This window comes from Ruegeria sp. BB9, from assembly GCF_056539345.1.
Map to the genome: position 1 here is coordinate 166,232 of NZ_JBQFUU010000005.1, position 107,149 is coordinate 273,380.

120 protein-coding genes (2 of these 120 cut by a window edge) are annotated in these 107,149 nt (G+C 62.5%); 67 read left to right on the forward strand and 53 right to left on the reverse strand.

Going from position 1 to position 107,149, the window contains the following annotated elements:
- Together pheS and pheT are read left to right on the forward strand one after the other, a co-directional pair.
- Positions 1 to 149 carry the 3' portion of a phenylalanine--tRNA ligase subunit alpha gene (gene pheS, locus ACR0FC_RS16525; protein ID WP_093963563.1) on the forward strand. It extends 925 nt beyond the left edge of the window, so only the last 149 of its 1,074 coding nucleotides appear in the window; its start codon lies beyond the left edge, outside the window; its stop codon occupies positions 147 to 149.
- Between the two features lie 74 nt (positions 150 to 223).
- A complete protein-coding gene (pheT, locus tag ACR0FC_RS16530) occupies positions 224 to 2,620 on the forward strand; it encodes a phenylalanine--tRNA ligase subunit beta (RefSeq protein ID WP_170342325.1) in 2,397 nt (798 codons plus the stop codon).
- A 46-nt stretch (positions 2,621 to 2,666) separates the two neighbouring features.
- On the opposite strand, the gene ACR0FC_RS16535 is transcribed toward pheT, so the two are convergent.
- A complete protein-coding gene (locus ACR0FC_RS16535; RefSeq protein ID WP_170342323.1) occupies positions 2,667 to 3,551 on the reverse strand; it encodes a LysR family transcriptional regulator in 885 nt (294 codons plus the stop codon).
- Positions 3,552 to 3,635: 84 nt separating this feature from the next.
- Here ACR0FC_RS16535 and ACR0FC_RS16540 point away from each other — a divergent pair, with 84 nt between their 5' ends.
- Together ACR0FC_RS16540 and ACR0FC_RS16545 are read left to right on the forward strand one after the other, a co-directional pair.
- Positions 3,636 to 4,268: a class I SAM-dependent methyltransferase gene (locus ACR0FC_RS16540; protein ID WP_170342321.1), complete on the forward strand. Its 633-nt coding sequence runs from the start codon at positions 3,636 to 3,638 to the stop codon at positions 4,266 to 4,268.
- 89 nt (positions 4,269 to 4,357) lie between these two features.
- The gene (locus tag ACR0FC_RS16545; RefSeq protein WP_170342319.1) at positions 4,358 to 4,807 is read left to right on the forward strand and encodes a YtoQ family protein; all 450 of its coding nucleotides are present in this window, start codon (positions 4,358 to 4,360) and stop codon (positions 4,805 to 4,807) included.
- Between the two features lie 48 nt (positions 4,808 to 4,855).
- Here the strand turns inward: ACR0FC_RS16545 and ACR0FC_RS16550 are convergent, their stop codons facing one another.
- Positions 4,856 to 5,554 (reverse strand): glutathione S-transferase family protein, encoded by a 699-nt coding sequence (locus ACR0FC_RS16550; protein WP_170342317.1) that lies wholly within the window; start codon positions 5,552 to 5,554, stop codon positions 4,856 to 4,858.
- 214 nt (positions 5,555 to 5,768) lie between these two features.
- On the opposite strand from ACR0FC_RS16550, the gene ACR0FC_RS16555 reads away from it, so the two are divergent.
- Positions 5,769 to 6,575, forward strand: a complete 807-nt coding sequence (locus tag ACR0FC_RS16555; protein ID WP_170342315.1) for a mechanosensitive ion channel family protein — start codon at positions 5,769 to 5,771, stop codon at positions 6,573 to 6,575.
- An 88-nt stretch (positions 6,576 to 6,663) separates the two neighbouring features.
- Here the strand turns inward: ACR0FC_RS16555 and ald are convergent, their stop codons facing one another.
- On the reverse strand, positions 6,664 to 7,782 hold the full coding sequence (ald, locus tag ACR0FC_RS16560; protein WP_170342313.1) for an alanine dehydrogenase: 1,119 nt from the start codon (positions 7,780 to 7,782) through the stop codon (positions 6,664 to 6,666).
- Between the two features lie 135 nt (positions 7,783 to 7,917).
- Here ald and ACR0FC_RS16565 point away from each other — a divergent pair, with 135 nt between their 5' ends.
- Both ACR0FC_RS16565 and ppk2 read left to right on the forward strand, forming a co-directional pair.
- Positions 7,918 to 8,376, forward strand: coding sequence for an Lrp/AsnC family transcriptional regulator (locus ACR0FC_RS16565; RefSeq protein ID WP_093963556.1), 459 nt, complete (start codon positions 7,918 to 7,920; stop codon positions 8,374 to 8,376).
- 150 nt (positions 8,377 to 8,526) lie between these two features.
- A complete protein-coding gene (gene ppk2, locus ACR0FC_RS16570) occupies positions 8,527 to 9,444 on the forward strand; it encodes a polyphosphate kinase 2 (RefSeq protein WP_093963555.1) in 918 nt (305 codons plus the stop codon).
- A gap of 70 nt (positions 9,445 to 9,514) precedes the next feature.
- On the opposite strand, the gene rpsU is transcribed toward ppk2, so the two are convergent.
- Positions 9,515 to 9,721 (reverse strand): 30S ribosomal protein S21, encoded by a 207-nt coding sequence (gene rpsU, locus ACR0FC_RS16575; protein ID WP_005614280.1) that lies wholly within the window; start codon positions 9,719 to 9,721, stop codon positions 9,515 to 9,517.
- Between the two features lie 111 nt (positions 9,722 to 9,832).
- Here rpsU and ACR0FC_RS16580 point away from each other — a divergent pair, with 111 nt between their 5' ends.
- Both ACR0FC_RS16580 and ACR0FC_RS16585 read left to right on the forward strand, forming a co-directional pair.
- Positions 9,833 to 10,525 carry a COQ9 family protein gene (locus tag ACR0FC_RS16580; protein ID WP_170342311.1) on the forward strand — a complete coding sequence of 231 codons (693 nt, stop codon included), beginning with the start codon at positions 9,833 to 9,835 and terminating at the stop codon, positions 10,523 to 10,525.
- A gap of 64 nt (positions 10,526 to 10,589) precedes the next feature.
- Positions 10,590 to 11,576 (forward strand): NAD(P)H-quinone oxidoreductase, encoded by a 987-nt coding sequence (locus tag ACR0FC_RS16585; protein ID WP_170342309.1) that lies wholly within the window; start codon positions 10,590 to 10,592, stop codon positions 11,574 to 11,576.
- Between the two features lie 33 nt (positions 11,577 to 11,609).
- Here ACR0FC_RS16585 and ACR0FC_RS16590 read toward each other — a convergent pair whose 3' ends face one another.
- Positions 11,610 to 12,467, reverse strand: coding sequence for a DUF2189 domain-containing protein (locus tag ACR0FC_RS16590; RefSeq protein ID WP_170342307.1), 858 nt, complete (start codon positions 12,465 to 12,467; stop codon positions 11,610 to 11,612).
- A gap of 192 nt (positions 12,468 to 12,659) precedes the next feature.
- Here ACR0FC_RS16590 and ACR0FC_RS16595 point away from each other — a divergent pair, with 192 nt between their 5' ends.
- Positions 12,660 to 13,643, forward strand: coding sequence for a quinone oxidoreductase family protein (locus tag ACR0FC_RS16595; RefSeq protein ID WP_170342305.1), 984 nt, complete (start codon positions 12,660 to 12,662; stop codon positions 13,641 to 13,643).
- Between the two features lie 48 nt (positions 13,644 to 13,691).
- Here the strand turns inward: ACR0FC_RS16595 and ACR0FC_RS16600 are convergent, their stop codons facing one another.
- From ACR0FC_RS16600 to ACR0FC_RS16640, 9 genes are all read right to left on the reverse strand, one after another.
- Positions 13,692 to 14,225 (reverse strand): outer membrane protein, encoded by a 534-nt coding sequence (locus ACR0FC_RS16600; RefSeq protein ID WP_093963551.1) that lies wholly within the window; start codon positions 14,223 to 14,225, stop codon positions 13,692 to 13,694.
- Between the two features lie 256 nt (positions 14,226 to 14,481).
- On the reverse strand, positions 14,482 to 14,955 hold the full coding sequence (locus ACR0FC_RS16605; protein ID WP_093963550.1) for a YHS domain-containing (seleno)protein: 474 nt from the start codon (positions 14,953 to 14,955) through the stop codon (positions 14,482 to 14,484).
- 198 nt (positions 14,956 to 15,153) lie between these two features.
- The gene (locus ACR0FC_RS16610; RefSeq protein WP_170342303.1) at positions 15,154 to 15,423 is read right to left on the reverse strand and encodes a hypothetical protein; all 270 of its coding nucleotides are present in this window, start codon (positions 15,421 to 15,423) and stop codon (positions 15,154 to 15,156) included.
- Entirely contained in the window at positions 15,420 to 16,025 is a 606-nt protein-coding gene (gene plsY / locus ACR0FC_RS16615) for a glycerol-3-phosphate 1-O-acyltransferase PlsY (RefSeq protein ID WP_093963548.1), read from the reverse strand. The genes ACR0FC_RS16610 and plsY overlap by 4 nt, the downstream gene beginning before the upstream one ends.
- A complete protein-coding gene (gene pyrC, locus ACR0FC_RS16620) occupies positions 16,025 to 17,305 on the reverse strand; it encodes a dihydroorotase (RefSeq protein ID WP_170342301.1) in 1,281 nt (426 codons plus the stop codon). The genes plsY and pyrC overlap by 1 nt, the downstream gene beginning before the upstream one ends.
- Entirely contained in the window at positions 17,302 to 17,688 is a 387-nt protein-coding gene (locus tag ACR0FC_RS16625; protein ID WP_367646368.1) for a hypothetical protein, read from the reverse strand. Before ACR0FC_RS16625 ends, pyrC begins: the two co-directional genes overlap by 4 nt.
- Positions 17,673 to 18,191 (reverse strand): hypothetical protein, encoded by a 519-nt coding sequence (locus ACR0FC_RS16630; protein ID WP_170342299.1) that lies wholly within the window; start codon positions 18,189 to 18,191, stop codon positions 17,673 to 17,675. The genes ACR0FC_RS16625 and ACR0FC_RS16630 overlap by 16 nt, the downstream gene beginning before the upstream one ends.
- Positions 18,188 to 19,123 (reverse strand): aspartate carbamoyltransferase catalytic subunit, encoded by a 936-nt coding sequence (locus tag ACR0FC_RS16635; protein WP_170342298.1) that lies wholly within the window; start codon positions 19,121 to 19,123, stop codon positions 18,188 to 18,190. Before ACR0FC_RS16635 ends, ACR0FC_RS16630 begins: the two co-directional genes overlap by 4 nt.
- 65 nt (positions 19,124 to 19,188) lie before the next feature.
- Positions 19,189 to 19,890 (reverse strand): scavenger receptor class F, member 2, encoded by a 702-nt coding sequence (locus ACR0FC_RS16640; protein WP_254432980.1) that lies wholly within the window; start codon positions 19,888 to 19,890, stop codon positions 19,189 to 19,191.
- Between ACR0FC_RS16640 and ACR0FC_RS16645 the strand changes: the two genes are divergently transcribed.
- The 6 genes from ACR0FC_RS16645 to ACR0FC_RS16670 all read left to right on the forward strand — a co-directional run bounded on the left by ACR0FC_RS16645 (position 19,889) and on the right by ACR0FC_RS16670 (position 27,387).
- On the forward strand, positions 19,889 to 20,656 hold the full coding sequence (locus tag ACR0FC_RS16645; protein ID WP_170342296.1) for a uracil-DNA glycosylase: 768 nt from the start codon (positions 19,889 to 19,891) through the stop codon (positions 20,654 to 20,656). The two genes, ACR0FC_RS16640 and ACR0FC_RS16645, sit on opposite strands and share 2 nt — an antisense overlap.
- Positions 20,653 to 21,252 carry a metallophosphoesterase family protein gene (locus ACR0FC_RS16650; RefSeq protein ID WP_170342294.1) on the forward strand — a complete coding sequence of 200 codons (600 nt, stop codon included), beginning with the start codon at positions 20,653 to 20,655 and terminating at the stop codon, positions 21,250 to 21,252. Before ACR0FC_RS16645 ends, ACR0FC_RS16650 begins: the two co-directional genes overlap by 4 nt.
- Positions 21,249 to 21,869, forward strand: a complete 621-nt coding sequence (locus ACR0FC_RS16655; protein WP_170342292.1) for a LysE family translocator — start codon at positions 21,249 to 21,251, stop codon at positions 21,867 to 21,869. The genes ACR0FC_RS16650 and ACR0FC_RS16655 overlap by 4 nt, the downstream gene beginning before the upstream one ends.
- Positions 21,870 to 21,875: 6 nt before the next feature.
- Positions 21,876 to 22,418, forward strand: a complete 543-nt coding sequence (gene moaB / locus ACR0FC_RS16660; protein WP_170342290.1) for a molybdenum cofactor biosynthesis protein B — start codon at positions 21,876 to 21,878, stop codon at positions 22,416 to 22,418.
- A gap of 107 nt (positions 22,419 to 22,525) precedes the next feature.
- The gene (locus ACR0FC_RS16665; RefSeq protein WP_170342289.1) at positions 22,526 to 23,980 is read left to right on the forward strand and encodes an efflux RND transporter periplasmic adaptor subunit; all 1,455 of its coding nucleotides are present in this window, start codon (positions 22,526 to 22,528) and stop codon (positions 23,978 to 23,980) included.
- A gap of 5 nt (positions 23,981 to 23,985) precedes the next feature.
- Entirely contained in the window at positions 23,986 to 27,387 is a 3,402-nt protein-coding gene (locus tag ACR0FC_RS16670; protein WP_170342287.1) for an efflux RND transporter permease subunit, read from the forward strand.
- Here ACR0FC_RS16670 and ACR0FC_RS16675 read toward each other — a convergent pair.
- Positions 27,354 to 27,785: an NUDIX hydrolase gene (locus ACR0FC_RS16675; RefSeq protein WP_170342285.1), complete on the reverse strand. Its 432-nt coding sequence runs from the start codon at positions 27,783 to 27,785 to the stop codon at positions 27,354 to 27,356. The genes ACR0FC_RS16670 and ACR0FC_RS16675 overlap by 34 nt on opposite strands.
- A gap of 4 nt (positions 27,786 to 27,789) precedes the next feature.
- Complete coding sequence (locus tag ACR0FC_RS16680; protein WP_170342284.1) at positions 27,790 to 28,602, reverse strand: protein-disulfide reductase DsbD domain-containing protein; 813 nt, start codon at positions 28,600 to 28,602, stop codon at positions 27,790 to 27,792.
- A 142-nt stretch (positions 28,603 to 28,744) separates the two neighbouring features.
- Between ACR0FC_RS16680 and ACR0FC_RS16685 the strand changes: the two genes are divergently transcribed.
- A complete protein-coding gene (locus tag ACR0FC_RS16685) occupies positions 28,745 to 29,299 on the forward strand; it encodes a YqgE/AlgH family protein (RefSeq protein ID WP_093963536.1) in 555 nt (184 codons plus the stop codon).
- Here ACR0FC_RS16685 and ACR0FC_RS16690 read toward each other — a convergent pair whose 3' ends face one another.
- The gene (locus tag ACR0FC_RS16690) at positions 29,300 to 30,250 is read right to left on the reverse strand and encodes an L-threonylcarbamoyladenylate synthase (RefSeq protein WP_170342282.1); all 951 of its coding nucleotides are present in this window, start codon (positions 30,248 to 30,250) and stop codon (positions 29,300 to 29,302) included.
- 135 nt (positions 30,251 to 30,385) lie between these two features.
- Here ACR0FC_RS16690 and ACR0FC_RS16695 point away from each other — a divergent pair, with 135 nt between their 5' ends.
- From ACR0FC_RS16695 to ACR0FC_RS16725, 7 genes are all read left to right on the forward strand, one after another.
- Positions 30,386 to 32,089 carry an acyl-CoA dehydrogenase gene (locus tag ACR0FC_RS16695; protein ID WP_170342280.1) on the forward strand — a complete coding sequence of 568 codons (1,704 nt, stop codon included), beginning with the start codon at positions 30,386 to 30,388 and terminating at the stop codon, positions 32,087 to 32,089.
- Entirely contained in the window at positions 32,089 to 33,135 is a 1,047-nt protein-coding gene (locus ACR0FC_RS16700) for an MBL fold metallo-hydrolase (protein ID WP_170342278.1), read from the forward strand. Before ACR0FC_RS16695 ends, ACR0FC_RS16700 begins: the two co-directional genes overlap by 1 nt.
- Before the next feature lie 4 nt (positions 33,136 to 33,139).
- A complete protein-coding gene (locus ACR0FC_RS16705) occupies positions 33,140 to 33,592 on the forward strand; it encodes a DUF6173 family protein (protein WP_170342276.1) in 453 nt (150 codons plus the stop codon).
- A gap of 64 nt (positions 33,593 to 33,656) precedes the next feature.
- Positions 33,657 to 35,495, forward strand: coding sequence for a glycerophosphodiester phosphodiesterase (locus tag ACR0FC_RS16710; protein WP_170342274.1), 1,839 nt, complete (start codon positions 33,657 to 33,659; stop codon positions 35,493 to 35,495).
- The gene (locus ACR0FC_RS16715; protein ID WP_170342272.1) at positions 35,482 to 36,042 is read left to right on the forward strand and encodes a hypothetical protein; all 561 of its coding nucleotides are present in this window, start codon (positions 35,482 to 35,484) and stop codon (positions 36,040 to 36,042) included. The genes ACR0FC_RS16710 and ACR0FC_RS16715 overlap by 14 nt, the downstream gene beginning before the upstream one ends.
- Positions 36,043 to 36,133: 91 nt before the next feature.
- Positions 36,134 to 36,268, forward strand: coding sequence for an aa3-type cytochrome c oxidase subunit IV (locus tag ACR0FC_RS16720; RefSeq protein ID WP_093963530.1), 135 nt, complete (start codon positions 36,134 to 36,136; stop codon positions 36,266 to 36,268).
- Positions 36,269 to 36,284: 16 nt separating this feature from the next.
- Positions 36,285 to 36,917: a hypothetical protein gene (locus ACR0FC_RS16725; RefSeq protein WP_170342271.1), complete on the forward strand. Its 633-nt coding sequence runs from the start codon at positions 36,285 to 36,287 to the stop codon at positions 36,915 to 36,917.
- On the opposite strand, the gene ACR0FC_RS16730 is transcribed toward ACR0FC_RS16725, so the two are convergent.
- Entirely contained in the window at positions 36,906 to 37,238 is a 333-nt protein-coding gene (locus ACR0FC_RS16730; RefSeq protein WP_170342269.1) for an AzlD domain-containing protein, read from the reverse strand. The genes ACR0FC_RS16725 and ACR0FC_RS16730 overlap by 12 nt on opposite strands.
- Positions 37,235 to 37,951: an AzlC family ABC transporter permease gene (locus tag ACR0FC_RS16735; RefSeq protein ID WP_170342268.1), complete on the reverse strand. Its 717-nt coding sequence runs from the start codon at positions 37,949 to 37,951 to the stop codon at positions 37,235 to 37,237. The genes ACR0FC_RS16730 and ACR0FC_RS16735 overlap by 4 nt, the downstream gene beginning before the upstream one ends.
- Here ACR0FC_RS16735 and ACR0FC_RS16740 point away from each other — a divergent pair.
- The 6 genes from ACR0FC_RS16740 to ACR0FC_RS16765 are packed head-to-tail and all read left to right on the forward strand — an operon-like array spanning position 37,950 to position 42,351.
- Entirely contained in the window at positions 37,950 to 38,888 is a 939-nt protein-coding gene (locus tag ACR0FC_RS16740; protein ID WP_254437840.1) for a formate dehydrogenase accessory sulfurtransferase FdhD, read from the forward strand. The genes ACR0FC_RS16735 and ACR0FC_RS16740 overlap by 2 nt on opposite strands.
- Positions 38,885 to 39,331: a hypothetical protein gene (locus ACR0FC_RS16745; RefSeq protein ID WP_170342267.1), complete on the forward strand. Its 447-nt coding sequence runs from the start codon at positions 38,885 to 38,887 to the stop codon at positions 39,329 to 39,331. The genes ACR0FC_RS16740 and ACR0FC_RS16745 overlap by 4 nt, the downstream gene beginning before the upstream one ends.
- On the forward strand, positions 39,328 to 39,972 hold the full coding sequence (gene mobA / locus ACR0FC_RS16750; protein ID WP_170342266.1) for a molybdenum cofactor guanylyltransferase MobA: 645 nt from the start codon (positions 39,328 to 39,330) through the stop codon (positions 39,970 to 39,972). Before ACR0FC_RS16745 ends, mobA begins: the two co-directional genes overlap by 4 nt.
- Positions 39,969 to 40,478, forward strand: a complete 510-nt coding sequence (gene mobB / locus ACR0FC_RS16755) for a molybdopterin-guanine dinucleotide biosynthesis protein B (RefSeq protein WP_170342265.1) — start codon at positions 39,969 to 39,971, stop codon at positions 40,476 to 40,478. The genes mobA and mobB overlap by 4 nt, the downstream gene beginning before the upstream one ends.
- 20 nt (positions 40,479 to 40,498) lie before the next feature.
- Complete coding sequence (locus ACR0FC_RS16760; RefSeq protein ID WP_170342264.1) at positions 40,499 to 41,758, forward strand: molybdopterin-binding protein; 1,260 nt, start codon at positions 40,499 to 40,501, stop codon at positions 41,756 to 41,758.
- The gene (locus ACR0FC_RS16765) at positions 41,755 to 42,351 is read left to right on the forward strand and encodes a GNAT family N-acetyltransferase (protein ID WP_367646367.1); all 597 of its coding nucleotides are present in this window, start codon (positions 41,755 to 41,757) and stop codon (positions 42,349 to 42,351) included. Before ACR0FC_RS16760 ends, ACR0FC_RS16765 begins: the two co-directional genes overlap by 4 nt.
- Here the strand turns inward: ACR0FC_RS16765 and ACR0FC_RS16770 are convergent.
- The 3 genes from ACR0FC_RS16770 to ACR0FC_RS16780 form a co-directional block, all read right to left on the reverse strand.
- On the reverse strand, positions 42,348 to 43,340 hold the full coding sequence (locus tag ACR0FC_RS16770) for a hypothetical protein (protein WP_170342263.1): 993 nt from the start codon (positions 43,338 to 43,340) through the stop codon (positions 42,348 to 42,350). The genes ACR0FC_RS16765 and ACR0FC_RS16770 overlap by 4 nt on opposite strands.
- 12 nt (positions 43,341 to 43,352) lie before the next feature.
- On the reverse strand, positions 43,353 to 43,823 hold the full coding sequence (gene greA, locus ACR0FC_RS16775) for a transcription elongation factor GreA (protein ID WP_005978981.1): 471 nt from the start codon (positions 43,821 to 43,823) through the stop codon (positions 43,353 to 43,355).
- A gap of 238 nt (positions 43,824 to 44,061) precedes the next feature.
- Positions 44,062 to 44,442 carry a VOC family protein gene (locus ACR0FC_RS16780; protein ID WP_005978983.1) on the reverse strand — a complete coding sequence of 127 codons (381 nt, stop codon included), beginning with the start codon at positions 44,440 to 44,442 and terminating at the stop codon, positions 44,062 to 44,064.
- 89 nt (positions 44,443 to 44,531) lie between these two features.
- Between ACR0FC_RS16780 and soxR the strand changes: the two genes are divergently transcribed.
- From soxR to ACR0FC_RS16800, 4 genes are all read left to right on the forward strand, one after another.
- Complete coding sequence (gene soxR, locus ACR0FC_RS16785; protein ID WP_170342262.1) at positions 44,532 to 44,987, forward strand: redox-sensitive transcriptional activator SoxR; 456 nt, start codon at positions 44,532 to 44,534, stop codon at positions 44,985 to 44,987.
- 136 nt (positions 44,988 to 45,123) lie between these two features.
- Positions 45,124 to 46,770: an electron transfer flavoprotein-ubiquinone oxidoreductase gene (locus ACR0FC_RS16790; RefSeq protein ID WP_170342260.1), complete on the forward strand. Its 1,647-nt coding sequence runs from the start codon at positions 45,124 to 45,126 to the stop codon at positions 46,768 to 46,770.
- A 105-nt stretch (positions 46,771 to 46,875) separates the two neighbouring features.
- Positions 46,876 to 48,588, forward strand: a complete 1,713-nt coding sequence (locus ACR0FC_RS16795) for a tetratricopeptide repeat protein (protein ID WP_170342258.1) — start codon at positions 46,876 to 46,878, stop codon at positions 48,586 to 48,588.
- A complete protein-coding gene (locus ACR0FC_RS16800; protein ID WP_170342256.1) occupies positions 48,578 to 49,399 on the forward strand; it encodes a 4-(cytidine 5'-diphospho)-2-C-methyl-D-erythritol kinase in 822 nt (273 codons plus the stop codon). Before ACR0FC_RS16795 ends, ACR0FC_RS16800 begins: the two co-directional genes overlap by 11 nt.
- Here ACR0FC_RS16800 and ACR0FC_RS16805 read toward each other — a convergent pair.
- The gene (locus ACR0FC_RS16805) at positions 49,392 to 50,390 is read right to left on the reverse strand and encodes a polyprenyl synthetase family protein (RefSeq protein ID WP_093963517.1); all 999 of its coding nucleotides are present in this window, start codon (positions 50,388 to 50,390) and stop codon (positions 49,392 to 49,394) included. The genes ACR0FC_RS16800 and ACR0FC_RS16805 overlap by 8 nt on opposite strands.
- 56 nt (positions 50,391 to 50,446) lie before the next feature.
- Here ACR0FC_RS16805 and ACR0FC_RS16810 point away from each other — a divergent pair, with 56 nt between their 5' ends.
- From ACR0FC_RS16810 to ACR0FC_RS16820, 3 genes are all read left to right on the forward strand, one after another.
- Positions 50,447 to 50,662, forward strand: a complete 216-nt coding sequence (locus ACR0FC_RS16810) for a putative signal transducing protein (protein WP_170342254.1) — start codon at positions 50,447 to 50,449, stop codon at positions 50,660 to 50,662.
- Positions 50,659 to 51,432, forward strand: a complete 774-nt coding sequence (locus ACR0FC_RS16815) for a tRNA1(Val) (adenine(37)-N6)-methyltransferase (RefSeq protein WP_170342252.1) — start codon at positions 50,659 to 50,661, stop codon at positions 51,430 to 51,432. The genes ACR0FC_RS16810 and ACR0FC_RS16815 overlap by 4 nt, the downstream gene beginning before the upstream one ends.
- A 120-nt stretch (positions 51,433 to 51,552) precedes the next feature.
- Positions 51,553 to 51,717 carry a YdcH family protein gene (locus tag ACR0FC_RS16820; RefSeq protein ID WP_170342251.1) on the forward strand — a complete coding sequence of 55 codons (165 nt, stop codon included), beginning with the start codon at positions 51,553 to 51,555 and terminating at the stop codon, positions 51,715 to 51,717.
- On the opposite strand, the gene yddG is transcribed toward ACR0FC_RS16820, so the two are convergent.
- The 10 genes from yddG to ACR0FC_RS16870 form a co-directional block, all read right to left on the reverse strand.
- Positions 51,714 to 52,580 carry an aromatic amino acid exporter YddG gene (gene yddG, locus ACR0FC_RS16825; RefSeq protein WP_170342250.1) on the reverse strand — a complete coding sequence of 289 codons (867 nt, stop codon included), beginning with the start codon at positions 52,578 to 52,580 and terminating at the stop codon, positions 51,714 to 51,716. The two genes, ACR0FC_RS16820 and yddG, sit on opposite strands and share 4 nt — an antisense overlap.
- Positions 52,577 to 53,524 carry a transcriptional regulator GcvA gene (locus ACR0FC_RS16830; protein ID WP_170342248.1) on the reverse strand — a complete coding sequence of 316 codons (948 nt, stop codon included), beginning with the start codon at positions 53,522 to 53,524 and terminating at the stop codon, positions 52,577 to 52,579. Before ACR0FC_RS16830 ends, yddG begins: the two co-directional genes overlap by 4 nt.
- 298 nt (positions 53,525 to 53,822) lie before the next feature.
- Positions 53,823 to 54,545, reverse strand: a complete 723-nt coding sequence (gene phbB, locus ACR0FC_RS16835) for an acetoacetyl-CoA reductase (protein ID WP_093963512.1) — start codon at positions 54,543 to 54,545, stop codon at positions 53,823 to 53,825.
- A 186-nt stretch (positions 54,546 to 54,731) separates the two neighbouring features.
- Positions 54,732 to 55,907: an acetyl-CoA C-acetyltransferase gene (locus tag ACR0FC_RS16840; protein ID WP_170342247.1), complete on the reverse strand. Its 1,176-nt coding sequence runs from the start codon at positions 55,905 to 55,907 to the stop codon at positions 54,732 to 54,734.
- A gap of 196 nt (positions 55,908 to 56,103) precedes the next feature.
- The gene (locus ACR0FC_RS16845; protein WP_170342246.1) at positions 56,104 to 56,937 is read right to left on the reverse strand and encodes an EAL domain-containing protein; all 834 of its coding nucleotides are present in this window, start codon (positions 56,935 to 56,937) and stop codon (positions 56,104 to 56,106) included.
- 101 nt (positions 56,938 to 57,038) lie between these two features.
- Complete coding sequence (locus tag ACR0FC_RS16850) at positions 57,039 to 57,230, reverse strand: hypothetical protein (protein WP_093963509.1); 192 nt, start codon at positions 57,228 to 57,230, stop codon at positions 57,039 to 57,041.
- Between the two features lie 92 nt (positions 57,231 to 57,322).
- A complete protein-coding gene (locus tag ACR0FC_RS16855) occupies positions 57,323 to 58,294 on the reverse strand; it encodes a sterol desaturase family protein (RefSeq protein WP_170342245.1) in 972 nt (323 codons plus the stop codon).
- Positions 58,291 to 58,677: a hypothetical protein gene (locus tag ACR0FC_RS16860; RefSeq protein WP_170342244.1), complete on the reverse strand. Its 387-nt coding sequence runs from the start codon at positions 58,675 to 58,677 to the stop codon at positions 58,291 to 58,293. The genes ACR0FC_RS16855 and ACR0FC_RS16860 overlap by 4 nt, the downstream gene beginning before the upstream one ends.
- 59 nt (positions 58,678 to 58,736) lie before the next feature.
- Complete coding sequence (locus tag ACR0FC_RS16865; RefSeq protein ID WP_170342243.1) at positions 58,737 to 59,066, reverse strand: hypothetical protein; 330 nt, start codon at positions 59,064 to 59,066, stop codon at positions 58,737 to 58,739.
- An 81-nt stretch (positions 59,067 to 59,147) separates the two neighbouring features.
- Entirely contained in the window at positions 59,148 to 59,714 is a 567-nt protein-coding gene (locus ACR0FC_RS16870) for a TlpA disulfide reductase family protein (RefSeq protein ID WP_170342242.1), read from the reverse strand.
- A gap of 21 nt (positions 59,715 to 59,735) precedes the next feature.
- Between ACR0FC_RS16870 and argH the strand changes: the two genes are divergently transcribed.
- The 3 genes from argH (at position 59,736) to ACR0FC_RS16885 (ending at position 61,531) form a co-directional block, all read left to right on the forward strand.
- A complete protein-coding gene (argH, locus tag ACR0FC_RS16875) occupies positions 59,736 to 61,127 on the forward strand; it encodes an argininosuccinate lyase (RefSeq protein WP_170342241.1) in 1,392 nt (463 codons plus the stop codon).
- Positions 61,124 to 61,306 (forward strand): hypothetical protein, encoded by a 183-nt coding sequence (locus ACR0FC_RS16880; protein ID WP_170342240.1) that lies wholly within the window; start codon positions 61,124 to 61,126, stop codon positions 61,304 to 61,306. Before argH ends, ACR0FC_RS16880 begins: the two co-directional genes overlap by 4 nt.
- Positions 61,307 to 61,375: 69 nt before the next feature.
- The gene (locus ACR0FC_RS16885; RefSeq protein WP_170342239.1) at positions 61,376 to 61,531 is read left to right on the forward strand and encodes a hypothetical protein; all 156 of its coding nucleotides are present in this window, start codon (positions 61,376 to 61,378) and stop codon (positions 61,529 to 61,531) included.
- A 17-nt stretch (positions 61,532 to 61,548) separates the two neighbouring features.
- Here ACR0FC_RS16885 and ACR0FC_RS16890 read toward each other — a convergent pair whose 3' ends face one another.
- Positions 61,549 to 61,935, reverse strand: a complete 387-nt coding sequence (locus ACR0FC_RS16890) for a glycine zipper family protein (protein ID WP_170342237.1) — start codon at positions 61,933 to 61,935, stop codon at positions 61,549 to 61,551.
- A gap of 93 nt (positions 61,936 to 62,028) precedes the next feature.
- Positions 62,029 to 62,460: a DUF8051 family protein gene (locus ACR0FC_RS16895; RefSeq protein ID WP_480656825.1), complete on the reverse strand. Its 432-nt coding sequence runs from the start codon at positions 62,458 to 62,460 to the stop codon at positions 62,029 to 62,031.
- Positions 62,461 to 62,600: 140 nt separating this feature from the next.
- Between ACR0FC_RS16895 and ACR0FC_RS16900 the strand changes: the two genes are divergently transcribed.
- The 3 genes from ACR0FC_RS16900 (at position 62,601) to ACR0FC_RS16910 (ending at position 67,132) form a co-directional block, all read left to right on the forward strand.
- Positions 62,601 to 63,188 (forward strand): TetR/AcrR family transcriptional regulator, encoded by a 588-nt coding sequence (locus tag ACR0FC_RS16900; RefSeq protein ID WP_170342234.1) that lies wholly within the window; start codon positions 62,601 to 62,603, stop codon positions 63,186 to 63,188.
- A 98-nt stretch (positions 63,189 to 63,286) separates the two neighbouring features.
- Positions 63,287 to 64,552: a diaminopimelate decarboxylase gene (lysA, locus tag ACR0FC_RS16905; RefSeq protein ID WP_170342232.1), complete on the forward strand. Its 1,266-nt coding sequence runs from the start codon at positions 63,287 to 63,289 to the stop codon at positions 64,550 to 64,552.
- A 36-nt stretch (positions 64,553 to 64,588) separates the two neighbouring features.
- Complete coding sequence (locus ACR0FC_RS16910) at positions 64,589 to 67,132, forward strand: TIGR02302 family protein (RefSeq protein ID WP_367646665.1); 2,544 nt, start codon at positions 64,589 to 64,591, stop codon at positions 67,130 to 67,132.
- Between the two features lie 9 nt (positions 67,133 to 67,141).
- Here the strand turns inward: ACR0FC_RS16910 and ACR0FC_RS16915 are convergent, their stop codons facing one another.
- Positions 67,142 to 67,909: a zinc-ribbon domain-containing protein gene (locus ACR0FC_RS16915; protein ID WP_170342230.1), complete on the reverse strand. Its 768-nt coding sequence runs from the start codon at positions 67,907 to 67,909 to the stop codon at positions 67,142 to 67,144.
- A gap of 181 nt (positions 67,910 to 68,090) precedes the next feature.
- Here ACR0FC_RS16915 and ACR0FC_RS16920 point away from each other — a divergent pair, with 181 nt between their 5' ends.
- The 4 genes from ACR0FC_RS16920 to ACR0FC_RS16935 are packed head-to-tail and all read left to right on the forward strand — an operon-like array spanning position 68,091 to position 70,996.
- On the forward strand, positions 68,091 to 68,768 hold the full coding sequence (locus tag ACR0FC_RS16920; protein ID WP_170342228.1) for a cell division ATP-binding protein FtsE: 678 nt from the start codon (positions 68,091 to 68,093) through the stop codon (positions 68,766 to 68,768).
- The gene (locus tag ACR0FC_RS16925; protein ID WP_170342226.1) at positions 68,765 to 69,664 is read left to right on the forward strand and encodes a cell division protein FtsX; all 900 of its coding nucleotides are present in this window, start codon (positions 68,765 to 68,767) and stop codon (positions 69,662 to 69,664) included. The genes ACR0FC_RS16920 and ACR0FC_RS16925 overlap by 4 nt, the downstream gene beginning before the upstream one ends.
- Positions 69,664 to 70,407, forward strand: coding sequence for a lysophospholipid acyltransferase family protein (locus tag ACR0FC_RS16930; RefSeq protein WP_170342224.1), 744 nt, complete (start codon positions 69,664 to 69,666; stop codon positions 70,405 to 70,407). Before ACR0FC_RS16925 ends, ACR0FC_RS16930 begins: the two co-directional genes overlap by 1 nt.
- Positions 70,391 to 70,996, forward strand: a complete 606-nt coding sequence (locus tag ACR0FC_RS16935) for a pyridoxamine 5'-phosphate oxidase family protein (RefSeq protein ID WP_170342221.1) — start codon at positions 70,391 to 70,393, stop codon at positions 70,994 to 70,996. The genes ACR0FC_RS16930 and ACR0FC_RS16935 overlap by 17 nt, the downstream gene beginning before the upstream one ends.
- Here the strand turns inward: ACR0FC_RS16935 and ACR0FC_RS16940 are convergent, their stop codons facing one another.
- Entirely contained in the window at positions 70,997 to 71,590 is a 594-nt protein-coding gene (locus ACR0FC_RS16940) for an NAD(P)H-dependent oxidoreductase (protein WP_170342219.1), read from the reverse strand. It abuts the gene before it with no gap.
- A 102-nt stretch (positions 71,591 to 71,692) separates the two neighbouring features.
- On the opposite strand from ACR0FC_RS16940, the gene ACR0FC_RS16945 reads away from it, so the two are divergent.
- A complete protein-coding gene (locus ACR0FC_RS16945) occupies positions 71,693 to 72,271 on the forward strand; it encodes a TetR/AcrR family transcriptional regulator (RefSeq protein ID WP_170342216.1) in 579 nt (192 codons plus the stop codon).
- A gap of 18 nt (positions 72,272 to 72,289) precedes the next feature.
- Here ACR0FC_RS16945 and lpdA read toward each other — a convergent pair whose 3' ends face one another.
- From lpdA to sucC, 7 genes are all read right to left on the reverse strand, one after another.
- Positions 72,290 to 73,678: a dihydrolipoyl dehydrogenase gene (lpdA, locus tag ACR0FC_RS16950; RefSeq protein ID WP_170342214.1), complete on the reverse strand. Its 1,389-nt coding sequence runs from the start codon at positions 73,676 to 73,678 to the stop codon at positions 72,290 to 72,292.
- Positions 73,679 to 73,750: 72 nt separating this feature from the next.
- A complete protein-coding gene (locus ACR0FC_RS16955; protein WP_170342212.1) occupies positions 73,751 to 74,020 on the reverse strand; it encodes a hypothetical protein in 270 nt (89 codons plus the stop codon).
- A gap of 2 nt (positions 74,021 to 74,022) precedes the next feature.
- On the reverse strand, positions 74,023 to 75,525 hold the full coding sequence (gene odhB, locus ACR0FC_RS16960; protein WP_170342210.1) for a 2-oxoglutarate dehydrogenase complex dihydrolipoyllysine-residue succinyltransferase: 1,503 nt from the start codon (positions 75,523 to 75,525) through the stop codon (positions 74,023 to 74,025).
- Between the two features lie 6 nt (positions 75,526 to 75,531).
- Positions 75,532 to 78,486, reverse strand: a complete 2,955-nt coding sequence (locus ACR0FC_RS16965) for a 2-oxoglutarate dehydrogenase E1 component (protein ID WP_170342208.1) — start codon at positions 78,484 to 78,486, stop codon at positions 75,532 to 75,534.
- Positions 78,483 to 79,025 (reverse strand): DUF805 domain-containing protein, encoded by a 543-nt coding sequence (locus ACR0FC_RS16970; RefSeq protein ID WP_170342206.1) that lies wholly within the window; start codon positions 79,023 to 79,025, stop codon positions 78,483 to 78,485. Before ACR0FC_RS16970 ends, ACR0FC_RS16965 begins: the two co-directional genes overlap by 4 nt.
- A 44-nt stretch (positions 79,026 to 79,069) precedes the next feature.
- Entirely contained in the window at positions 79,070 to 79,954 is an 885-nt protein-coding gene (gene sucD, locus ACR0FC_RS16975) for a succinate--CoA ligase subunit alpha (protein WP_170342204.1), read from the reverse strand.
- An 84-nt stretch (positions 79,955 to 80,038) separates the two neighbouring features.
- Entirely contained in the window at positions 80,039 to 81,232 is a 1,194-nt protein-coding gene (sucC, locus tag ACR0FC_RS16980) for an ADP-forming succinate--CoA ligase subunit beta (protein ID WP_093963486.1), read from the reverse strand.
- Between the two features lie 372 nt (positions 81,233 to 81,604).
- On the opposite strand from sucC, the gene ACR0FC_RS16985 reads away from it, so the two are divergent.
- A complete protein-coding gene (locus ACR0FC_RS16985; RefSeq protein WP_170342203.1) occupies positions 81,605 to 82,597 on the forward strand; it encodes a zinc transporter ZntB in 993 nt (330 codons plus the stop codon).
- A gap of 105 nt (positions 82,598 to 82,702) precedes the next feature.
- On the opposite strand, the gene mdh is transcribed toward ACR0FC_RS16985, so the two are convergent.
- Positions 82,703 to 83,665, reverse strand: coding sequence for a malate dehydrogenase (gene mdh, locus ACR0FC_RS16990; protein WP_170342201.1), 963 nt, complete (start codon positions 83,663 to 83,665; stop codon positions 82,703 to 82,705).
- 160 nt (positions 83,666 to 83,825) lie between these two features.
- Here mdh and ACR0FC_RS16995 point away from each other — a divergent pair, with 160 nt between their 5' ends.
- The gene (locus ACR0FC_RS16995; RefSeq protein WP_170342199.1) at positions 83,826 to 84,581 is read left to right on the forward strand and encodes a sulfite exporter TauE/SafE family protein; all 756 of its coding nucleotides are present in this window, start codon (positions 83,826 to 83,828) and stop codon (positions 84,579 to 84,581) included.
- A 3-nt stretch (positions 84,582 to 84,584) separates the two neighbouring features.
- Here ACR0FC_RS16995 and ACR0FC_RS17000 read toward each other — a convergent pair whose 3' ends face one another.
- Complete coding sequence (locus ACR0FC_RS17000) at positions 84,585 to 84,890, reverse strand: hypothetical protein (protein ID WP_170342197.1); 306 nt, start codon at positions 84,888 to 84,890, stop codon at positions 84,585 to 84,587.
- Between the two features lie 168 nt (positions 84,891 to 85,058).
- Here ACR0FC_RS17000 and ACR0FC_RS17005 point away from each other — a divergent pair, with 168 nt between their 5' ends.
- The 11 genes from ACR0FC_RS17005 to ACR0FC_RS17055 all read left to right on the forward strand — a co-directional run bounded on the left by ACR0FC_RS17005 (position 85,059) and on the right by ACR0FC_RS17055 (position 93,486).
- Complete coding sequence (locus ACR0FC_RS17005; RefSeq protein WP_170342195.1) at positions 85,059 to 85,916, forward strand: HpcH/HpaI aldolase/citrate lyase family protein; 858 nt, start codon at positions 85,059 to 85,061, stop codon at positions 85,914 to 85,916.
- Between the two features lie 6 nt (positions 85,917 to 85,922).
- Positions 85,923 to 86,477, forward strand: coding sequence for an NnrU family protein (locus ACR0FC_RS17010; RefSeq protein ID WP_170342193.1), 555 nt, complete (start codon positions 85,923 to 85,925; stop codon positions 86,475 to 86,477).
- A 12-nt stretch (positions 86,478 to 86,489) separates the two neighbouring features.
- Positions 86,490 to 86,696: a DUF1737 domain-containing protein gene (locus ACR0FC_RS17015; RefSeq protein WP_170342191.1), complete on the forward strand. Its 207-nt coding sequence runs from the start codon at positions 86,490 to 86,492 to the stop codon at positions 86,694 to 86,696.
- Complete coding sequence (locus ACR0FC_RS17020; protein ID WP_170342189.1) at positions 86,696 to 87,724, forward strand: MaoC family dehydratase; 1,029 nt, start codon at positions 86,696 to 86,698, stop codon at positions 87,722 to 87,724. The genes ACR0FC_RS17015 and ACR0FC_RS17020 overlap by 1 nt, the downstream gene beginning before the upstream one ends.
- A gap of 60 nt (positions 87,725 to 87,784) precedes the next feature.
- Positions 87,785 to 88,447 carry a DUF1194 domain-containing protein gene (locus tag ACR0FC_RS17025; protein WP_170342187.1) on the forward strand — a complete coding sequence of 221 codons (663 nt, stop codon included), beginning with the start codon at positions 87,785 to 87,787 and terminating at the stop codon, positions 88,445 to 88,447.
- Between the two features lie 215 nt (positions 88,448 to 88,662).
- Positions 88,663 to 89,049, forward strand: coding sequence for a succinate dehydrogenase, cytochrome b556 subunit (gene sdhC, locus ACR0FC_RS17030; RefSeq protein ID WP_170342185.1), 387 nt, complete (start codon positions 88,663 to 88,665; stop codon positions 89,047 to 89,049).
- Positions 89,050 to 89,060: 11 nt separating this feature from the next.
- On the forward strand, positions 89,061 to 89,432 hold the full coding sequence (sdhD, locus tag ACR0FC_RS17035) for a succinate dehydrogenase, hydrophobic membrane anchor protein (protein ID WP_093963475.1): 372 nt from the start codon (positions 89,061 to 89,063) through the stop codon (positions 89,430 to 89,432).
- Between the two features lie 19 nt (positions 89,433 to 89,451).
- A complete protein-coding gene (gene sdhA / locus ACR0FC_RS17040) occupies positions 89,452 to 91,257 on the forward strand; it encodes a succinate dehydrogenase flavoprotein subunit (RefSeq protein WP_093963474.1) in 1,806 nt (601 codons plus the stop codon).
- Between the two features lie 12 nt (positions 91,258 to 91,269).
- On the forward strand, positions 91,270 to 92,049 hold the full coding sequence (locus ACR0FC_RS17045) for a succinate dehydrogenase iron-sulfur subunit (RefSeq protein ID WP_093963473.1): 780 nt from the start codon (positions 91,270 to 91,272) through the stop codon (positions 92,047 to 92,049).
- A 136-nt stretch (positions 92,050 to 92,185) separates the two neighbouring features.
- Positions 92,186 to 92,326: a hypothetical protein gene (locus ACR0FC_RS17050; protein WP_170342184.1), complete on the forward strand. Its 141-nt coding sequence runs from the start codon at positions 92,186 to 92,188 to the stop codon at positions 92,324 to 92,326.
- Between the two features lie 314 nt (positions 92,327 to 92,640).
- A complete protein-coding gene (locus ACR0FC_RS17055; RefSeq protein ID WP_170342181.1) occupies positions 92,641 to 93,486 on the forward strand; it encodes an urea carboxylase-associated family protein in 846 nt (281 codons plus the stop codon).
- A gap of 29 nt (positions 93,487 to 93,515) precedes the next feature.
- On the opposite strand, the gene deoD is transcribed toward ACR0FC_RS17055, so the two are convergent.
- The 3 genes from deoD to ACR0FC_RS17070 form a co-directional block, all read right to left on the reverse strand.
- On the reverse strand, positions 93,516 to 94,226 hold the full coding sequence (deoD, locus tag ACR0FC_RS17060) for a purine-nucleoside phosphorylase (protein WP_170342180.1): 711 nt from the start codon (positions 94,224 to 94,226) through the stop codon (positions 93,516 to 93,518).
- Positions 94,227 to 94,243: 17 nt separating this feature from the next.
- A complete protein-coding gene (locus ACR0FC_RS17065) occupies positions 94,244 to 94,561 on the reverse strand; it encodes an H-NS histone family protein (protein ID WP_170342178.1) in 318 nt (105 codons plus the stop codon).
- Between the two features lie 114 nt (positions 94,562 to 94,675).
- Positions 94,676 to 96,643: a protein meaA gene (locus tag ACR0FC_RS17070; RefSeq protein ID WP_170342176.1), complete on the reverse strand. Its 1,968-nt coding sequence runs from the start codon at positions 96,641 to 96,643 to the stop codon at positions 94,676 to 94,678.
- Positions 96,644 to 96,789: 146 nt separating this feature from the next.
- Between ACR0FC_RS17070 and ACR0FC_RS17075 the strand changes: the two genes are divergently transcribed.
- The 6 genes from ACR0FC_RS17075 (at position 96,790) to ACR0FC_RS17100 (ending at position 103,686) form a co-directional block, all read left to right on the forward strand.
- Complete coding sequence (locus ACR0FC_RS17075; protein WP_170342174.1) at positions 96,790 to 98,175, forward strand: 1-acyl-sn-glycerol-3-phosphate acyltransferase; 1,386 nt, start codon at positions 96,790 to 96,792, stop codon at positions 98,173 to 98,175.
- A 112-nt stretch (positions 98,176 to 98,287) separates the two neighbouring features.
- Positions 98,288 to 99,574 (forward strand): crotonyl-CoA carboxylase/reductase, encoded by a 1,287-nt coding sequence (gene ccrA / locus ACR0FC_RS17080; RefSeq protein WP_093963466.1) that lies wholly within the window; start codon positions 98,288 to 98,290, stop codon positions 99,572 to 99,574.
- 362 nt (positions 99,575 to 99,936) lie between these two features.
- Complete coding sequence (locus tag ACR0FC_RS17085; RefSeq protein WP_170342173.1) at positions 99,937 to 100,656, forward strand: helix-turn-helix transcriptional regulator; 720 nt, start codon at positions 99,937 to 99,939, stop codon at positions 100,654 to 100,656.
- An 82-nt stretch (positions 100,657 to 100,738) separates the two neighbouring features.
- Entirely contained in the window at positions 100,739 to 101,377 is a 639-nt protein-coding gene (locus tag ACR0FC_RS17090; RefSeq protein WP_170342171.1) for an acyl-homoserine-lactone synthase, read from the forward strand.
- 51 nt (positions 101,378 to 101,428) lie between these two features.
- The gene (locus tag ACR0FC_RS17095; protein ID WP_170342169.1) at positions 101,429 to 102,961 is read left to right on the forward strand and encodes an ATP-dependent DNA helicase; all 1,533 of its coding nucleotides are present in this window, start codon (positions 101,429 to 101,431) and stop codon (positions 102,959 to 102,961) included.
- Positions 102,958 to 103,686: an SDR family oxidoreductase gene (locus ACR0FC_RS17100; protein WP_170342167.1), complete on the forward strand. Its 729-nt coding sequence runs from the start codon at positions 102,958 to 102,960 to the stop codon at positions 103,684 to 103,686. The genes ACR0FC_RS17095 and ACR0FC_RS17100 overlap by 4 nt, the downstream gene beginning before the upstream one ends.
- A gap of 3 nt (positions 103,687 to 103,689) precedes the next feature.
- On the opposite strand, the gene ACR0FC_RS17105 is transcribed toward ACR0FC_RS17100, so the two are convergent.
- The 4 genes from ACR0FC_RS17105 to ACR0FC_RS17120 all read right to left on the reverse strand — a co-directional run.
- Entirely contained in the window at positions 103,690 to 104,469 is a 780-nt protein-coding gene (locus ACR0FC_RS17105; RefSeq protein WP_170342165.1) for a TIGR02186 family protein, read from the reverse strand.
- Positions 104,456 to 105,376, reverse strand: coding sequence for a sulfite exporter TauE/SafE family protein (locus ACR0FC_RS17110; protein ID WP_093963459.1), 921 nt, complete (start codon positions 105,374 to 105,376; stop codon positions 104,456 to 104,458). Before ACR0FC_RS17110 ends, ACR0FC_RS17105 begins: the two co-directional genes overlap by 14 nt.
- A 121-nt stretch (positions 105,377 to 105,497) precedes the next feature.
- Positions 105,498 to 106,421: a sulfite exporter TauE/SafE family protein gene (locus tag ACR0FC_RS17115; protein ID WP_170342163.1), complete on the reverse strand. Its 924-nt coding sequence runs from the start codon at positions 106,419 to 106,421 to the stop codon at positions 105,498 to 105,500.
- 90 nt (positions 106,422 to 106,511) lie between these two features.
- Positions 106,512 to 107,149: the 3' portion of an ABC transporter permease gene (locus tag ACR0FC_RS17120; protein WP_093963457.1), read on the reverse strand. The gene runs 331 nt beyond the window's last position; 638 of the gene's 969 nt are visible here — the last part of the coding sequence; the start codon falls outside the window, past its right edge; the stop codon is at positions 106,512 to 106,514.

Genomic DNA, 107,149 nt, shown 5'->3' on the forward strand with positions numbered 1-107,149 from the left:
CCTTTGGCATCGGCATCGACCGTCTGGCGATGCTGAAATACGGCATCCCGGATCTGCGGGCGTTCTTTGATAGCGACCTGCGCTGGCTGCGCCACTACGGGTTTGCGGCGCTGGATATGCCCAACCTGCATGGTGGCTTGTCACGATGAAGTAGCATGGGGCTTGCCCTGCTGCCCAAGAGAATTCGGCGGGTTGGCCCGCCTTACCGGACAGGAAAACAGAAATGAAATTCACCCTCTCCTGGCTGAAAGACCACTTGGACACCGACGCCTCGGTTGATGAGATCGTCGAGGCGCTGACCGATCTCGGGCTCGAGGTCGAAGAGGTCATCAACCCGGCCGACAAGCTCAAGGATTTTACCTTGGGCTATGTGAAACATGCCGAGAAACACCCCGATGCCGACAAGCTGCGCGTCTGCAAGGTGGACACCGACGAGGGCGAGTTGCAGATCATCTGCGGCGCCCCCAACGCGCGCGAGGGCATCACCGTCGTGGTCTGCAAGCCGGGCATGTATATTCCCGGTCTCGACCTGACGATCAGCGTCGGCAAGATCCGCGGCGTCGAAAGCTTTGGCATGATGGCGTCCGAGCGCGAGTTGGAACTGTCGGACGAGCATGACGGCATCATCGAGCTGCCCTCGGGCGAGGTGGGCCAGCGGTTCGTCGACTGGCTGGCCGAGAATGACCCCGCCAAGATCGACCCGGTGATCGAGATCGCCATCACCCCCAACCGTCCCGATGCGCTGGGCGTTGCAGGGATCGCGCGCGATCTGGCGGCGCGGGGTCTGGGCACGCTGAAGCAGCGTGACTATGCCCCGGTGCCGGGGGATTTCGAAAGCCCGATCAAGGTGACGATCGACGACGACACGCTGGATGGCTGTCCGCATTTCACCGGCCGCCTGATCCGCGGCGTCAAGAACGGCCCCAGCCCGCAATGGCTGCAGGATCAGCTGAAGGCGATCGGTCTGCGTCCGATTTCGGCCCTGGTGGATATCACCAACTATATGACCTTCGACAGCAACCGTCCGCTGCACGTGTTTGACGCCGACAAGGTCAAGGGCAACCTGCGGGTGCACCGCGCCAAGGGCGGCGAGAAGCTGGTGGCGCTGGACGAAAAGGAATACACTCTGCAGCCCGGCATGATGGTGATTTCCGACGACAACGGCCCGGAATCCATCGCCGGCATCATGGGCGGGCAAGAGACCGGCTGTACCGAGGACACGGTAAACGTGTTCCTGGAAAGCGCCTTTTGGGATCATGTTCAGATCGCGCTGGCGGGCCGCGCGCTCAAGATCAACTCGGACGCGCGTTACCGGTTCGAACGCGGGGTCGATCCGGCATACACGCTGGAAGGGTTGGAGCACGCGACCCAGATGATCCTGGACATCTGCGGCGGCGAGGTTTCGAAGGTCGTCGAGGCCGGCAAGGCGCCGGACCATTCGCGCGCCTATCGGCTGGATGCTGCGCGGGTGCAGTCGCTGGTGGGCATGGACATCCCCGAAAGCGAGCAGCGCCAGACCCTGACCCGGCTGGGTTTCCGTCTGGAAGGCGACATGGCCCATGTGCCCAGTTGGCGCCCCGACATCCAGGGCGAGGCCGATCTGGTCGAGGAGGTCGCCCGCATCGCCTCGCTGACCAAGCTGCAGGGCAAGCCGCTGCCGCGTGTCACGGATGGTATTCCCAAGCCGGTCATGACCCCGGCCCAGCGGCGTCAGTCGATGGCGCGGCGCAACTGCGCGGCGCTGGGGTACAATGAATGCGTCAGCTACACTTTCATCGATCAAGCCTCGGCCGCGCTGTTCGGTGGCGGCGATGACGCGACGATGCTGGAAAACCCGATCTCGTCCGAGATGAGCCACATGCGCCCCGACCTGTTGCCCGGCCTGTTGCAGGCCGCGGCGCGCAACCAGGCGCGCGGCTTTGCCGATCTGGCCCTGTTCGAGGTCGGCCCGGTCTTTCATGACGGGGAACCCGGCGAGCAACGCACCCAGATCGCAGGCCTTCTGGTCGGGCGGACCGGTCCCAAGGATGTGCACGGCGCCGCTCGCTCAGTCGACGTGTTCGACGCCAAGGCCGATGCCGAGGCCGTGCTGACCGCCATCGGGGCCCCCGCCAAGGTGCAGATCCTGCGCGACGGCGACGCCTGGTGGCATCCGGGCCGTCACGGCAAGATCTGCCTGGGCCCCAAAAAAATGCTGGGCGTGTTCGGCGAACTGCATCCGCGCGTGCTGCAGCAGTTGGACATCAAGGGCCCGGCCGTGGCCTTCACCATCTGGCCGGACGAGGTTCCGCTGCCGCGCAAATCCGGCACCACCCGCTCGGCGCTGGAACTGCGTGACCTGCAGGCGGTCGAGCGTGACTTTGCCTTTGTCGTCGATGCCGATGTCGAGGCGCTGACGCTGGTGAATGCCGCCGCCGGCGCCGACAAGGCGCTGATCGAAGAGGTGCGCGTGTTCGATGAGTTCATCGGCGGCAGCCTGGGCGAGGGCAAGAAATCTCTGGCCATTACCGTCCGGCTTCAGCCGACCGACAGCACGCTGAAGGAAAAAGACATCGAGGCGGTGGCGGAAAAGATCATCGCCAAGGTCACCAAGGCCACCGGCGGCGTTCTGCGCGGCTGAGGTGGCTTGAACCCGAAGTGGCACGCGCGCCCATGGCGCGCGTGTTTCATTTTGCGAAGAAATCCGCCAGCAGGTCAAAGACCAGCCGGATGCGCCGGCTGGTATGCAGCTCGCGATGGGTGGTCAGCCAGATCGGGAACCGCAGCGGCTCCATGTCGGGAAGGACGCGCTCCATACCGGGTGTGGCATCGCCAACCGGCTCGGACATGGGCGCGATGCCAAAGCCCTGCCGGGCAAACTCCCACGAGACGATGCCGTTCTGCGACCCCAGGCGGAAGTTTTCTTCGGTCAGATGCAGGCCGATCGGTTCGAAATAGGCGATCATCTGCGCGGTGTCGCCGAAACTGATGAACGCGTGCCGGGACAGGTCCGACAGGGACTTGGGGCGTCCAGCGCGGTTCAGGTAGGCGGTGGCGGCATAGAAATGCCCCTCAGCCTCCTGCACCAGTTTTGCGATCAGGTCGGGCTGATCGGGGCGGACATGGCGGATGGCGATATCCGCCTCGCGCCGCATCAGATCGCGAATGTCGTTCGCGGCGACCACATCGATCCGCAGTTTCGGAGCCTGCACGCGGATCTCGCGCAGCAGATCCGGCAGGATATAGGCCGACATCACGTCGCTTGCGGTGATCCGCACCTGCCCCTCGATCGATTGCGCCTGACCGGACGCGGCCAACGCAATGCGATCTGCAGCTGCGCCCATCTCTCTCGTGTGCTCCAACAACTCGATCCCGGCGGTGGTGATCTGAAGTGATCGGCCGACCCGTTCGAACAGCATCACGCCCAGGTCGGATTCAAGCGCGGCGATCTGGCGGCTGAGGGTCGGTTGTGTATGGTCCAATCGTCGTGCCGCGGCCGAAAGCGAGCCCGTCTCGGCCGTGGCCAGAAAGGCGCGGATATGGTTCCAGTCGAATTTGCGCGGATCATCCATGCATGAATGTATAAGGATTCTGCGAAATTCGGCAATTCACCTTTGAAACGCGTATCACTACCTTGCGCTCAAAGGAGAGCCGACATGACCGCCACAGCCAAATTCTGGGACGGAATCGCCGAGAAATACGCGAAATCCCCGATCCGGGACATGGAGTCCTACGAGCACACGTTGCAACGCACGGTGTCCTACCTGAAGCCGACCGATCAGGTGCTGGAACTGGGCTGCGGAACCGGGCGCACCGCGCTGCGGCTGTCCGGCCATGCGGATACGATCACGGCGAGTGATGTCTCTCCGGGCATGTTGGCCGTGGGCCGCAGGTTGGCGCAAGAGGAGCAGATCGAAAACGTTGTCTTTGTTGAGGCCGACGCGACCCACCCCCCGAATTGGGCCTATGATGTGGTGATGGCGTTCAATCTGCTGCACCTGATCCGCGATCTGGAGGCGACGCTGGCCGCGGTTCATGAGGTGTTGAAACCCGGCGGTCTGTTCATTTCAAAAACGCCCTGTCTTGCCCAGGGTGGATTGGGGTTCAAGTTCGGCTTGCTGAAGTTGCTCTTACCGGTCATGCAGCTTTTGGGCAAAGCGCCATTCGTCAGCCAATTCGACATCAAGACACTGGAAACGACCATTGAAAAGGCCGGGTTCGAGATCATAGAAAGCGGGAATTTTCCGGCAAAACCGCCTTCGCGCTATCTGGTGGCTCGCAAGCTGTAACGCCAGCGCCGCATCGGCAGGCAACTTCCGCATTGGGCTTCGCGTGATTGGGCAGTAAACAGGGCCAGAAGCAAAAGGCGGAGGCTGCAATGGGTTTGAATGTCTACCTGTCGGGCGAGATCCACACGGATTGGCGCGAACAGATCATCGAAGGCGCGCAGGGGTTGGATGTCACGTTCAACAGCCCCGTCACCGATCATGCGGCCAGCGACGATTGCGGTGTCGCCATTCTGGGGGCCGAGCCGAACAAGTACTGGCACGACCACAAAGGCGCGATGGTCAACGCGATCCGTACCCGCAAGGGGATCGCCGATGCCGACGTCGTCGTGGTGCGGTTCGGCGACAAGTACAAGCAGTGGAATGCGGCCTTCGACGCGGGCTATGCCGCGGCCCTGGGCAAGTCGATCATCGTGTTGCACGGCCCCGACCATCAGCATGCGCTGAAAGAGGTCGATGCCGCCGCGTTGGCGGTGGCCGAGGAGCCCCGTCAGGTGGTCGAGATTCTACGCTATGTGCTGACCGGGAAACTGCCCGGTTGATGGCACGGAATGCCGACGCCGCTTGTAAGGCGGCGACGGCGTGATCCCTTACCCGCGCGGAGGCGTGACCAGACCCTTTTGAACCGCGGGCCGGTCCAGGAACCGGTTCAGATAGGCGATGGTGTTGCGATGATCGTCCCAGCCGACCAACTCTTTGGCGCCGTAGAAATCAAGGCCGCGCAGCCACGGGGCCAAAGCGATATCGGCAATTGAGTACTCACCGGCGATCCAGTCCTGCCCGTGCAACTGGGTCTCGACGACATTCAGCAGCCGTTTGGCCTCGTTGACATACCGCTCGCGCGGACGCGGGTCTTCGATCGCGCTGCCGGCGAACTTGTGGAAGTAACCCAGCTGCCCGAACATCGGACCCACGCCGCCCATCTGGAACATCAGCCATTGCGTGATCCGATACTTGTCGGCCGTGTTCTGGCCGAGGAACTTGCCGGTTTTCTCGGCCAGGTACAGCAGGATCGCACCACTTTCGAACAGCGCCAGGGGCTGTCCGCCCGGGCCGTCAGGATCGATGATCGCCGGAATCTTGTTGTTTGGGTTCAGCGACAGAAACTCGGGGCTTTTGACGTCGGCGTCTGACAGGGTGACCTTGTGCGCCTCGTAGGGCAGGCCTGTTTCTTCGAGCATGATGGACACCTTCACGCCGTTCGGCGTCGGGAAGGAATAGAGTTGGATCCGCTCCGGCGAATGCGGGGGCCATTTGGTCATGATCGGGAAGGTGGCGGTGTCCAGCATGGCAATCTCCTTGTTCGGGTACTATTGCAAGCTAGGCATTCAGGGGCGGATTGTTAGATGGCGGTCTGTGCAACCCCGGGCAGCGACTGTTTGCTGAAGCACAGCGGGGAAATCCGGGACATTTCAAACCTAGACCTGTGCGGTTTTATCGCCCAATGTTGCGGAAACCCCGCGCAAAAGTCGCGGGTTTGTTGCTGTTGGAAAGGAGACGCCCGTGGATGAGGTCGTGACGCAGGTAGGGGCATTTGCCCCATTGATCATGAGCGCGGTCAAAGCCCTGATCGTTCTTGTTATCGGCTGGATAGCCGCTGGCATGATCGCAGGGATCGTTCGCCGCCGAATTAATTCGACCCCGCAAATCGATCCGACTTTGGGGAATTTCGTTGCCAGCACCGTCAAATGGGTGATCCTGGCCATTGTTCTGGTTGCTGTGCTTGGCATCTTCGGGATCGAAGCGACGAGTATCGTTGCCATTCTGGGTGCCGCTTCGCTGGCCATCGGCCTTGCGCTGCAGGGCACGCTCAGCGATCTTGCCGCAGGTGTGATGCTGGTGGTTTTCCGGCCATACAGGTTGGGTCAGTTCGTGGATATCGGTGGAACAGCCGGCACGGTGAAGGACCTGAACCTGTTCACGACCGAACTGGTCACGCCCGACAATGTGCAGATCATCGTTCCCAACGGTCAGGCCTGGGGGTCGATCATCACCAACTACTCGGCCCACGACACGCGGCGTGTCGATCTGGTATTCGGGATCGACTATGGCGACAGTGCGGATGCGGCCATGAAGATCATTCTGGATGTGGCCAAGTCGGACAAGCGCATACACTCGGACCCGGAGCCCTGGGTGCGTGTGACCAACTTGGGAGACAGCTCGGTGGATCTGACCGCGCGGTTGTGGTGTGCCGCCGCCGACTATTGGGACGTCAAGTTCGATCTGACCAAGGCCGTCAAGGAAGCGTTTGACAGCAAGGGCATTTCGATCCCCTACCCGCACTCGGTGGAAATCCACAAAGAAGGCTGAATGCTCCCGTCCGTCCGTCGGGCATTGGAAATGCCCTTCTCCGGTTGGGCCAAGGGCCGCGCAGACGCGCGGCGCTGTTGCGTTTCGATCAGGCCTTGACGACCATTGCGGGCGAGACCACGTCGATCCCCAGTGCCTTGCCTACGGCATAGTAGGTCAGCTGGCCGGCGTGCACGTTGAGGCCCGCCAGAAGGTGGGGATCGTCCTGGCACGCCTGCTTCCAGCCCTTGTCGGCCAGCGCCAGCATGAACGGCATCGTTGCGTTCCCCAGCGCGATGGTCGAGGTCCGTGCCACCGCGCCCGGCATATTGGCCACGCAGTAGTGCATAATGCCATCAACCTCATAGATCGGATCGGCGTGCGTCGTTGCCTTGGAGGTTTCGAAACAGCCGCCCTGGTCGATTGCTACGTCGACAAGCACAGCGCCCGGCTTCATGGTCGACAATTGCTCGCGGGTGATCAGTTTCGGGGCGGCCGCGCCTGGGATCAGAACGGCCCCGATCACCATATCAGCCGACTGGATCAGCTCGGCCGTGGCACCCGCGGTCGAGTACTGGTTCTTGAACCGGCCACCGAAGACGTCATCCAGATAGCGAAGGCGCGGCAGCGAACGGTCCAGAACGGTCACATCAGCGCCCATGCCAGCCGCCACCTGAGCCGCATGCGTGCCAACGACGCCGCCACCGATCACGACAACCTTTGCCGGGCCCACACCAGGGACGCCGCCCATCAGAACGCCGCGCCCGCCATTGGCCTTTTGCAGGGTCCACGAACCGACTTGCGGGGCCAGACGCCCCGCGACTTCGGACATCGGGGCAAGCAGCGGCAGACCACCGTTGGAATCCGTCACCGTTTCATAGGCGATCGCCGTGCAGCCCGAAGCCAGCAGATCGTGGGTTTGCTCCGGGTCGGGCGCCAGGTGCAGGTAGGTGAACAGCAGCTGGCCTTCGCGCAGCATCTTGCGCTCGACCGCTTGCGGTTCCTTGACCTTGACGATCATGTCGGCGGTCGCGAACACCTCTTCAGCGGTGTCCACAATGCGCGCGCCTGCGGCGACATAGGCGTCGTTGTCAAAGCCTGAACCCAACCCGGCGCCGGTTTCGATGATGACCTCGTGACCACGGGCAACCGCTTCCTGCGCGGCGTTCGGGGTCATGCCGACGCGGAATTCCTGCGGTTTGATTTCTTTTGGGCAACCGATTTTCATGGGGCTCTCCATTCATAAACTGCACAAATTATGTGCAGAAAACCGCGCAATTTCTGTGAAACTCGGTGCGCAAATGCGCTAATATGTGGGAAATTTTTCGATGAAATGAGAAAATCTTGCAACGGATGTGCGTGAATGTCACTTGATGCGACTGACCGAAAGATTCTGGCGGCCCTTCAGCGCAAGGGGCGTATGTCGAACGCGGAACTGTCAGAGCAGGTCAACCTGTCGCCCTCTGCCTGCCATCGCCGGGTCCAGCGGCTTGAGGCGGAAGGCTATATCCGGGACTATGTCGCGCTGTTGAATGCGCGCAAACTGGGGGTGCCGACAACCGTATTCGTCGAGATCACCTTGCAGGGTCAGGCCGAGGAGGTGCTGGAGGCCTTCGAGCGGGCGGTCCGGCGCATTCCGGACGTTCTGGAGTGCCACCTGATGGCCGGGTCGGCCGATTATGTCCTGAAGGTGGTTGCCGAAAACACCGAGGATTTTGCGCGCATCCACCGCCAGTATCTGTCGCGCCTGCCCGGAGTTGCGCAAATGCAAAGCTCGTTCGCCCTGCGGACCGTTTTCAAGACGACAGCACTGCCTGTCTGACCCTGGTGCGGCAGTCTTGCCGATGCGGTTGTATCTGCCGTTGAGCCGGTTCAATATTGGCTTTCGGGGCGGGAAACAGGTCGGCATGACATTGGCCGGTTACACGTACCCGATATGGTCCGAGACTGTTGAGAGATAAGGAGCAGGCCCTTGGCTGAAGAATATGAGAACACAGTCGACGATTGGCTGGAAGCCGAGTTGCAGGACACACTGGACGAGGATTTTGAGATTGAGTTCAGCGAACCCATGCTGTCGATGGAGGTCCGCAAGATCTATCGCGAACAGCATCCTGAAATGCTGGATCGCAAGGTCTATTTCCGCAACCTGTTGCGCCTGCAGGCCGAGCTGATCAAGGTTCAGGACTGGGTGCAGCATACCGGCGCCAAGGTTTGCATCCTGTTCGAAGGGCGCGACAGCGCTGGAAAGGGCGGGGTAATCAAGCGGATCACCCAGCGGCTGGACCCGCGGGTTGCACGCGTCGTCGCTTTGCCCGCCCCCAGCCGGCGCGAGCAGAGCCAGTGGTATTTTCAACGCTATGTGCCGCATTTGCCGGCGGCGGGTGAGATCGTTCTGTTCGACCGGTCGTGGTACAACCGGGCGGGCGTTGAACGGGTGATGGGCTTCGCCACCGAAGCCCAGGTCGAGCAGTTCTTTCAGGACGTTCCCGAATTCGAGCGCATGTTGGTTCGGTCGGGAATCATTTTGTTGAAATACTGGTTCTCGATCACGGACGAAGAACAACAGCTGCGCTTTCTGATGCGAATCCATGATCCGATGAAGCAGTGGAAACTGTCACCGATGGACCTGGAATCGCGCATCCGCTGGGAAGACTATACCAAGGCCAAGGAAGACATGCTGTTCCGAACCAACATTCCCGAGGCCCCTTGGTACATTGTCGAAGGCAACGACAAAAAGCGGGAAAGGTTGAACTGCATGGAGCACATTCTGACCAAGATTCCGTACGAAGAGGTGCCCCACGAAAAGGTCACTCTGCCGGATCGGAAATACAATCCCGAGTATGAACGGCGGGTTCTGCCGGACGAATTGTACGTGCCCAAGATCTACTGAAACGACAAACCCCCGGGCGATGCCACGGGGGTCGTCAAATAGTGTCATCCAAAGCTGGACGAGGAAGATCTTAGAGCAGACCTTCGCGCTGGGCTTTCTTGCGTGCCAATTTACGGGCACGGCGGATCGCTTCAGCTTTCTCGCGCGCTTTTTTCTCGGAGGGTTTCTCGAAATGTTGCTTCAGCTTCATTTCACGGAACACGCCTTCGCGCTGCAGCTTTTTCTTCAGGGCACGAAGCGCCTGATCGACATTGTTGTCGCGAACACTAACCTGCATGTGGTTGTCACCACCTTTCTAGATAGAGTTGCAAGGAAATTGCAGGAGTTGGCCGTATAGCAAAGCGGACCTAACTTGTCTAGTACTGGGCCCAACAGTCGGAGGACCGCCATGACCGTGACCTATGAAGATGCAAAACAGCAATTGCTGGACGCAATTCTGACCCATGTTCCTTTTGATGGTTGGTCCGAAGAGAGCTTTCGCGCGGCCATTGCCGACTGCGATCTGGACGAAGGGCTGGCCCGGGTCATCTGCCCGCGGGGTGCCGTGGATCTGGCGCTCGCGTTTCACGCCCGCGGGGACGCCGAGATGCTTGAACGGCTGAAGTCCGAGGACCTGAGCGATCTGAAGTTCCGCGACAGGATTGCCGCTGCAGTGCGCTTCCGCCTGCAGGCTGTCCCCGACAGGGAGGCGGTGCGCCGAGGCGTGACTTTGTTTTCATTGCCGTCATATGCAGCAGATGGGGCCAAGGCGGTCTGGGGCACCTGTGACCTGATCTGGGATGCGCTGGGCGACACTTCGGATGACGTCAACTGGTACACCAAACGCGCGACACTGTCGGGTGTGTATTCCTCGACCCTGTTGTTTTGGTTGGGCGATGACAGCCCGGACCACCAGCGGACATGGGAATTCCTGGATCGCCGCATTGCGGATGTGATGCAGTTCGAGAAGCTCAAGGCGCAGGTCAACAACAACCCGCTGTTCAAACCTTTTCTTGCGGTTCCCAACTGGCTGGCAAGTCAGGTTCGGGCGCCAGTCAGGATGCGGGCCGATCTGCCGGGTCTTCTGAACCCGCGCAAGTAACCGCCTCTTGTTGCTGGGCCTTTCCCGATTCGCCTGATACCCATTGCGCAAAGGAGTTTTGCCAATGCCCCAGATGATGCGCGCCATTGAGATCACCACGCCCGGAGGTCCGGACGTTCTCAAGTTGACGGAACGCCCCATGCCCGAGCCGGGTCACGGTCAGGTTGTCTTGAAAGTGGCCTATGCCGGCGTCAACCGCCCCGACGCTCTGCAGCGGGCCGGGGCCTATGATCCGCCGCCGGGGGCCAGCGACCTTCCCGGGCTCGAGGCTTCGGGCGAGGTGGTGGCCATCGGGTCCGGGGTCTCTGGGTTGGCACTGGGGGATCAGGTCTGTGCGTTGTTGCCTGGCGGCGGGTATGCAGAATACGTGGCGACACCGGCGGTGCACTGCCTGCCTGTGCCCTCGGACCTGAGCCTGAAACAGGCCGCCTGCCTGCCCGAAACCTTCTTTACTGTCTGGTCCAACGTGTTCACTCGTGGCGGGCTGAAGGCTGGCGAACGGTTCCTTGTACATGGGGGATCGAGCGGGATCGGTACCACGGCCATTCAGCTGGCCAACGCTTTCGGAGCCCGGGTCTTCGTGACGGCCGGTTCGGATGAGAAATGCCAGGCCTGTCTGGACCTGGGGGCCGAGAGGGCAATCAACTACAAGACCGAGGATTTTGTTGCTGCCATGCGGGCCGAAGGTGGGGCGGATCTGATTCTCGACATGGTTGGCGGCGATTACATCCCTCGCAACGTCAAGGCGCTGGCCGAGGACGGCAGGCTGGTTCAGATCGCGTTTCTGCAAGGACCCGTCGTCGAGTTGAACTTTGCGCTGATGATGGTCAAACGCCTGACCCTGACCGGCAGCACGCTGCGGCCACAGAGCGATCAGGCGAAAGCGCGCATCGCGCAGGATCTGCATGAGGCGGTCTGGCCGCTGCTTGAGGCTGGAAAAGTTGCCCCGGTCATGGACAGCGAATTTGATCTGGCCGATGCCGCCGCTGCGCATGCCCGCATGGAAAGCTCCGGCCACATTGGCAAGATCGTCTTGAAAGTATCAGGCTAGGCACGTCGGCGCGGGGGTTGTTCCGCGCTCTGCTCAGGCGATGGCGCGTCTGTACAGGTGCCATGTTGCGTGCCCCAAGACAGGCATTACGACGATCAGCCCCAAAAGCAGCGGGATCGCGCCAAGAACCAACAGCGCGGCGACGATGAAGCCCCAGGTCAGGATCACGGTCGGATTGTGCCGCAGGACCTGGACCGAGGTGACCACGGCCACAGGCAGGCCGATCTTGCGGTCAAGAAGCAACGGGAAGCTGACAACGCTGACGGCCAAGGCCACCAGAGCAAACAGGAACCCAACCGCCGATCCGATGATGATCATGGTCCAGCCGGGGCCGGTGGTCAGAGCCTGTGTCAGAAATTGGCCCAGCGTCTCTGGCGGCTGCGGACCCAGTGTTTCGACATAGATGCCGTGTGCCACCATCAGCCAGACCAGCAAAAGCATGACAAGGTAAAAGGCCAGTGCCAGTATGGCGCCGAACGAGGGGGATCGGAAAATACCCAGCGCGTCCAGCCAGTGAACCTCCTGCCCCTGTTCCCGCCTGCGGCTGATCTCATACAAGCCCAAAGCAGCCACTGGACCGATAAGCGCAAACCCGGCCACCAGAGGAGCCAGAAGCGGCACCATGTTGGCCTGCATGGCGAATCCGAACATCAAAAGCCCCGCGATCGGGTAGATCAGAACGATGAAAATGGCATCGGCCCGTATCGCCAGAAAGTCTTGGTATCCGGCGCGCAGGCACTCTCGCAAGTCTTGCAGCGTCAGCGTTTGAACCGTCGGCAGATGCTGGGTGTCAGCGCTGCCGATGCCGGTTACGTTTTCAGCGATGTGATCGCTGGTCGCGCCGAGTTGTTGCGCGGTCCAACTGATCGGGTTTCCGATTGTCTTTGCCATTGTCATCCCTTTCCTTGGCACAGGTGCGCCGCAGGATGCATCCGGCGAAAAGTTGCCCGTGGCCGGATGACCCGGCAACGCCTGATCCTAGTGTACCACAGTTTTTTCCAATCCTGGTTCACCCTTGTGAGATCGCCCGATTGCCCTGCGGCGCCGAAGTGATAGCTTGGATCCAGGCAAAAGGAGGTCAGCATGCAGAAAACGGCGCGTACCGTAGTCATTCACGAAACCGGCGGCCCCGAGGTGCTGAAGATCGAGGATAGACCGTTGGGTGACCCGGGACCGGGCGAAGTTCGGATCCGCCATCACGCCTGCGGTCTGAATTTTATTGATGTCTACCAGAGGACCGGTCTGTATCCGATGGAACTGCCGCACGCGCTGGGAATGGAAGCTGCTGGGGTGATCGAGGCAGTCGGTGAGGGCGTGACCCATCTGAAACCGGGCCAGCGGGCGGCCTATGCCGCGGTGCCGGCCGGTGCTTATTGCGAAGCGCGGGTGATGCCCGCGTCACAGGTGTGCCCTTTGCCTGGCGGCATCTCATTCGAGACCGCGGCGGCCATGATGCTCAAGGGCTTGACGGTTGAATACTTGTTTCACCGCACCACGCCGCTGAAACGTGGTGATACGGTTCTGTTCCATGCCGCCGCCGGGGGTGTCGGCCTGATCGCGTGCCAGTGGGCCAAATCCGAAGGCATCAAGCTGATCGGCACGGCCGGGACCGACGACAAGTGCCGTTTGGCCCAGTTCAACGGCGCCACACACTGCATCAACTACCGGACCGAGGATTTTGCGTCCCGCGTGGCCGAGATTACCGGCGGCAAAGGGGTCGATGCGGTTATGGACTCTGTCGGTGCCGATACGTTCGAAGGGTCGCTGGACTGCCTCAAGCCATTGGGGATGATGATTTCCTTCGGCAATGCGTCGGGACCGGTGCCACCGTTCAACATCGGCATTCTTGGGCAGAAAGGGTCGTTGAAGATCACCCGGCCGACGCTGTTCACCCATATTGCGGACCATTCCGCGTGTCAGGCCATGGCCCGGCGGCTGTTCGGCAAGGTGGCCGGCGCCGAGGTCAAGATTCACATCGATCAACGCTTTGAACTGGATCAGGTCGCCGAGGCGCACCGCGCACTGGAGGCGCGGCAGACAACCGGAAGCACAATCCTGGTGCCATGAAAAAGGCCCGGCACGCCGTGCCGGGCCCGTTCGATTCTGCGCGAGGGATCAGAAGCGGTATGCCGCCCGGATCTGGAACGTGGTTGCATCCACGTCGACACCGGTCGAGTTGAAATTGTCGAACTCGTGGTACAGCAGCTCGCCCGCGATGCTGACGTTCGGCGCGACGATCTGTTCATAGCCGGCGCCGATGAACCAACCATCGTCGCTGCCCAGCGTGTCGGTTCCCGCATCGGCGTAACCGGCGACACCGTACAGCAGCCCCTGCGGGTTGACCTTGTAGCCGGCGCGGGCTTTCAGCCGCCAGACGTCTTCGACCGTTGCCGCACCCGAAAGGTCGACATCAGACCAGTCATAGTCAAAGCCGCCGCCTACAACCCAGTCGCCCAGATCATAGTCGTAACCAAGGATGAGACCGCCGATGGCGCCGTCTCCGTCCACACCGGACAGGCTGGTGCCGATATCCGCGTAGCCGACCTGCGCACCTGCATAGAATCCGGTCCAATCGCCCGAGGACTGCGCCATGGCGGTGCCGGCTGCAAAAGTTGCAACGGTGGTCAAAAGTGCCAGTTTGCTCGTCATCTTGCTATCCTTTCGTTGGAAGTTATCTGCCTCGGCCTTTCGTTGGCCTGAAGGTTTGTATTGATCATTATGTTCCGGTCGGTGGACCGGATCATTGGTTTTTCGCTGTTATTCCGACCCGGATTTCCGCAAGGTCTGCGGCTTGCCGCCCTTTTGGAGTGTTGTTCTGATCAGATAGGTTCGGGGTCGTGGGGCTTCAAATCACGATCGGCGGCAGAGGCATTCTGCCGCCGATCCTTGCCGCCAGTTCAGCAGATTATTGCTGCAGTTCGGCCGGATCCTTGTCGGCGATCGTTTCCCAGTTGACGCTGGCTTTTTCGATGAAGCCGGGGATGTCGCCTTCCCAACGCTGCTGGATGTCTTCCGACAGGTTGAGGTACAATTTGTTGTCCACGATTTTCCAGTAGGTCGGATCGCCGTCAAACTTGAACCCCATGGCCGCTCCGAAGGCACAGTAGCCGCCGTAGGCGGGCAGGTAGGCCTCGGGATTGGCTTCGAACGCGGCCTTGTTCTCTTCGGTGGCAAAACGGTACAGCGCATCGTTGTGCAACGCCGTGATCTTGTAGCTGCCTTTGGTCGGCTCGCCTTCGGTGAAATAGGCAACAGGGTCGTAACCCTGCATCGCCAGGCCGGTCGACGAGGCGTTGATTTCCACGCCGGCCGCCAGGGCCGAGCTTGCGATTGCCACGGACAGCGCCACGCCGCCCAACAGGGATTTGATCTTGTTCATGGTTCCACCTTTCGTGATCGGGGCTGCCCGGCATGTCCAAGCGCGGGCGTTCCAGCACCGAAATTGCGTTTCGTGCACCCGGTAATTGAGCGTCACGGAAACTGAGGTGGGAAAGGCCGCGATCACGTTCAAAGCAATCAAACGTGAATGTGCGGAAATGCCAAGCGGTCTGTTCGCCTGCGCAGGTCGGTCCGCGGTTCAGCTGTCGGGTACCAGGGCAAGAACAAAGCGTACGACCTTGGCGGCAGGCATCTCGCAGGGGCGCAGCAAAGCGCCGCTCTGATCCGTCAGGTACAGGTTCATACTGATGTAGTCTGCGCCACCCCGTTCATGGGCGACCAGCTTGTGCGATTTGCCGCCCGCCATCGCCAGCCGCGTGACCGAGTAGCTTCGACCGTTTGCGGTTCCGGTGAAGGAACCCGCCGGCAAGGCAAAGAATGCGTCCAAAAAGTCGGTCGGCGCGGTCACGATTTCCCGATCTTGGGCTCTGTTCCCGCCTTGATGCGGGCCAGATTCTCGCGGTGGCGCCAGTAAATCAGCAGCGTCAGAACGACGCCCAACAAAAAGGTCGACCCGTCCGTCAGGATCATCACCCATGTTGTCGACAGGGCTGCCGCGGCCAGCGCGCCGAGGGATGAGATCCGCCAGATCGCAGCAGCGACCAGCCATGTCAGACAGCACGCAACGCCCACCCGCCAGTCCAGCGCCAGCCACAGGCCCAGGAAAGTTGCCACGCCCTTGCCGCCCTTGAAGCTCAGCCAGACCGGGTAGCAATGGCCGACAAAAGCCGCCAGCGCCGCGACCTGGGCGGCATCGTCGCCGGCCAGTGCCCGGGCCAGCAGGACCGCGACCGCGCCTTTGCCGGCGTCGAACAGAAGGGTCAGCGCCGCCGCCGCCTTGCTGCCGGTGCGCAACACGTTGGTGGCACCGATATTGCCGGATCCGATCTGGCGCAGGTTGCCCAGCCCCATCACCCGCGCAACGATCATGCCATAGGGCACCGACCCCATCAGGTATCCGATCGCGGCCCAGATAATCAGTTGGGTCGTCGTGCTGTCGAAAACGGGCATCAGGGTCTCCGGAAAATTTCTTTGCCTGCAACGTAGGTTGCGGTGACCTTACCCTGCATCCGCTGTCCGTCAAACGGGGTGTTCTGCGATTTCGATTTCAGCGTGAACCGGTCCAGCACGAAGGGCACATTCGGGTCGAACAGAACCAGATCGGCCGGGGCGCCTGCGCTGAGGCGGCCGCAGTCCAGCCCCAGTCGTTTCGCCGGATTCAGGGTCATGGCGCGGAACAGCGTCGGCAGGTCCAGTTGATCGGCATGATACAGGCGCAGTGCGGCCGGCAGCAGGGTTTCCAACGCAACTGCGCCCGAGGCCGCCTCTTCGAACGGGAGGCGTTTGCTTTCCTCGTCCTGCGGCGTGTGCATCGAGCTGATCGTGTCGATCAGGCCGGAGCGCACGGCCTCGATCACCGCCTGCCGGTCATCCTCGGATCGCAGCGGCGGCTTGACCTTGAAGAAGGTGCGATAGTCGGCCACGTCCAGCTCGTTCAGCGTCAGGTGATGGATCGAGGTGCCGGCGGTGATGTCCAGCCCGTTGCGCTTGGCCCGTTCCAGTGCGGGCAGGGCGCGGGCCGTGGTGATCTGGTCGGCGTGATAGGCTGCGCCGGTCATTTCCAGCAAGGCGATGTCGCGGTCCAGCCCCATACGCTCGGCCATGGGCGAAACGGCGGGCAGACCACGCAGGGCGGCGAACTTGCCGCTTGTGGCGGCAGCACCGTGGCTCAGGCCCGGGTCCTGCGGGTGGGCGATGACAAGCGCGCCGCAGGCCCGGGCATAGGTCAGCGCGCGCGAGAACACCTTGGTGTCCGTCACCACATGGTCGCAGTCGGTGAAAGCCACCGCGCCCGCATCCATCAGAAACCCGATTTCGGTCATCTCGCGCCCGTCGCGGCCCTTGGTCAGGGCGGCCATGGTCAGCACGTTGACGGGCGTGTCGGCCTGGGCGCGGCGGGTGACGAACTCGAGCGTTTCCGGCGTGTCGATCGCAGGCAGGGTGTCGGGGCGGGTGACCATTGTGGTCACGCCCCCGGCCGCAGCGGCAAGGCCCGCGGATTTGTAGCTTTCCTTGTGCCGCTCGCCCGGCTCGCAGACCTTGACGCCGATATCGACGATGCCGGGGGCCAGACACTGACCACCGCAATCGATCACCTGCGCGTCCGACTCGGGAGCTGGACCGTCGCCGCTGGCCAAGATGCGCCCGTCGGCCACGTGCAGCCAACCCAGCGCGTCGGTTCCGGCTTCGGGGTCGATCAGGCGGGCGTTGGTGAAGATCAGCTTGGTCATGCCATTGCCCTTTCAATCGCGGCTTTGATGGCGGCCGGGTCGGCCTGGTACTTGATCAGGTGCTTGTCGCCGCCTTTGGTGACGATCTGCACGAAGCTGCCCATGATATTCACGGCCGCGATCTGGTTCAGCGGCACGCTGCGTCCGCCGGGTCCGGTCAGGGTGGTGTCGGTCATCTGCCAGTTGGCCACCAGTTCCTCCGAGGCAAGGTACCACGCTCGGACGCCCACCGCCGCCAGACCGGCCGGGGCGCCGGTCCAGACATAGGGATTTCCGATCAGCCACAGCACGAGCATCGCCCCCGCCATCGCGCCCGCGGCCAGCCACGCGTTGGTGCGGACATAAGCGCCCTTGTTCGGCGCAAAGATCACAGGATCAGCCACAGAGCACCTCCGATGACCAGCAGGATGATCAAGGCAAGCAAGGCCGATCCCGTCCGGCGGGGTTGCTCGCTCGAAACCGGGTTCGGCGCGGCCGAGTATGGCCGCGCGCTTTCGGTCTCGATGGTGCCGCCGCTCCAATTCGTGGCCTCTTCGGTGTAAAGGCCGATCAGGCGCAGACGCGGATCGGGGTTCAATTTGGCCGCGCGCCCGCCCAGGGCCGCGCTGCGCAGCACCAGAACCCAGCCATCGACCGACTCCAGCTTGGCCCGGTCCAACTGGTCCTCGGACACGCCGCAGCCCTCGCTGAGATAGCCGTAGAGGCCCAGATCCTCGAGGTCGGACGCCGGAAACACGTCGATCTGCTCGGGGTCCAGCCCTGAGACGCCCAGAACCTGATCCGCCGCGCCGGGTTCGCGCAGGAACTTCGCCTCTTCGGGGCGCATGTCCAGCGCGAACAGGCGGATCACGCCGCGCTCGCCAGCGGATAGGGTCAGATCGCTCATGTCGCCTCCTTCAGGTTGCGGGCCAGCAACTCCATCGCGGCCATGCGCACGGCGACGCCCATCTCGACCTGTTCCTGGATGACCGAGCGGTTGATGTCGTCGGCCAGCGTGCCGTCGATCTCGACGCCGCGGTTCATCGGGCCGGGATGCATCACGATGGCGTCCGGCTTGGCCAGCGCCAGCTTGGCGGCGTCCAGGCCATAGCGGTGGTAGTATTCCCGTTCCGACGGGATGAACCCGCCGTCCATCCGCTCTTTCTGAAGGCGCAGCATCATTACAACGTCCACGTCGCGCAGGCCCTCGGTCATGTCGTCATAGATCTCGGCCCCGAATTCGGCGAATTGCGCGGGCACCAGCGTCGGCGGGCCGATCAGACGGATGCGGTTTTCCATCTTGCCCAGCAGGATCAGGTTCGACCGCGCCACGCGGGAATGGGCGACATCCCCGCAGATCGCCACGTTCAACCGGTGCAGCCGCCCCTTGGCCCGGCGGATGGTCAGCGCATCCAGCAGCGCCTGCGTTGGGTGTTCGTGCCGCCCGTCGCCGGCGTTCAGCACCGCGCAGTTGACCTTCTGCGCCAGCAGGTCGACCGCGCCCGAATGCGGATGCCGCACCACCAGAAGGTCGGGATGCATCGCGTTCAGCGTCATCGCCGTGTCGATCAGGGTCTCGCCCTTTTTGATCGAGCTGGCCTGCATCGCCATGTTCATCACATCTGCGCCCAGACGCTTGCCCGCCAGTTCGAAACTGGCCTGCGTGCGGGTCGAGTTTTCGAAGAACATGTTGATCTGGGTCAGCCCCGCCAAAACGTCCGAGTGCTTGGCCGATTGCCGATTCAGATCGACGTATTTTTCGGCCAGGTCCAGAATGGCGGTGATGTCGGATTGGGACAGATGCTCGATGCCAAGAAGGTGACGATGGGCGAAACGCATGGGCCGGGCTCCTGTCTGACAGTCGCGCCGCTTATAGAAAGCGCAGCGCCTCGGGGCAACTGGAGTCAGTTCTCATCGGGCAGTTTCTCGCATCCGCCTTCGGGCAGGCAATGCTCGCCGGGTCTGCACCACTTGCCGTATCCGCAATCGACGGCCTTTCTGGGCACGCAGCCCTGATTGGCCGAGCATTTGAACCCGGTGCGGCACTGCGATCCGGTCTCTTCGCACAGGTACCAGCCCGGGCGCGTGCAGCCGCCGCCCGGCAGGCAGGTCGAACCGGGTGCGCAGGTCCGCCCGTCGTCGCAGGGCGTTGCCGGTTGTGGAGAGGGGTCGAAGTCGGGCGAACTGCGCTCGCATTCGCCGCGCGCGTTGCAGAAGGACCCGCTGGGGCAATCCAGCCGCGAGGCGCATTTGTTCGCGCCCGCGGGCGCGCATCTGGTGCCTCCGGCCACGCATTTCTCGAACGGCCCGCAGGACCTCCCGCCGCCGCAATAGGTGCCCCCGGCCTGAATGCAGAACCCGTCATAGCTGCAGCGTTGGCCGACCGAGCAGCATTTCAGACCGCACTGAAACTGGCCCCCACGGCATTGTCCTTGATTGTTGAGAAACGACTGTGCCTCCGACCCGCCGGGCAGCAGGGCGAACAGAGTGATCAGCAGAAGGCCCAGGGTTCGCGTCATGACGGGGACCATCGTCGGCCCGGCAATGCGCCAAGGCAAGGCCAATTTGCTTTCCCTTCCCGCAAAGCTGAGTAGATTGATGGGCATGGAATCGGCCCTTGACCCCTACACCGCGCGTGCCCTGCTGGAATGGCAGGTTGAGCTGGGTGTAGCCGACGCGATCGTCGACACCCCGGTCGATCGCTATGCCCTGCCGGACACGGCGCCCAAGGCGCGGAAACCTGCCGCGCCTCAAGCCGCGCCGCAGAAGCCGGTTGCGCTGGACCCGGTGGCCGAGGCGAAAAAGGCGGCCGCGGCCGCATCGTCTCTGGATCAGCTGCGCGCGGCGATGGAGGCGTTCGCTCATTGCGACCTGAAGCGCGGCGCGCGGCACCTGGTCTTTGCCGATGGCACCGCCGGCGCGCCTGTCATGATCGTCGGCGAGGCTCCGGGCCGTGATGAGGACCGCGTGGGCAAGCCGTTCGTCGGCCGCGCCGGGCAGCTTCTGGATCGGATGCTGGCCGCGATAGACTTGGACCGCGCCCAGAACGTCTACATCACCAATGTTCTGCCGTGGCGTCCGCCGCAGAACAGGGACCCGCGGCCGGACGAGATCGCGATGATGCAGCCGTTTTTGGAACGGCACGTGGCCCTGTCCAAGCCAAAGGTCCTGGTGGTAATGGGCAACATCAGCTGCCAGGCGGTTCTGAACAAGCGCGGCATCACACGTCTGCGCGGGCAGTGGGATCAGGCGCTGAATCTGCCGGTTCTGCCTATGCTGCACCCCGCCTATCTGCTGCGCCAGCCCCATGCCAAGCGCCAGGCCTGGGCCGATCTATTGGATCTGCGCGTATATCTGGAGAGCAAGGGATGAAGGTTCTGGCTTTTTCCGACCTGCACATGGCTCGCAATCGGGCTGCTGAACTGGTGGCAGCCAGCGTCGAAGCTGACCTCGTGATCGGCGCGGGTGATTACTGCAACATGCGTCAGGGGCTGGACGAGGCGATGGATATGCTTTCCGGCATATCCGCGCCGATGGTTCTGGTTCCCGGCAACGCCGAAAGCGCGGAGGAACTGGCGGCGGCCGTGCCGGACGGCGTGCATGTGCTGCACGGAACAGGCATGACCGTGGACGGGCTGCGCCTGTTCGGACTTGGCTATGGCGTACCGGTCACGCCATTTGGTGACTGGTCCTGCGACCTGACCGAAGCCGAGGCCGCAGAGCTGCTCAATCGCTGCGCGTCGGCGGACATCCTGATCACGCATGCCCCGCCCAAGGGCAAAGGCGATCGGACCTCGCAGGGGCAATCGATAGGATCGACTGCGGTGCGCGACGCGGTGGAACGGGTTCAACCAGACTTTGCTCTGTGCGGTCATATCCACGACAGCTGGGGCTATCGCGGCGAGATCGGTCGCACCCGGATCGCAAATCTGGGGCCCAAAGTGAATTGGTTCGAGGTCGATCCATGATCGAATACGCAACTCTGTTGACCTTCATCCCAGCCGCCATCGCGCTGAACATGACGCCGGGGGCTGACATGATGTTCTGTTTCGGGCTTGGACTGCGGTCCGGTGCTCGATCCGCCATCGTGGCCAGCGCCGGCGTTTCGACGGGTCTGATGGTTCATGTTCTGCTGGCTGGGCTGGGACTTGGCGCGGCGGTCGCGGCTATGCCTTGGCTGTTCGACGTCATTCGCTGGCTGGGTGTGGCCTACCTGCTGTATCTGGCCTGGGGCACCATCCGGAACGGTGCGGTCCGGACTGACGCTCCAATGAAGCCGTCGGGCCATGCCTTTCGCGAGGGGATGCTGGTCAACATGACGAATCCCAAGATCATTCTGTTTGTTCTGGCCTTCATCCCGCAATTCGTCTCGCCGGCCAACGGATCGGTTCTGGCCCAGTTTCTGCTGCTGGGCGCGATCATCGCTCTGGGCGGGTTCGTCGTGAATGCCCTGGTGGGGTCATTTGCCGGCGGCGCCGGGCGAGCGCTGATTTCAAGCCCGCGGGCGTCGCGAATTCTCGGCTGGGTCAGTGGCGGCGTGTTCGTCGCGCTGGCGGCCCGGCTGGCCATCATGGAAAGAGCCTGACACGATATGTCCCGAATTGATGAAACCATGGAATTCATCCCCATCCGCATCGCTGTTCTGACCGTATCGGACACGCGGTCACTGGCCGAAGATCGTTCGGGCCAAACATTGGTCGACCGGATCGAGCGTGCGGGGCACACCGTGGCCGACCGCAAGATCATTCAGGACGAGCGTGCCCAGATCGCCGAGCAGTTGCGGGCGTGGGTCGCCGACCCCGCGATTGACGTGGTGATCTCGACCGGCGGTACCGGCTTGACCGGGCGTGATGTCACCGTCGAGGCGCATCGCGATGTCTACGAAAAGGAAATCGAGGCTTTTGGCACCGTCTTCACCCTGATTTCGATGGAGAAGATCGGAACCTCGGCAGTACAGTCGCGGGCCACAGGTGGCGTCGCTGGCGGAACCTATCTGTTTGCGCTGCCGGGCAGCCCGGGGGCCTGCAAGGATGCCTGGGACGGCATTTTGGAAAAACAGCTGGATTATCGCCACCGGCCCTGCAATTTCGTGGAAATCATGCCCAGATTGGACGAACATCTGCGACGGAAGTAGACTGGTCGTACGTTTAACGGCTCATAACCGCCTTGTGGGTTGGTATTTTTTCCGGCCCGGCTACCTATTTATAGACGGCGTCCCGTTGCAACCGGAGTGAAAGATCTATGCGATTTCTGCGGCAGAGCCTCATCGGTGTCTTTCTGGCATCCCTGATGCTTGCGCTGTTGATTGTCGCGGCGCAGATGATCACCGGCGCAGTGCAAGAGGTCATGACCCGCGACAACAAACCCCCGCAGGCGCGCGAACGCGTGTTCGCCGTCACGGTTCAGAAGGCCGAGCCACAAACCGCCACCCCCTACCTGGAGGCATTCGGCGAAGTTCAAAGCCGCAGGCGTCTGGAATTGCGGGCGGCGCTGGGTGGCCGTGTCATCGGGCTGGCGGAAAATTTCGAGGATGGTGGGGTTGTGCGCACAGGCGAAGTTCTGGTCGAGCTGGACCCGGCCGATGCGCAGGCGGCGCTGGACCGTGCGCGGTCGGACCTGCTGGATGCCCAGTTCGAGGAACGCGATGCTGAACGCGCTCTGCTTTTGGCGCAGGATGAGTTGAAGGCCGCCGAATCCCAATCGGATCTGCGGGAACGGGCCCTGCAGCGCCAGAAGGATTTGCTGGACCGTGGTGTGGGCGCGACCGCCAGCGTTGAAGAGGCCGAATTGGCCGCGGCCTCGGCCCGGCAAACCGTGTTGTCGCGCCGTATCGCTTTGGCGCAGGCCGAGTCCCGCGTCGATCAGGCGACAACGTTGCTGGCGCGGGCACGTATCGCTTTGGAATCGGCCGAACGCGATCTGGAGGACATGACCATCCGCGCCCGGTTCGACGGGACGCTGACTGGTGTCACGCTGGTTGAAGGGCGCCTGGTCACGGCCAATGAAAAGCTGGCCGAACTGGTCGACCCGTTTGCGCTGGAGGTCGCGTTCCGCGTTTCGACCGCGCAATACGTGCGGTTGCTGGACGATCAGGGCAAGCTGATCCCGGCACCGGTGACCATCTCGCTTGAGGTGACGGGCACGGACCTGAGCGCCACCGGTCGGATCAGCCGCGACAGCGGGTCGGCCGGCGAGGGCCAGACCGGCCGGTTGATCTATGCCCGGCTTGATGCCGCGCCGGGGTTCAAGCCCGGCGATTTCGTGACCGTTTCGGTCGAGGAACAGCCGCTGGATAATGTCGTGCGTCTCCCGTCTTCGGTTCTGGATGCGCAAGGCACCGTGCTGGTGCTGGGCGACGACGACCGGCTGGAAACGCTCCCGGTCGAGCTGGTGCGCCGGCAAGGGGACGAAGTTCTGCTGCGCGGCGCCGGGCTGGAAGGGCGCGAAGTCGTGGTCGGTCGGACCCCGCTGCTGGGGTCGGGGGTCCGCGTGCGCCCGGTTCGCATCGAAGACAGCGCCGCGGTCGAGCCGGACATGGTCGAGCTGACGGACGAGCACCGCGCGCGGTTGGTGGCGCAGGTCGAGGCCAGCGACCGCATGTCCCAGGACGCCAAGACCCGTGTTCTTGCTCAGTTGAGCGAGGCGAAGGTGCCGTCGTCTCTGTTGCGGCGGCTTGAAAACCGGGCCGGGGGATAGGCGCCATGATGCGCGAGATCCCGGGCGCGGCCAGCGGCATCCTCAGCTATTTCACGCGTCACCGGACCATTGCCAACCTTCTGCTGGTGGTCATGCTGGTCCTTGGCGCGGCTTCGGCGCCGAACATGCGGGCGCAGTTCTTTCCGGACGTGATCCTGGAACGGGTCAATGTCAACGTCGAATGGGATGGTGCGGGGCCCGAGGATGTGGACAACGGGATTGTCCAGATCCTTGAACCTGCATTGCTGGCGGTCGAAGGCGTTGCCAGCACCGAGTCGACCTCCCGTGAAGGATCGGCCCGCATCGCGCTGGAATTTGAACCCAACTGGGACATGAGCCGCGCCGTCGAAGAAGTGCGCACCGCGGTCGACAGCGTGACCAACCTGCCGGAGGATGCCGAAGAACCGTCCATCCGGCGTGCCGCTTGGCGAGACCGGGTAACGGATGTTGTCCTCACCGGCCCGATCGAGACCGGGCAGCTGGCCAAATTCACAGATGAGTTGATCAATCGGCTGTTCGCTGCCGGTGTGACGCGGACCACGATCCGCGGCCTTGCGGCCCCACGCATCGTGGTCGAGGTTCCCTCCGCGCAGTTGATCGCCAACGACATCACCCTGTCCGAGATCGCCTCGGCGGTTGCGGCCGAGGTCACGGCCAATCCGGCCGGGGACGTGACCGGCGCAAACGCCCGGATCCGCACCGGTGTCGAAAAGCGCACCCCGGAAGAGATCGAGCGCATCGCTTTGCGCACCTATCCGGACGGGTCCAAGCTGGTGGTCGGCGATGTCGCGCAGATCCGGGTCGAGGGCGTTACCCGCAATCGCAGCTATTTCGTGGGCGAAAATCCGGCCATGTCCGTCCGGGTGGACCGGTCGAACCTGGGTGATGCGATCGACATTCAGCACACGGTCGAGGATGTGGTGGCCGAGATGCAGGCGAGCCTGCCGGATGGTATCTCGGTCGAGCTGATCCGTACCCGGGCGCAGGCCATTACCGACCGGTTGGACATTCTGATCGACAACGGGCTGGTCGGGCTGGGCTTGGTGGTGTGCCTTCTGTTCCTGTTCTTGAATGCGCGCATCGCATTCTGGGTCGCGGCCGGTATCCCGGTTGCGATGTCGGCGGCCATCGCCTTCATGTATATCGGCGGGCTGTCAATCAACATGGTCTCGTTGTTCGGCCTTATCATCACGCTGGGTATCGTAGTGGATGATGCGATCGTGGTGGGGGAACACGCCGATTTCCGGGCCCGCCGTCTGGGCGAGCCACCGGTCGTTGCCGCCGAGCGCGCCGCCCGGCGCATGGCGATGCCGGTTTTTGCGGCCACGGTCACGACCGTGATCGCCTTTTTCGGTCTGACCGCCATTGGCGGACGGTTCGGAGAGCTGATCCGGGACATTCCCTTTACGGTGATCGCTGTACTGATCGCATCGTTGATCGAGTGTTTTCTGATCCTGCCGAACCACATGGCGCATGCTATCGCACATTCGGCCAAGGAACATTGGTATGACTGGCCCAACCGGGTTGTGAACCGGGGTTTTCGCTGGGTGCGCGACACTCTTTTCCGACCTTTGGTGGCGTGGGCAATCTGGGCGCGATACGTGGTCGTGGCCTTGATGATCGCCATTCTGGCCAGTCAGATAGCGCTGTTCATCAAGGGCGACGTCAATTGGCGGTTTTTCAACGCGCCCGAGCGAGGCTCGGTCACCGGCAATTTCATCATGGCCGAAGGCGCTACCCGCGCCGACACGATCGAAATGATGCACATTCTGCAGCGCGCCACGGAAGAGCTGGGTCGGATCTACGAAGAACGCCACGGTCGCAACCCGATCGACTATGTTCTGGCCGAGATCGGGGGGAGCGCCGGTTATGGTCTGTCCGCCGCCGATGGCAAGGATGGCGATTTGCTGGGCGGTATCTCTATCGAGCTGATCGATGCCGACCTGCGACCTTATACCAGCTTTGAATTCGTGGGCGAGCTGCAGGAATTCGTGCCGCGCCATCCCAAGGTCGAATTGCTGACGTTCCGCGGCTGGCGCTCGGGTCCGGGTGGTGATGCCATCGACGTGCAGCTTTTCGGCGCGGACGTGAACACCCTGAAATCCGCGTCCGAGGCCCTGCAGGCGGAACTGTCGAAATACCCCGAGGTTTCAGCGCTGGAAGACAATCTGGCCTATGACAAGGAAGAGTACATTCTGGATCTGACGGCACAGGGCGAGGCGCTGGGCTTCCGCATCGAGACATTGGGCCGGGTTCTGCGTCACCGGCTGAACGGGATCGAGGCGGCGACATTCCCCGACGGTCCTCGCAGCGCCGAGATCCGGGTCGAACTGCCCGAAAGCGAGCTGACCGCCGATTTCCTCGAACACACGCTGATGCGTTCACCGGACGGGGTCTATGTCCCGCTGGCTGACATCGTCTCGGTCAAGCGCGAGTCGGGGTTCTCGACGGTGCGCCGGGAAAATGGCCTGCGGGTGATCGCAGTGAACGGGGACATTTCCGAGGATGACCCGGCCCAGGCGGCGGAAATCACCCGCGCCATGCGCGAGGAAATCCTGCCTGATATCGCCGCCGAGTATCAGGTCGAGTGGCGCATGGCCGGTCTGAGCGAACAGGAGGACGAGTTCCTGACCGAGGCGCGTACCGGTCTGATCCTGTGTCTGACCGGAATCTACCTTGTTCTGGCGTGGATCTTCGCCAGTTGGACAAGGCCGCTGGTGGTGATGGCGATCATTCCCTTTGGTCTGGTCGGCACCATCTGGGGGCATTACATCTGGGGCGTTCCCCTTAGCATGTTCACGGTCGTCGGCTTGTTGGGCATGACCGGGATCATCATCAATGACTCGATCGTTTTGATAACGACCATCGATGGCTATCAGCAGGATCGCGGGCTGGTGCCTTCGATTATAGAAGGCACTGCTGACCGGTTGCGGCCGGTGATGCTGACCACGCTGACGACGGTGATGGGGCTGGCCCCGTTGCTGTACGAAGGGTCGCAGCAGGCGCAATTCCTTAAACCCACGGTGATCACGCTGGTCTACGGGCTCGGGTTCGGCATGGTGCTGGTGCTGCTCCTGGTCCCCGCGTTGCTGGCGATCCTGAGTGATATTTCTCGCCCGATGACGGCGATGCGCCGCGCCTTGCGGGCGCCAGACAAGGTGGTTCGGGTCGCGGCCGCGGGGACGGGCGGGGCGATGATGCTCTGGCTGCTGGTCACCATGGTCTGGCCGGTTCTGGCCGGCGCGCCGCTGGGTGTGCTGTCCGGGCTGTACGGCGGCGAGGACGGTCTGGCGTTGCTGAGAATGGGGCTGGGAGCGTTCGCGGCCGGTGCGGTTGCCATTCTGGCCGTCAGCCTGATCGTGTCCGCGGCGCTTTATGTCAGGCTTTCATCCCGGGCCAGTGCCTGAGACAGAAGGTCGGGCACCCGGGCGCTCATCGCAAGGTCGCGGTCCAGCACCTGCCGGATTGGGAACCAACGCGCGTCCTGCGCATCGTCCGCTGCGATCGGAGTGCCGGATCCGAAGCGGCAGGACACGCCGACCAGCAAATAGTGGGCGGTGATCTGTCCGGCCGAATCCCGGACCAGCAGATCAAGGTTGCCCAGATATGCCTGCGGGGTTGCTTCGATACCGGTTTCCTCCATCAACTCGCGCGCGGCGGCCTGCAAGACGGTTTCGCCCCACTCCACATGGCCGCCCGGAAATCCCCAGAGACCGGCATCGGGGGCCTTGCTGCGTTGCACCAGCAGGACATGGCCCTGATCTACGACAACCGCCAGTGCGCCGATCCGGGGAACCCGCTGCATCCGGTCAGCCCGCGCTGCAGCCCAGAATGTCGACCGCGTGTTTGGTCCCCAGAACCGTGATCCGCACGGCGGACCGGTCCAGCGCAAAGGGCTGACCGTCGGGGCTGATCACCTCGGACGTAGCGGTCAGCCTGTTGCCTTGCCGCTTGGTTTCAGTCTGCGACGCCCACAGGCCCGGGTTCCCCGGCTCGATCACCGCAAGTTCGGCACCACCGGCCGAGGGCATGTCGATCTGGACCTGAACCTGCAAACCGTCCGCGGTCGGGCTCAGGCGACAGGCCGCGCCAGTAACGCCAGCCTCGCGTGCAGAGAAGGGCCGTTGCGCCAGCGCAGCCGCAATCGCTGGATTCCTTGCCGCGCCCGCATCCAGTTCGTGGTCGAATTTCAACGATGCGGGAATGCAGACATCCTTGCACACCCCCAAGTCGACTTCGCCCCGCAACCGGACCGGTTTGGATGCGTCCTTGGGCGTAATCCGAACCGGCAGCACCAGCTGGGTTTCGTAGCCGATGGACTTCAGACCGTTCTGGTCAAAGACATGCGGGGTGGGCCAGGTGATCGCAACCGCGCCGACATTGCCGGACCGGCGCCAGTCGAATTCCGGCGGTATGCCGGCGTCACCAGGGGCCCGCCAATAGGTCTTCCATCCGGGTTCCAGATCCAGCCGGATCGCGGTGAGATAGGTGCCATCCTCGGATTGGCCGCCATCGATCACGTCCAGCCTGACGATCGAGTCGATCGATTGCCCCTGCGCAGGTGCGGACAGGGCCAGGCAAGCCGAAACAACGGTCAGAACGGGTTTGAACAGCGATCTCATGATCCATACATGCGACTTGCGGGCAGGTTTGCCAAGTCACGTTCTGGTCACCGGCAGAAATCGCGGGATTTCCGGCGTGATCCCTTGCCAATCCGGGTTCCGCAAGGTCATTGTAAGGGAATAAGCCTCACGAGTTTTTTTGATGGATCTGACTGGAAAACTGTTGATTGCGATGCCCGGCATGGGCGATCCGCGCTTTGATCATTCAGTGGTGTACCTGTGTAGCCACGGCGATGACGGCGCGATGGGTCTGATCGTGAACAAACCGTCGGATTTGCGAATCAAGACGCTGCTTGAACAGTTGAACATCGCGTGCCGCATCCCGGTTGTCGGAGAACGCCTCGTGCATTTTGGTGGGCCGGTCGAATTGTCCCGGGGGTTTGTGCTGCACAGCGCGGACTACGATGCAAATCTGCATTCGCTGCACGTGGCCGGCGATTTTAGCATGACGGCGACGCTGGACGTGCTCGAAGATATCGCCTCTGGCAAGGGGCCGCTGAACTCGATGCTGATGCTGGGCTATTCGGGATGGGGGCCGGGACAGCTGGAAGATGAGATCGCGGCCAATGGCTGGTTGACGACCGATGCCACATCGAAACTGGTCTTTGACGTTGCCGACGACGAAAAGTGGGAGGCCGCCTTGGCCACGCTGGGTGTCGATCCGCTGACGCTGTCGGCCAGCGCCGGTCGGGCCTGATCAGGAATTGCGTGGCGCCGCGGCCCGGCGCAGGCGGTCGTTGATGGCCGCCCCCACGCCCTCGGAAGGGATCGGGCTGACGGCAATTGGCCGCCCCGTACCGTCCAGTTCGTGCAGATACGCAAACAGGTTTGCCGCCGCCTCGATCAGGTCGCCCCTGGCGGATAGGTTGCGGTCGCAATCGACACTGCCAAATCCCAGCAGCAACTCGTCCCCGCGCCGCTCGGTGGCGTTCAGCCGGACCGGTGCGTCCGGCGCGTAGTGCGACAGCAACTGCCCCGGAGCGGTCAGCAGATCTCCGGGCTTGTGGCGGGTCAGGCGCGTGCCCAGAACCGTTTCGATCTGTTCCAGTGCCACACCGCCGGGCCGCAGCAAAGCGGGGGTGCCGGCCAAGCCCACGATGGTCGATTCCAACCCGACAGAACAGGGTCCGTCATCCAGTACGGCGGCGATCCGACCGTCCAGACCTGCGCGCACATGCGCCGCAGTGGTCGGGCTGATCCGACCGGAGGGGTTTGCCGATGGGGCAGCGACGGGTCCGTCAACTGCGCTCAGCAATGCGCGCGCGGTTGGGTGTGCCGGGACCCGCACGGCCAGCGTCTCCAGCCCCGCCGTCACCAGTGAGGACACGCCATGCCCCGCGCGCAGCGGCAGCACCAGCGTCAGCGGACCGGGCCAGAACGCAGCCGCCAGTTGTTCGGCATTGTCCGACCACTCGACATAGCGTTTGGCGGCCTCGACCGAGGCGACATGCGCGATAAGCGGGTTGAAACTGGGTCGTCCCTTGGCGGCGTAGATCGCGGCGACTGCCTCGCCGTTGCGGGCGTCGCCGCCCAGCCCGTAGACGGTTTCGGTCGGGAAGGCGACCAGCAGTCCCTGACGCAGCAGGTCGGCCGCGGCTGCAATCCCGGCGGGATCAGCATCCAGATATTGCGTGCTGTTGGGGATCATGGGTGGTGACGCGGCGTTTTGGTTGCTTGCAACAGGGGGACGGATAGGTAATCGAACAAGGTTAGATGAATACCGGCGCGGGCCATGGATTCCAAGCCCGCCATTGCGACCGACACACGATTTCCGGGGGAAACCATGCCATATCGCGCTCCTGTCACTGATTACGAGTTCCTGATGGACAAGGTGGTGGGGTTCAAGGACGTCGCCGCGACCGAGAAATTCGCCGAGGCCACCCCGGACGTGGTCAGCGCCATCCTGACCGAGGCCGGCAAGATGTGCGAAGAGGTAATGGCCCCCCTGCAGCGCCCCGGCGATCTTGAGCCGGCGCGACTGGAAAACGGGGTTTTGCGGACCTCGCCCGGCTATGCCGATGGCTGGAAGGCGATCGCCGAGGGTGGCTGGATCGGCATGAGCGGTGACCCCGAATACGGCGGCATGGGCCTGCCCATGACCGTGACCACCGCCGTCAACGAGATGATGAGCGCCGCCTGTCTGTCGCTGCAGCTGGCCCCGTTGATGAGCCAGGGTCAGATCGAGGCGCTGGAACACCACGCCAGCGAAGAGCTCAAGGCGCTGTACCTGCCCAAACTGATGTCGGGCGAATGGTCGGGCACGATGAACCTGACCGAACCGCAGGCCGGGTCTGACGTCGGCGCGCTGACGTCCAAGGCCGAACCCAACGGCGATGGTACCTATGCGATCACCGGGCAGAAGATCTACATCTCGTGGGGCGACAATGATTTCTGCGAGAATGTCTGCCACCTGGTTCTGGCCCGTCTCCCCGATGGCGCGCCGGGGACCAAGGGGATTTCCCTGTTCCTGGTGCCCAAGTTCATCCCCGATGAAAACGGTAATCCGGGCGTGGCGAATGACCTGAAGGTGGTGTCGTTGGAACACAAGATGGGACTGCATGGCTCGCCCACCTGCGTGATGCAGTATGACGGCGCCAAGGGCTGGCTGGTGGGCCAGGAACACAAGGGCATGGCCGCCATGTTCACGATGATGAACAACGCGCGCCTCGGCGTCGGCGGGCAGGGCGTGGGCGCGGCCGAGGGCTCCTATCAGCACGCGTTGGCCTATGCTCTGGAACGCAAGCAGGGCAAGACGCCTTCGGGCACGATCATCGATCATGCCGATGTGCGCCGGATGCTGATGGACATGCGGGCCGACCTGTTCGCCGCCCGTGCGATCATGCTGGCCAATGCCGCGGCCATCGACATGGCCAAGGCCACCGACAACGCCGACTGGGCCGCGCGGGCGGCCCTGCTGACCCCGATCTGCAAGGCTTTCGGCACCCAGACCGGCATGCGCGTGGCCGAGACCGGCCTGCAGGTGCATGGCGGCATGGGGTATGTCGAGGAAACCGGCGCCGCGCAGTATTACCGCGATGTTCGCGTCACCGCGATCTACGAGGGGACCAACGGCATTCAGGCCATGGACCTTGTCGGCCGCAAGATGATGGACGGGGGCGAAGCCGCCGCCCGCCTGCTGGACGAGATCGAAGATCATGCCGAGCGCGCCCGCGCCACCGTGCCCGAGCTGGCCGGCCCGGTATGGGAGGCGACTGAATCCCTGCGCGAGGCGACCGAGTGGCTGGTGGCGCAAGAGGACATGAACAATCGCTTTGCCGGGGCCGTGGCCTATCTGAACGCCTTTGCCCGCGTGCTGGGTGCGCATTACCACCTGATCGCCGCTTTGGCCGATCCGGATGGTCCGCGCGCCAAGCTGGCGCGGTACTACATCACCGCGCGCCTGCCGGAATACGCGGGCCTGCTGGATCAGGCGCAGATCGGGGCCAAAGACCTGTTCGCGCTCAGCGCCGACGAACTGGCCGCGTGATGGACGGCGCGCGGCCTCCGGCGTTTCGCCATCCCTGGCCCGAGCCGCCCGCGCCCGGACAAGCCACCGAGATCGCCGAGGGCGTGCTTTGGATGCGCCTGCCGCTGCCGATGGCGCTGGACCACGTCAATGTCTACGCGCTGGATGACGGCGATGGCTGGACGGTGATCGACACCGGGATTTCATCGAAAAAGACGCGCGGCCTGTGGTCCGACCTGATGGCCGGGCCGCTTGCGGGCAAGCCGGTGACCCGGGTGGTGGTTACGCATCACCACCCCGACCACGTCGGAAATGCCGGGTGGTTCCAGTCGGAGCACGGCGCCGATCTGGTCTCGAGCCGCACCGCATGGCTGTTTGCGCGAATGCTGACGCTGGACGTGCAGGAGAGCTGGCCGGAAGAGACGCTGGAGTTCTACCGCAGCGCCGGCATGGCCCCCGAGATCCTGGCCAAGCGCATGTCCGAGCGGCCCTTCAATTTTGCCGACACGGTCTATCCGATGCCTCTGGGCTTTGTCCGCATCAAGCAGGGCGACGTGATCCGCATGGGCGGGCGGGACTGGGACGTGCATATGGGCAATGGCCATGCCCCCGAACACGCCACGTTCTGGAGCCGCGACGACAACCTGGTGATCTCGGGCGACCAGATCCTCAGCTCGATCAGCCCGAACCTGGGCGTCTATGCCACCGAGCCGATGGCCGACCCGGTGTCCGACTGGCTGGAGGCCTGCGAGCGCCTGCAAGCGTTGGCGCGGCCTGATCAGGTGGTGCTGCCGGGGCACAAGCTGCCCTTCGTCGGTCTGCCGATCCGCATGAAACAACTGATCGAGAACCATCACAGCGCTCTTGCACGCCTGCTGGACGATCTGGACGCGCCCAAGGCGGCGTCGGATTGTTTCGTGACCCTGTTCAAACGCCCCATCCGCGACGGCGAATACGGGCTTGCGCTGGTCGAGGCGGTTGCGCATCTGAACCATCTTTATCACACTGGAGCCGTGACCCGGGCGCGCCGTGAGGACGGCGCATGGGTGTATCAGCGCAAAGGTTGAAACGATGCAGGACAAGATCGAAACCTCGGCCGAGGCCGCCGAAGCGGCGGCTCTGCCCCGGTGCTATGAGGTTCATGCTGACCCGGACAGCACGTCGGGCACCAAGGATCTGCCCGAACCCCTGCGCCAGCCGGTCGACAGCAAAAGCCCCGCCCAATGGGCGTATGAGCGGCTGATCCTGTACATCCAGAACTTCGAGCAGACCCTCGATGCCGATCACGAGGTCGCCATGGGCTTTACCGGCGGTGACGCCGGGGTGATGCGGATCGAGGGGATGGGATATTTTGACCCCGACGTGATCACCTTCTACGGCTCGGACGGTTCGGGCGCACGCACCCAGCTGGTGCAGCATGTCAGCCAGCTGAACGTCATGTTGCGCGCCCTGCCCAAAACGGTCGAGGACAAGCCCGCCAACCGGATCGGCTTTCGCCTGGCCGCCAAGCTTGAGGAAAGCTGAGCGTCACGCTTGCAATTCACATCTGCGCGGCCTTGAATGAATTCAGCATTCAAAGGGGGCCGGCGTGTCACATTTCTCAACCGTAACAGATGCCTATCGCGGGGCCTGGGTCCGACGCCGGACCTTTGTTCCCATCTATCTGGCGGTGCGTCTGCTGCTCATCGCGCTGATCGCCCCCGGCGTGGCCTTCACCGTGAACCTGGCGGTGATGCTGTCCGATCAAACTGCGCTGACCGATCAGGACATCGCCATGTTCATCCTGTCGCCGGTTGGCTTCGTGGCGGCGGTGGTCATTCTGGGCCTGTTCCTGTTGGCCGAGGTGTTCGTCTTTTCGGTCATGGCCGGATCGCTCAGGATGGGCGAGGGCGACCCGTGGCGGGCCGGCGGGTCGGCGCTGCGGTTGATCCTATCGCGCATGCCGACGCTGTTTTCCTTCGCGGTGCGCTTCATTTTGCGGGTTCTTGTCCTGGCGGTGCCTTTCGTGGCGGTCGCGGGCCTGATCGCGTGGTGGACGCTGACCGAATACGACATCAACTACTATCTGACCTTCCATCCGCCCGCGTTCCAGGTGGCCGTCGCGCTGATCGGGTTCGTGGTGCTGGCCTTGGCCTGGGTGCTGATCCGCCGCCTGTCGGCCTGGGCTCTGGCCCTGCATCTGGTGCTGTTCGAGGAGATTGCGCCCTCGGACACCTTTGCCGAAAGCGCCCGGCGAATGGAAGGCAAACGCGGCCGGTTGAAGATCGACCTGGCGCTGTGGCTGGTCGTACGTCTGGCGATTGCTGCGCTGATTGCTGCCGTGGCCAGCCTGTTGTTCCACCTTGTACCTCTCGAACAGGGCACGAACCTGCGGGTTGCCCTGACGCTCAGCCTGCTGGTGGCCGGGCTGTGGTCTCTGGCCGGATTGGTGCTGGCGGCGGTGGCGTCGGGCGCGCTGGCGGTTCTGCTGGATGCATTTTTTGAGCCCCGGGCGGCAGAGCTTCCTCACCCCGAGGCCGGAAACCTGCGCGCCCCGGTTCTGGTGACCGTCGCCGCGGCCGTTGTGGCCCTGTTGGCCGGGATCTGGTTCAGCCAGGACGTGCTGGACCAGATTTCGGCACCCGATCATGCTGACGTAATCGGCCACCGGGGCGCTGCGGCGCTGCGGCCGGAAAACACGATGGCTGCGGTGTTGAAAGCCATTGAGGACGGTGCCGACTGGGTCGAGATCGACGTTCAGGAAAGCGCCGACGGCGAGGTGATCGTGGCCCATGACAGCGACTTCATGAAGCTGGGCGGGGTCAATATGAAGGTCTGGGATGCCACGATGGAGGATGTGGCGCAGATCGACATCGGCAGCTGGTTCGACCCCGAATATGCCGATCAGCGTACCCCGACCCTGCGCGAGGTTCTGGAGGCCGCGAAGGGCAAATCCAAGGTCATTATCGAACTTAAATACTATGGTCATGACGTGGATCTGGAAAACCGCGTGGCCGCCATCGTCGAAGAGTTTGGGATGGAGCAGGACATCGCCACGATGTCGCTCAAATACCCGGCGGTGCAGAAGATGAAAGCGTTGCGCCCGGACTGGCGCGCCGGCGTTCTGGCTGCCACGGCGGTGGGCGATCTGACCGGGCTGGAGGGCGATTTCGTCGCGGTGAATGCCGGGCTGGTCACGCCCGGGTTGATCCGCTCGGTCCATGACGCGGGCAAGGATATCTATGTCTGGACGGTGAATGACCCGCTGCAGATGTCGTCGATGGCCTCGATGGGTGTCGACGGTCTGATCACCGACCGCCCCGCAATGGCGCGTGAAGTGCTACGTGTCCGCGCCGAGATGGAGCCGGGCGAGCGGCTGCTGCTGTGGTTGGCCACGACCTTCGGCCTGTCGGTCGATACCGAGGCGATGCGCGATGCAAGCCCCTAGCTTCGGTCTTTTGCTTGCCTGCCTTGCCGGGTCGGGTTCGGCGCAGGATCTGATGCGCGGCGTCGAGATGCCCGCGCATCGGGCTTTGATCGCGCAATCGGTTGGGCAACCATTGAGCGCGTTTGAAACCGATGGCTGCTCGGGCGGCATGTCGTCCAGCTGGCGGCTGGTGGCAGAGACCTTTCCCAGATTTCGCGCGGTTTACGAAAGCCATCCGCCGTGGGAATCCTGCTGCGTGACTCATGATCGCGCGTATCACACCGCCGGGGGCGCCACGTCCGCCGACGCCAGTTTCGACGCCCGGCTGGAGGCTGACCGCGCCCTGCGCGCCTGCGTCAAGGAATTCGGGGCCGTGCATGCGCAGGACTATGCCACGCAATACGATATGACGCCCGAGCAGGTGACGTCGGCCATGTCGATCACCGCCGAGGCGATGTTCATGGCCGTCCGATTCGGAGGTGGTCCCTGCACCGGCCTGCCGTGGCGGTGGGGCTTCGGGTATCCCGGCTGCTCGGTTTTTGCCACCGATGAGGCTGCGGCCGACTGAACTCGGGCACCTGCGCGCGATTGACGTCGTGACAGGCCGGAAAATATGATTTATCCAAACCGGCAAACACGCGAATTGGGAATCTTTCGAAATGGCTGAACACAAGCACGGCGAGATGGACATCACCGTCCAGACCAAAACCTTCAACGGGTTCATCAAATTCACCACCTACAGCGTCGTGGTGATCTGCTTCATTGCCCTGTTTCTTGCGATCTTTGGGGCATAAGCCGGACTGACGGGTCATGTTTCGCATCTTGATTGCCTGCCTGCTGGCAGTAACCGTCGCAGGCTGTGCCACGTCGCAGCGCCCTCAGGCCGACCAGTCCGAGATCGTTGCGCGATCCTACCGTGACCCGGGCCCCTCAACGCTGACCCTGTACACGATGATCAACACGCGTACGGGGTCTGGCGCGCATACCTCGCTGATGATCAGCGCCGGTGAGCGGGTAATTTTCGACCCCGCCGGGTCGTTCCGCGCCGACGTGGTGCCGATCAAGGATGACGTGCTGTATGGCATCACCCCGGCGGTCGAGCGTGCCTATCGCAGCTCGCACGCACGCGAAACGCATTATGCGCGCATCCAGACCATCCAGGTGACCCCCCAGCAGGCCGAGATCGCCTATCAGCTGGCCAAGCAGTCCGGACCGGTTCCGGGCGCCTACTGCGCCAACTCGACTGCTCGGCTGCTGCAGCAGGTTCCCGGGTTCGAGCAGATCCAGACCACCTTCTACCCGGTCAAGTTGTCCGATCAGTTCGGGCAGATTCCGGGGGTCGTCACGACCGAATATCGTGAAAACGACAGCGCCGATCTGCAGGCGGGGCTGGCGGCCAACAACGCCGCGCTCAACCAGCTGGAAGCGGCTTCAACCAACTAGGTACAGCAGACCATACAGCGTGCCGGCCCCGGCAAAGATGGCGGCCAGCACGTTCTTGGTGATCAACCCGACGCTCAGGGCAACCACGGCCGAGGCCATGCGCGGTAGGTCCGGCTGGCCCTCGGTGGCCGTGGGCCACATGACCAGAGGGGCAATCAGGGCCGGCAGGATGGCCACCGCCGTATAGCGCAGATGCCGCAGCAACCATGGCGGCAACGGGCGGTCTCCGACAAAGCCGATGAACACGAAGCGCAGGGCATAGCTTCCGATCGCCAGCCCGACGATGATCGTCCAGACCGTTGTCTGATCGGGGGTGGTCATGACGCTACCTTTCTGCGTTCCAGCATCACTTCGGCCTGCGCACCGGCCATCATGCCCGCGCAGCCCGCGATCAGCAGGCCAAGATTGTAGGGGATTGTCACGCATAGCAGCGACACGAGGATGGCGACCAGAGCCGCGACCACATGGGCCGGAGTGCGCATCATCGGGCCGATCATGGCCAGAAAGGTGATTGGCAGCGCGAAGTCCAGTGCCCAGCTATCCGGGATCTGCGTTCCCAGGTAGGCCCCAATAAAGGTGGCCAGTACCCACATGGGCACCAGAGGCGAAACCGACCCCATGAAATAGGTCATACGCTGCGGAACCGACATGTCCGGTTCCTTTTCGAACTGGACGATCGAGCAGGCATAGGATTGGTCGACCGTAAGATAGGCGGCAAAGGCCCGTTGCCACAGGGGCGCCGCGCCCAGATAAGGCGTCAACGACGCCGAATACATGGCCATCCGCAGGTTCACGGCCAGTGCCGAAACCAGAATGATGGCCGTGGGTGTGCCGTCCTGCAGCAGTTGAAGCGATGCAAACTGCGCGGCCCCCGCAAAGACGGCTGCGGTGAACACCATGGTCTGCAGAATGCTCAGGCCCGCCTCGGTCGCGAAGACGCCGAACAGGGTGCCGAAGGGCACCGCCACGAAGATGAACGGAGTCCCGTCGCGAAAACCCCGCCAATAGTATGACTTGGATGTGGAGGTTGCCATGGCTAGATCCTATGGTGGTCTGCGCAGCAGTAGCGGGTCAGAGAGAGGGTTGCAATTGGCCACCGAAGTCGATCTGTCGGAATACATCATCGCCCCCGATCCCGGCGCGGCGCGGTTGACCCGCGCGGTCGAGGGGGTGGACCAGAACGGCGCGATCAGTCGCATCTCGGTTGTCGAAGAACGCCCGCTGACGATCTTCCTCAATTCGCAAGAGATCGTGACGGCGATGACCATCGGCGACTACCCTGAATATCTGGCTCTGGGCTTTTTGCGCAACCAGGGCATGTTGCGCCCTGATGACGAGATCACACGAGTCGATTACGATGACGATCTGGAAACCGTGGTGGTGCGCACCGCCCGCGAAACCTCGTACGAGGACAAGCTGAAGAAAAAGACCCGCACCAGCGGCTGCGCGGTGGGCACGGTGTTCGGCGACATGATGGAGGGGCTGGAGGGCGTGCGCCTGCCACAGGTTCAGGTGCGCACCTCGTGGCTGTATGATCTGGCGGCCAAGATCAACCGCACGCCGTCGCTGTACCTGCAGGCCGGGGCGATCCACGGCACGGTTCTGTGCCATCAGAGCCGCCCGCTGGTCTATATGGAGGACGTGGGCCGCCACAACGCGGTGGACAAGATCGCCGGCTGGATGCTGTCCGAAGGCGAGACGGCCGGCGACAAGATCCTGTACACCACCGGGCGGCTGACCTCGGAAATGGTGATCAAGACGGCGATGATGGGCATCCCGGTTCTGGCCTCGCGGTCGGGCTTCACCGCGTGGGGCGTCGAAATCGCGCGCGAGGTCGGCCTGACCCTGATCGGCCGGATGCGCGGCCAACGTTTCGTCTGCCTGTCTGGCGAGGACCGGCTGCTGCGCGACGTGGACCCGGCCACCGTGCCGGTCGAGGACCGGAAGCACCGAAGGAAAAGTGCGGGATGATTGAAATGCTCGCAAGGCTTGAAGAGTTGCTGGTCCTCCCGGTTTTGTGCGTCGCAACCCTCTATTCCATAAAGTTCCAACATGCGGATGAGCTGGCGATGGATATGGCGCTGGCGACCTATCCCGACGACGTACTGGATCAGCTCGAATGGGGCGCTTTGGCCGATTTGATAGCAGCTTCGCGTACTCTGTGTAGCTCGTCGCGGCGGAAGTCCACGCGTCTGCGTGTCTTGTTTTGGGGACTTCCCGCGTTGAAAGGGCTGGATAGGCCGAGCCTGACCGCAGCGCGGCGATACCGGCTTAACAGCGCGGGCATATTCCTCTCGGTATGTTTGATCGCTGGCACTTGGTCTTTCTGGTTGGTTGGTCTTCTGGCTTTGTTTGTTGTCGTCCTTTTTGTACGAACACCGAACTGGCCCAAGCCGAAAGGATTGACCACATGACCAAACCACTGGGCGTCATACTGGCCGGAGGTCTGGCCACGCGGATGGGCGGCGGCGACAAGGGGTTGCTGCACCTGGGCGGGCAAAGCCTGTTGGCGCATGTGATCGACCGGCTGGCGCCGCAGGTGGCCGGGCTGGCGCTGAACGCCAACGGCGATCCGGCGCGGTTTGCCGATCTTGGCCTGCCGGTCCTGCCGGACACTATTGCGGGTTACGCCGGGCCGTTGGCGGGCGTTCTGGCCGGGTTGGATTGGGCGGCGGGGCAGGGTGCTGATTGCATCGTCACCGCTGCTGCCGACACGCCGTTCTTCCCGCGCGATCTGGTCGATCGGCTGCTGCAGGCGGCGCAGGGGCAGGCTCATCCGCTGGTTCTGGCCACCACGCCGCGCACCGGTGAAGAGGCGCTGAAATCGGGCGGTGGCCGCCGGGTCAATCGGCACCCGACCTTTGGCCTGTGGCCCGTGGCGCTGCGCGACGATCTGCGCGCGGCCTTGACGGACGGGTTGCGCAAGGTGGTTCTGTGGACCGACCGCCATGGAGGGCGCGAGGCGCTGTTTCCGGCCGACCCGTTCGATCCGTTCTTCAACGTCAACACGCCCGAAGATCTGATCCGGGCGCAGAAACTGTTGGAGCAGGCATGAAGGTCTACGGCGTTACCGGCTGGAAAAATACGGGCAAGACCGGGTTGGTCGAACGGCTGGTGGCCGAGATCACCTGGCGCGGGTTCAGTGTCTCGACCGTCAAACACGCCCACCACGCGGTTGACGTGGACCAACCGGGCACCGACAGCCACCGCCACCGAACCGCAGGGGCGTCCGAGGTTCTGCTGGCGTCCAGCCGCCGCATCGCCGTGATGCAAGAGCTGCGCGGCGCGCCCGAGCCGCCGTTGACCGACCTTCTGGCGCGTCTGTCCCCGGTCGATCTGGTGTTGGTCGAAGGGTACAAGCGCGCGCGCCACCCCAAGGTCGAGGCCTTTCGCGCCCAGCCCGGAAACCCGCTGATTGCCGTTGACGATCCGACGGTCCGCGCGGTGGCCAGCGACACGCCGCTGGATCTGGACCGTCCGGTTTTTGACTTGAACGACACGCCTTCCATTGCCGATTTCATCCTGGCCGAGGTCGGCTTGGGGCCGCGGCCCAGCCCCTGACCATGCCCGAGGACCGGACCATGCCGAATATTGCGCCTCCACCGCTGAAAAACGACTGTTTCGCATTGCCGCCGGGGGTCGAATGGACCCCGGTCGATGACGCGCTGGCCCTGTTGCGCGACCAATTGCACCCGGTGGCCGGCGTCGAGACCTTGCCCGTTGGTCAAGCCTGCGGGTGCGTTCTGGCGCAGGACGTGATCGCGCAACGGTCGAATCCGCCGCTGCCCAACACGGCGGTGGACGGGTACGGTTTTGCCGGTGGTCGGCCCGAGGGCCCGCATGTCCTGCCGCTGGCCGAGGGGCGCGCGGCGGCGGGTGTACCCTTTGCGGGGGCCGTGCCGGAGGGGCAGGCGCTGCGCGTTCTGACCGGCGCGCCGCTGCCCGAGGGCGTGGATACCGTCATTCTGGAAGAGGACGTGACCGTGCAAGACGGCCACATCGCCTTCAACGGGCCTTTGAAGGCCGGCGCCAATACGCGCAAGGCGGGCGAAGACGTGCAGGCCGGCGCCTTGGCTTTGCCTGCCGGGCGACGCCTGACACCCGCCGATCTGGCGCTGCTGTCGGCGGTGGGCGTGGCCGAGGTCCCGGTCCGCAGCCCCTTGCGTGTGGGGGTTCTGTCCACCGGCGATGAATTGCGTGATCCGGGTCAGGCCGCGGGGCCGGGTCAGATCTATGATGCAAACCGCCCGATGCTGCTGTCGATGCTGCAACGGATGGGCTTTGTGCCGGTCGATCTGGGCCGCGTGGGCGACGACCGGGCCGTGCTGCGGGACCGGCTGGACCAGGCCGCGCAACAGACCGACGCGATCCTGACCAGCGGCGGCGCTTCGGCGGGGGACGAGGATCATGTCTCGGCCCTGCTTCGCGCGACGGGGGCCTTGCAGGAATGGCGCATAGCGCTGAAACCGGGCCGCCCGCTGGCGCTGGGCCTGTGGCAGGGCACGCCGGTGTTCGGCCTGCCGGGCAATCCGGTGGCGGCGATGGTCTGCACTCTGATCTTTGCCCGGCCCGCGCTGGGGTTGATGGCGGGCGAGGGGTGGCAGCAGCCACAGGGCTTTGACCTGCCCGCCGGGTTCGCCAAGCGCAAGAAATCGGGCCGCCGCGAATACCTGCGCGCCCGGGTCCGCGACAGCCGGGTCGAGGTGTTCCACTCGGAAGGGTCGGGTCGCATCAGCGGGCTCAGCTGGGCCGAAGGGCTGGTCGAACTGCCGGACGGTCCACTGGACATCCAGCCGGGAGACCCGGTTCGCTTCATACCCTATGGCAGTTTCGGCCTGTGACGGTTTCGGTCTCGCGCGGGTTTTCCCCCGATGAGCGCGCGCGGGCAGCAGAGCTGTTCTGGCAGGCGTTCTCGGGCAAACTATCGCGCGTCATGGGTCCGGACGCGCGCGGGCTGGCCTTTTTCGAACGGGTGCTGAACCCAGAATTCGCCCTGGTGGCTCGGGATGCGGATGGGCGGATGCTGGGGCTGGCCGGGTACAAGACCTGCGACGGTGGGCTGACGCAGGGCGGGCTGGCGGATCTGGCCCGGGTCTATGGCTGGTTCGGCGCCCTATGGCGGGGCCTGATCCTGAGCGTTCTGGAGCGCGACCTGAAGCCGGGCGTGTTCCAGATGGATGGCATATGCGTGGCAGCCGAGGCGCGCGGCCAGGGTGTCGGGACCCTATTGCTGCGGGCGATCAAGGAGGAAGCGCAGAGGCTGGGCATGCACGAGGTGCAACTGGACGTGATCAACACCAACCCGCGCGCGCGGACCCTGTACGAGCGCGAAGGGTTTCAGGCGATCGGGCAGGATTATACTGGCCCGTTCAAGCATCTGTTCGGATTCAGTTCGGCTACGAAAATGCGGTGGGTCGTGCCGGACGGTGGCTAGTCGAAGGTCCCGGCCACCCGGCCCAGCAGCATGAAGGCGCGCGCCGTGCGCGTGTCGCCCAAGGCGGTCAGGTCGGCGTCGCTGGCCACAGGTTCGAACTCGACGATCATGGTGTCGAAACGGCGCAGGAAGTGATGCACCGCATCGCGAAAGATCGGGTCTTGCTTCATCCGCGCCGAGGTCAGCGCCAGGCACGACCGGTCGCGGATGCCGCCCAAAGCAGCGACCGCACGCCCGCGTTCGCCCTTGGCGAACTGGCGCCAGACCTCGGGGCGGGCCATGTCCGGACGCAGGTCGTCCATGTAGATGCCTTCCTGGCTGAGCAGAGTCAGCACGTCCTCGGCGGCCTGCACCAGTTGCGCGGTCTTGCGGTCCTTCATCGCGCGGCGCAGGGCGTTGAAGCCTTCGGTATCCTCGGCGGTTTCGGGAAAGTTCAGCGCGCGGATGAAAATGTCGGTGGGCAGAGGAGTCGTGATCTCTTCGGCCGGAGTGCCCAGTTCCAATGAGGTCTGGCCCGAGGGTGCCGCAGGTCTTGCCAGCGGCGCAAGATCCCGCCGCTTGCTGGAGAACGTGGCCAGCGTGCTTTGGGCGTGCCGGGCGGCCGCGGCGATTTCATCCAGTTTCCGGGCCACCGCGGGTTCGTAGGTGCTGGCCGACCGCTGTTGCTGCGATACATAGGCCTGCCGGATCGCGTCGATCGCGGTCTGCAGCCGGGCGCTTTCTTCGCGCATGATGCGGCTGGCGCGCATGGCCAGCGCCGCGACCCAGATCATCGCGACCGGCATGAACACCGCCAGCAGCATCACGATGAAACTGCCGGCCTGCGTCTGCTCGGGCAGCACAAGAAAGGCTACGGCCACCACCAGCCAGATCAGGCTGAGGGCCGCGGCCGCAATCTCGATCCCGGTGACGCTGGGGCGGCCCGGACGGTCATAGATGCCCAGCCAGGTGGGGCGTTTGCTGTCCGGATCAGGGTCTTGGCCCGACATGGCGCGCTCCGATCAGGCGTAGTGGATGCTCAGCACTTCGTACGAGCGCACGCCGCCGGGGGTGCGCACCTCGACGCTGTCGCCTTCTTCCTTGCCGATCAGGGCGCGGGCGATGGGCGATTTGATGTTCAGCAGGCCCTTTTCGATATTGGCCTCATGCTCGCCCACGATCTGCCAGGTCTTTTCCTCGTCGGTGTCCTCGTCCACCAAGGTGACCTTGGCGCCGAACTTGATCGCGCCGGACAGTTTGGTCGGGTCGATCACCTCGGCCAGCGACAGAACGCCTTCCAGTTCCTTGATGCGGCCTTCGATGAAGCCCTGCTTTTCGCGGGCCGAGTGATATTCGGCGTTTTCCTTCAAGTCGCCCAGTTCGCGCGCCGAGGCGATGGCCTCGATGATGGCGGGGCGTTCAACGGACTTGAGTTGCTTGAGCTCTGCCTCGAGCGCGGCAAAGCCCGCGGGCGTCATGGGGATCTTTTCCATATCTTCTTTTTTCCACGCACAAATTGAGTCGCCCCGCCGCATGAGACCAGCGTCGGGGCGAAAGATGGGTTGGCAATTACCTGACCCAAATATGGCGTGAAATGCAAGAGGCCAAGGGGTTTGGCCCCTGCAATCCGCAACTTAACGCCGTCGGGGCGGTGGGGGTTTCCGATTGTGCCGATGCCCCAGCAGATCCCCGCGTTTCCAGCGATGCGCCTCGGCGCCGAACCAGAGCATCTCAATCATATTGAACCACCTCGAATTCGATGCCGTTGTCATCGTCGAAATAGAACCGGCGGCCGGGTTCATAGTCGGCGTGGTTGTGCGGCTCGAACCCGGCGGCGCGGACCTTGGCTTCGGTCGCGTCGATGTCCTCGACCAGCACGCCCACATGGTTCAGCCCGCCGACGATGTCATAGCTGCTTTCACCCGACGGTTTCGGGTCGGCCGGGGCGTAAAGCGCCAGATAGGTATGCGCGCTGCCCACATGCACGGTATAGCCGCCCGCGATGGCCGGGCCTTCCCAGCGTGTCTTCCATCCGAATACGTCCTGCATCCAGGCGGCGGTCGCCTGCGGGTTGCGGACGGTGAAGTTCGTGTGTTCCAGCGTCGCCATCATGGGGTCTCCTTTTCATGTACAGGCTTGTTTCGACTCACCGTAATTCCTAAACCTAACTTTAGCTCAAGATATTTTTCCAGGAGGAGATCATGCCCGCATCCGAAGGCCTTTCCATCGGCGCATTGGCACGCCGCACGGGGTTGGCGGTATCCGCCATCCGCTACTACGAGGCGCAGGGGCTGATTTCCCCCTGGCGCAATCCGGGCGGTCAGCGGCGGTATCAGCGCGCCGACATCCGTCGGCTGAGTTTCGTGATGATCGCCCAGCAGTTCGGTCTGACCCTGCCCGAAATCCGCGAGGTTCTGGCCGGGCTGCCCGACAACCGCACGCCCACGCCGGCGGATTGGAAAAAGATCAGCGTCGGCCTGCGCGCGCATCTGGACCAGCGAATCGATACTCTGCTGCGTCTGCGCGACAATCTGGACGGCTGCATCGGCTGTGGCTGTCTGAGCCTTCCGAAATGCGCGCTCTACAACCCCGACGACCGGGCCAAGGCGCATGGTAGCGGTCCCAGGTACCTGATGGGTGACGCGCCCGAGGGCTGATCTGCCGCATTGCAGCAATGTTACGCCGTGTTTTGATTGACCAAGGTCTTTTCCAGCAGGTAATCAGCCGGGAAACAAAATTTCGCCGAGCCCGCGCCCCAGGCGCCAATTCGGATAGTTAGCGGAGGAGCCCACGATGGCCGAAATTGAACGCGAAGCGATGGAATACGACGTGGTGATCGTGGGCGCAGGCCCGGCGGGCCTGTCGGCGGCCATTCGTCTGAAACAGCTGGACGCCGACCTGAACGTGGTCGTGCTGGAAAAGGGCTCGGAAGTGGGCGCGCATATCCTGTCGGGCGCGGTGCTGGACCCGTGCGGTCTGGATGCGCTGATCCCCGACTGGAAGGAAAAGGGCGCGCCGCTGAACGTGCCGGTGCGCGAAGACAACTTCTATATGCTGGGCGAGGCCGGCAAGCTGCGCATCCCAAACTGGCCGATGCCGCCGCTGATGAACAACCACGGCAACTACATCGTCTCGATGGGCAATGTCTGCCGCTGGATGGCCGAACAGGCCGAGGAGCTGGGCGTGGAAATCTTCCCCGGCATGGCCTGTTCCGAACTGGTCTATGGCGACAATGGCGAGGTCAAGGGTGTCGTGGCAGGTGTCTTCGGGCTGGAACCCGACGGGTCCTATGGCCCCAACACCGAGCCGGGCATGGAACTGCACGGCAAATACGTCTTCCTGTCGGAAGGGGTGCGCGGGTCGTTGTCCAAGGAAGTGATCGCGAAATACGACCTGTCCGCCGGGAAAGAGCCGCAGAAATACGGCATCGGCATGAAGGAAATCTGGGAGATCGACCCCGCCAAGCACAAGGAAGGCAGCGTCACCCACACGATGGGCTGGCCGCTGGGCGGAAACGCCGGGGGCGGGTCGTTCATCTATCACCTGGAAAACAACCAGGTCTATGTGGGATTCGTGGTGCACCTGAACTACAAGAACCCGCACCTGTTCCCCTACATGGAATTCCAGCGGTTCAAGCACCACCCGGTGGTGGCCGACCTGCTGAAAGGCGGCAAGCGTGTGGCCTATGGCGCCCGCGCGATCACCGAGGGCGGATATCAGTCGATGCCGAAGCTGGTGGCGCCGGGCGTGGCGCTGCTGGGCTGTTCGGCGGGCATGGTCAACGTGCCGCGCATCAAGGGCAACCACAACGCGATGCTGTCGGGCAAGGCAGCGGCCGAGGCCGCGTTCGAGGCCATCAAGGCCGACCGGTCGGGCGACGAACTGTCCGCCTATGAAGACGAGGTGCGCAACGGTGCGATCGGCCGCGACCTCAAGAAGGTTCGCAACGTCAAGCCGCTGTGGTCGAAATACGGCCTGACCGCTTCGCTGGTGCTGGGCGGTATGGACATGTGGACCAACACGCTGGGCTTCTCGCTGCTGGGGACGCTGGGCCATGGCAAGAACGACGCCGAGGCGACCGAGGATGCCAGCCAGCACACCCCTATCGACTATCCGAAGCCCGATGGCACGCTGTCTTTCGATCGTCTGACCAACGTGGCGTTCTCGTTCACCAACCATGAAGAAAGCCAGCCCTGTCACCTGAAGCTGACCGACCCCGAGATTCCGGTTAAGGTCAACCTGCCCAAGTTTGATGAACCGGCGCAGCGGTATTGCCCGGCGGGCGTGTACGAAGTGGTGAAGGACGAGGCCGAGCCTCGATTCGTGATCAACTTCCAGAACTGCGTCCACTGCAAGACCTGTGACATCAAGGATCCCAGCCAGAACATCACGTGGACCACGCCGCAGGGTGGGGACGGACCGAACTACCCCAACATGTAGGCAAAAACCCGGGCAATGGCGGGGCCGTGAACGCTCGGCCATTGCCTCTGGCGGGCCAAGGCCCTAGCTTATCCTGCAATCGTAGGCAGACAAGGCAGGTATTAGGTGGTTTCACTGGTTCGTCGCACGGCGCTGGCCGTGTTTCTTGCGACAGCAGCTGTCGTTCCGGTTCACGCGGATTCCGGCGCGGGATCCTATCTGGCTGGACGCCAAGCCATCTATGAAAGCGACTACAAGGCTGCCGAGGAGTACTACTCCAAGGCCCTGATTTTCGATCCGGGCAACACCAAGCTCAAGGAAAGCGTGCTACTTGCGCGCGTGGCTCTTGGCGATGTGGAACGCGCACTGCCCATCGCCGAGGACATGGAGGCAAACGAGCAACCCAACCAGGCCGCGCGCATGGTTGTTTCCGCCAAACTGGTATCTGACGGAAAGTTCGACGAATTGCTGGCCCGTGACCCGGAAAACCAGGGCGTTGGCCCGCTGGTCGATGGGTTGATGACGGCCTGGGCGCATCTGGGCAAGGGCGAAATGACCAAGGCGATGGCGCAGTTCGATGAGGTCGCCCAGCAGGACGGTCTGCGGGAATTCGCGCTGTATCACAAGGCGCTGGCGCTGGCGTCGGTTGGCGATTTCGAAGGGGCCGAGGCGATCTTTGCGGCCGACGACAGTATCGTTGCGCGATTCTCGCGACGTGCAGCGCTGGCGCGGGTCGAAGTGTTGTCGCAGCTCAACCGCAACGACGAAGCTCTGCAATTCCTTGAAAACGTGTTTGCGGCGGGCAGCGATCCGTCGATCGAGACCTACGTGGACACGCTCAGCGCCGGTGGCACCTTGCCTTTCACCCATGTCGGATCGGCCACCGAAGGCGTAGCCGAGGTCTTTTTCTCGGTCGGGGCGGCGTTGAACACCGAGGCCGCACATGACTATGTGCTGCTCTACGCGCGGATCGCGACTTACCTCCGGCCCGATCACATCGATGCGATCCTGCTGAGCGCGGAACTGCTTGAGCAGTTGAGCCAGTACGACCTGGCCGCCGAAGCCTATCGAAAGGTTCCCACGGATAGCAGCGATTTCCACGCAGCCGAGCTGGGGCGTGCCGAAATTCTGGCTCAGTCGGGGAAACCGGATGCGGCGATCGAAGTGCTGGAAAATCTGGCGGCCCGGCAGCCCAACCTGCCCAGTGTCCATGTCGCCTTGGCCGATCTGCAGCGGCGCCAGGAAAACTACGCCGCAGCTGTAACCTCGTATGACCGGGCCATCGAACTGACCGAAACCGGTTCAGGTGGCAACTGGTTCCTGCATTACGCCCGCGGCATCTGCCACGAACGTCTCAAGGCCTGGGACAGGGCCGAGGCAGATTTCAGGCGTGCCCTGGAGTTGAATCCGGATCAGCCGCAGGTTTTGAACTATCTCGGGTACTCGCTGGTCGAGCGGCAGGAAAAACTGGAAGAGGCGCTGGAAATGATCGAGCGCGCCGTCGCGATCCAGCCTGACAGCGGCTATATCGTCGACAGCTTGGGTTGGGTCCTGTTTCGCTTGGGCCGGTACGACGAGGCGGTCGAGCATATGGAGCGCGCCGTCGAACTGATGGCCGTGGACCCGGTGGTCAACGACCACTTGGGCGACGTCTACTGGGCCGTCGGGCGCACCCGTGAGGCCGATTTCCAATGGCGCCGCGCGTTGTCCTTCATCGATCCCGAAGACACCGATGGCGAGGCCGACCCCGATCGGATCCGTCGCAAACTCGAGGTCGGGCTGGACGCGGTACTGGCCGAGGAAGGCGCGGCCCCCCTGAAGGTCGCCAATGGCGACTGAGGCCTTTGCGCCCGCGAAGATCAACCTTTCCCTGCATGTGACCGGACGGCGGGCCGACGGATACCATCTGCTGGACTCGCTGGTCGCCTTTACCGATGTGGGAGACACGTTGGTTCTGTCACCCGGGCCCGAGATTCGCCTGACCGTGACCGGCCCCCATTCCGCCGGGGTGCCGACCGACGACCGCAACCTCGTCTGGCGGGCCGCTCGGGCGATGGGATGGAGCGGGCAAATCCAGTTGGACAAGGTTCTGCCGCATGGCGGGGGAATCGGCGGCGGCTCATCGGATGCGGCTGCGACTTTGCGGGCCATCGCCGGGCAAGACGCGGAGGTCCCGCTGGAAACGGCTTTGGCACTGGGCGCGGATGTTCCTGTTTGTGTACTGGGCAGAGCCGCACGGATGCGGGGCATTGGTGACCGTGTCGCCCCGGTTGCATTGCCCGCTTTGCCCGCATTGCTGGTCAATCCGGGTGTTCCGGTTCCGACGGGGCCGGTGTTCAATGCGCTGGCTTCGCGCGACAATCCGAGGATGCCGGATGAGATCCCGGCATTCGAAACGCCAGAGGCCTGCGCTGACTGGCTGGCCGGGCAACGCAATGATTTGCAGGAAGCGGCAATTGGCTTGGCGCCCCAAATTTCAGACGTGTTGCAGGCGCTGGGTGAAACGCGGGACGTTCTGCTGGTGCGCATGTCGGGGTCGGGTTCGACCTGCTTTGCGCTGTACCCGTCCATGAAGGCCGCACATTTTGCGGCCTACGAGATTGGTGTTTCCCAGCCGGACTGGTGGTGTCGCGCCAGCGTACTCAGCTGAGGCGGGACACAACGTAATCGGCCAGATCGCCGAGCAGGTCGCGCAACTCGTGATCGGGCAGCGCGGTCAGAGCGGTTTTGGCCTTGGCTGCCCAGGCCAGAGCGTCCGTCCGGGTCTCCTCCAGGGTGCCGTATTTCCGCATGAGGTTCAGGGCCAGGTCCAGGTCTCCATCCTGTTGCCGACCCTTCTCGATCGTGCGCTCCCAGAACGCACGCTCGTCGGGTGTGGCCTGGGCCACGGCTTTGATCACCGGGAGGGTCAGCTTGCGCTCGCGGAAGTCGTCGCCCACGTTCTTTCCGGTGGTCTTGCTGTCGCCCTGATAGTCCAGCAGGTCGTCGGCGATCTGGAAGGCGATGCCCAACGCGTCGCCATAGGCGAACAGCGCCCGGACCTGTTCCTCGGACGCACCGGCGATCACGCCGCCCACCTCGGTCGCAGCGGAGAACAGCGCCGCGGTCTTTCCGCGCACGACCTGCAGATACACGCTCTCGTCGGTACGCAGGTCGGTGGCCGCGGTCATCTGCAGCACCTCGCCCTCGGCAATGGTGGCCGAGGCATTGGCCAGAATGTCCAGAACCCGCAAAGATCCGGTTTCCACCATCAACTGGAAACTGCGCGAAAACAGATAGTCGCCGACCAGCACGCTGGACTTGTTGTCCCACAGGAGGTTGGCAGTAGGCCGGCCCCGCCGCTGCGCGCTTTCGTCCACGACGTCGTCATGCAAAAGCGTGGCGGTGTGGATGAATTCGACCGTGGCGGCCAAACGGATGTGATGATCGCCGCCATAGCCGAACAGCCGCGCGGCGGCCAGTGTCAGCATCGGGCGCAGGCGCTTGCCGCCCGCTTCGACCAGATGCGCGGTGACTTCGGGGATGCGGGGCGCGTGTTCCGAGGCCATGCGGGTGCGGATCAGAGTGTTTACCGCCTCCATTTCGCCGGCCAAAATCTCGGCCAGTCGCTCATGCGGTTTCGAGATCGTGCTGATCGTCATCACACTCCTGATACAAGGCTCGACTTTCGTCCTGCCTTGCCCTTACATCCATCCCCATGAAAGAACTTCTGCGCAGCACCGATCCGACCATCATCGCCTTTGCATCCGCTCTTCTTGAGGGCGAGGATATAGACTGCTTTGAGATGGACGTAAATATGAGCGTCCTCGAGGGATGCATCGGAATCTTTCCGCGCCGCCTCATGGTTCGGACCGATGACCTCGAGCGGGCAGAGCGGGTGATGCGTGACAATGACATACCGCTGGGAAAATGACCGGGTTTCCTGACAGCGCGCTGACTTGCAACGACTTTCTGGGTGGCCGCCTAAAGCTGTGGCAGCCGCGAGACGGTTATCGCGCCGGTGTCGATCCGGTGCTGCTTGCTGCCGCAGTTCCGGCCAAAGCCGGGCAGTCGGTGCTGGAGCTGGGCTGCGGGGCGGGTGCTGCGGTTCTTTGTCTCGCGACCCGCGTACCCGGTCTGCGCTCGACCGGGATCGAGCTTCAGGCCGACTATGCCGATCTGGCCGCAAGAAACGCGCAATGCAACGAGATTGATCTGTCCGTTCACGTGGCCGACCTGTCCAATATGCCGACGGATCTGCGTCAGCAGCACTTCGACCACGTGATCGCAAACCCGCCCTATTATCGGCCCGGTGCACATAGCGCGGCCGTCGATGCTGGTCGGCGAACGGCGCTGAGCGAGCAGACGCCGCTGTCCGACTGGTTTGACGCGGCAGCGCGCAGGCTGGCACCGCGCGGGTACTTGCACATGATCCAGCGCGCGGAACGCTTGCCCGACATGCTGACGGCCTGCGTGGGTCGGTTGGGCTCGGTAGAGGTTCTGCCCATCGCGCCGCGTATGGGGCGCGGGGCCGAGTTGCTGATCCTGCGGGCGCGCAAGGGCGGGCGCGCGGATTTTCGATTGCATGCGCCGCTGATTCTCCACAGCGGTGACCGCCATGTAAGGGACGGCGACAGCTATACCGACATGGTATCTGGCATCCTGCGCGAGGGCCGACCAATGCCTTGGCCGGACGCCCGATAGGCAATGACCAGCCGAAATTGTCGGATTTGAACAAGAATCCGAGCGTCTGCAGCGTGACAGGCTGGAAATGATGTGATCAACTTCCCATGTGATATTCAGAAACTGAGAAGGAGGATCGCCATGAGCGTAAGCGCACATCTGACGGAACTGAAGAAGAAGCACGAAATCCTCAGTCTCGAAGTGGAACAAGCCCAGCGCTCGCCCGGTATCGACGATCTCCACATCGCTCAACTCAAAAAGAAGAAGCTGAAGCTGAAGGAAGAGATTGAACGCCTGTCGGCTTAATGTCGTAGGCTGGCGCGTGCCGCGATTGCAGCGCCGCCGGTAACAAGCAATGCCGCGATCGCCAGCGTCCAGGATGGCGTGGCGATCCCGGCGACCACAAGCACCAAAGTTGACAACAGGGGTGCCGCGTACGAGCTGGTGCCCAGCATCTGGATGTCACCGTGCTTGACCCCGATATCCCAGACATAGAACGCCAGCCCAACAGGCCCCAACCCCAGGGCAACGGTCGACATCCAGGCCAGTGCATCGGGTGGCCAGACTGTCTGCTCAAGGCTGAAATGCAGGATCCACGAGGCGATGGCGGTCAGCACGCAGAACACTGCTACCGAGCTGGTCGGCGTTTGACCCAGCCTGCGCGACAATACGGAATACCCCGACCACGTAAGGGCGCACAAAAGCGCCAGCGCATAGCCCGGCAGATGTTCGGCCTGAAACCCTGCGGTTCCGCCGCCAGTGATGATCAGCGCGGCCCCGGAGAAGCCCAGACATGCCCCGAGCAGATGGCCCAGACGTAGCGTTTCGCCGGGAAGCAACCCTGAAAAAAGAACGATCAGCAAAGGCCAGAGGTAGGCAATCAATCCGGCCTCGGCCGCAGGTGCCATGCGCAGGGCCGAAAAATACAGGGCGTGGTATCCGAACAAGCCAACCGTGCCGAAGGCGAATACCTTCCAACTGACCCGTTTCAGTTGCGCAAGCCCACCGCTGCGCCACGTCCAGATCAAGCCAAGGGTTCCGCCGATCGTAAAGCAGATGGCGTTCAGCAAAAGTGGCGGGGTCGGCGCCGAGCCAACCGTGAACAGCGCCAACAGTGCCCACAAAAGGACGGCGACAAAACCGATGGCGGTGGCGCGGTTCTTTGTCATGCGGGGGGGATATCCTCGACGGGTATGATTTCCAGACCGTCGGATATGTGCGCGGTTTTTTCGATCTCTGCAAGGAACCAATCCCGGAAGGCGGCAATCTGAGGGCGCGTCTCTTCGCCCGAACGGCACAGGAACCGGAACCGGGCCTTGGTTTCGACGGCGGTTTTGAAGGGCATCACCAGTCGGCCTTCGATCACATCCTTGATGATCATCGGGCGCCGTCCCAACGCGACGCCGACACCCGCCACCGCGGCATCAATGGCGTGATCCGCGTTCGAGAAATGCGCGCCATGAGTCGGCGTGAAGTCCACCCCCACCGCACGAAACCAGGCGGGCCAGTCACAGGGCGGGTTCAGGAAGTTGATCGAGTCATCGTGGATCAGCGGCGCTTTGGTCAGATCCTGCGGCGTCGGAAACCGGGCCGCAAGCTCGGGCGTCATGACCGGTGTCAGCCACTCTTGCCGCACGGGAACTGAATACAGCCCGTCATCCTGCCCGTACCCGAAACGGATCGCGACATCCACGTCGTCGCGCTCGAAATCGAGATTGCGCAGCGTGGCTGAAAATCTCAGGTCGATCTCGGGATGGGCGCGGGCGAACTCGTACAGGCGGGGGGCCAGCCATTTGGCTGTCAGGGCCGGCCCAGCGGTCACCGTCAATGTCGTGTTGTCCTGCAGGCGGCGGGTGGCCGACCAAGCCGCCTGCAGCGCAGCAAACCCTTTTTCCGTGCCTGGGGCCAAGGTTCGTCCGGCCTCGGTCAACTCGACCGCACGGTTCAATCGGCGGAACAACGGCTGGCCCAAATGCTCTTCCAGAGACTTGATCTGAAACGACAGCGCGGCCGGTGTCACGTTCAACTCGTCCGCGGCCTTGGCGAAGGACATATGGCGGGCGGCGGCATCAAAGGCCCTGAGGGCGGTGAGTGGGGGAAGTCGGTCGCTCATCTTCACATAAGATTTTCTAAACTGAATGTGGAAAAACTCTCGTTTGTACCCATTGAAAACAACAGGCATGTTGAGTGCAAGTCAAGTTCACCTTTAGTAGAAGGGAAAAGCCATGATCGAGATGACGACCAATCCTGCCGCACAAAAGGCAATTCTGCGCGCTCATCAAGAGCGCGGCAAGGCGATCCGGAGTTTCTGGAAGTGGGTTCTGGGTTCCCGCTGAACGCTGCGCGCGCGTTCTTACGGGATCAAAGAAGGGCCGACCCGTTGGGTCGGCCCGTTTTCATTTAAGCCGCGATCAGACGAAAAACTGCGCGCCGTTGGCCGAAATCGTCGACCCGTTGATGAACTGCGAATCTTCCGAGGCCAGGAATGCGACGCAGCGGGCAATTTCCTCGGGTTCGCCCAAACGGCCTGCAGGGATCTGACCGATGATGGCTTCACGCACCTTTTCCGGAACGGCCATGACCATCTCGGTCGCGATGTATCCGGGGCAGATGGCGTTTGCGGTGATGCCGGCGCGCGCGCCTTCCTGCGCCAGGGATTTGACGATGCCCAGATCACCGGCTTTGGTAGCGGCATAGTTCACCTGAGCGAACTGGCCCTTTTGCCCGTTGATCGAGCTGATCACGATCACCCGACCGAACTTGCGCTCGCGCATGCCGGGCCAGACGGGGTGTACGGTGTTGAACACCCCGGTCAGGTTGGTGTCGATCACCTGGTGCCATTGTTCCGGTGTCATCTTGTGGAACGGCGCGTCGCGGGTGATGCCTGCATTGGCGACAACGATGTCGATCGGGCCGAGCTCGGCTTCGACCTTTTCGATGCCCGCCTTGGACTCGTCATAGTCGGCCACGTTCCATTTGTAGGTCGCAATGCCGGTTTCCTCGGTGAACTTGGCCGCGGCTTCGTCATTCCCCGCATACGAGGCGGCTACATTGTATCCTTCAGCCTTGAGCGCTTTGGAAATTGCTGCGCCGATGCCGCGGGTGCCGCCGGTTACGAGTGCTGTACGTGCCATTTAGGACTCCTCCAAATTTAATCGTGTTGGTAATTCTGTTACTCTGAGAGATTGTGTAGCGCAATATCGTTTCGCCGCGAGCTGGCTCTTTCCGTTTGGTGATATTGTCGCATCCTGGGGATATTCCTCGAGAGTAACAAAAAAGGGCGCCCATTGGACGCCCTTATTCGTGACTTGTCAAAGCACTTAGACGCGCTCCACGCACAGGGCGACGCCCATGCCGCCTCCGATGCAGAGGGTTGCCAGACCCTTTTTCGCGTTCCGGCGCTTCATTTCGAACAGCAGCGTGTTCAGAACCCGGCAGCCGGATGCTCCGATCGGGTGGCCAATGGCGATGGCGCCGCCGTTCACGTTCACGATCGAGGGATCCCAACCCATGTCCTTGTTCACGGCGCAGGCCTGTGCCGCGAAGGCTTCGTTGGCTTCGACCAGATCCAGATCGTCAACCGACCAGCCGGCCTTTTCCAACGCCTTGCGCGAGGCATAGATCGGTCCGACACCCATGATCGACGGGTCCAGCCCGGCGGTCGCATAAGACGCGATGCGGGCCAGCGGTTCGATCCCGCGCTTTTCGGCGTTGTCGGCAGACATCAGCAGGGTTGCCGCCGCGCCGTCATTAAGACCCGAGGCGTTGGCCGCAGTCACCGAGCCATCCTTGGTGAAGGCCGGACGCAGCTTGGACATCGCCTCCATGGTTGCGCCGTGACGGATGTACTCGTCACTATCCATCACGATGTCGCCCTTGCGGGTCTTGATGGTGAAGGGGACGATCTCGTCCTTGAACTTGCCGGCCTTCTGCGCGGCCTCAGCCTTGTTTTGGCTGGCCACCGCAAACTCATCCTGCATATCGCGGCTGATCTGCCACTTCTCGGCCACGTTCTCGGCCGTCTGGCCCATGTGGTAGCCGTTGAACGCATCCCACAGGCCGTCGCGGATCATGGTGTCGATGTATTTCATGTCGCCCATCTTGTGGCCCGCGCGCAGCGATGCGGCGTGGGGGGACAGGGTCATGTTTTCCTGACCGCCTGCGCATACGATCTCGGCATCGCCCAACTGGATATGCTGAGCGCCGAGGGCAACGGCACGCAAGCCTGAACCACAGACCTGGTTGATGCCCCAGGCCGCGCTTTCCTGCGGCAGGCCGGCGTTGATGTGCGCCTGGCGTGCGGGGTTCTGGCCTTGGGCGGCCGTCAGAACCTGACCCATGATGGTTTCGCTCACCTCGGACTTGTCGATCCCGGCGCGTTCCACGACGGCTTCGAGGACGGCAGCGCCCAGATCATGTGCGGGGGTGTTCGCAAAGGAACCGCCAAAGCTGCCGACGCCTGTGCGTGCGGCGGATGCGATTACTACGTTGGTCATACAGTCAATCCTTTACCGTCAAGGTCCTGTGGGAAATCTGACGGCGCAGGTCGCACAGAGCCTCTCTGGCGATGCAAGAGCGCCTCGTGATCCCCCGCTCCAGCACTTTCTGCCATAGCGCAATGCTGCACGTGCAGCAACGGACAGCTTGTCTCATGGGAAAGCCTCGGCCGAATTGCGCCCAAGGGAATTGGGTTCAACTTCCTGTTTTGGCTTCTTTTTCGGGCTGCCACGGGGCTTTCACCGTCGGAGCGCCGAATAGATAGCCCTGCAGGCAGTCCACACCGCTGGCTACCAGAAACTCGGCATCTTCACGAGTTTCGACCGATTCGGCGATGACCAGAATCTCAAACTCACGGGCGACGGCGATCAGCGCGCGCACCAGCGCCTGATTGTCCGGGTTGGTGCTGACACCCCGTACGAACTGCCCGTCGATCTTCGCCGCGTCAAAGAAGAACTCGCGAAAATACCTGAAGCTGAAGTTGCTGGCGCCGAAGTCATCCAGCGCAAAAGCGATCCCGCGATCCTGAAGCCGGTCCATGAAATCGACCACCAGTTCGGGAACCTGCATTGCCGAGCTTTCGGAGATTTCGAGGATAAGCCGCTCGCCCAGGGTTTTGTCCCGTTTGAGAAACCGGTCCAATATCCGTGACCAGCGCGCGTATCCGATCGAGCGTGCGGACATGTTGATAGAAAGCCGGATTTCCGGATTTCTCGACAGGGCGCGCAACCCTTTTTCCAATGCTATGCAATCCAGTTCCCGGCCGATTGGTGTGTTTTCCACCTGCGGCATGAACTCCCGCGCGGGGATCACGCGGCCGGTTTCGTCCAGCACGCGGATGAATGCCTCGTAGAATGCGACGCCGTGCGGGTCGCGTGCTTGCATGACGGGTTGGAACGCGAGGCGGCATTGCTGATGCTTGACGGCCTCGGTCGCCATTTGAACGGTCGAATTGTCCCGCGCGGCGACGGCCGAATTCAACGGGCTGTCCCCACCTTCTGGCAGATCTGCAAAGTCCTTTTTCCGCATCGACGCCGAATCCCCGTACGTTTCCGAAACCGGTCAGCACGTAGTTTCGGATCGTACCGGTGAATTTGCGGTTAATGCGCGTCGGGAATCAGTGGGTGGGATCAGCGGGTCGTCTGGGCTGCGTGGCGCAATTCGACCACGGCGCCAATGACAGCGCCCAGGAAGCCTGTGCCCACCATAGCCACTCCAAGCATCATCACCGCCGGGGCAGGCTGCTGGCCAAGGGCGCTGAGCATCGCGATTACCAGGCCCAACAGGCCGGTTGCGGTGAAGATGGCAGTAACGCGAGACATTGTGGAACTCCGACCGATCAAACTTGTCACTTGTCCGGATATGGAGCACGCGCGCGGGATTTCAAGCGCCCGCCCGGCAGACGCCGCCAGTCTCAGGCCTGTTTTGCCTGTTGGTTGGGCAGGTTTTCGTCAAATTGCTCGAAACCGGGCGTTCCGCGATCTTCGGGGTGGCGGGCCAGGTGCTTGGACTTGATCTGCTCGGAGCTGTCGCGGCTGCCGTCATGGCTGTAGCCCGGCGGGGCAAAGCAATAGGCCAGCCGCTGTTTCAGGGTCAGGCCCGGCTGGGTCGCGTCGCGCCAGATGGCCACCCATTCGTGAAAGGCCACCCGCAGCGGGTTGAAGGTGCCGATATTGTGCACCAGGCCATAGTCGACCCGGTCGTCCTCCTGCTCGGGGACGAAGGTGCCGAACAGCTTGTCCCAGATGATGAACACCCCGGCATAGTTGCAATCCAGATAGCGCGCGTTGCGGCCGTGGTGGGCGCGGTGATGGCTGGGGGTGTTCATGACCGCCTCGAACCAGCGGGGCATCTTGCCGATGGCTTCGGTGTGGATCCAGAACTGGTAGATCAGGTTCAAGCCGCCGCAGAACAGCACCATCGCCGGGTGGAAGCCCAGCAGGATCAACGGCGCGCGCACAACCATCATGAAGGTGAAGGTATAGGTCCAGGTCTGCCGCAGGGCGGTTGTCAGGTTGTAGTGCTGCGAGCTGTGGTGGTTTACATGGCTGGCCCAGACCCAGCGGATCCGATGCCCGAACCGGTGCACCCAATAGTATCGCAGGTCATCCAGCACAAAGCACAGGATGATCACCGGGATCGATGTGCCCAGATCCAAGGGCGTGATCTTCCACAGCCACATGAAGAACCCATAGGCGATGAAGCCCAGCAGGAATCCGGACGCGATGTTGCCCGCTCCCATGATCAGCGAGGTCACGGCGTCGCGGGTTTCATACCGCCCGCCACGGCCCTTCATGGCGATCCACAGAAATTCGGCCAGGATTGCGGCGATAAAGAACGGCACGGCCCATTGGACGACATCGGGAAAGCTGATCTGGTCGGTCATGCGGGCTCCAACAGGTGGCGCCAGTGGCGGCGCTCGGTTTCGTCAAGGCGGACGGTCACGCCGGGGGTGGCGAAGTCGTGGAACTGGACCTCGATTCCCTCGGGGTGGTCGATCCAGTCGAAATCGCGCAGGTGGCGGGCCACCGTGTCGGCGCCAAAGGACCACAACAGGCCCGGCCCGGTCTCGGTACGTAGCAATGCGGCGTGTCCGTCATGGGTCAGGGTGACGTCGATGATGGTGTCGTCGGGGAAATGGCGCACCCATTCGGCGCGCGCGGTATCGGCGCTCAGCACGCGCAGGCGCGATTTGCCCGTCAGATGCAGCAGTGCGGTGATGCCGGCAATGCCACCGACCACCAGAACCAGCAGGATTTCCAGCGGCATGATGTCCTCCCGCGGACAGAGTGCAAGCGGGGTCAGGCCCTGTCAAAGGTGGCGTTGCGTCAGGGGGTGTCGTGCGGCTCCAGCAGCTCGTGCCGGACAACGCGCTCGACGAAGGGCACCAGCCCCTCGGGCCCCGAGGCGCGATCCTTGAGGTGAATGCAGATATCCGGCCGCCGCGCCGCGATGATGCCCACCAGTTCGCCGCGCACCTTGTCGTCGAGGCCCGCGCCCATGATCGCGCAGGCGATGCGCGGTTCGGCGTCCAGTTGCCGCCGCACCTCGTCGGGGTCATGCGCGCCCAGCCAGCGGATCGGAAGGTGGTCCAGTTGCCGCGCCACGTCGCCGATCACGTTGGGCAGCCGGCCAATCAGCAAAACCACCGGTTTCATCTCAGCCTCCTGTCTGTTGCCAATGAAAAACCGGCCCTGTTCAGGCCGGTTCCAGTCTAGCACAAAAGGCCCGTCAGGTGGTCAGCTTTCGGGGTTCAGCAGGGCCGCGATGATCGCCTTGGCACTGTCCGAGTTCCATTCGGCATCGCCGATCAGCCGCGCGATTTCCTGGCCGTCGGGGTCAATGATCACGGTGATCGGAAGGCCGACGATGCCCATCTCGCGGGCGACGGCCTGCTTCGGGTCTTGGTGGCGGGGCAGGTTGGTGATGCCGTTTTCATCAAAGAACTTCTTGATCCCCGCGGGCGAGTTGCGCCCGGTGGCCAGCGTCAGAACCTCGAACTGGTCTCCGCCGAACTCCTCCTGCAGTTCGGCGATCTGGGGCATCTCCTTGCGGCAGGGCGCGCACCAGGTGGCCCAGAAGTTCAGCAGAACGTATTTGCCGCGATAATCTGCCAGCGTGGCGGTGCCGCCGTCATCTTCCAGCAGGAATTCCGCGTCCGAGACCGGTTTCGGCTCGGAATGCAGGATCAGGCGTTTCAGGCTGCCGTCGCGCAGGTCGGCCAGGGCCTGCATGTCGGCGGCCAAAGCGGCATTTGCACCCAGCGCAAGGGCCATATAAAGGGGGATCAGACGAAACAGGCGCATATCAACTCCGGGTTTTCCAGCATGACCGAACAATCCTCGAACCAGATGTGGGGTGGCCGCTTTGCCGCCGGACCAGACGCGATCATGGAGGCGATCAATGCCTCGATCGGGTTCGACCGACGGATGGCGGCCCAGGACATCGCGGGCTCGCGTGCCCATGCCGCCATGCTGGCCGCCACGGGCGTCATAACTGATAGTGATGCCGAGGCCATTCGGGAAGGGCTGCTCACCGTTTTGTCAGAGATAGAAGGTGGTGAGTTCCAGTTCTCGACCGCGCTGGAAGACATCCACATGAATGTCGAGGCGCGCCTGAAAGAGATCATCGGAGAGCCCGCAGGCCGCCTGCACACGGGTCGCAGCCGCAATGACCAGGTGGCGACCGATTTCAAACTGTGGGTCCGCGATCAGCTGGACGCCGCCGAATCCGGCCTGCTGGCCTTGATCCGCGCGCTATTGGCGCAGGCCGAGGCCGGGGCCGATTGGGTCATGCCCGGTTTCACCCACCTGCAGACAGCGCAGCCGGTGACCTGGGGCCACCACATGATGGCCTATGTCGAGATGTTTGGCCGCGACCTTTCCCGCGTGCGCGACGCGCGGGCGCGGATGAATGAATGCCCGCTGGGCGCGGCGGCGCTGGCCGGCACCTCGTTCCCGATCGACCGGCACATGACGGCGCAGGCGCTGGGCTTTGACCGGCCTGCCGCCAACTCGCTGGATGCGGTCAGCGATCGCGATTTCGCGCTGGAATTCCTGTCGGTGGCCTCGATATGCGCGGTGCACCTGTCGCGCTTTGCCGAGGAACTGGTGATCTGGTCTTCGGCCCAGTTCCGCTTTGTCACCCTGTCAGACCGGTTCTCGACCGGCTCGTCGATCATGCCGCAGAAAAAGAACCCCGACGCCGCCGAGCTGATCCGCGCCAAGGTGGGCCGGATCTTTGGTGCCAACACGGCGCTGATGATGGTTATGAAAGGGCTGCCGCTGGCCTATTCCAAGGACATGCAGGAAGACAAGGAGCAGGTCTTTGACGCCGCCGACAACTGGATGCTGGCGCTGGCCGCGATGGAGGGCATGGTCAAGGACATGACCGCCAATCGCGACAGCCTGGCCGCTGCCGCCGGCTCGGGCTTTTCCACCGCGACCGATCTGGCCGACTGGCTGGTGCGGGTGCTGGGCCTGCCCTTCCGTGATGCGCACCACGTCACCGGATCGCTGGTCGCCATGGCCGAGAAGAAGGGCTGCGACCTGCCCGATCTGACGCTCGAGGACATGCAGTTGGTTCACGCGGGCATCACGCAGGATGTCTATTCTGTCCTTGGCGTTGATAATTCGGTAAACTCGCGCCAGTCCTATGGCGGTACGGCCCCGGACCAGGTCCGGGCGCAGATCGCCCGCTGGAAGGAGATGCTGGAATGACAACCTTGCGTGTGATTGCCCTGATCGGGGCCGCCTTTGCTTTGGCGGCCTGCGGCGCCGACGGAGAGCCCGTCCAGCCGACCCTGAACGCCAATGTGGGCGTTTCGACCAGTGGCACATATGTAAGCGGGGGCGTCGGCCTGCACCGAGGCCCCCTCAGCGTGTTTCTGGGGATCTGAACGCTTTGAGGTTGAAAGCGACGTGCCAGTCGCCATTTAGCAAGTGATCCAACTAATGAAGGCAGCGAAATGAAACCACTCGGCCTTGTCCTGTCGCTTGCCGTGCTGGCGGCCTGCGAAACCACGAATCCGCCGCGCTCTCAGCCAGTAGAAGAGCCCGCGCGCTCGGGGGCTGGAGTGTCCGTATCCGGATATGCGCGGGCCGGGGTGTCGACGAATTTCTGAATGAGCGCTTGATGCGCTCAGCCGGCCACAGGGTGCCCGCGCTGCCGCAGACACTCGATCAGAATGTCACGCCGGGTGTTGCGCATCTCGGCGGCTCCGGCGACGGCACCTGCCGCTGATCCCACCGCTGCGCCGGCTATGGCGCCTTCTGTGTTTCCAACCGTGTCGTCCGAAATACCTGCCATTGCGCCGACCCCGGCGCCTATCAAGGCCTGTGTCCGGGTTTCCGGGCTCCACAGGTCCTGAGACTTGGCCAATGCGCGGCACTGGTCCAGATCAGCGGCGTAAGCCGGGCCCGGCTCGGCAGACAGGACGGGTTGGTGTTGGGCACCTGTGCCGCTGCATGCGGCTGTGACCAGGGCCAGCGGCAAGACGGTCAATGTGAAACGTTCCTTGAACAGCATGAGTTGTCTTTCTTTGTAGGTATTACGGCGGGACCCGGCGCCACCTCCTGTTGCTGTGGCTTCGGGCCGTACACGAGTGCGCGCCGGGCGGGTTCAGAGGTGGCCCAAGCCACGATGAGCCAATGCCAGGATGTAGAAAGCCAGGATGAAATCCAGAATCTCGACCAGTCCCAGCATCAGCGGAATCGGGTCGGGTGATGTGGGGAAGACATGACCCAGGTCCAGCAGGACCACGAAGATGTACCCCCAGGCCGCCACGATGGCGCCCCAGCTTGCCGTTGCCGAGCCGCGCAGCATAGCCACCGCCGACCCCACGGCCAGCAGGGCAAGCGCGATCAGAAAGGCGTTGAAACCCCAGAACACCGTTCCACCCAGCCCGGAAAAGTCCCGGGTCTCGATCGGTCCGCCGGGGACGAGCGTGACAAAGCTGGCGACGAGGACAAGCATCAGTTTGGCGGCTGTTGCCGTGAGTTGGGAGGCCATAGGACGCGTTGGACCGGCTTTGATTTGTGACGAATGCGCCATGACAGAATCCTTTTAATGACTGGCGGGTCATAAATGGAGATGGTGTTACTGACCGTCAAGTCATTAAAAGATTGAATTTGCGTGACGCCGCGTCCAATCTGCGTCAAGAAAGGCGCGCCGGAAGAAAATCGAGGGGCAAGATGCCGAAGATCGTCGATCGCGAAGAGATGCAGGGGCGGATATTGGATGCCGCCATGGCCTGCTTTCTGGATCAGGGCTATCACGCTACCAAGATGCAGGACGTGGCCCATCAGGCCGGGATGGCCAAGGGCACGTTGTATCTGTATTTCCAAAGCAAGGAGGCTTTGCTTCTGGCGTTGCTGCAGCGGTATTTCGAGGATATCCGCGCCCGCATCAGCGACATCCCGGCCCCGCAGACGCTGGACCAGTTCATGACCGGGCTGCGTCTGTCCATGCCCGCCGACCGTCTAGCTGCAACGCAGCTGTTCTTTGACGTGCTGGGCCCCGGATTTCAGGACCCGCGCGCGGCCGAGATCATTGGCGGATTCTTCGCCTGGCTCGCCGATCATTATGCGGCTCAGTTCGCTCCCTTTATCCGCGCGGGTGAAATCCGCGGCGATCTCAGTGCGCAGGCCGCAGCGCAGGCGGTGACGGCGATGCTGGATGGGCTGGTGATCCATCTGGCGATCTTCGGGGGCGATGAAAGCGACTTTGAAGCGCGGCGCGACGCGACCCTTTCGTTGCTTGAGGCCGGCCTGCGCGGATAAGCCGTAGCGCCCGACTTCTGTGCGGTTCGCACCGGATTGCGTGCCCGCGATGCAAATCCCGTTGATCCACAGGCCTGTTTTGGTCTAAGCGCGCAGATATGGATCACTTTCTTTACCGCGATGGCGTGTTGTGCGCCGAGGACGTCCCGGTTGCCGAGATCGCGGCTGCGGTTGGCACGCCGTTCTATGTCTATTCCACGGCGACGCTGCTGCGGCATTACAACCTGTTCGACGAGGCGTTGGCAGGTACCGACCACGTGGTCTGTTATGCGATGAAGGCCGCCAGCAACCAGGCCATTCTGAAAACGCTGGCGCAGGCGGGCGCGGGGATGGACGTGGTTTCGGGCGGCGAGTACCTGCGGGCCAAGGCAGCGGGCGTGCCGGGCGAAAAGATCGTGTTCTCGGGCGTCGGCAAAACGGCTGAGGAAATCCGCATCGCGCTGACCGGCGGGATTCGCCAGTTCAACGTCGAATCCGAGCCTGAGATGGAGGTGATCAACGCCGTCGCGCAGGAACTGGGCGTGATCGCGCCGATCACTGTTCGGGTGAACCCGGACGTCGACGCCAAGACACACGCCAAGATCGCCACGGGAAAATCCGAAAACAAGTTCGGCATCCCGATCGCCCGTGCGCCCGAGGTCTATGCCCATGCGGCCAGCCTGCCCGGCCTGAAGGTGGTGGGCATCGACGTGCATATCGGCTCGCAATTGACCGATCTTGAGCCGTTCCGCCTGGCCTACTCCAAAGTCGCCGAGCTGACCGAACAGCTGCGCGCACAGGGTCACGACATTCACCGTCTGGACTTGGGTGGCGGGCTGGGCATTCCCTATGCCCGTTCGAACGAAGCACCGCCGCTGCCGTTGGAATACGGTGCGATGATCAAGGAAACACTGGGCCATCTGGGGTGCGAGATTGAGATCGAGCCGGGCCGTCTGATCGCGGGCAACGCGGGGCTGATGGTGTCGAAGGTGATCTATGTGAAGTCGGGCGAAGGGCGCGATTTCCTGATCCTCGACGGGGCGATGAACGATCTGATCCGCCCGGCCATGTACGACGCCTATCACGACATCGTTCCCGTCATCGAGCCCGCCCCGGGGGTCGAACAACGCCGCTATGACATTGTCGGGCCGGTTTGCGAGACCGGGGATACCTTTGCGAAACAAAGGGCGATGCCACCGCTGAACCCGGGGGATCTGGTCGCATTTCGCAGCGCCGGCGCCTATGGCGCGGTTATGTCCAGTGAATACAACACCCGGCCTCTGATCCCTGAAGTTCTGGTTCATGGCGATCAATTCGCGGTTATTCGTGAACGGCCAACCTTTGACGAAATCATAAACCGCGATACCATACCTGAGTGGCTGTGACGCGATAACCGCGCGGGCCCGACCCGGAGGCCTGACGTGACCGACACTCGCAACCTGCCGATCCCCAGACTGTCCCTGTTGCTGACGCGCACGGGGATGCTGGCCGAGCAGGTGATGCGCGCCTTTTGGCCGTTCCTGTCGATTGCGGCTCTGATCATGGCGGCCTTGCTGCTGGGTCTCCACGACCTGGTCGGCGTTGAAACCGTCTGGATCATCGGGGCCGCAGCCATTGTGGCGTTGGCGGCTGCACTGATTTGGGGCACGCGGAGGTTTCGGTTCCCCACCCGCACGCAGGCGCTTGTCCGACTGGACGAGACACTGCCGGGCCGTCCCATTCAGGCGTTGCTGGACGATCAGGCCATCGGGGCGATGGACGAAGATTCGCGCGCTTTGTGGCAGGCCCATCAGGCGCGCATGGCCGCCCGCGCCGCGCAGGCAGGACCGGTCAAGCCTGACCTGAACCTTGCCGCTCGTGACCCCTACGCGCTGCGCTATGCGGCGCTTTTGGCGCTGGTGGTCGGATTGCTGTTCGGATCGTTCTGGAAAGTTGGATCGGTCGCGCAGATGACACCCGGTACGGCCGTGGCCGGCCAGGGCCCCAGCTGGGAAGGCTGGGTCGAGCCGCCTCGCTATACCGGCCTGCCGACGCTGTATCTGGCCGATCAATCCGGTCCGACGCTGACAGTGCCACAAGGCAGCCGCGTCACTTTGCGCTTCTATGGCGAGGTCGGCGCGCACAGGTTGACCGAAACCAGTTCCTTAGCTTCCACCACGACAGCAACCGATCCGGATCAGGAGTTTGTCGTCGAGCGTTCGGGCCGATTGTCGATCGAAGGCCCTGCAGGGCGTGACTGGGGTGTCGAGGTCATTGCGGACGCGCCGCCGGTAATCGCCGTGGCTGAACCTGCCACGGCCGAGGCTGGTGGCCAGATGAAACTGCCGTTCTCGGCACGTGACGATTATGGGATCCTGTCAGGCACCGCGTTGATCGAACTGGACCTGGCCGCGGTCGATCGTCGCCATGGTCTGGCCGTTGCACCCGAACCACGCGATGCGGTCACCGTCGACCTGCCCATGCCGATCGCTGGTGACCGGAGCGATTTCACGGAAGACTTGATCGAGGACTTTTCGGAACACCCTTGGGCGCACCTGCCGGTCAAGATCACCCTTTCGGCCGTCGATGCCGCTGATCAGGTTTCCGAGTCGGATGTCTACCGAACCGACCTTCCCGCCCGCCGGTTCTTTGATCCGCTGGCTGCGGCGGTGATTGAACAGCGTCGCGATCTGCTGTGGTCGCGCGACAACGCCAAACGGGTGGCTCAGCTGTTGCGGGCGGTTTCGCACCGGCCCGAAGATGTCTTCCGTTCGGAAACCGCATATCTGCGACTGCGCTACATTCTGCGCCGGTTGGAAACCTTTACGGAATTCGGCCTGGACCCCGAACAGCAGACCGAGATCGCGCAAGCCCTGTGGGATTTGGCCATCCTGATCGAAGAAGGCACGCTCGCCGATGCGCTGGAGCGGATGCGCCGCGCTCAGGAGCGTCTGACCGAAGCGATGCAGAACGGTGCCAGCGACGAGGAAATCGCCGAGTTGATGCAGGAACTGCGTGAAGCGACCGACGAGTATCTTCGTCAGCTGCAGCGACTGGCGCAAGAGAACCCGGACGGCCAGCAGGGCCAGCAGAACCAATCCGGTGAATCCATGCAGATGACGCAGGATGACCTTCAGCGGATGATGGATCGGATCCAAGAACTGATGGAGCAAGGCCGCATGGCCGAGGCCCAGCAGGCGCTGGAGGAGTTCCAGCAGATGATGGAAAACATGCGCGTGACCCAGGGCCAGGGACAGGGGCAACAATCCGAAGGCCAGCAGGCCATGGAAGGTTTGGCCGAAACCCTGCGTGAGCAGCAGGGCCTGAGCGACGAGGCCTTCCGTGACTTGCAGGAGCAATTCAATCCCGGCGCGCAGGCCGGTGAAAGCCAGGGCAATGAAGGCCGCTCGGGCGGTCAGGGGCGCGGCCAGAGCCATGAGGGTCAGGGCGGCCAGGGCCAAGGATCGGATCAGGCGGGCGAAGGCCAGCAAGGGCAAGGGACTCTGGCTGACCGCCAACAGGCGCTGCGCGATGAACTGAATCGCCAGCAGCAGAACCTGCCGGGCGCCGGAACACCCGAAGGCGACGCCGCACGCGAGTCGCTGGGGCGTGCAGGTCGTGCCATGGATGAGGCCGAAGATGCCCTGCGGAGCGACGACCTTGCCGAAGCGATCGACCGCCAGTCCGAAGCAATGGAAGCGTTGCGCGAAGGGATGCGCGAGCTGGGTGAGGCCATGGCCCAGAACCAGCAGAACCAGCCCGGTCAGGGTACGCAGGAAGGCGACATGCAGGCCAACAACCGCGATCCGCTGGGTCGGAATCCGGGCGCTGCGGGCTCGATCTCGACCGAGGAGAACCTGCTGCAGGGGGATGATGTGTATCGCCGTGCCCGCGAGTTGCTGGATGAAATCCGTCGCCGTACCGGCGAAACCGACAGGCCCAGGATCGAACTGGAATACCTCAAAAGGTTGCTCGAGCGGTTCTGACCGGCAGGGTTACTCGGTCGCGGAGCCAGCCTGCGATTCCAGCCAGACCCGGGCCTGATCGACCATCGAGACATACGACTGCAACACGGGCTCGGCTTGGGGAACCGCCTCGCTGATCTGGCGGGCGTTGCCGTAGATCAGGAACAGGATGACCCCGATGATCAGGATCAGCGCAAAGCCGCGCAGGAACCCGCCCGATTTCCGCGGCGGGGCCTCGGCGGACTCTGCCTCGGCGGGTGCGTCGTCGCTGCGCAAAGTCGAATTGATGCTGTCCACATCCGGCAGCGCCTCTTTCTGACCGGTTCCCGCGGCGGTTTCGGTCGCCGCAGGAGGTGTCGGCTTCGGGGCCGGTTCCGGCTGCTGATCCAGGCCCAGATCCGGCTGACTTTCCAGGCCGGACCCTTCCTTGGCGCGCAGTTCGGCCTCACGCGCGGCTTCCTCTCGCAGGATTGTCGCAACGGCCGGATCGACGTTGCCGGTCGGAGCGGCTGGCCGGGCTTCGTCCTCGGGATCGGGCTGTTCGGCTTCGACCTGTTCGTCTTGTGCCTGCTCTGGTTCCGGCGCAGCAGCTTCGGCGGCTGGCTGCTCAGACGCATCCGAAGGCGCGCTTTCGGCCGGACCATCATCGGTTTCGGCCGCGACAGGCTCGGCCTCCGGGTGTTTGGGTTGGAACCAGGTCTGCTCGCAGCTCGAGCATTGCACGTCTCGGCCTTCTTCCGGAATGACCTCATCCGGAACCTCGTACTGGGCATTACAGTTCGGGCATGTTAGTCGCATACTGCCTCCCCGGCCGCTGGCGGCCTGTCGTCGTTTTTCCAAGAATGATAATCCGTTAAGGCGAAACAGCAAAGCGCGTTTTCGGCCCGGTGGATCAAGTGTCGCCAAATGGACTCGGTGCAGGCATTGAAACCGTGGTCGTGCTCGGGCAAGAAGGGCGCAAGCAATATTGAGGGCAGGCGTGATCGAGCTTGAAAATGTCAGCTACAGCTATGGCGGCGGCGAACTGCTGAGCAATGTCTCGGTCCAGTTGCAGCCGGGGTCGTTCCATTTTCTGACCGGCCCGTCCGGAGCGGGCAAAACGACCCTGTTGAAACTCTGCTATGGCGCGTTGCTGGCCAGTTCGGGGCGGATCAGCGCCTTTGATCAGGACATTGCCCGACTGGACCGGGACCAGATGGCCCTGCTGCGCCGTCGCATCGGTGTCGTGCATCAGGACTGCCGGTTTCTGGACCACATGACTCTGGCAGAGAATGTCGCCCTGCCACTGATGGTGTCGGGACGCTCTGTCGAGTCCGAGCAGGAAGATCTGACCGAACTCCTGTCCTGGGTCGGTCTTGGTGGCCGCCTGGACGCACTTCCGCCGGAGCTTTCGGGCGGCGAGCGGCAACGGGCTGCACTGGCGCGGGCGGTCATCCTGTCACCGGACGTGGTGTTGGCCGACGAACCCACCGGCAACGTCGACTGGGAGATGTCCCAGCGTCTGCTGCGTCTGCTGATCGAGCTGAACCACATGGGAAAGACCGTGGTGATCGCCACCCATGATCTGAGCTTGATCCGGGCGGCCAAAAGCCAGGTGCAGGCCCGGGTTCTTCGGATCTCGCAGCGGCGGCTGCAACTGGCGGGGGCGGATCTATGATTGCCGATGACATTCGTGCCCTGCTGCGCCGGGACGCCCGGGCTGACCGCGTCGTGCCGCCAACCGGATTTACGGCGCACCTGACCCTTTTCGTGTCAGGTGCGATGGCCTTTCTGACAGTATTCGCGCTTGCGCTGTCGCTGGCCTCGGGCCGGTTGGCCGATCGCTGGGCCTCGGAGCTGGCCGGAGCAGCCACTCTGCGGATCAATGCGCCTGCTGAACAGCGTGCCGCGCAGACGGAGGCCGCTCTGGAGGTTCTGAAACAGACCTCGGGCGTGGCCTCGGCCCGCGCGCTCAGCGCCGAAGAACAGGCCGCGCTGCTGGCCCCCTGGTTTGGACCTGACCTGCCGCTGGACACGCTGCCGGTGCCGCAGCTCATCGAAATCATCGAGGGCGAGCCGGGGTTGGACACGATGGGCCTGCGCCTGCGGCTGGCGGCCGAGGTGCCAGGTGCGGTTCTGGATGACCATTCCCGCTGGCGCGAGCCGCTGGTCGATGCGGCCACCTCGCTGCGGCGGTTGGGCTGGATCTCGATCCTGCTGATCGGCGGGGCCACGGCGGCGATGATCACGCTTGCGGCCAATGCTTCGCTTGCGGCCAACGCCCAGATCATCGAGGTGCTGCGTCAGGTCGGTGCACGCGACCGTTTCATCGCCGGTGCCTTCGTGCGGCGCTTCACCTGGCGCGCGTTTTTCGGTGCCGTGGTGGGGACGGTTCTGGGCCTGACCGGGGTGCTGCTGCTGCCCGAGGCCTCGGATGCGGGCGGTTTCCTGACCGGCCTTGGATTCCAGGGCGCCGACTGGCTGCTGCCCGCCGTAATCCCCGTTTTGGGCGCGGCCGTGGCCTTTGCCGCCACATGGTCGGCGGCCCGTCGCAAATTGAAGGAGCTTTCGTGATGGCAATGGCGGTCCAATGGGTGCGCTCGCTGATCTTCATGGTCACGATCTACGCATGGATGGCGGTTCTGGGCCTGGTGTTCGCGCCCTATGCGCTGTTCTCCAAGCGCGGGGCACTGCGCGCTTGCAAGACCTATGCGCGCACGACCATATGGCTGGCGCGCTGGATGGTGGGCATTCGCGGCGAGGTGCGTGGCAACGTGCCCACGGGCGAGGTGGTGATCGCCGCCAAGCATCAATCCTTCTTCGACATCATCCTGATCTTCGACGCGATCCCCCATGGCAAGTTCATCATGAAGCGCGAACTGCTGTGGACCCCGATCATCGGCATGTATGCCCGTCGACTGGGTTGTATTCCGGTCAATCGCGGCAAGCGAGGCGCGGCAGTGGCCAAGATGGTCAAGGACGTTTCCAAAGAGTTCACCGAGCCCGGGCAACTGGTGATCTATCCGCAGGGCACCCGGGTGGCGCCGGGGGTCTACAAGCCCTACAAGGTCGGCACCGCCGTTCTGTACGAGGGGCTGGGCTTCCCCTGCGTGCCGGCGGCCACCAATGTCGGCGTCTTCTGGCCCCGGTCGGGAATTCTGCGCAAACCGGGCCATGCGATCGTCGAATTCCTTGATCCGATCGAACCGGGCGTCAATCGCGATTCGTTCCTCGCCCGGCTGGAAGAGGTGATCGAGACGCGTTCGAACGCGCTGATGCGCGAAGTGGGGTTTGATCCGGATGCAGTACATCAATGACATCACCGCGCTCGAGGCGCTGTACGGCACGCCCGGCGCGGCCTCGATGCGGAAGGTTGCGCGGCAACTGACGCCGCTCTACCGCAAATGGATCATGGCGTCGCGGCTGTGCGTGCTGTCCACAGTGGGCCCCGAAGGCGTGGATGGCAGCCCCCGGGGCGATGACGGCCCGGTGGTGATAGAACTGGACCCCGGTACCCTGGCCTTGCCCGACTGGCGCGGCAACAACCGCCTGGACAGCCTGCGCAACATCGTGCGCGATCCGCGTGTGGCGCTGATGTTCATGGTGCCCGGCTCGAACAACGTGGTGCGGGTGAACGGTACCGCCCGGTTGACGGCCGACGCCGACCTGCGCGCCCGGTTCGAGAAAAAGGGCAAGCAACCGGCCACGGTGATCGTTATCGAAATCGGGGAAATCTACTCGCAATGCGCCCGCGCGCTGATGCGGGCTGAAACCTGGACCGGCGGCGATCACAGCGCCGGGTTGCCGACGGTGGGCGAGATTCTGGCCGAGGTGTCTCAGGGCGAGGAAGGCGGCGCACGCTATGATCGCGAATGGGGCGCGCGCGCCGCAAAGACGATGTGGTGATCACGCTGCCGTCGCGCCCAGCCGGGTGACCCGTGCGATCCATTTCTGGACGCTGTCCTGCTTGGGATAGCTGGCACCGGAAAACCAGGTGAACCGCGTCGGCTTGAACCCGACAAATCCCAGAACCTGACCGCGCATCTGGTGAATCAGCGCCCGGCGGTAAACCAACCGCATGAACCAGCCCGGCGTGTCCGAGGTGATGATGACGCGCGCAGTTCGGCCGTCGAGCATCGGCGCCGGGAATCCCAGTTTGTTGGGATTGCGGGTGTCGAACGTACGGCCCGGGATGAACATCCGGTCGATCAGCCCCTTGAGCTTGGCGGGCAGGCCGCCCCACCACATGGGCGTGGTCAGAACCAGGTGATCGCTCCATTCGATATCCTGCAGAACCTGTTCCAGAACCGGCTCCAGCGGTTTGAAATCATGATAGTTGCCCTGTCCGAAATCGAAATCGAACTCCAGATCGCTGAGGTGAACGGTTTTCACTTCATGGCCCTTGGCGCGCGCGGCTTCGGCATAGGTGTCGGCAAAGGTGCGCGACAGGCTGCTTTCGGCGGGGTGACCGTCGAGGATGAGAATTTTCTTGGGTTGCATCGGGATTCTCCTAAAATTGACCACGGTCAGTTTATAGAATCAAAAAATGACCACGGTCAATATTAAATTTGACCACGGTCAAAAAACATGCGAACAAGCCGCATGCAAAAGACGATTCAGAAACGAACCCTGAAGACCCGCGCCAAGCTGCTGCAGGCGGCGGCGGACGTGGTGCAGAAAAACGGATACCAGGCGTTGCGCGTGGAAGAGGTGGTACAGGCCGCCGGCGTGGCCAAGGGCACCTTCTTTGCCCATTTCCACGACAAGGACGCGCTGATGGAGATATTGATCGGCGAAAAACTGGACGCCTGTCTGGATCAGGCGCAGGCGGCGAAACCGCCGAAAGCCGTGCCGCAGATTATCGAGGCCCTGGCCCCGGTGCATGATTTCATGATGTCCGAACGCTATGTGTTCGACCTGCTGATCCGCTATTCCGGCGCCGCCGCGATCTCTGAAATCGGGCCGATCGCCTATTGCTTCGAGAAATACTTCCGGATCGTGATGATGTGGCTGGATCAGGCCGAGGTCCGGCAGGACGTGCCGTCAGAACTGCTGGCCGAGGGCGTGCAGGCCTTTGCCATCCAGGCGATGTCACTGAAATTCTGCGCCCTGCATTCGGCGACGACATTCACCGACCGGCTGGAAACCTATCTGCGGGCGTGGCTGTCTCCGGCGGCCTGACCGCCGGAGACGAACTCATCAGGCGTGGATCGGACCATCGCCGCAGGCCAGCGCGGCCTCGCGCACGGCCTCGGAATAGGTCGGGTGCGCGTGGCAGGTCAAAGCCAGATCCTCGGCCGAGGCGCCGAACTCCATCGCCACGCAGACCTCGTGGATCAGGTCGCCAGCGCCGGGGCCGATGATGTGGCAGCCCAGGATGCGGTCGGTTTCCTTGTCGGCCAGGATCTTGACGAACCCGTCGGCGGCAAAGTTCGCCTTGGCGCGGCCATTGCCCATAAAGCTGAACTTGCCGACCTTGTAGGCGCGGCCCTGCTCTTTGAGGGTGGCCTCAGTCTCGCCGACATTGGCAACCTCGGGCCAGGTGTAGATCACGCCCGGAATGACGCCATAGTTCACGTGCCCATGCTTGCCCGCGACCACTTCGGCGGCGGCCATGCCTTCGTCCTCGGCCTTGTGGGCCAGCATCGGGCCTTCGATCACGTCGCCGATGGCGTAGATGCCCGGCACGTTGGTCTGCCAGTCCTTGCCGACCTTGATCTGGCCGCGCGGAGTCAGCTCGACCCCCAGCGCCTCCAGACCCAGCCCGTCATGGAACGGCTTGCGCCCGGTGGCGACCAGAACGGTGTCGGCCTCGATCACGTGCTCGCTGTCATCCTTGCGCAGCTTGTAGGTCACCTTGGCCTTGGTCTTGGTGGCCTCGGTCTTTTGCACGGCGGCGCCCATGACGAAGTTCAGGCCCTGTTTTTTCAGGATGCGCTGGAAGGTCTTCTGCACCTCGGGGTCCATGCCCGGGGTGATGACGTCGAGATATTCGATAACCGTTACCTCGGCGCCCAGACGCTGATAGACCGAGCCCAGTTCCAGCCCGATCACGCCTGCGCCGATCACCACCAACTTTTTCGGGACCTTGTTCAGCTCCAGTGCGCCGGTCGAGGTCACGACGACCTTCTCGTCGACCTCGACGCCGGGCAGCGACGCCGCCTCGGAGCCGGAGGCGATGATTATGTTCTTGGCCTCGTGCACCTCGTCACCGACCTTGACCTTGCCGGGCGCGGGGATCGAGCCCCAGCCCTTGAGCCAGTCGATCTTGTTCTTCTTGAACAGGAACTCGACGCCCTTGGTGTTGGTGTCGATCACGTCCTGCTTGTAGGCCTGCATCTGCTTCCAGTCGACCGAGGGGCTTTTGCCCTTGAGGCCCATCTTGGCAAAGTTGTGCTCGGCCTCGTGCAGCTGATGGCTGGCATGCAGCAGCGCCTTGGACGGAATGCAGCCCACGTTCAGACAGGTGCCGCCCAGCGTCTCGCGCCCTTCGACGACAGCGGTTTTAAGGCCCAGCTGCGCGCAGCGGATGGCGCAGACATAGCCGCCGGGACCGGCGCCGATTACGATGACGTCATAGTTAGCCATTTTGTTCTCCCAAATCCGCGGAGTGTTCTTTTTGAAAAGGCGACCCACGGGGTGGATCGCCTGGGTGCCTGTTCAGACGGGTGTCAGAACCTTCACCTGAATATGTGCGACGCCGCCACGTTCATGGTGCATGGCCAGCTCTTCCGATTCGATGAAGCTCTGGGCCCGGTCCAGATCGGTAATCTCGAACAGGGCAACCGCATGATCGCGCTGTTCGGGGTCTTTCCAGACGTGCAGATCGACAATCCCGGCCGCCTTGCGCATCGGCTTGTCCTCGCGGAACACCTTCAGCCAGGCGTCGAAATCGGCCACGTCGGCCTGCCAGAGTACGTGCGTCGCCATGATCACAGATCCATCAGCAGACGGCGCGGGTCTTCCAGCGCCTCTTTCACGCGCACAAGGAAGGTCACCGCGCCCTTGCCGTCGACGATGCGGTGGTCATAGGACAGCGCCAGATACATCATCGGACGGATCTTGATCTCGCCATTGATGACCATCGGACGTTCCTGAATCTTGTGCATGCCCAGAATGCCCGACTGCGGGGGGTTCAGGATCGGCGAGGACATCAGCGAGCCATAGACGCCTCCATTCGAGATGGTGAAGGTACCGCCCTGCATTTCGGCCATGCTCAGCTTGCCGTCACGGGCGCGTTTGCCCTTCTCGGCGATGGCTTTCTCGATCTCGGCGAACGACATGCGGTCCGCATCGCGGATCACCGGAACCACCAGGCCCTGCGGAGTGCCGGCGGCGACGCCCATGTGGACGTAGTTCTTGTACACGATGTCATTGCCGTCGATCTCGGCATTGACCTCGGGCACCTCTTTCAGCGCGTGGCAGCAGGCCTTGGTGAAGAAGGACATAAAGCCCAGGCGGACGCCATGCTTCTTCTCGAACTGGTCCTTGTACTGATTGCGGAGGGCCATCACCTCGGTCATGTCCACCTCGTTGTAGGTGGTCAGGATCGCGGCAGTGTTCTGCGCGTCCTTCAGACGCTTGGCGATGGTCTGGCGCAGGCGCGTCATGCGCACGCGTTCCTCGCGGGCGGCGTCCTCGGCGGCTACGGGAGCGCGCGGGGCTGCTGCCGGTGCCGGAGCGACCGCGGTAGGGGCAGCGGCGGTTGCAACGGCGCGGGCCACGTCTTCCTTCATGATGCGACCATCGCGGCCGGTGCCGGTGACCTGATCGGCCGACAGGCCGGCCTCGGCCATGGCCTTTTCGGCCGATGGCGCATTGGCCACGTCCTTGCCGGTGGCGGCTGCTGCGGGGGCAGGGGCTGCCGCGGCCGGCGCAGCCGGTGCGGCGCCTGCTTCAGCGCCCGAAATCACGGCAAGCTTGGCGGTCGCGTCGACCGTCGCGCCCTCGGGGGCCACGATCTCCGCGAGTACACCCGCAGCCGGAGCTGGGACCTCAACCGAGACCTTGTCGGTCTCCAATTCGCACAGCATTTCGTCCTGTGCGACGGTATCGCCGACCTTCTTGAACCAGGTCGATACGGTCGCTTCGGTGACGGACTCACCCAGTGTCGGAACCATCACGTCGACGCTGCCACCCGAGGCCGCAGGAGCCGCTGCCGGCGCGGCTTCAGCTTTTGGAGCGGGGGCCGCACCTTCGCCGGCCTGGATCGTTGCCAACAGAGCATCAACGCCGACCGTCTCACCTTCGGCGGCTACGATCTCGCCCATCACGCCGGCTGCAGGCGACGGAACCTCGACGGTGACCTTGTCCGTCTCAAGCTCGCACAGCATCTCATCCACGGCGACGGCATCGCCGGGTTTCTTGAACCAGGTTGCGACCGTGGCTTCGGTGACGGACTCGCCCAGCGTGGGAACACGAACTTCAATCGTCATCGTTAATTATCCTTCAATGGTCAGCGCTTCGTTCACCAGCGCTTCTTGTTGGGCTTTGTGTTGGCTGGCCAGACCCGTTGCGGGCGAGGCCGAAGTGGCGCGGCCGGCATAGATTGGCCGGGTGTGCTTGGCACCGATGCGGGACAGGACCCATTCGATGTTGGGTTCGATGAATCCCCAGGCGCCCTGGTTCTTGGGCTCTTCCTGGCACCAGACCATCTCGGCCTGTTTGAACCGCTCAAGCTCGTTGATCAGCGAATGGGCCGGGAACGGATAGTATTGCTCGATCCGCAGCAGGTAGACGTCGTCGATCCCGCGCGCGTCGCGCTCCTCAAGCAGGTCGTAGTACACCTTGCCCGAACACATCACTACGCGCTTGATCTTGTCGTCGGGCACCAGCTGGGTGTCCGAGTTGCCTTTTTGCGCGTCGTCCCACAGCACCCGGTGGAAACTGGACCCGGTGGTGAAGTCCTCGGCATTGCTGATTGCCAGCTTGTGGCGCAGCAACGATTTGGGCGTCATCAGGATCAGCGGCTTGCGGAAGGTGCGGTGCAACTGACGGCGCAAGATGTGGAAATAGTTCGCAGGCGTGGTGCAGTTGGCCACGATCCAGTTGTCCTGGCCGCACATCTGCAGGAACCGCTCCAGTCGCGCCGATGAGTGCTCGGGGCCCTGCCCCTCGAACCCGTGCGGCAGCAGGCAGACCAGACCGGACATGCGCAGCCACTTGCTTTCGCCCGAGCTGATGAACTGGTCGAACATGATCTGCGCGCCGTTGGCGAAATCGCCGAACTGGGCCTCCCACAGAACCAGCGCGTTGGGCTCGGCCAGCGAATAGCCGTATTCGAAGCCCAGCACCGCGTATTCCGACAGCATCGAGTCGATCACTTCGTACTGCGACTGCCCGGCGCGGATGTGGTTCAGGGGATAGTAGCGCTCCTCGGTCTCCTGGTTGATGAAACCCGAATGGCGTTGGCTGAATGTGCCGCGGGTGGCGTCCTGCCCCGACAGGCGTACCGGATAGCCCTCGGTCAGCAGCGACCCGAAGGCCAGCGCCTCGCCGGTGGCCCAGTCAAAGCCCTGACCGGTTTCGAACATCTGTTTCTTGTGTTCAAGAAGGCGACCTACCGTCTTGTGCAGGGCAAAGCCTTCGGGCACCGTCACCAGCGCCTTGCCGACCTCGGCCAGAGTGTCCGGCGTGATTGCGGTGTCGCCGCGGACATATTCTTCCTTGTTCTTGTCCAGATGCGACCACCGGCCATCCAGCCAGTCGGCCTTGTTGGGCTTGTAGTCCTTGCCGGCCTCGAACTCGTCGTTCAGATGCGCCTGGAAGGCGGCCTTCATGTCCTCGATCTCGCCCTCTGGGATCAGACCGTCCTTGACCAGCCGCTCGGTGTACAGCGACAGCGTGGTTTTGTGGGTCTTGATCTTCTTGTACATGATCGGGTTGGTGAACATGGGCTCATCGCCCTCGTTGTGACCGAACCGGCGATAGCAGAAGATGTCGATGACCACGTCCTTGTGGAACTTCTGGCGGAATTCGGTCGCGACCTTGGCCGCGTGCACCACCGCCTCGGGGTCGTCGCCGTTCACGTGGAAGATTGGCGCCTCGACCATCAGCGCGATATCGGTCGGATACGGGCTGGAGCGCGAGAAATGCGGCGCGGTGGTAAAGCCGATCTGGTTGTTCACGACGATATGCATGGTGCCGCCGGTCTTGTGACCGCGCAGACCGGACAGGCCAAAGCCTTCGGCCACGACACCCTGGCCGGCAAAGGCGGCGTCGCCGTGGAGAAGAATGCCCATGACCTTGCTGCGGTCGGTGTCACCAAGCTGGTCCTGCTTGGCCCGAACCTTGCCAAGAACGACCGGGTTCACGGCTTCGAGGTGGGACGGGTTCGCCGTCAGCGACAGGTGCACGGTGTTGCCGTCAAACTCACGGTCGCTGGACGCACCGAGGTGATATTTCACGTCGCCCGACCCATCCACGTCCTCGGGCTTGAAACTGCCGCCCTGGAATTCGTTGAAGATGGCGCGATAGGGTTTGCCCATCACGTTGGCCAGGATGTTCAGACGTCCGCGGTGCGGCATGCCGATCACGATATCGCTCAGGCCCAGGGCGCCGCCACGCTTGATGATCTGTTCCATCGCCGGGATCAGCGCCTCGCCCCCGTCCAGACCGAACCGCTTGGTGCCCATGTATTTCACATGCAGGAACTTCTCAAAGCCCTCGGCCTCGACCATCTTGTTCAGGATCGCCTTGCGGCCTTCCCGCGTAAACGAGATTTCCTTGCCATAACCTTCGATCCGCTCTTTCAGCCAGGCGGCCTCCTCGGGGTTCGAGATGTGCATGTACTGCAGCGCGAAAGTGCCGCAATAGGTGCGCTTCACGATCTCGACGATCTGGCGCATGCTGGCCATCTGCAGACCCAGCACGTTGTCGATAAAGATCGGCCGGTCCATATCGGCATCGGTAAAGCCATAGGTCTTGGGGTCCAACTCGGGATGGTTGGTCGCGGCGCGCATGCCAAGCGGGTCCAGATCAGCGGCCAGGTGACCCCGGATCCGATAGGCCCGGATCAGCATCAGCGCGCGGATCGAATCCAGCACCGCGCGCTTGATCTGTTCGTCGCTGACATCAACCCCTGCCTTGGCGGCCTTTTCCTTGATCTTGTTGCCAGCTGCCTTGGCGTCGACCTCGATCCACTCGCCGGTCAGGGCGCCGGTCAGGTCATCATTCGGCATCGGTGGCCAGTCGGAGCGCGCCCACGACGGCCCTTCGGCCTCTTTCTGGACGTCCGGTGCCGCGTCTCCCATCTGCCGGAAAAACTCGGCCCAGGCCGCATCGATCGCGCCGGGATCCTTTGAGTACTGGGCATAAAGCTGCTCCAGGTACTCGGCATTGTGCCCCTGCATGAAGCTCGAGGCATGGAAGGCAGAATTGGGCGAGTGTTCGGTCATTGGGTTACCTCATATGGGTTGGGACCGTATTTGTTGGTGCCTGGCTGGCTGGGGCGGGACAGCCACCACAGAACCAGGAGGGGCGACACCAGAAGAACAAGCAGTGTCGGAATGACGATCAGCAGCGTGGCGCGCGTGAACAGGATGTCGAGGCTTCCGCCATGCTGGAAGCTTGAGGCGAGGCCGATGCCGAAGACCAGAACGGCAAAAGCCCCAAGGATCAAAAGGATCGGCAGCAGCGCGTAGAGACCGTTGCGCCCGGTGTCATGCATGCGCCGCCACGCCACGGCCAGATGCGGAATGAACACGATCAGTGACACGATGCTCTGCACCGGCTGGCTGGATGTGGCGGCCACCTCGACCGAGCCTTCGGATTGCACGGTCGTGACCTGTCCGAAGAAATGCCAGTCGATGACCGTGGCGATTGCGCTCCAGACCAGAATGAACAGGAAAAAATACCAATACTCGGGGCGAGAGGCCCGCCCCGAGAATGTGAAGTATTTGGAGAAACACGTTTTGACGGCTTCGTTGAAGGTCATGTGTTTCGCTCCGCTGAGGCCAGCCCACGCAAGGGGCCGGCGGTTTACTTGCCGATTGCTTCCAGCACAGCCTCGCCCAGCTGCGCCGGGCTTTCGGCCACGACGATGCCGGCGCTGCGCATGGCTTCGATCTTATCCTCGGCACCGCCCTTGCCGCCGGCGACGATCGCGCCCGCGTGGCCCATGCGGCGGCCCGGAGGCGCCGTGCGGCCGGCGATGAAACCGGCAACGGGCTTTTTGCGGCCTTTCTTGGCCTCATCCGCCAGGAACTGCGCGGCTTCTTCCTCGGCCGAGCCGCCGATCTCGCCGATCATGATGATCGACTCGGTCTCGTCATCGGCCAGGAACCATTCCAGCACGTCGATATGCTCGGTGCCTTTGATCGGGTCGCCGCCGATGCCCACGCAGGTGGACTGGCCCAGACCCACATCGGTGGTCTGCTTGACGGCCTCATAGGTCAGGGTGCCGGAACGCGACACGACGCCGACCGAACCACGCTTGTGGATGTGGCCGGGCATGATGCCGATCTTGCAGGCATCCGGCGTGATGACACCGGGGCAGTTCGGGCCGATAAGACGCGACTTGCTGCCTTCCAGCGCGCGCTTCACCTTCATCATGTCCAGAACCGGAATCCCTTCGGTGATGCAGACGATCACTTCCATCTCAGCATCGATCGCTTCGAGGATCGAATCCGCGGCAAACGGCGGCGGCACATAGATCACGGTGGCGTTGGCCTCGGTGACGTGCTTGGCTTCGTGGACCGAGTTGAACACGGGCAGACCCAGATGCTCCATCCCGCCTTTGCCGGGGGTCACGCCGCCGACCATCTTGGTGCCATAGGCGATGGCCTGTTCAGAGTGGAACGTGCCCTGCGAGCCGGTAAAGCCCTGACAGATCACTTTGGTATTTTCGTCGATGAGGACTGCCATTTGGCGTTCTCCTGTTTTCGGCGGGATCTGACCCGCCAGTATTCGTCGGAATGGCGGGCCGCGACCCGCCCTGAGTTATCGGGTTCAGCCTTTGACTGCCTTCACGATCTTCTCGGCACCGTCTTTCAGGTTGTCCGCCGCGATCACGTCCAGGCCGGAGGTGTTGATGATCTCCTTGCCCTTCTCGACATTGGTGCCTTCCAGGCGCACGACCAGCGGGACCTGCAGGCCGACCTCTTTCACCGCGGCGACAACGCCCTCGGCGATGACGTCACAGCGCATGATGCCCCCGAAGATGTTGACCAGGATGCCTTTGACGTTGGGATCAGACGTGATGATCTTGAACGCCTCGGTCACTTTCTCTTTGGTGGCGCCGCCGCCGACGTCGAGGAAGTTGGCAGGCTCGGCACCGTACAGCTTGATGATGTCCATCGTCGCCATCGCCAGACCCGCGCCGTTGACCATGCAGCCGATCTCGCCGTCCAGCGCGATATAGTTCAGGTCGTATTTGCTGGCTTCCAGCTCCTTGGGGTCTTCCTCGGTAGTGTCGCGCAGTTCGGCGATGTCGGGGTGGCGGTAGACCGCGTTGCCGTCAAAGCTCAGCTTGGCGTCCAGCACCTTGAGGTCGCCGCCCTCGGCCACGATCAGCGGGTTGATCTCAAGCATCTCCATGTCCTTCTCGACGAAGGCCTTGTACAGGATGCCCATCAGACGCACGCATTGCTTGACCTGCGCGCCTTCCAGACCCAGCGAGAAGGCGATGCGCCGGCCGTGATACGGCTGGTACCCGGTGGCCGGGTCAACCGAGAAGGACAGGATTTTCTCGGGTGTCGCCGCGGCTACTTCTTCGATGTCCATACCGCCTTCGGTCGAGCACACGAACGAGATGCGGCTGGTCTGGCGGTCCACCAGCAGGGCCAGGTACAGCTCGCGCTCGATGCCCGAACCGGCCTCGATGTAAACGCGGTTGACCTGCTTGCCTACGGGGCCGGTCTGGTGCGTGACCAGCGTGCGGCCCAGCATCTTTTTGGCTTCCTCGGCGGCTTCCTCCACCGATTTGGTCAGACGCACGCCGCCCTTTTCACCGGCGTCGGCCTCTTTGAAGTGACCTTTGCCGCGGCCGCCCGCGTGGATCTGTGCCTTGACCACCCAAAGGGGGCCGTCCAGTTCACCGGCGGCTGTTTTGGCTTCCTCGGCGCGCAGAACTGCACGTCCGTCGGAGACCGGAGCGCCATAGCTGCGAAGAAGAGCCTTGGCCTGATATTCGTGAATGTTCATCGAAACTGTCCCGTCTGACTGCGATTAGATCGTTATAGGGGTGTCTAGCGGTAAAAATTAAAGGGTTTTCTGTCTGGATCGGGTTATTTACCGAAGATTTTCAGCATTTGTGATCACACATTTTCGGGGTGTGATCACAAACAAACCGGTGCCAAAAAATGATTCGAGCGAGTCAGAATAGGCTTTGAAAACATATTCGAAGACCGTGTTCGCAACCCGTTTGCGCCAACATTTCCGGTAGCGTTCGAAGTGGCGGGACCGGACCTGTCAGGCTTTCGGGGCTTGGCGCATTCTCGCAGGCTGGCTAATCTGACCGGGCCTGTGTGGGTCCGGTTGGGTCGGGCAGGTCAAACATGAACAAGCTCCGAGCAGATGACAGTGCCGAACCCAGATTTCCCCGATGTCATGACCTGGATCTTCGACGGATCCGGCAAAGCTGTGTCACTGGACGCCGATGAATTTGCCAGCTGGATACCGGCCGGACCGGAGGGGCAGTTCGCTTGGCAACACCTGAGGCTGGAAGCACCAGGCACGGTTCCGCTTCTGCGCGCCGGCGGGCTTGATGAGTTCGTGATCGACGCTCTGACGGCGGACGAGACCCGGCCCCGCTGTACCGTCCATGGCGATGGCGTAATCCTGAACCTGCGCGGAGTGAACCTGCAAGAAGGGCAACCGCCCGAAGACATGATCTCGGTCAGGCTGTGGTTGACGGAGAACAAGATCATCGGTGTCTGGCGCCGCCCCTTGGATGCGGTTGCGGACATGCTGGCGGCAATCGACCGCGGGCAGGCACCGAAATCGCCGGGTGACTTCGTCGCGCGCTTGGCCTTGCGGCTGGCAGATAGGGCCGAACCTTCGATCACTGATCTGAACGAACGTGTGGATGACCTCGAGGAGGCGCTTCTCGAGGCGAATGCCGAGATTTCTCGGGCCGAGCTGGCGGCGATCCGCAGGTCCTCCATCGTTCTGCGCCGGTATCTGGTACCCCAGCGCGACGCGCTGACGACGCTCGAGATTGAAGACGTGCCGTGGCTGCAGGCTCACGACCGGTCGCGGTTGCGCGAAGCCTCGGAGCGCATCTACCGGATCGGCGAGGATTTGGCGGCTGTACGGGAACGGGTTCAGATCATACACGATCAGCTGATGGATGAACGGGCCGAACGTATGAACAACCGTATGCTCGTTCTGTCAGTGGTCAGCGCGGTCTTTCTGCCGCTGGGCCTGGTGGCGGGTGTTCTGGGGATCAATGTCGGTGGCATTCCCGGCGCCGAAAGTCCGAATGCGTTCTGGGTCGTTTGCGCCTTGCTGGTCGCACTTGGCGGGATGCTTCTGGGAGTAGCCAGGTGGCTTGGGATGTTCCGATAGAACTCGAGGGCCAAAAAAGAAATGCCCCGCCGGTTGGAGCCAGCGGGGCAGGGTGTCATGCCTTTGGCCGGATCTTTGGTGGGGTCCAAAGATCCGATCAATGTATCAGGCCAATGAGCTGTCGATGCCCTTGCAGGCCTCGATCAGACCTTTCACGGCGTTGACCGAATTGTCGAAACCGGCCTGCTCTTCTTCATTGAGCTGGATGTTGACGACCTTTTCGATGCCGCCGGCGCCGATCACGGTCGGGACGCCCACATACATGCCCTTCACGCCCAACTCGCCATCGCAATAGGCGGCGCAGGGCAGAACGCGCTTTTGGTCTTTCAGATAGGCTTCGGCCATCTCGATCGCCGAGGTTGCAGGCGCGTAGTAGGCCGATCCGGTCTTCAGCAGGCCGACGATCTCGGCACCGCCGTCACGGGTGCGCTGTACGATGGCGTCCAGCTTCTCCTGCGTGGTCCAGCCCATCTTGACCAGATCGGGCAGCGGGATGCCGGCAACGGTCGAATAACGAACCGACGGTACCATCGTGTCGCCATGGCCGCCCAGAACGAAGGCGGTGACGTCTTTCATCGATACGTCGAACTCTTCGGCCAGGAAGTGGCGGAAGCGGGCCGAGTCCAGCACGCCGGCCATGCCGCAGACCTTGTTGTGGGGCAGGCCCGAGAATTCGCGCAGCGCCCAGACCATCGCGTCCAGCGGGTTGGTGATGCAGATGACGAAGGCGTCGGGTGCATTGGCGGCGATGCCCTCACCGACCGACTTCATGACCTTCAGGTTGATGCCCAGCAGGTCATCGCGGCTCATGCCCGGCTTGCGCGGCACACCGGCGGTCACGATGCAAACATCGGCACCGGCGATGTCTTCGTAGGACTGGGTGCCCTTCAGCTTGGCGTCAAAGCCCTCGGACGGGCCGGATTCGGCGATGTCCAGCGCCTTGCCTTCCGGGATGCCCTCGGCGATGTCGAACAGAACGACATCCCCCAGTTCCTTCATTGCTGCGAGGTGGGCAAGTGTGCCCCCGATCTGACCTGCGCCGATCAGCGCGATCTTGGGTCTGGCCATTTGGATTGTCTCCGGTCGGTTTTGAAATCGCGGTTTTGCTAGTCGCTAAAACGCCGTTGCGCAAGGGTTCTGCGGCGCGGCATGCGACCGCATACCGTTTGCCTGCCCCCCGCCGGTTGCGCTAAACCACCCGCAGGACAAGCCGTTTCGGGGCCGCCGCATGGTTGAATTGAACCTGATGTTTTTTGCCGTGGCGATCCCGGCTGTGATCTTTGCGGGCATTTCCAAGGGCGGCTTCGGCTCGGGCGTGGCTTTTGCGTCGTCGTCGATTCTGGCGTTGATCCTTGATCCGGGGCAGGCGCTGGCGCTGATGTTGCCGATCCTGATGGTGATCGACCTGGCCACCCTGCGCCCCTACTGGAAACGGTGGAACTGGCCCGACGCGCGTCTGCTGATGCTGGGGGCAGTGCCGGGTGTGGCGCTGGGCGCGCTGCTGTACCGGGCGACCGACGAAGACCTGCTGCGCCTGCTGATCGGGGGCATCTCGGTGGGCTTCGTGGTCTGGCATGTGGCGCAATCCCGCGGCTGGGTGCGCGGTTTCGCCAACCGCCTGCCGCCTCCGGCCGGGCTGTTCGCCGGGCTGGTCGCTGGCTTCACCAGCTTTGTCAGCCACGCCGGCGGCCCGCCCGCCGCCGTCTACCTGCTGTCGCAACGCCTGACGAAAACCGAGTTCCAGGCCACCACCGTGCTGGTCTTCTGGGTCATCAACATCGCCAAGTTCGTCCCCTACGCCTATCTGGGCATGTTCACGCTGCAGACCGCCTGGGCCGACCTGCTGCTGACCCCCTTTGCCATCCTTGGCGCCTGGCTGGGCGTGCGTGCCCATTGGATGATGTCCGAGCGGCTGTTCTTCGGCATCGCCTATGTTCTGCTGACCCTGACCGGGTCAAAGCTGATCTGGGACGCGCTGACCTGATCCTCAGGTGTTCGGCGGCAGAGCTTCGGCCAGCACCTCATAGGCCTCGCCCGCGGCCACCAGGCAGGTCAGCCCGTTGGGCAGGGTCACCGTGATCGTCCAGGTGCCGGTGTCGTCCGAGGCAAAGACCTCCATCACCGCACCCTGCCGCGCCATGCCGATGCCGCGCCGGGTCTCGCCATAGGTCTCGGCCAGCCGCTGCAGCACGTCCGGCCGGGGCGCACAGTTCGGCGTTTGCGCCTGCACCTGCTGCGCCGCCAGCACCATGATGCCCAGCCCCATCGTCATCTGAAACAACCACTGATTCATCTCCGGCCCCCTTCGCCTGTTGACTGGACCAAAGCTGCCGGAACCCTCTGCAATTGCGGTAAAACCACCGCGCGTTGCGTCGCATGCTGCAATGCGGCGATTTTAGCCTTGAAGTTTCCGGCAAAAAATGCCCCATTCTGCGCAACTTTATTTCAACGAGAGGTTCCCATGGACCCCCGCCAGCGCCCCTACCGCTCTGTTCTGTATATCCCCGGCTCCAAGGAGCGGGCGCTCGACAAGGCGCGCTCGCTGCCGGTCGATGCCATTATCTTCGATCTGGAAGACGCGGTTGCCGCTGATGAAAAGGACAATGCGCGCGAAACGCTCAAGGCCGCGCTGACGACGGGCGGATACGGCCCGCGCGTCAAGATCGTTCGAATCAACGGCCTCGACACCCCGTGGGGCCGCGCCGATGCCGAGGCCGTGCGCGAGATGGATGCCGACGTGGTGCTGCTGCCCAAGGTGAATTCGGCCGCCGACGTGGATGCGCTGGCCGCGATCACCGGCGACCTGCCGATCTGGGCGATGATGGAAACCCCGCGCGGCATGCTGAACGCGGCCGCGATCGCGGCCCATCCGCTGATGGCGGGCTTTGTCATGGGCACCAACGATCTGGCGAAAGAACTGCAGACCCGCTTCCGCCCCGACCGCCTGCCGCTGATGACCTCGCTGGGCCTGTGCCTGCTGGCCGCCAAGGCCGAGGGGCTGGTGATCGTCGATGGCGTCTACAACGCGTTCAAGGATACCGAGGGGCTGGCCGTCGAATGTGCGCAGGGCCGCGACATGGGCTTTGACGGCAAGACCCTGATCCACCCCGCGCAGGTCGAGACCGCCAATACCGCCTTCGCCCCCTCCGAGGCCGAGATCGACCTGGCCCGCCGCCAGATCGTCGCTTTCGAAGAGGTCGAGGCCAAAGGACAGGGCGTTGCCGTGGTCGACGGCAAGATCGTGGAAAACCTGCACGTTGTAACTGCCCGTGAAATTCTGGCAAAAGCAGAGGCGATATCAGCTTTGCAAGCGGGGTAAGCCAGCATGGGCTTCGTTCTTCTCATTCTCGGCGTGGCGCTTTGGTGGGCCGCACATCTGTTCAAACGTCTGATGCCCGCCCGCCGCGCGGCCATGGGTGACGCCGGAAAGGGCGCGGTCGCGGGTGCGCTGGTCGTGTCGATCCTGCTGATGATCTTCGGCTATCGCATGACCGATTTCATCCATGTCTGGGCACCGCCCAGCTTCATGATCCACATCAACAACCTGCTGGTGCTGATCGCGATCTGGATGATGAGCCCTGCCGGAACCAAGGGCAGATTGCTGAACAAGGTGCGTCACCCGATGCTGGGCGGGTTCAAGCTCTGGGCCTTTGCGCATCTGCTGGTCAATGGTGATCTGGCGTCGATCATCCTGTTCGGCGGCCTGTTGGCCTGGGCCGTGGTCGAAGTGATCGTCATCAACAAGTCCGAGCCCAACTGGACACCGGGCGAGCCCGGAAGCTATGGCAAGGACGCGATGTTCTTCGTGGCCTCGATCGTGCTGCTGGGCATCATCGGTTACATCCACGGGCTGGTCGGCCCGTCTCCGTTCCCGGGTTAGGCAGGTGAGGTGATGGCGAAACTTTATCGACTGCTGACCGAAGAGGACACCTCGGCCTTCTGCCACAAGGTGTCCGAGGCGCTGGCCAAAGGGTGGGAGCTGCACGGCTCTCCGGCCTATGCGTTCGATCCGTCCACCAGCAAGATGCGCTGTGCGCAGGCCGTGACCAAGGATGTCGCGGCCGACTATTCCCCCGACATGAAACTGGGACAGCAATAATGGCAAAGACCAATCCGGGCCACTTTTTCGAGGACTACTCCATCGGGCAGGTGCTGCACCACGCGGTGCCCCGCACCGTGACGGTGGGCGAGCGCGCGCTCTATCATGCGCTATATCCCGCGCGCCACGCGCTCTATTCCTCGGACGAGTTCGCCCGGAGCTGCGGCCTGCCGCAAAGCCCGATCGACGATCTGGCGGCGTTCCATGTGGTGTTCGGCAAGACGGTGCCGGACATCTCGCTGAACGCGGTCGCGAACCTGGGCTATGCCGAGGGGCGCTGGCTGCACCCGGTCTATCCCGGCGACACCCTGCGGTCGGAAACCGAGGTGATCGGCCTCAAGCAGAATTCGAACGGCAAAACCGGGGTGGTCTGGGTGCGCACGCGCGGACTGAACCAGTGCGACGAAGTGGTGATCGAATACGTGCGCTGGGTGATGGTGCGGAAATCGAACCTCGACGCGCCTGCCCCGGAAACCGTGGTGCCGGACCTGAAAAAGGCGCTGGAGCCCGGCGACCTCGTGGTGCCGAACGGGCTGGATTTCAGCAAATACGACTTTGCTCTGGCCGGAGAACCGCACCGCTGGGGAGACTACCAGATCGGGGAAACCATCGAGCATGTCGACGGCGTGACCGTGGAAGAGGCCGAGCACATGCTGGCCACCCGCCTGTGGCAGAACACCGCCAAGGTGCATTTCGACCTGACCTTCCGACCCGATGGGCGGCTGATCTATGGCGGCCATGTGATTTCGATGGCGCGGGCCCTGTCCTTCAACGGACTGGCCAACGCGCAGATGATCGTAGGTCTGAACGGCGGAGCCCACGCCAACCCCTGTTTCGCGGGCGACACCATCAAGGCGTGGTCCGAAGTGGTGGACAAGGCCGAAACCGGCGTGCCCGGCGTGGGTGCCATCCGCCTGCGCCTGGTGGCGACCAAGGGCGGCGAGCCCTTTGCGCTGCGCGGCCCGGATGGAAAATACAGCCCCGACGTCCTGCTGGATCTGGACTATTGGGCGCTGATGCCGATCTGAGCGGGCAGGCCCCCACAGTCTTGTGATCCCGACCGGGCCGAACCGTGCTAGGTTCGGCTCATGTCTTTTCTGCGTATCCTTGCTGCCGCGCTCTGCCTTGCCCGCCCGGCGTCGGCCTGCGAACTGGCGCTGGCGCTGGCCGTAGATGTGTCCGGCTCGGTCGACAGTTCGGAATACCGCATCCAGATGGATGGCCTGGCGGCCGGACTGCGCGATCCGGTCGTGTCCGAGGCGCTGGTGCGCGGCCAGGCCCGGTTGATGCTGGTGCAATGGACCGGGACCTCGCGGCAGCGGATCACCATCCCCTGGACCAAAATTGACGGGTTCGAAGCACTGGATGCGTTTGCCGCAAAAGTGTCGGCCGATCCGCGTGTCTGGCGGAACTTTTCGACCGCGATCGGTGAGGCGCTGGAAATGACCGTGAACAGCTTTCTCGAGGTGCCCGAGTGCAAGCGTCATCTGATCGACATCTCCGGGGACGGCGTCTCGAACGAAGGGGTCGAGCCGACCGAGATCCGAGACCTTTTGCGCCGTCAGGGGATCACGGTGAACGCAATTGCGATCGAGGAGAGCGAACCAGACCTGACGGCCTATTTCTTTGAAAACGTCATAGTTGGCGAAGGGGCCTTCGTCGTATCGGCTGCCGGTTTCAAGGACTATCCCGAACGGATCCGGAAAAAACTTCTGCGTGAAGTCACGCGGCAGACTGCAGATATGCGCTGAGCGCGAAAAGATTCGTGATCACATTGCTTGACCCTTGAAAACGCTAACATTGGAGCGTTGGAATGCATTTTGTGATCACGAGAATATTTTGTGTGATCACGTTTCCGAATTATCGGCGAAATTGCAGGTGATTTGATCTTTTTTACGCGCGGAGCGCGTGACAGGGTCGCAAAATGGAGTAAAAACTTCGGTAGCCAACCTCAAAAGGAGCCGCCATGGCCGATGTCAATCGGGGGAACCGCCCGCTATCGCCGCATCTGTCGATCTATCGTCCGCAGTTGACCTCTGTCACTTCCATCCTGACCCGGATCACCGGCAACGCCATGTTGGTGGCCGCGCTGTTGATCGTCTGGTGGTTCCTGGCCGCAGCCACGTCGCCCGAAGCCTTTGATCGCGCCAACAGTGTGATCACGTCGCTCCTCGGGGACTTTGTCATGGCACTGTCGCTTTGGGGTCTTTGGTACCACACGCTTGCCGGCATCCGGCACCTGATCTGGGACAACGCGATCGGACTGGATATCCCGACAGCCTACAAGTTGGGCTGGGCGGTTGTGATCGGCTCTTTCGTACTGACTTTCCTGACACTGTTGATCGTTGCCTGAGGGAGGCTGACATGCGTTATCTTACCGACCGCAAACGCGCTGTAGGCTTGGGATCGGCCAAGTCGGGCACCGAACATTTTTGGGCGATGAAGGTCAGCTCGGTTGCGCTGCTGATCCTTGTCCCGCTTTTTGTCTTCACATTCGGCCCCACGCTGGGACAGCCCTTTGACGTGGTGCTGGACTATTACTCGCGGCCATTCCCGGCGATCGTGGCGGCCCTAACGCTGGCCGTCGGGTTCAAGCATTTCGCTGATGGTGCCCAGGTGATGATCGAGGACTATGTGCACGGCACAATGGAAAAGGTTCTGATCATTCTCGTGAAGTGTCTCTCATATGGCGCCGCGGCGGCAGGTATCTTCGCCGTCGCCCGCATTGCCCTCTAACACCCCGGAGCTGAATGAAATGGCTGCTTACGAATACGAAACGCACGAATATGATGTGGTCGTGGTCGGCGCCGGTGGGGCCGGTCTGCGTGCCACGCTGGGCATGGCCGAACAAGGTCTGCGCACCGCTTGCGTAACCAAGGTTTTTCCGACCCGCTCGCACACCGTTGCGGCGCAGGGTGGCATTGCGGCGTCGCTGTCGAACATGGGCCCCGACCATTGGCAGTGGCACATGTATGACACCGTCAAGGGCTCGGACTGGCTGGGTGACACAGACGCGATGGAGTACCTTGCGCGCGAAGCACCCAAGGCCGTTTATGAGCTGGAGCATTACGGTGTGCCGTTTTCGCGTACCGAAGAAGGCAAGATCTACCAACGTCCCTTTGGTGGCCACACGACCGAATTCGGTGAGGGCCCCGCAGTTCAGCGCACCTGTGCCGCTGCCGACCGGACCGGTCACGCGATCCTGCACACGTTGTACGGGCAGTCACTGAAGAACAACGCGGAATTTTACATCGAGTATTTCGCCATCGACCTGATCATGTCCGAAGACGGGCAGTGCCAAGGCGTTGTCTGCTGGAAGCTGGACGACGGCACCATGCACGTCTTCAATGCCAAGATGGTGGTGTTGGCCACTGGTGGTTACGGCCGCGCCTATTTCAGCGCGACCTCGGCCCACACCTGCACCGGCGACGGCGGCGGCATGGTGGCCCGTGCCGGCCTGGCCTTGCAGGACATGGAGTTCGTGCAGTTTCACCCGACCGGCATCTACGGCTCGGGCTGCCTGATCACCGAAGGTGCCCGCGGCGAAGGCGGATATCTGACCAACTCGGAAGGTGAACGGTTCATGGAGCGCTACGCGCCCCAATACAAGGACCTAGCACCGCGCGACTATGTCTCGCGTTCGATGACCATGGAAATCCGCGAAGGGCGCGGCGTCGGTCCCGAAGGCGACCATATTCACCTGAACCTGAGCCATCTTCCGGCCGAAGCCCTGCACGAGCGTTTGCCGGGCATCTCGGAAAGCGCAAAGATCTTCGCCGGCGTGGATGTCACCAAGGAACCGATCCCGGTTCTTCCGACGGTGCACTACAACATGGGCGGTATTCCGACCAACTATTGGGGCGAGGTGTTGAACCCGACCGCCGACGATCCGAACGCTGTCGTGCCCGGCCTGATGGCCGTGGGCGAAGCCGGTTGCGCGTCGGTTCACGGAGCGAACCGGTTGGGGTCGAACTCGTTGATCGACCTCGTGGTCTTTGGCCGCGCCGCGGCGATCCGGGCGGGCAAGGTCGTCGACCCCGAAACGCCCAACCCGGTCCTGAACCAGGCCTCGGTCGACAAGGCGTTTGATCGGTTCGATGCGGTGCGCAATGCCAGCGGTGCAATCCCGACGGCCGATCTACGGCTTGAGATGCAGAAAACCATGCAGGCGGATGCTGCGGTGTTCCGGACAGCCAAGACCCTGGCCGAAGGGGTCGAGAAGATGACCGCAATCGCGGCCAAGATGGAGGATATCAAGGTCACGGATCGCAGTCTGATCTGGAACAGCGACTTGATGGAGACGCTGGAACTGACCAACCTGATGCCCAACGCGCTTGCCACTATCGTCGGCGCCGAAGCGCGGAAGGAATCCCGCGGCGCTCATGCACACGAAGACTTCACCGAGCGCGATGACGAAAACTGGCGTGTTCACACCGTGTCCCGGGTTGACGGGAACAAGGTCGAACTCAGCTATCGCCCGGTCATCGTCGATCCGCTGAGCACCGAGGCTGAAGGCGGTATCAGCCTTGAAAAGATCGCGCCCAAGGCGCGGACATTCTGAGGAGAGGAACACATGGTCCAACTGACCCTCCCTACGAATTCCCGGATTACGACGGGCAAGACCTGGCCGAAGCCGGAAGGCGCGAGCAACGTGCGTAAGTTCCAGATCTATCGCTGGAATCCGGATGACGGGCAGAACCCTCGGGTCGACACCTACTTCGTCGACATGGACGATTGCGGGCCGATGGTTCTGGATGCGCTGATCTACATCAAGAACAAGGTCGACCCGACCCTGACCTTCCGCCGGTCGTGCCGCGAGGGGATCTGCGGCTCCTGCGCGATGAACATCGACGGGATCAACACGTTGGCTTGCATCTACGGCATGGACGAGATCAAGGGCGACGTGAAGATCTACCCACTGCCGCACATGCCGGTGGTCAAGGACCTGATCCCGGATCTGACCCATTTCTATGCGCAGCACGCTTCGATCATGCCGTGGCTGGAAACCAAGACCAACCGGCCGGCTAAAGAGTGGCGGCAGTCGATCGAGGACCGCAAAAAGCTGGACGGCCTATATGAATGCGTGATGTGCGCCAGCTGCTCGACCTCGTGCCCCAGCTATTGGTGGAACGGCGACCGGTACCTTGGCCCCGCCGCGCTGCTGCATGCCTATCGCTGGATCATCGACAGCCGCGACGAGGCCACCGGCGAGCGTCTGGATCAGCTTGAGGATCCGTTCAAGCTGTATCGGTGCCATACGATCATGAACTGTGCAAAGACCTGCCCCAAGGGGCTAAACCCGGCCAAGGCGATTGCCGAGATCAAGAAGATGATGGTCGAACGCGCAGTTTGACCGATGACGACCAACGCGCTTGCCGCGTTGCGGCAAGTGCATGGCCCACATGCGAAATCATTGGATGTGGGCCGCCCTGGCCAAGGCTATGTTCGGTATCGGGGAGGAGTGACGGATTGGAAACAGGATCACTCCGATGAAGAACGAATCCAAAAAAACAAACGCAGCCAAAGCCTTGGAATATCTTGAGCAAGCCTGGGCCTACTACGAGCCTGAGCCGGTCAAGCCTGCAAAGGATGCAGAGCCGGAGCTGTTTGAATACGCCAACGCGGCCTGAGTTTGCCGCCAAGTCTTGAGTCCCGGCGCATATTGCGCGAAGCAGGGGAATGCCTGTTCTTCTGCTTCTGCTCGGCGCCGGCGTGTTCGCCTATTTCGTCTGGCGGTCACGCACGTCTTCTTTGACCCGCGACTGCCGGTGGCGGCAGCACAGGCATGCCGGCACGTGGAGTTGTGCGTATTGCGGGGCGGTTTCCGTCTCCGAGACGCAGCCCACGCGGTGCGAACGGAAATAAGCCTTATTGCCTGAGGGAAACGGGGTTTTCCCAAAGGTCATTCTGGGTCAATCTGCGCAAAACAGCGGAAAGATGCAGAATGCCAAATCCTCCTTCGGATGCCGCCGCCCGCCGCGGGATCGCTCCGGTCATTTGCTACCCAAATGACACCCTGCCCAGCGTTGACCTTGACCTGCTGCTGGACGCCCGAAAGAGCGCGCGAAAGACAGCCGAAGTTCTGGTGCCGCCACGTGATGCCCGCTGCTTTGAGGCGCCGGCCGGACACTTCTTTCGGATCACCTCGGTCGAAGGCCCGCAGGTCGGCGACCTGAACCTGTGGAACCTGCACGACCTGAACGAACGTTTCTATTCGGGCAAGACGCGTGCATTGCATGGCACCCATGTCACGACCGGCAAGCGGCTATGGTCCAGCTTTCCCTTTCTGCGCCCGATGGCCACGATCGTTGCGGACACCTTGGACTGGTATGGAATCGATCAATACGGCGGGTCGGTGCATGACGTGATCGGAACGCGTTGCGATCCCTATACCGGAAACCTGCTGTCGGGCACTCAATACCATCATTGCTGCCACTCCAACCTGACCCGGGCGCTGGCTGACCATACTGGTCTGGAGATTCCGGTAGCCGAGCGTTTGGTGCACGACGTGTTGAACGTATTCATGTGCACCGGCTTTACCCGCGATACGGGGCAGTATTTTATGAAGGCTTCACCGGTTCGACCGGGTGACTACTTGGAGTTTTTCGCGGAAATCGACCTTCTGGGTAACCTCAGTGCCTGTCCGGGTGGGGATTGCTCGTCCGAACACTCGTCGGATACGGCCGCCTGTCACCCGCTGTTGGTCGAGGTTTTTGCACCTGCCGAAGGCACGCTGAGCGGCTGGCAAAGTCCGGCGCCCAATGGCTATGACCGTACGCATGGGCGCTGAGGCCCGGGGGTGACCCGGGCCGGTTTGTGTCAGGCGTTCGGGAAGGCGGCCTGCAGCGCAATTTCCACCATGTCACCAAAGCTGCTCTGGCGCTCGGACGAGGGCAGGGCCTCGCCGGTCAGAAGGTGATCGGAAACGGTCAGAACCGCCAAGGCCCGGCATTTGTGCCGCGCGGCCAGGATATACAATTCGGCTGCCTCCATTTCGACACCCAGGATTCCGTGACGCACCATCTGTTCGTTCAGGTCGGGGCGTTCGTCATAGAAAACGTCAGACGAGTAGATGCCGCCGATATGGGTTGCCGTGCCCTTGGCCTCGGCTGCTTTGGCGGCAGCCTGCAGCAGGCCCCAATCTGCACAAGGCGCAAAGTTGAGCTCTTTCATGATGCCCCGGGACGGGGTGCTGAGCGTCGTTGACGTCATGGCCAGGATAACATCCCGGACCTTCACGTTTTCCTGCATGCCGCCGCAAGACCCGATGCGGATCAGGGTTTTTGCACCGTAGTCCCGGATCAGTTCATTTACGTAAATGGACAGCGACGGCATTCCCATTCCGCTGCCCTGAATGGTGACCGGGTTTCCTTTCCATTCGCCGGTGAAACCCAGCATCCCGCGGACATCGTTGACTTGCCGCACATTGCTCAGAAAAGTTTCGGCGGCCCATTTCGCACGATACGGATCACCCGGCAAAAGCACGGTTTCGGCGATTTCACCTTTTTCGGCGCCAATGTGAATTGTCATTTTGATACTTTTCCCGTTCAGATTTCCAGATCGGAAATATCTGCACCGGCTTTCAGCGCTTCGTGGACCCATTTTGGTTTACGCCCACGCCCCGTCCAGGTTTGCGCCGGATCGGCCGGATTGCGATATTTTGCTTTGGCTTTCGATCCCTTGCCGGACCGAGTGGGCTGAGATGCCAAGTCGGACAAGGAAAACCCATAAGCGGCAGCTGCTTTTTCAGCGGCCATCAATGCTTCCTGACGCTCTCTGGCCTCAGCGTTTTCCAGCGCCTTATCGACCTGATCGCGCAATTCAAGCAATTCCTTACGCGACAGCTTGTCCAGATTTATGCCCATTGTCGTTCTCCGTACCCACCTGATTCATTTTTTACTCATCAGGCAACGTTACGGAGAATCCCAATCAATGGCCATTCTTTAAACGAAATGGGCAATGGAATTAATTCTGGGCGATTATTCCGCGGCCAGCGTTTTTGGATCGGCCAGCAAAACGATATCCCCCATAATGGCATTCAGCTCGAAATTCTTGGGCGTATAGACTTTGGCAACACCCATCGATCTGAGGCGATCCGCATCCTCGTCCGGGATGATGCCTCCGACGACAACTGGAATATCACCCAGACCTGCTTCTCGAAGGCGTGTCATCACTTCTTGAACCAGCGGCAGGTGGCTGCCCGACAGGATCGACAGGCCAATCACATGGGCTTGCTGCTCGATGGCCGAAGCGACGATTTCGTCGGGGGTCAGGCGGATGCCGTCATAGGTGATGTCCATGCCGCAATCGCGGGCGCGGAAGGCGATCTGTTCGGCGCCGTTGGAATGACCGTCCAGACCCGGCTTGCCGACCAGGAATTTCAGGCGACGCCCCAGGCGGTCGCTGACCGCATCCACCGCCGCCCGCAGGTCGTCCAAGCCTTCGGTCTTGTTCGAGACCGACCCCGAAACGCCCGTCGGGCCGCGATAGGTGCCAAAGACGCGGCGCATCTCTTCTGCCCATTCGCCGGTGGTGACACCGGCCTTGGCCGCGGCGATCGAGGGCTCCATGATGTTGGCGCCCGATTGCGCGGCGGCGCGCAGATCGGCCAGCGCCGCGACCACGGCGGCGTCATCGCGGGCGGCACGCCAGACGTTCAGGCGATCGATCTGTTCCTGTTCGACCGCCGGATCGACGACCATGATCCCGCCATCCTCGGTCTGCAGCGGCGAGGGCTCACCCTCGGTCCAGCGGTTCACGCCGACGACGATGGTCTCATTGCGCTCGATCCGGTTGAGCCGCTCGGCGTTGGAATCCACCAGCCGCGATTTCATGTAGTCGATCGCCGCAACCGCACCGCCCATCGACTCCAGATTGGCTAGCTCGGCCCGGGCGCCCTGCTTCAGTTCCTCGACTTTGGCATCGACCACCGGGTTGCCGTCGAACAGGTCGTCATATTCCAGCAGGTCTGTCTCATAGGCCAGGATTTGTTGCATTCGCATCGACCATTGCTGGTCCCACGGGCGCGGCAGGCCCAAGGCCTCGTTCCAGGCGGGCAGCTGCACCGCCCGGGCACGCGCCTTTTTCGACAGGGTCACGGCTAGCATCTCGATCAGGATGCGATAGACGTTGTTCTCGGGCTGCTGCTCGGTCAGGCCCAGCGAGTTGACCTGAACGCCATAGCGGAATCGGCGGAACTTGGGGTTTTCCACCCCATAACGTTGTTGCAGGATTTCATCCCAGAGGTCGACAAAGGCCCGCATTTTGCACATTTCGGTGACAAACCGGATGCCCGCATTCACGAAGAACGAGATGCGGCCGCACAGCGCCGGAAAGTCCTCGGCCGGAACGCGGGGGCGCAGCTCGTCCAGAACCGCGATGGCGGTGGCCAGCGCATAGGCGAGCTCCTGCTCGGGCGTCGCGCCGGCCTCTTGCAGGTGATAGGAACACACGTTCATCGGGTTCCATTTCGGTACGTTCGAATAACAGTACTCGGCAACATCCGCGATCATCTTGAGCGAGGGTTTGGGCGGGCAGACATAAGTGCCGCGGCTCAGGTATTCCTTGATCAGGTCATTCTGCACCGTGCCCTGCAGCTTGGACACATCGGCCCCCTGTTCCTCGGCCACCGCGATATACAGCGCCAGCAGCCAGGGGGCAGTGGCGTTGATGGTCATCGACGTATTCATCTGTTCCAGCGGGATCTGGTCGAACAGAACGCGCATGTCCCCCAGGTGGCAGACCGGCACGCCGACCTTGCCGACCTCGCCCCGGGCCAGGGTGTGATCGCTGTCGTATCCGGTCTGCGTCGGCAGATCGAAAGCCACCGACAGGCCGGTCTGCCCTTTGGCCAGGTTGGACCGGTATAGCGCGTTCGAGGCCTTGGCCGTGGAATGACCGGCATAGGTTCGGATGAGCCAGGGGCGGTCTTTCTGCGTCTGCGTCATGGTCAGAGCCTCATGCGTCAATGGGTAACAATATTTCTCTCATGGGTTCTAAAGCGCAATTTTCAGCACATGTCAATTCGCTGCGTTGCGGCATGTACGGCGTGCTGCCGATTGTGACAGCGGCGGTTTGATGGCACTGTGCGGGCATGACGCAGACCGTTGAGTTACCGATTTGGCTGTTTGTTCTGATCGTGGTGTTTGCCGCGGTCACTTTTGCTTCGCATTTCCTGTTCCCGTCGGTGCGCTGGTTCTTTCGCCGCCGGCTTGAACGGGCTGTTGAACGCTTGAACCAGCGCCTGCAACGGCCGATCCAGCCGTTCAAACTGGCCGAGCGTCATGACATGATCCAACGCCTGATCTATGACCCGCAGGTTGGTCAGGCTGTTCAGCACCACGCCGAAGAACATGGAATCCCCGAAGCGGTCGCGTTCGAGCAGGCCCGGCGCTACGCCCGGGAAATCGTCCCGTCGTTTTCGGCCTTCATGTATTTCAGCTTTGCCATTCGGTTGGCTCGATGGTTGAGCAACGCGTTCTACAATGTCCGCCTCAGCCACGAGGACGAGGCCGCATTGAAGGAGATCGATCCCAAAGCAACCGTGGTCTTTGTGATGAATCACCGGAGCAACATGGATTATGTTCTGGTGACCTATTTGGCCGCGCAACAGTCGGCGCTGTCCTATGCGGTGGGCGAGTGGGCACGGGTCTGGCCGCTCAGCCGGTTGATCCGCGCGATGGGGGCCTATTTCATCCGGCGCAAGTCCGGCAGCGAACTCTACCGGCAGGTTCTGGCCAGCTATGTGCGCCTGGCCACCAATGCCGGTGTGACTCAGGCGATGTTCCCCGAGGGCGGTCTGAGCCTCACCGGGTCTTTGGGACGACCCAAACTGGGACTGCTGAAATACATCATCGACGGCACCAGTCCCGATGGTCGCGACGTCGTGTTCGTACCGGTTGCGCTGAACTATGACCGGGTGCTGGAGGATACGATTCTGACCGCCGCCGCCTTGGGCAGCGAACGGCGGTTCCGCGCGCGGATCGGCGTGATTACAAGGTGGAGCCTGAAACAGATATGGCGCCGTATCATCGGGCGTTACAAACGGTTCGGTCTTGCCTCGGTTCGGTACGGCCTGCCCATTTCGCTGCAGGAGTTCCGCGAACAAGCTGGCCCCGACCTGATGACGGACCTGGCTCGAGAGCTGATGCGCCGGATTGGCCAGGCGATTCCTTTGGTTCCAGCGCCCGTTGCATGCTGGCTCGTTCGCGAAAACGGCACCATCTCCGAGTCTGACGTTCAGTCACGGATCGCCAAACTGATGCGGCGGGAAGGCGCGACGGACGAAGACCTGAAGGCCATTTCGCCAGCGATCGAACAACTGGTCGAACGGCGAATACTGAGCAGAAACAACGGTATGCTGTCGCCATCGGTCGAGCGGCTAGATCTTATGAAGTACTATGCCGCCTCAGCACCCATCGGCGAAGACCCAGATGGTTCTGCGGCTGCAAAAGAAATTTCTGCGGTTGCTGGGTCATAAAATTTCAATAATGATCCGAGATGGGTTGCAAAATTACTCGTGGGCCAATATTTCAGCCTATGAAGCGCGCGATTCTGCGTCGCGGCGAACATGTTTGACAGAGGAGGCCACAATGGCTTTGGACACCGACGGCGGCATCGCGTCCTACGAGGCACCGGAAAAAGACCTCTACGAGATGGGTGAAATCCCTCCGATGGGATATGTGCCCAAACAGATGTATGCATGGGCCATCCGCAAAGAGCGCCACGGTGAGCCCGACACTGCGATGCAGTTGGAAGTGGTCGATGTGCCCAAGCTGGACAGCCACGAAGTGCTGGTTCTGGTGATGGCGGCAGGCGTCAATTACAACGGCGTCTGGGCCTCGCTCGGCAAGCCGATCAGCCCCTTCGATGGTCACCAGGCCCCGTATCACATTGCCGGATCGGATGCTTCGGGCATCGTCTGGGCGGTGGGCGACAAGGTGAAACGCTGGAAGGTCGGCGACGAGGTCGTAATCCACTGCAACCAGGACGATGGCGACGATGAAGAGTGCAACGGCGGCGATCCGATGTATTCGCCCAGCCAGCGCATCTGGGGCTATGAAACGCCCGATGGGTCGTTTGCGCAATTCACCAACGTGCAGGCACAGCAGCTGATGCCGCGCCCCAAGCACCTGACCTGGGAGGAAAGCGCCTGCTACACGCTGACGCTGGCCACCGCCTATCGGATGCTGTTCGGGCATGAACCGCATGACCTGAAACCGGGCCAGAATGTTCTGGTTTGGGGCGCGTCGGGGGGGCTGGGCTCTTATGCGATCCAGCTGATCAATACGGCTGGCGCCAACGCGATCGGCGTGATCTCGGACGAAAGCAAGCGCGACTTCGTCATGGGGCTGGGCGCCAAGGGCGTCATCAACCGCAAGGACTTCAACTGCTGGGGCCAGTTGCCCACGGTAAACACGCCTGAATATGCCGAGTGGTTCAAAGAGGCCCGCAAGTTCGGCAAGGCGATCTGGGACATCACGGGCAAGGGCGTGAACGTCGACATGGTGTTCGAACACCCCGGCGAGAGCACCTTCCCGGTCTCGACCTTTGTCGTCAAAAAAGGCGGCATGGTCGTGATCTGCGCCGGGACCACCGGCTACAACCTGACCTTTGACGTTCGGTACATGTGGATGCACCAGAAGCGTCTGCAGGGTTCGCATTTCGCGCACCTCAAGCAGGCGTCCGCTGCAAACCGGCTGATGCTTGAGCGGCGTCTCGATCCATGCATGTCCGAAGTGTTCACTTGGAAAGAACTGCCCGAGGCGCACATGAAAATGATGCGGAACGAGCACAAGCCCGGCAACATGTCTGTCTTGGTTCAGGCCCCGCGTACGGGCATGCGGACCTTGGAAGAGGTTCTGGACGCCCGCGGTTGATCACCGCGCTTTGAAAGCAAGCGCCCGCGAATCGTTCAGACGGTTCGCGGGCGTTTTGCGTTCAGAAGATGGGATATTGTTTTTCAATGCCATGCAAATTCGGGACCCGCTGTTTTTGGGGAGTAGAAAGCAGTGAATAGGCAAGAAAACAGCGTACATGTTATGGTTGTGTTAACCCTTCGTTAACTGTTTCGGAGAGACCATGATGGCGCGAAATGAGTGGATACTGGACGTATTGTCGGACCTCAACGCCTTCGCCGTTGCGAATGGGTTGACCGCGCTGGCCGAGCAGCTTGACGACACCAGGCTGATCGCCGCGGCCGAAATTGCGTCCCTGAACGATGAGGCAAAAGCGCCGTCGAATGGGAACACAGTTCGATTTGAGCCAGGTCCTGGAGGATTTGGAAAACACCAGCACGCTTGACGAGCTGGGTGCGGTTGCTGTCCGCATCAGGGACAAACTGAAGGTCGATCACATCGTCTATCACTGGGTCGATGGCGCCGGCGATCAATATGGCTACACCACCTATCCGGATGCCTGGGCCGACCGATACCGTGAACGCAACTATCACCGAATAGATCCCGTAATCCTGGGCTGCTTCCAGCGGTTTCATCCGGTCAATTGGAAATCTCTGAACTGGTCCGGCAAGGTCGCAAAAGCCTTTCTGCAGGATGCTTTGGATCATGGTGTCGGCAATCAGGGCTATTCGATCCCAATTCGTGGGCCGAATGGCCAGTTCGCGCTTTTTACGGTCAATCACAGTTGCAGCGACGAGGCTTGGGGTGCCTTCATCGTGACCTACAGCCGCGAGTTGATACTGCTCGCCCACTACTTCAACCGCAAAGCATTGGATTTCGAGCAGGACCGAAGACCTGAATCCGCGCGCGGCCTCTCTCCGCGCGAGATCGACGCGATGACGCTGCTGGCCTTGGGCTACAGCCGGGCGCAGGTCGCGCACTCCCTGTCTATTTCCGAGCACACATTGCGTGTCTATATAGAAAGCGCCCGGTCCAAGCTGGGTGCTCTGAATACAACCCATGCCATCGCCACTGCCCTCAGCAGAGGATTAATAGTGGTTTAAGGCCCGCGCGAGGGCCACACGGGAAATTAACCACGACTTTGTACCCCCTTCGTTCCAGCACTGGACGACAAGGGGAAAAGTCATGCTGCGTTATGTTTACGCTGACGAGCTTCAAAAATATCCAAAATTGGCCGAGGGGATGTTTCGCGACCGCGCCGATCAATTCAAAACCCGCCTTGGATGGGATGTTCATGTCAATTCCAAAGGAGAGGAACGGGATCAGTATGATGATCTGAACCCGCTATATGTCATCTGGGAAGAGCCGGACGGCAGTCACGGCGGATCGATGCGGGTATTGCCCACGACTGGCCCTGTCATGATAAACGAGGTGTTCGGGCATCTGACGGGCGGCAGCCCAATCCGCGGCCCGCTGATCTGGGAAGTGACACGGTTCTGCCTGTCCCGCACCGCTCATCCACACACGGCCGGGGCAATCATGCTGAGCGGGGGGGAGATCATGGAAGGCTTCGGTCTTACCCACATCGCCGGGGTCTTTGATGCAAGGATGATCCGTATCTATCGGCTGATCGGTTCCTCGCCGGTGGTCTTGGCCTCTGAGGGGGCGGGCCGTGACCAGATCTCGGTCGGTCTTTGGCCCTATTCCGCTGACGATTGCAACCGCGTGGCCGAGCGGGCGGGCATTCCGCGTGAGCTGTCGCGATTGTGGTTCAAGACGGCGTTCGGGTCCGCCGCGCGGCATCGGTTCGCACTGACTGCCTGACGTTGTATTCCGCATCTGGCGCAGGTTGGCGCGGCCCTGTAGGGTCGCGCCATGTCTCTGCCCAAGGTTACTTTTTCCGAAGATCAGGCCGCCGCGTTCGACAGCATTGCCCAGATGCTGAAAACCGCAGGCGTGGACCTGGAAGACGATGCGCTGCTCAAGCTGCCCGGCCAAGGCGAATCGGGCGTGATGGCGGTGATCGGCAAGGCCGGGTCGGGCAAGACCCTGCTGTTGGCCGAACTCTACAAGGCGCTGGCCGAGACCGGAGTTCGGATCGTCTCGGGCGACTATGAAAGCCGCAAATCGAAAGACAAGCGCAGCCTTGCCATTTTGGCCCCGACCAACAAGGCCGCCAGCGTGTTGCGATTGCGCGGTGTTCCGGCCACCACCATTCACCGCATTCTGTACACGCCGGTCTATGATCCGGAATACGAACGGATCGCCGAGTGGCTGGCGGGCAATGACGACCGCCCCGAGATCGAAGGCCTGACCGACGAGGCGTTGGACCGCGCGGCCGCGTTCTATGCCAACAACAAGTCCATCCCGGGTGCCCTGGCCGCCGCCGGCCTGCGCGGGTCGGATTTCATAACCGGATGGAAACGTCGCGACGAGCCGCTGGATATCGGGTTCGTCGATGAAGCCTCGATGCTGGACGACCGCCAGTTCGAGGATCTCAAAGAAATTTTTCCTACCTTGTTGCTGTTCGGCGATCCGGCACAGTTGGCACCGGTGAATCAGTCCGGGTCGATGGTGTTCGATGCTTTGCCCGAACCGCGCAAGCTGATCCTGCACCGGGTGCACCGGCAAGAGGCCGACAACCCCATTCTGGACCTGGCCCATGCGCTGGCCGATCCTGCCATGGGGTTCGAGGATTTTGAACGTCTTGTCGAGCAGACCGCCCGCACGGATGACCGTGTGGTCTGGGGCCAGCGGGTCGAGGTCGACCTGATGGCCCGCAGCCCGGTTCTGGTCTGGCGGAACGCGACGCGTATCCGGCTGATCCAGGCCTTCCGTCAGGTGCATGGCGCCCCCGAGACCGAGCTGTTGGAAGGCGAACCGTTGATCTGCGACGGGATCGAGCTGCCGCTGAAGCACCGCAAGAAACGGCTCGACCTCGAGGCGCGCGGGCTGATCAAGGGCGCGCAGGTGATCTATCTAGGGCCGGGGCGCAAGCCTGGGTTCTCGCGGCTGCATGTCATGGGGGCCGAAGACCCGCAGGTCAGCGCCGCGTCGATCGTGCAGATCGAAAAACCGGACGAGGAAGAGCCCTTCATCCCCTTTGCCGCGCGCATGGGGGCCACGTTTCTGCATGGGGCCGCCGTGACGATTCACAAGGCGCAAGGCTCGCAATGGGACACGGTGCAGGTCTTTGCACCTGACCTTTATGCCGCCGCCCGCATGGGCCGGACCGAGGCCGGGCAACCCCTGTGGAAACGGCTGGCCTATGTGGCCATCACCCGCGCGCAAGAGCGGCTGATCTGGGTGGTGCGCAACCGGCTGTCCAAACCAAGCCACCCGTTGCGGGTTCACGACCTGCGCGCGGTTTCGGCCGCAAAACTTACGCTGGAGGCGGAGGAGACGTGAACACGATCATCGTAACCGGGGCGAGTTCGGGCATTGGGCGGGCGACGGCCGAGCTGTTTCTGGACCAGGGTTGGACGGTCGGCCTGCTGGCGCGCAGTGCGGACAAGCTGAGCCAGATGGCCGCAACGCGCGAAAACGCCATTCCCCTGGTGGCCGACGTAACCGACCCCCAAGCGGTGTCGGCGGCGTTCGATGAATTTCAGGCGCAGGCTGGACGGTTGGATGTTCTGTTCAACAACGCGGGGATCCTTGCCCCCGCGGGAATGATCGACGAGATCACGCTGGACGACTGGTATCAGAGCGTCAACGTGAACCTGAACGGGATGTTTCTGGGTGCCCGCGCGGCCTTCGGCGCGATGCGCAGGCAGGTGCCCCAGGGGGGGCGCATCATCAACAACGGCTCGATCGCGGCGCATGTACCGCGCCCGAATTTGGTTCACTACACCGCCACCAAACACGCGATAACCGGGCTGACACGAAGCCTGTCGCTTGACGGCCGCGCTCATGGTATCGCCTGTGGGCAGATTGACATCGGAAATGCCAGAACCCAGATGGTGCAGACCCTGGTCGATAGGGCGGTTGCTGAAGGGCGAGAGCCTGATCCGACGATGGCGCTCGAAGATGCCGCGCGCTCGGTCCTGCACATGGCCAGCCTGCCGCCCGAAGCCAACGTCCAGTTCATGACCGTGATGGCAACGACGATGCCGTATATAGGGCGCGGGTAGCGGTCAGTTTTCGCGCAGCAGTCGGAAAGCCGTCGAAGCGCCCCAGCCTGCGGCGATGGCAATGACAAGGGACATCAACCCGTACCAGACCGGCTGTTGGCGCGACATGTTGTAGAGAAACCGTTCGAGCCCGACTTTCCGAACGTCGATAACCGTCTCGAACTGCGAAATGACTTCGCCATTCCGCATCAGGAAGATGCGGGTCAGGTAGTCGCCTTCGGTCAGGTCGGCCGGCATCTCGATGGAGGTGCGGAATAGCGTTTGCTCATCCACGGCAACCGTGTTCTCACGGATCGAATACAGGCCCTCATCCTCGCGGATCCTGACGACAGCCCGGGCGAAATTCTGCGCCTCCCGGATATGCATGGCCGCCCCGACGGACCGGATCGCGCGCCGGATCGAGATGCGATAGCGCAGGTCTTCGGTGTCGGTGATGATGTCTGTGAACGGCGCGCTTGTGGCGACTGCGTAGAAGCTGGGTGCGGAATCGACCAGAACGCTGTCGGTATTCACCCAGATGCCGAATTTCTTTTCCTTGCGCCGCACCATGACCGGCTCGGACGGGCCCGCGACTGCCACGATCACCTCAAGCGGAGGGCCGGGCGGGATCGGCGCTTCGCGCTTGACGGCGCCAAAGATCAGAATCTCGGATCCATCGAAATCGGCGGTGATGGCTACGCGATCCTGGCTGAGGCCAAGAACGACCTGCTCATCCGCAGCGTGGACGGGGATGGTCAGGAACACAAAGGCGATGAACCAGCGCAACACGTCAATGCCCCCCATCGGTGCCAAGCGAATAGAGCTCGGCCGGTTGCAACAAAAGATCCAGGGCCAGCTTGCCGCAAACCGCCAAAACAAGAGCGGCCAGCAGAACGCGCAGCTGCTCGGCCGGGATGCGTGCCCCCAGCACGGTCCCGATCTGAGCCCCGATCACCCCGCCAACCAACAGTAGGACAGCCAGCACGATATCGACCGTAAAGTTGGTCGTGGCGTGCAGCATGGTGGTGAAGCCAGTGACGAAAATAATCTGGAAAAGGGATGTCCCCACAACCACTTTGGTCGGCATTCCCAGCAGGTAGATCATGGCGGGCACCATGATGAACCCGCCGCCCACGCCCATGATCGCCGACAACACGCCGACGAACAGGCCGACAAGCACCGGCGGGATGACTGAGATATACAGCCCCGAGGTCCGGAACCGCATCTTGAACGGCAGGGCGTGGATCCACCCCCTCTGGCGCCGTTTGACAGGGACTGCACCGGCTTTTCGGGACCTGCGCAGTGCATTGAGGCTTTCAAAGAACATCAGCCCGCCAATGACGCCCAGAAAGACGACATAGCAGAGCTTGACCAGCAGATCGACCTGACCCAGGCTTTTGAGATAGTTGAAGAAGACAACGCCCACGGCGGCGCCGATCAGACCACCCACAAGAAGGACCGTGCCCATCTTCAGATCGACCGTCTTTCTTCGGAAATGCGCCAGCACGCCCGAGAATGACGAGGCAACGATCTGGTTCGCCTCGGTTGCCACGGCAACAGCGGGTGGGATGCCGATAAAGAACAGCAGCGGGGTCATCAAAAAGCCGCCACCGACACCGAACATGCCGGACAGAATTCCCACCATGCCGCCGAGGCCCAGCAGCAGAAAGGCGTTCACGGAGACTTCGGCGATAGGCAGATAGATATGCATGTGGTCTAGCCGATCCGTGCTGCGGTGGACTGGTTACAACGATCAAAGGTGGGTGCGCTGCGTTGGGCGAGGGAATGCACTGGCGAGTACACGGCGGTTTCGAGGGAAAAACTGGTCACGGTCAAACCCCCGCCAATTCAGATAGCGAATAGAATTCTGTCGGAGTCACGATCAGTTCCAGCCCAACTTTTCCGGCCACGATCATGACCAGTACCGCCAGCAAAACCCGCAGCTGCTCAGCCTTCAGCCGGGCGCCGACCATGCTGCCGAACTGGGCCCCAACGACACCCCCGATCAACAGGAACAAGGCCAGCACGATATCCACGCTGAAGTTGGTCGAAGCGTGGATCATCGTCGTGAACCCGGCCACGAAAATGATCTGAAACAGCGAGGTTCCGATCACCACCTTTGTTGGCATACCCAGAATATAAATCATTGCCGGAACCATGATGAACCCGCCGCCAACGCCCATGATGGCCGACAGGATTCCGACGCCAAAGCCGACCAGGATGGGTGGAATGACCGAGATGTACAGGTTTGACTCGCGGAACCGCATTTTGAACGGCAGCGCATGAACCCAGGTGCGTTGGCGACGTGCGGTCGGTGGGGTGCCGCCCGCTGCCCGTGACCGGCGGATTGCACGCAGGCTCTCAACGAACATCAAGGTGCCGATGAGGCCAAGAAACACGACGTAACACAGCTGGACCGCCAGATCGACCTGCCCCAAATGCTTGAGATAGTTGAAGACGAGCATCCCCAGCGTCGCGCCCAGCAGGCCGCCACCCAGCAGAACCGATCCCATCTTCAGGTCTACGGTCCTGCGCTTGAGATGGGCCATCAGCCCCGAAAATGAGGATGCCACGACCTGGTTGGCCGATGTCGCCACGGCGACTGCGGGCGGAATGCCAATCAGAAACAGCAGTGGCGTGATCAGAAAACCGCCTCCCACTCCGAACATGCCGGACAGAACGCCCACGGAAACACCAATCGCCAGCAGCATAAACGGGCTAACGGATACTTCGGCTATGGGAAGGTAGACGTGCATACCCCCTTAGAGCGCTTGCGGCATGCAAAATCAACTCTGCATGCCGCTTTGCAGCAAACAGGACTGAAAACCAGTCCTGAACTGGCCTTATCAGCGCTCTTTCACATAGGGCTCGCCACCGGCCCTTGGCGGGACCGCTTTGCCGACGAAACCCGCCAGGATCACCACGGTCAGAATATAGGGCAGCGCGTCCATGACCTGAACGGGGATTATGATGCCGCCCAGGTCGATATTCTGGAACCGCAAAGCAACCGCCTGCAGCAGCCCGAACAGCAAACACGCCCACATGGCGTGCCACGGCCGCCACTTGGCAAAGATCAGTGCGGCCAGTGCGATAAAGCCCCGGCCAGCCGTCATGTCTTTGACGAACCCTGCCTGCAACGCAGTAGCCAAATAGGCCCCGGCGATGCCACATAGCACGCCACAGATGGCGACGGCTGCGTAGCGAAGCCCCACCACCGAGACGCCGGCGGTGTCCACTGCCGCCGGGTTTTCACCCACGGCGCGCAGGCGCAGGCCAAAGCGGGTGCGGAACAGCACCCACCAGGTTGCGGGCACCATCAGGAACGCCACGTAAACAAGAATCGAGTGGCCTGAGAGCAGCTCGGCATAGATGGGGCCGATGATCGGCACACCGCTCAGTGCCTCGGCGAAGGGGAAGTTGATTGGCTCGAACCGGCCGCCTCCGAACAGCGACGGCGTGCGGCCGCCTTGCTGGAACCAGTCCT

What these genes read in the sequence shown, in the direction of transcription:
- pheT (WP_170342325.1), top strand. Translation starts at nt 224, where the DNA reads ATGAAATTCACCCTCTCCTGGCTGAAAGACCACTTGGACACCGACGCC.
- ACR0FC_RS16535 (WP_170342323.1), bottom strand. Translation starts at nt 3,551, where the DNA reads ATGGATGATCCGCGCAAATTCGACTGGAACCATATCCGCGCCTTTCTG.
- ACR0FC_RS16540 (WP_170342321.1), top strand. Translation starts at nt 3,636, where the DNA reads ATGACCGCCACAGCCAAATTCTGGGACGGAATCGCCGAGAAATACGCG.
- ACR0FC_RS16545 (WP_170342319.1), top strand. Translation starts at nt 4,358, where the DNA reads ATGGGTTTGAATGTCTACCTGTCGGGCGAGATCCACACGGATTGGCGC.
- ACR0FC_RS16550 (WP_170342317.1), bottom strand. Translation starts at nt 5,554, where the DNA reads ATGCTGGACACCGCCACCTTCCCGATCATGACCAAATGGCCCCCGCAT.
- ald (WP_170342313.1), bottom strand. Translation starts at nt 7,782, where the DNA reads ATGAAAATCGGTTGCCCAAAAGAAATCAAACCGCAGGAATTCCGCGTC.
- ACR0FC_RS16565 (WP_093963556.1), top strand. Translation starts at nt 7,918, where the DNA reads ATGTCACTTGATGCGACTGACCGAAAGATTCTGGCGGCCCTTCAGCGC.
- rpsU (WP_005614280.1), bottom strand. Translation starts at nt 9,721, where the DNA reads ATGCAGGTTAGTGTTCGCGACAACAATGTCGATCAGGCGCTTCGTGCC.
- ACR0FC_RS16580 (WP_170342311.1), top strand. Translation starts at nt 9,833, where the DNA reads ATGACCGTGACCTATGAAGATGCAAAACAGCAATTGCTGGACGCAATT.
- ACR0FC_RS16585 (WP_170342309.1), top strand. Translation starts at nt 10,590, where the DNA reads ATGCCCCAGATGATGCGCGCCATTGAGATCACCACGCCCGGAGGTCCG.
- ACR0FC_RS16590 (WP_170342307.1), bottom strand. Translation starts at nt 12,467, where the DNA reads ATGGCAAAGACAATCGGAAACCCGATCAGTTGGACCGCGCAACAACTC.
- ACR0FC_RS16595 (WP_170342305.1), top strand. Translation starts at nt 12,660, where the DNA reads ATGCAGAAAACGGCGCGTACCGTAGTCATTCACGAAACCGGCGGCCCC.
- ACR0FC_RS16600 (WP_093963551.1), bottom strand. Translation starts at nt 14,225, where the DNA reads ATGACGAGCAAACTGGCACTTTTGACCACCGTTGCAACTTTTGCAGCC.
- ACR0FC_RS16605 (WP_093963550.1), bottom strand. Translation starts at nt 14,955, where the DNA reads ATGAACAAGATCAAATCCCTGTTGGGCGGCGTGGCGCTGTCCGTGGCA.
- plsY (WP_093963548.1), bottom strand. Translation starts at nt 16,025, where the DNA reads ATGCCCGTTTTCGACAGCACGACGACCCAACTGATTATCTGGGCCGCG.
- pyrC (WP_170342301.1), bottom strand. Translation starts at nt 17,305, where the DNA reads ATGACCAAGCTGATCTTCACCAACGCCCGCCTGATCGACCCCGAAGCC.
- ACR0FC_RS16630 (WP_170342299.1), bottom strand. Translation starts at nt 18,191, where the DNA reads ATGAGCGATCTGACCCTATCCGCTGGCGAGCGCGGCGTGATCCGCCTG.
- ACR0FC_RS16635 (WP_170342298.1), bottom strand. Translation starts at nt 19,123, where the DNA reads ATGCGTTTCGCCCATCGTCACCTTCTTGGCATCGAGCATCTGTCCCAA.
- ACR0FC_RS16645 (WP_170342296.1), top strand. Translation starts at nt 19,889, where the DNA reads ATGGAATCGGCCCTTGACCCCTACACCGCGCGTGCCCTGCTGGAATGG.
- ACR0FC_RS16640 (WP_254432980.1), bottom strand. Translation starts at nt 19,890, where the DNA reads ATGCCCATCAATCTACTCAGCTTTGCGGGAAGGGAAAGCAAATTGGCC.
- ACR0FC_RS16650 (WP_170342294.1), top strand. Translation starts at nt 20,653, where the DNA reads ATGAAGGTTCTGGCTTTTTCCGACCTGCACATGGCTCGCAATCGGGCT.
- ACR0FC_RS16655 (WP_170342292.1), top strand. Translation starts at nt 21,249, where the DNA reads ATGATCGAATACGCAACTCTGTTGACCTTCATCCCAGCCGCCATCGCG.
- moaB (WP_170342290.1), top strand. Translation starts at nt 21,876, where the DNA reads ATGTCCCGAATTGATGAAACCATGGAATTCATCCCCATCCGCATCGCT.
- ACR0FC_RS16665 (WP_170342289.1), top strand. Translation starts at nt 22,526, where the DNA reads ATGCGATTTCTGCGGCAGAGCCTCATCGGTGTCTTTCTGGCATCCCTG.
- ACR0FC_RS16670 (WP_170342287.1), top strand. Translation starts at nt 23,986, where the DNA reads ATGATGCGCGAGATCCCGGGCGCGGCCAGCGGCATCCTCAGCTATTTC.
- ACR0FC_RS16675 (WP_170342285.1), bottom strand. Translation starts at nt 27,785, where the DNA reads ATGCAGCGGGTTCCCCGGATCGGCGCACTGGCGGTTGTCGTAGATCAG.
- ACR0FC_RS16680 (WP_170342284.1), bottom strand. Translation starts at nt 28,602, where the DNA reads ATGAGATCGCTGTTCAAACCCGTTCTGACCGTTGTTTCGGCTTGCCTG.
- ACR0FC_RS16685 (WP_093963536.1), top strand. Translation starts at nt 28,745, where the DNA reads ATGGATCTGACTGGAAAACTGTTGATTGCGATGCCCGGCATGGGCGAT.
- ACR0FC_RS16690 (WP_170342282.1), bottom strand. Translation starts at nt 30,250, where the DNA reads ATGATCCCCAACAGCACGCAATATCTGGATGCTGATCCCGCCGGGATT.
- ACR0FC_RS16695 (WP_170342280.1), top strand. Translation starts at nt 30,386, where the DNA reads ATGCCATATCGCGCTCCTGTCACTGATTACGAGTTCCTGATGGACAAG.
- ACR0FC_RS16700 (WP_170342278.1), top strand. Translation starts at nt 32,089, where the DNA reads ATGGACGGCGCGCGGCCTCCGGCGTTTCGCCATCCCTGGCCCGAGCCG.
- ACR0FC_RS16705 (WP_170342276.1), top strand. Translation starts at nt 33,140, where the DNA reads ATGCAGGACAAGATCGAAACCTCGGCCGAGGCCGCCGAAGCGGCGGCT.
- ACR0FC_RS16715 (WP_170342272.1), top strand. Translation starts at nt 35,482, where the DNA reads ATGCAAGCCCCTAGCTTCGGTCTTTTGCTTGCCTGCCTTGCCGGGTCG.
- ACR0FC_RS16720 (WP_093963530.1), top strand. Translation starts at nt 36,134, where the DNA reads ATGGCTGAACACAAGCACGGCGAGATGGACATCACCGTCCAGACCAAA.
- ACR0FC_RS16725 (WP_170342271.1), top strand. Translation starts at nt 36,285, where the DNA reads ATGTTTCGCATCTTGATTGCCTGCCTGCTGGCAGTAACCGTCGCAGGC.
- ACR0FC_RS16730 (WP_170342269.1), bottom strand. Translation starts at nt 37,238, where the DNA reads ATGACCACCCCCGATCAGACAACGGTCTGGACGATCATCGTCGGGCTG.
- ACR0FC_RS16740 (WP_254437840.1), top strand. Translation starts at nt 37,950, where the DNA reads ATGGCTAGATCCTATGGTGGTCTGCGCAGCAGTAGCGGGTCAGAGAGA.
- ACR0FC_RS16735 (WP_170342268.1), bottom strand. Translation starts at nt 37,951, where the DNA reads ATGGCAACCTCCACATCCAAGTCATACTATTGGCGGGGTTTTCGCGAC.
- ACR0FC_RS16745 (WP_170342267.1), top strand. Translation starts at nt 38,885, where the DNA reads ATGATTGAAATGCTCGCAAGGCTTGAAGAGTTGCTGGTCCTCCCGGTT.
- mobA (WP_170342266.1), top strand. Translation starts at nt 39,328, where the DNA reads ATGACCAAACCACTGGGCGTCATACTGGCCGGAGGTCTGGCCACGCGG.
- mobB (WP_170342265.1), top strand. Translation starts at nt 39,969, where the DNA reads ATGAAGGTCTACGGCGTTACCGGCTGGAAAAATACGGGCAAGACCGGG.
- ACR0FC_RS16760 (WP_170342264.1), top strand. Translation starts at nt 40,499, where the DNA reads ATGCCGAATATTGCGCCTCCACCGCTGAAAAACGACTGTTTCGCATTG.
- ACR0FC_RS16770 (WP_170342263.1), bottom strand. Translation starts at nt 43,340, where the DNA reads ATGTCGGGCCAAGACCCTGATCCGGACAGCAAACGCCCCACCTGGCTG.
- greA (WP_005978981.1), bottom strand. Translation starts at nt 43,823, where the DNA reads ATGGAAAAGATCCCCATGACGCCCGCGGGCTTTGCCGCGCTCGAGGCA.
- ACR0FC_RS16780 (WP_005978983.1), bottom strand. Translation starts at nt 44,442, where the DNA reads ATGATGGCGACGCTGGAACACACGAACTTCACCGTCCGCAACCCGCAG.
- soxR (WP_170342262.1), top strand. Translation starts at nt 44,532, where the DNA reads ATGCCCGCATCCGAAGGCCTTTCCATCGGCGCATTGGCACGCCGCACG.
- ACR0FC_RS16790 (WP_170342260.1), top strand. Translation starts at nt 45,124, where the DNA reads ATGGCCGAAATTGAACGCGAAGCGATGGAATACGACGTGGTGATCGTG.
- ACR0FC_RS16800 (WP_170342256.1), top strand. Translation starts at nt 48,578, where the DNA reads ATGGCGACTGAGGCCTTTGCGCCCGCGAAGATCAACCTTTCCCTGCAT.
- ACR0FC_RS16805 (WP_093963517.1), bottom strand. Translation starts at nt 50,390, where the DNA reads ATGACGATCAGCACGATCTCGAAACCGCATGAGCGACTGGCCGAGATT.
- ACR0FC_RS16810 (WP_170342254.1), top strand. Translation starts at nt 50,447, where the DNA reads ATGAAAGAACTTCTGCGCAGCACCGATCCGACCATCATCGCCTTTGCA.
- ACR0FC_RS16815 (WP_170342252.1), top strand. Translation starts at nt 50,659, where the DNA reads ATGACCGGGTTTCCTGACAGCGCGCTGACTTGCAACGACTTTCTGGGT.
- ACR0FC_RS16820 (WP_170342251.1), top strand. Translation starts at nt 51,553, where the DNA reads ATGAGCGTAAGCGCACATCTGACGGAACTGAAGAAGAAGCACGAAATC.
- yddG (WP_170342250.1), bottom strand. Translation starts at nt 52,580, where the DNA reads ATGACAAAGAACCGCGCCACCGCCATCGGTTTTGTCGCCGTCCTTTTG.
- ACR0FC_RS16830 (WP_170342248.1), bottom strand. Translation starts at nt 53,524, where the DNA reads ATGAGCGACCGACTTCCCCCACTCACCGCCCTCAGGGCCTTTGATGCC.
- phbB (WP_093963512.1), bottom strand. Translation starts at nt 54,545, where the DNA reads ATGGCACGTACAGCACTCGTAACCGGCGGCACCCGCGGCATCGGCGCA.
- ACR0FC_RS16840 (WP_170342247.1), bottom strand. Translation starts at nt 55,907, where the DNA reads ATGACCAACGTAGTAATCGCATCCGCCGCACGCACAGGCGTCGGCAGC.
- ACR0FC_RS16845 (WP_170342246.1), bottom strand. Translation starts at nt 56,937, where the DNA reads ATGCGGAAAAAGGACTTTGCAGATCTGCCAGAAGGTGGGGACAGCCCG.
- ACR0FC_RS16850 (WP_093963509.1), bottom strand. Translation starts at nt 57,230, where the DNA reads ATGTCTCGCGTTACTGCCATCTTCACCGCAACCGGCCTGTTGGGCCTG.
- ACR0FC_RS16855 (WP_170342245.1), bottom strand. Translation starts at nt 58,294, where the DNA reads ATGACCGACCAGATCAGCTTTCCCGATGTCGTCCAATGGGCCGTGCCG.
- ACR0FC_RS16860 (WP_170342244.1), bottom strand. Translation starts at nt 58,677, where the DNA reads ATGCCGCTGGAAATCCTGCTGGTTCTGGTGGTCGGTGGCATTGCCGGC.
- ACR0FC_RS16865 (WP_170342243.1), bottom strand. Translation starts at nt 59,066, where the DNA reads ATGAAACCGGTGGTTTTGCTGATTGGCCGGCTGCCCAACGTGATCGGC.
- ACR0FC_RS16870 (WP_170342242.1), bottom strand. Translation starts at nt 59,714, where the DNA reads ATGCGCCTGTTTCGTCTGATCCCCCTTTATATGGCCCTTGCGCTGGGT.
- argH (WP_170342241.1), top strand. Translation starts at nt 59,736, where the DNA reads ATGACCGAACAATCCTCGAACCAGATGTGGGGTGGCCGCTTTGCCGCC.
- ACR0FC_RS16880 (WP_170342240.1), top strand. Translation starts at nt 61,124, where the DNA reads ATGACAACCTTGCGTGTGATTGCCCTGATCGGGGCCGCCTTTGCTTTG.
- ACR0FC_RS16885 (WP_170342239.1), top strand. Translation starts at nt 61,376, where the DNA reads ATGAAACCACTCGGCCTTGTCCTGTCGCTTGCCGTGCTGGCGGCCTGC.
- ACR0FC_RS16890 (WP_170342237.1), bottom strand. Translation starts at nt 61,935, where the DNA reads ATGCTGTTCAAGGAACGTTTCACATTGACCGTCTTGCCGCTGGCCCTG.
- ACR0FC_RS16895 (WP_480656825.1), bottom strand. Translation starts at nt 62,460, where the DNA reads ATGGCGCATTCGTCACAAATCAAAGCCGGTCCAACGCGTCCTATGGCC.
- ACR0FC_RS16900 (WP_170342234.1), top strand. Translation starts at nt 62,601, where the DNA reads ATGCCGAAGATCGTCGATCGCGAAGAGATGCAGGGGCGGATATTGGAT.
- lysA (WP_170342232.1), top strand. Translation starts at nt 63,287, where the DNA reads ATGGATCACTTTCTTTACCGCGATGGCGTGTTGTGCGCCGAGGACGTC.
- ACR0FC_RS16915 (WP_170342230.1), bottom strand. Translation starts at nt 67,909, where the DNA reads ATGCGACTAACATGCCCGAACTGTAATGCCCAGTACGAGGTTCCGGAT.
- ACR0FC_RS16925 (WP_170342226.1), top strand. Translation starts at nt 68,765, where the DNA reads ATGATTGCCGATGACATTCGTGCCCTGCTGCGCCGGGACGCCCGGGCT.
- ACR0FC_RS16930 (WP_170342224.1), top strand. Translation starts at nt 69,664, where the DNA reads ATGGCAATGGCGGTCCAATGGGTGCGCTCGCTGATCTTCATGGTCACG.
- ACR0FC_RS16935 (WP_170342221.1), top strand. Translation starts at nt 70,391, where the DNA reads ATGCAGTACATCAATGACATCACCGCGCTCGAGGCGCTGTACGGCACG.
- ACR0FC_RS16940 (WP_170342219.1), bottom strand. Translation starts at nt 71,590, where the DNA reads ATGCAACCCAAGAAAATTCTCATCCTCGACGGTCACCCCGCCGAAAGC.
- ACR0FC_RS16945 (WP_170342216.1), top strand. Translation starts at nt 71,693, where the DNA reads ATGCAAAAGACGATTCAGAAACGAACCCTGAAGACCCGCGCCAAGCTG.
- lpdA (WP_170342214.1), bottom strand. Translation starts at nt 73,678, where the DNA reads ATGGCTAACTATGACGTCATCGTAATCGGCGCCGGTCCCGGCGGCTAT.
- ACR0FC_RS16955 (WP_170342212.1), bottom strand. Translation starts at nt 74,020, where the DNA reads ATGGCGACGCACGTACTCTGGCAGGCCGACGTGGCCGATTTCGACGCC.
- odhB (WP_170342210.1), bottom strand. Translation starts at nt 75,525, where the DNA reads ATGACGATTGAAGTTCGTGTTCCCACGCTGGGCGAGTCCGTCACCGAA.
- ACR0FC_RS16965 (WP_170342208.1), bottom strand. Translation starts at nt 78,486, where the DNA reads ATGACCGAACACTCGCCCAATTCTGCCTTCCATGCCTCGAGCTTCATG.
- ACR0FC_RS16970 (WP_170342206.1), bottom strand. Translation starts at nt 79,025, where the DNA reads ATGACCTTCAACGAAGCCGTCAAAACGTGTTTCTCCAAATACTTCACA.
- sucD (WP_170342204.1), bottom strand. Translation starts at nt 79,954, where the DNA reads ATGGCAGTCCTCATCGACGAAAATACCAAAGTGATCTGTCAGGGCTTT.
- sucC (WP_093963486.1), bottom strand. Translation starts at nt 81,232, where the DNA reads ATGAACATTCACGAATATCAGGCCAAGGCTCTTCTTCGCAGCTATGGC.
- ACR0FC_RS16985 (WP_170342203.1), top strand. Translation starts at nt 81,605, where the DNA reads ATGACAGTGCCGAACCCAGATTTCCCCGATGTCATGACCTGGATCTTC.
- mdh (WP_170342201.1), bottom strand. Translation starts at nt 83,665, where the DNA reads ATGGCCAGACCCAAGATCGCGCTGATCGGCGCAGGTCAGATCGGGGGC.
- ACR0FC_RS16995 (WP_170342199.1), top strand. Translation starts at nt 83,826, where the DNA reads ATGGTTGAATTGAACCTGATGTTTTTTGCCGTGGCGATCCCGGCTGTG.
- ACR0FC_RS17000 (WP_170342197.1), bottom strand. Translation starts at nt 84,890, where the DNA reads ATGAATCAGTGGTTGTTTCAGATGACGATGGGGCTGGGCATCATGGTG.
- ACR0FC_RS17005 (WP_170342195.1), top strand. Translation starts at nt 85,059, where the DNA reads ATGGACCCCCGCCAGCGCCCCTACCGCTCTGTTCTGTATATCCCCGGC.
- ACR0FC_RS17010 (WP_170342193.1), top strand. Translation starts at nt 85,923, where the DNA reads ATGGGCTTCGTTCTTCTCATTCTCGGCGTGGCGCTTTGGTGGGCCGCA.
- ACR0FC_RS17015 (WP_170342191.1), top strand. Translation starts at nt 86,490, where the DNA reads ATGGCGAAACTTTATCGACTGCTGACCGAAGAGGACACCTCGGCCTTC.
- ACR0FC_RS17020 (WP_170342189.1), top strand. Translation starts at nt 86,696, where the DNA reads ATGGCAAAGACCAATCCGGGCCACTTTTTCGAGGACTACTCCATCGGG.
- ACR0FC_RS17025 (WP_170342187.1), top strand. Translation starts at nt 87,785, where the DNA reads ATGTCTTTTCTGCGTATCCTTGCTGCCGCGCTCTGCCTTGCCCGCCCG.
- sdhC (WP_170342185.1), top strand. Translation starts at nt 88,663, where the DNA reads ATGGCCGATGTCAATCGGGGGAACCGCCCGCTATCGCCGCATCTGTCG.
- sdhD (WP_093963475.1), top strand. Translation starts at nt 89,061, where the DNA reads ATGCGTTATCTTACCGACCGCAAACGCGCTGTAGGCTTGGGATCGGCC.
- sdhA (WP_093963474.1), top strand. Translation starts at nt 89,452, where the DNA reads ATGGCTGCTTACGAATACGAAACGCACGAATATGATGTGGTCGTGGTC.
- ACR0FC_RS17045 (WP_093963473.1), top strand. Translation starts at nt 91,270, where the DNA reads ATGGTCCAACTGACCCTCCCTACGAATTCCCGGATTACGACGGGCAAG.
- ACR0FC_RS17050 (WP_170342184.1), top strand. Translation starts at nt 92,186, where the DNA reads ATGAAGAACGAATCCAAAAAAACAAACGCAGCCAAAGCCTTGGAATAT.
- ACR0FC_RS17055 (WP_170342181.1), top strand. Translation starts at nt 92,641, where the DNA reads ATGCCAAATCCTCCTTCGGATGCCGCCGCCCGCCGCGGGATCGCTCCG.
- deoD (WP_170342180.1), bottom strand. Translation starts at nt 94,226, where the DNA reads ATGACAATTCACATTGGCGCCGAAAAAGGTGAAATCGCCGAAACCGTG.
- ACR0FC_RS17065 (WP_170342178.1), bottom strand. Translation starts at nt 94,561, where the DNA reads ATGGGCATAAATCTGGACAAGCTGTCGCGTAAGGAATTGCTTGAATTG.
- ACR0FC_RS17070 (WP_170342176.1), bottom strand. Translation starts at nt 96,643, where the DNA reads ATGACGCAGACGCAGAAAGACCGCCCCTGGCTCATCCGAACCTATGCC.
- ACR0FC_RS17075 (WP_170342174.1), top strand. Translation starts at nt 96,790, where the DNA reads ATGACGCAGACCGTTGAGTTACCGATTTGGCTGTTTGTTCTGATCGTG.
- ccrA (WP_093963466.1), top strand. Translation starts at nt 98,288, where the DNA reads ATGGCTTTGGACACCGACGGCGGCATCGCGTCCTACGAGGCACCGGAA.
- ACR0FC_RS17085 (WP_170342173.1), top strand. Translation starts at nt 99,937, where the DNA reads ATGGGAACACAGTTCGATTTGAGCCAGGTCCTGGAGGATTTGGAAAAC.
- ACR0FC_RS17090 (WP_170342171.1), top strand. Translation starts at nt 100,739, where the DNA reads ATGCTGCGTTATGTTTACGCTGACGAGCTTCAAAAATATCCAAAATTG.
- ACR0FC_RS17095 (WP_170342169.1), top strand. Translation starts at nt 101,429, where the DNA reads ATGTCTCTGCCCAAGGTTACTTTTTCCGAAGATCAGGCCGCCGCGTTC.
- ACR0FC_RS17105 (WP_170342165.1), bottom strand. Translation starts at nt 104,469, where the DNA reads ATGGGGGGCATTGACGTGTTGCGCTGGTTCATCGCCTTTGTGTTCCTG.
- ACR0FC_RS17110 (WP_093963459.1), bottom strand. Translation starts at nt 105,376, where the DNA reads ATGCATATCTATCTGCCTATCGCCGAAGTCTCCGTGAACGCCTTTCTG.
- ACR0FC_RS17115 (WP_170342163.1), bottom strand. Translation starts at nt 106,421, where the DNA reads ATGCACGTCTACCTTCCCATAGCCGAAGTATCCGTTAGCCCGTTTATG.